This is a genomic window from Corynebacterium sp. TAE3-ERU16, from assembly GCF_019209935.1.
Taxonomy (GTDB): Bacteria; Actinomycetota; Actinomycetes; order Mycobacteriales; family Mycobacteriaceae; genus Corynebacterium; species Corynebacterium antarcticum.
Window position 1 is genome coordinate 115,343 of sequence record NZ_JAHUTN010000004.1, and the last position, 113,589, is coordinate 228,931.

A 113,589-nucleotide genomic window follows, 5' to 3' on the forward strand; every position below is an offset into this window, starting at 1 on the left:
CGATATCGTCGCAGGTATGGAAGCCGGGCTCTACACCATCCTCGTGCTCTCGGGCATCTCATCGAAGGACTCGGTCCGGGAGTTCCCGTTCCAGGCCAACGAGATGCTCGACGGCGTGAATCAGCTGCTGAAACCCGCGAAAGAGTCGTCGAAGAAGAAGTAGTCCGGTTCACAGCTGCGCGGTCATCCGTGCAGCTGCAGCTCCATTCCCCGGATCACGAACTCGGTCTTGCGCTGCAGCCAGTTGTAGTCCCACAGATCCTCCCTGATGGGGAAGTGCTGCCTGTCCTCGCTGCGGACGGACCCGAGACGCTGCCTGGCCAGCTCGAATCCGTCACCGTCGCGCAGGGACTGCGTGACCATGCTGGCGACCAGGGCATTGTCCCCCAACAGGTCCACGATGAAGTGCATGTCGTCGTCTCCGCCGGGGAAGCCGCCACGGAGCAGGCCCTCGGTGAGGTCGTCCAGGTAGTCCTGGATGGCGAAGTGTGAACCGGGGAACGTCAGCAGGGAATGGGCGATACCCGGGTACGTCCCGCACATCTCCCACACCGCGACCGTGTACTCGCGGAGCTGGTCCTGCCAGCTGTGCCCCGGATCCGGCAGGCTGAGCTCGCCGGTGGCGCGGAGGAAGCAGTGCATCAGGAGATCGTCCCGGGAGCTGATCACACGGTAGAGACTGGGGGCGGCGACCCCCAGTCTCTTGGCCACGCCGGTGAGGGTGAAGCGGTCGATTCCCTGTGCGATCGCGGCATCCACCGCTTCATCGAGCGTGAATACCGGTTTGGGGCCGGTCTTGCGACGTGGGGCCTGGCGATGTTCCATGGATCACAATATTATCAGGAATGTGTCAGGCGCCACCCCGCGGCGGCTTCGCGACGATCGCAGAACCGTCGGTAGGGCCCCTGCTCGGTGATGAGCTCGTCGTGCGTACCCTTCTGTACGATGCGCCCGTCCTCATCCAGGACGATGATCTGTTCGGCGGCCCTGACCGTGTCCAGTTTGTGGGCGATCGCGATCACGGTCGAGTGCCGCGCGAGTTCCGCGACGGAAGCCACGATGTTGGCCTCGTTCTCCGCGTCGAGGGCCGCGGTCGCCTCATCGAGAAGCACGATCGGCGCCTTCTTCAGCAGCGCCCGGGCGACGGACACCCGCTGACGCTCACCACCCGACAGGGAACGGCCACCTTCGCCGACCCTGGTGTCCCACCCGAGGCGCTCGGCGATGATGTCCACACCGGCTAGCCGGGCCGCTTCCCGGACCTCCTCATCGGTGGCGTCGGGACGTCCGATCCGGACGTTCGCCTCGAGTGTGTCGTCGAACAGGTAGACATCCTGGAACACCATCGAGACCTGCTCCATCAGCTGCTCGGTCGACTGGTCCCGGACATCGGCCCCGCCCACACGCACGGATCCGGAATCGGCGTCGTAGAAGCGGCAGATCAGTCTCGCGATCGTGGTCTTCCCGGAGCCGGAGGGGCCGACTAGTGCGGTCAGGGTTCCGGGGCCCGCGGTGAAGGAGACACCCTCCAGGACGGGCGAACCGGGCTCATATCCGAAGGTGACGTCGTCGAGGACGACCTCTCCCGGTTCCGTCACACCGGCCGGGTTCTCCGGGGCCTCGTACACGGGGGTGTCCAGGATCTGCCGCATCTCCTTCATCGGTGTCCGGACGACGCTGATTCCGGCGTAGCCCTCGCCGAGTGCCTGCAGGTTCTGTGTGAAGCGGAGGACCATGCCGATGAACGCGATGGTCTCGATCGGTCCCAGTGCGCCGTTCGTCGCCAGGATCGCCGCGGTGGTGATCAGTGCGACGGACACCAGCTGGATGAGCAGACCGTTGATTCCCAGGACCACCGCGGAGATGAAGAAGTCGCGGAGCCGTTCGGAGTCGTTGCGTTCACCCGCCTCGACCAGCGGGGTGAAATCATCCGTGAGACCCGCCGCACGAAGCTCGGGTTGGCACACCGCGAACTCGACCAGGCGGTCGGCGAGAACCGCGTCGGTGGCGCTCACCCGTTCATCGCTGCGGATCTTGACCGCCCGGAGTCCGGCCAGGGAGATGAAGATGAACGGCGTGGCGACGGTCATCGTCAGACCGATGCGCCAGTCCCACAGCCAGCAGCCGATGAGGATCACGAACACCGACACCGCCTGTGAGATGACCATCTGCAGCATGTGGGCGAGGATCTGGCAGATGAGGACGAAGCTGGTGGAGACCAGTCTGGACAATCCGCCGGTGGACAGCGAGCTGAACCATCCCAGTGGCAGTGTCGCCAGGTGGTCGCCGAGTGCATGGTGGGTGTGTCGCATGTAGTCGGTGGTGGCCGTGAATCCGGTCACCGCCTGGGTGTAGCGGAAATAGAAGGTGATCACGGCGAGGACGGCGAGGATGATCAGCCAACCGGTGAAGGATATTCCGAGGGCGTCGGACCCGGTGGCGAGTGTGCTCGCCGCGGGCAGGAGCGCGAGGAGGGAGATCCCCTCGAGTGCACCATTGGCGACGTTCGCGAACAGGTGCTTGTTGAGCTGGCGGATGCCGGTGTCGCTCATCTGGCGGCGCAGGATCCCGAGCTGCAGCGGATCGATTCCGTGTGTGGACATGACGGTCACTTCCCTTCGGTGCTGAGGCCCATGAGGGCGTCGATGGCGGGGTCGGTGACCTCGTCGCCGGTGAGTCGGCCGGTGATCCGGCCTGATTCGAGACGGATGATCTGGTCCGCGCCCCGGACGGACTCCGGTCGGTGTGCGATGACCAGCACCGTGCGCCCCGCGACGAGCCTGTTCAGTGCGAGCTGGATCTCGGACTCGGCGTCCGGATCGGTCGCGGCCAGGGCCTCATCGAGGATGAGAATCGGGGCATCGGCAAGTAGCGCACGGGCGATGGCGATGCGTTGCGCCTGGCCGCCGGAGAGGTCCGTCCCGGATTCACCGCCGATGACGGTGTCGAGCCCGTCCGGCAGTGCCTCGATCTCCTCGGCTATGCGGGCTGAACGAGCCGCGGCCCAGACCTCCTCATCGGTCGCCTCCGGAGTGGCGAGTCGGATGTTCTCCCGGATCGTGAGCTGGAGGAGCTTGGGGTTCTGGAGGACGAAGCTGACCTCGCCGTAGAGCTGCCGGGTGGTGAGTTCACGGATGTCGACGCCGCCGATGAGGACGCGTCCGGAATCCGGGTCCGTGAACCGCGCGAGCATCGTCGCGAGAGTCGACTTACCGGAACCGGACGGACCGACCAGCGCGGTCACCGTCCCCTCCGGGCAGGTCAGGTCGACATGATCGATGGCGGTGTTCCCGGTGCCGTCACCGTAGGAGAAGCTGACGTCCTCGAAGTGGACGGTGTGCCCGTCGGGTCTCCCGCCGGAGCCCACCGGGAGTGACGGGGCGCTGAGGGTTTCCTGCAGTCGTTTCGCCGCGGCTCCGGCCGTGAGATAGCCCCAGGATGAGTTGGCCATGACGACGACGGCCGTCGGAATGACGAGCGAGATGAGGGTCGTGGCGAGGACGTCCGCGATGGAGACGGTTCCGTTTCGCACGAGCAGTGAGCCACCGGCGAAGTTGACCAGGATCAGCAGGGGGACGCTGATGATCGCCTCCGCTATCGCGGACCGGCGCATCTGTGGTCCACACCAGTCGTAGAAGAAGGAGGAGAACCGGTCCGCGGCATCGGCGTACCGCCGGTGGGCACGACCGGTCTGCCCGAACGCCTTGACCACCTCGATGCCGTCGGCGAACTCGACGGCGGTCGCGGAGACGTCGCCGAGCAGGACGTCCATCTCCGTGGTCTTCTCCGCCATGCCGCGCATCGACAGGATCATGATCAGGATGTACAGGGGCAGGTTCGCCACGGCGAGCAGACCCAGCCGCCAGTCCACGATAAACGCGTAGACGATGAGCGCGACGGGGGCCGCCGACGCCGCGGCCGACTCCACGGGTGCATGGGCGATGAGTGTGTGCAGGGTACGGATGTCGTCCTGCACGGCCTTGCGCACCCGTCCCGAGTTGGTGTCGCTGAACCACGCCAGCGGGGCGGTGGCGACGCGGGCGACCAGGCGGTTGCGGACGAGGGTGCCCAGTTTCAGGTCCGCGTAGTGGGTGATCCCGAGTCCCGTGAGCATCAGCATCGCCTGGGCGGCGAAGGCGCCGATGAGCCATGCGGTCACGGTGGTCACCTCGGCGCGGTCGGGTGACACCCCGGACGCCCGTGCCGTGAGGAAGATCTCACCGAGCCGGACGAGGGCGATGTAGGGGGCGATGGCGGCGATACCGGAGAGCACACCGAACACCCGCCCGACGTTCAGTGCCCCCGCGACGGGGGAGAGCAGTTCCTTCAGCGCCGCCTTCTCCGCGGCGGAGCGCTCGGCGGCATCGGTGATTCTCTCATCGTCCGGTTTCGTGTGGTTGGTTGTCATGTCATTCCTCGGATTCGTGTTCTGTTCGGTGTGGTGTGAGTTCGATGACACGGTCGCAGCAGGCGGCGATCAGTTCGACGTCGTGGCTGATGACGATCACCACCGCGCCGGCCTCCGCGAGCTCCCGCAGCTTGGTCGCGATCGCGTCCAGATGCGCCAGATCGACCCCGGAGGTGGGTTCGTCGAAGACGTAGATCCGCTTGTCCTGCGCGAGCGCTGTGGCGATGACCAGCCGTTGGCGTTGGCCCCCGGACAGTGACAGCGGGTGGCGGGTGGCCGTGTCGGCCAGGCCCAGTGCCGCCAGCAGCTCGGCGGCGTGGTCACCGCCGTGGTGGTCGCCGTCCGTACCGAGGGTGACCTCATCGATGACGGTGTCCGCGAACAGCTGCCGCCCCGTGTCCTGCATGACGATGTACCCGTTCGCCGCCCTGGCCCGGGCGGAGAGGGGACGGCCCGCCAGCGAGACGCGACCACCCCTGGCCGGGTTCTCGAGTCCGCAGATCAGTCGGGCGAGGGTGGTTTTCCCCGCTCCGTTCGGTCCGGTCAGTCCCGTGACGGTTCCTGCGGGGAACACCATGTGGGGGATGTCCAGTACGGTCCGTGACCCGTACGAGAAACGGATGTCCCGTAGCTCCAGACCGTCGGTACCGGCCGGGGCCCCGGGGTCCGCCGTGGGGACCGGTGCCACTGGACGGGTGAGCGATCTGAGCCCGAGTCGTCGTCGCGTGCCGTCGTCGAGGGTGAAGAACTCCCGCCCCGTGAAGCTGCGTTCGATACGGCCGTCGCGTAGGTAGTGCACCGTGTCGGCCAGATCCCGCAGGTGGTGGAGGCGGTGCTCGGCGGTGATGATTGTCGTACCCTCTGCCTTGAGCTCGGCGAGCAGTTCCGCGAGCTCGTCGACGGCGGTCGGCGAGAGGTTCGATGTGGCCTCGTCCAGGAGCAGGACAGGAACCCCGGCAACGACCGCGCAGGTGCACGCGACCCGTTGGAGCTGCCCACCGGACAGGGTCGACAGTTTCCGTCCGAGGAGTCCGGAGATTCCGCACCGTTCGGCTGCCGCGGCGACCCGGGCACGGATCTCCGGGGGAGCGACCCCGAAGTTCTCCGGGGTGAAGGCGAGCTCCGTGATCACCGTCGAGGTGAAGAACTGCGTGCGGGGATTCTGGAACACGGTGGCACTCAATCCCCCGACCTCCGCCAGAGGGGTCGTCGGCATGTCGGATCCGCTGACCCGGACCGTTCCGCTGATGTCGCCCGGATGGAAGTTCGGGGCGAGGCCGTTGATGAGACGGAGCACGGTCGATTTCCCGGAGCCGGATGGGCCGCAGAACAATGTGAGGCTTCCCGGTGAACAGCTAAGGGTGATGTCGCTGACCCCACGCCCGGGCTCCGCCGGCGCCGTTGTGTCGGTCCCGACAACCCCGAAGACATCGTCGGCTCCGGCGGCGCGGTCGGCGCGGTAGCTGAAGCTGACGCCGTCGAGGGTGATCCGTCCCGTGCCCGTCATCGCTGCAGCTCCAATCCGCTGAAGTGCAGGCCCACGAGCGCTGCGACGGCGAGCAGCAGCACCAGATCGGTCAGGCCGAACCCGATCCGGGTCACCGTGGTCGGGCGGACGGTTGATCCGTCGGGCAGGGTGGTGACCCCCAACCCCCGGATCAACGCGGCGGCAGCCAGCTCGTCACTGATCCGGATCGCCGAGGACAGCAGTGGGATGACGACGTAGATGCCGTAGCGCACCGGGTGGAGCAGCATACCGAGCACGCCGGGCCGGATTCCGCGCAGGCTCATGGCCTCGTTGATCGCACGGGTCTCCGCCAGTAGTACGGGGAGAAACCGTACGACCACGGCCAGCGGGATGATGAGCCAGTTCGGGGCGTGCATCCTGCGCAGCGCCGCATTCAACTCCGTGGGGCGTAGCTGCGTGAGGACGAACGCGGCGATACCGACGGCGACCGTGAACCGGGAGATCCAGTAGGCCAGCACCCCCGCCAGCGCCGCAGGTGAGTTCGACCAGTGGGCCGGGATCCAGTAGGCGCCGGCCGTCAGGATGGAAACCGACACCAGGATCACGATCGCCCAACGGGTCCGTCCCGTGACCAGGAGAGCCGTGACCGTGAGCAGTGCGCCCGCGATGGCCACGAGTTGATCGGTCCGGCCCATCATCAGGGCGTTGACGGTCAGCAGCAGCAGAATGAGGGTGCGTGGATCGGCGTGTCTCACGCCAGCCCTGCCCGTGCGAAGTTCCGCCGCCCGACGCGGACCCCGATCCGTCCTCCGATCAGGGCCAGGACGAAGACGAGGATCATCCAGACGATCATGGACCGGGGCTGCAGGAAGAACTCCAGTGCATCGATGTAATCCTGGCCCATGGTCCCGGCGATGTCATCGACATACCGGGTCGAGTTGTACAGCAGGGGCACCCACGGTGCCATGTAGAGCTGGGAGAAGATCGCGTAGGCGACGGGCATACGCCAGCTGCCGCGGAGACGGGCGAAGGCGATGTCGCCGCCGAACCCGGCGAGGGTGGAGACGATCGGGGTGATCCAGGGATGCCCGGTGAGGACGAAGAGGATACCGACGATCAGGCTCATCAGGGTCAGTGCGCCCATCTTCGGGGTACGCGCGAGATACAGGGCTATGACGGTGCCGTTGAGCAGCAGTCCCAGTCCGAACCCGACGAACATGATCAGGGGGCCGATCATCCCGAGCATGCCGGTGGCGAAGAGGATGAGGAAGTAGATGACGGTGAAGATACCGACATTGATGAAATCTCTGGTGTCGAGGCGGGATGCCACTCGGTGCTCCTTGGGATGATGAGGTTCGCGGTGCGACCGCCTGATCTTTTGATCTCTCGTGCCGTTTGCGGATGGGGGCACCCAGGGCCCGTGCTCCATAACTGTGATCGATATTCAGTAATAGCATAGGCTTACCCTTTTCGACAGGGGGGTGGGATGATTCTTGGGGACTTTCCCGTGACCGGGTGTCATCCGGCCGGAATCCTGTGCCGGATTCATGGTGCTTCGTGGGGGCCCGTCGGTGGCCGTTAGAATCGACCGACATGGCCAAGAACAAGAAGCCCCGCCCCACACCTGTTCCCGCTGACCGAGTCGCGGGACTCGTCGACGCCCACACACACCTCGCGAGCTGCGGTGCCAGCACCCCGGAGGAGGTCGATGCCATCGTCGCCCGTGCCGTGGACGCCGGTGTCGAGAAGCTCTGCACCGTCGGCGACGGGCTGGATGAGGCGTGTGCCGCACTTGAGGCGGCCAACAACCACGAGCGGGTCTACGCCGCGTGTGCCGTGCACCCCACGAGGGCGGATCAGATGGATGACGTCGTCCGCGCCCGACTCACCGAGATGGCCCGCGATCCGCGCTGCGTCGCCATCGGGGAGACCGGTCTGGACGCCTACTGGATCACCCGGTCCGACACCTGCGCGTCGATGTCCGCCCAGGAGGAGGCGCTCCGCTGGCACATCGACCTCGCCGTCAGTTCCGGGCGAACCCTGATGATCCACAACCGGGAGGCCGACGCCGACCTCCTGCGGATCCTCGCCGATTCCCCGGCGCCCCGGGAGGTGATGCTGCACTGCTTCTCCTCTCCACTGGACGTGGCGGAGGAGGCCCTGTCCCGCGGATACGTCCTCTCCTTCAGCGGCAACGTCACCTTCAACGCGAACGACCACCTGCGGGAGGCGGCGCGGATCGCCCCTCCGGGCCAGCTGCTCGTGGAAACCGACGCGCCCTACATGACGCCCGTCCCGTACCGCGGAGCGAAGAATGAGCCGGCGCTCATCGGGCACACCTACGCGCGGATCGCCGAGGTCCGTGGTGTGGAGGTCGGGGAGCTCGCGGACGAGGTCAACGCGACGTTCGACCGGATATACGGACTGGATCTGCCGGGCTGAGCCGCCACCGGAGGGTCGGGAACGCAGCTGAAGACCGCGGGTGAGATAAGGTTAGCCTGATGGTAATTCCGCCGGACCGCACCGGGCGGAGCTGATGCTCCGCTCCCAGTCCGGTGACCGTGTCTCTCCGTCCGACCCCGCCGAGAGGATCGCTCCGTGTCCCCGCAGTCACCGCAACCGCCGTACCTTCCGCAGCACCGCGACGCTTCCGGGGGCCGATGCCCGCTGATGCCGCTGTGAGCGCGGTGAAAACCTCCGACGGTGCCCCGCAGCGGAGGAGCCGGTTCCGGCTCCCGGCCCTCACCACCCGGGCGCTCATCGTCTGCTGCGTCCTCGGTGCCGCATCCGGGCTGATCATCCAGATCGCCCGCCCCGTGGGCTGGGTCCTGAAGGTCACTGTCCCGTGGCTCGCCTTCCCCACCCCCTTCCCGTGGATGCTGCCGATGATCACCGCGGCGTTGCTGCTGCGCCGACCCGGGGTCGCCACGATCACCTCCGTCGTCGCCGGGATCGTGGGGTTCAATCCCTTCTCGCCGATGTCGGGCCTGATCATCGACGCGGTCCTCGCGCCGTGGACGCTGCGCGGGAACCGTGACTCCAGCGGTGGCTGGCTGCTCGCGGCCATCCTCGCCAGTACGGCGGTCGGCGCGGTCAACTGGATCTCCATGTTCTTCTACCGCGAGTTCCTGCTGCTGGACACCGTCTGGATCGTGATGGCCGGGGTCGTGCGCATCGGTCTCGGTGCGGTGTACGGCTGGCTGGCGTGGCTCCTGGCCGAGCGCCTGATCGGTGCCGGATTCGACCTGCGCGGTATCGCGCTGGACAAGGCCCGGTCCCGGGACTCCGGCCGGATCACCCGGACACCGGGTAGGGGAGACGTGGCTCCACGTTCCGCGGAGGTCGTCATCGACCACCTGAGTGTCACCTACCCGGGTGCGTCGGCGCCGGCGGTCGATGACGTGGACATCACCCTCGAAGCCGGCAGCTACACACTGGTGTCCGGACCGACCGGGTCCGGTAAATCTACCGTAGCGCTGTCGGTCGCAGGCGTGCTGGGCGCGGGATTCCCCGCGCACACCACCGGATCGGTACGGATCGACGGCACCACCGTAGCCGGCCCCGAGGGCACGGTCGCCCCGGTGGCCGACGTCAGTCGACGGGTCGCCGCGGTCTGGCAGCACCCGGAGAGCCAACTCTTCGCCGCGACCGTGATCGACGAGATCCGGCGGGGACTCGACCACCTCTGCGTTCCGGCCGAGGAGGGGACCCGCAGATCCCTCGCCGCACTCGACGATGTCGGGCTGTCCCACATCCATCCGCTGCGCGACCCCTGGACCCTCTCCGGCGGCGAGCAGCAACGGCTCGTTCTCGCCGCGGCTCTCGTCCTCGACACCCCGGTGCTGGTCCTCGATGAGGTGACCAGTCAGCTCGACGACGAGGCGACGGAGCGGTTCACCGAGGTTCTCGAACGGATCCGGAGCACCAGGGACATCACCGTTCTCGCGGTCGACCATCACGCTGAGGCGCACATGGGACTCGCGGACCGGGTCGTCGTCATCGCGCCGGGCGGCTCGGTGGCGGTCGACGGCACTCCCGCGGAGGTCTACGGACGGCATTCCGCGGAATGCCGGGAACTGGGATTACGGGTGCCGGAACCCTGGGCCCACGACGAGACCTTCGTCGGCTCCGGCCGGGACTGCCCCACGGCGTCGAGCGGCACCGCGGTGGACGGGGGCCCCGGGATCCGCCTTGAAGGCGTCGGTGTCCACGGGCACGGCCGGGAGCTTCTCGACGGCGTCGACGCCGAGGTTCCGGCGGGTTCGGTCCTCGCACTACGTGGCCCGAACGGATCCGGCAAGACGACGCTGATCCGGGTGTTGTCGGGTGTGCGTCGTGGCCTCCGTGGACGGGTGTCCCCGGATCGCCGGGACCGGATCCGGGCGGGTATCGGCTGGGCCCCGCAACGCAGCGGCGACCTCATCCTGAGCGACACCGTCGACGCCGAGTTGAGCGCGGCCGCCCGGGCCGCGGGTCTCACCGCCACCGAGGACGATCTCGCCGGGTGGCGGTGCATGATCGGGCTGACGGACGCGGGGGACAAGCATCCGTTGAAACTCTCCGGAGGACAGCGGCAGCGTCTCGCGGTCCTCGTCGCGATGATCGGGGAACCGGAGCTCGTGCTGCTCGATGAGCCGACGAGCTCCCAGGACGGCACGGGGGCCCGGCAGATCGCCGACATCATCTCGACCCACGCCGGGGGCCGGGTGACCGTCATCGCAACCCATGACCCCGATTTCGCCGATGCGGTGGCCACCCACCGGATGCGTCTGGTCGGCGGGAAGACCGAAGGAGTGAACCCCGCATGAGTTCCGTTCCAGAGAAGATGCGGACGCTGACGGAGCGGGAACGGACCGCCGCTGTCCGTGCCTACGACCGCCGCACGACACGCAGCCGGTGGGCGCACCCGCTGCTCGTCACCGCCGCGGTGGTTGTCCCCATGGTTGTCACCCTGATGGCCCGGGGGCCGGAACTCCCCGCCGTCGTCCTGGCCGTCACCCTCATCGCCATCTGGCTGCTCAGCCCCAGGTGGGGGCTCGCTGCCACGCTGTCGCTGCCGGTGCTCGTGGTCGTCGTGGGGCTGAGTTTCCTGTTCTGGCTCCCGGATCCGCCGGTGCCTTCGCCGTCGGTGGACTGGCTGCCCGGGGACCCGCCACGGGAGAAGGTGCTGCAGGGTCTGACCGGGGGTCTGCGGACGACGGCCGCGGGCACCGTCGCGGCCCCACTGCTGCTCATGGTGACCTGGCGCGAGTTCACCGACACCGTTCTCCGGTACATTCCGGTCAGCTACCGGGTGGTGGACATCCTCGGCCTGGGATTGCGCTACCTGCGCATCATCGGTCGGGACCTGCTGACGGTCGGACGGATGTCCGTGCTGCGGTCCCGGGGAAACAGGGTGGCGCAGCCGAGGGTGATGGCCGCAGCGACCGTGCCGGTTCTCGCCGCGTCGATGCGTCAGGGCGAGCAGCTCTCCGTCGCGGTCGACGGTCGGGCCTTCGGCGCCTACCGGACCCGGACACTGCACCACGCGATCGAACTACGGCCCGTGCACTGGGTGCTTCCCGCCGTCATCGTGGTCGCCAGCATCGTGGCGCTTCTCGTCCTCGGGTGACTCGGGACGCCACGGCAACGGTGAAACGGACGGGGTCCGGGAAATCGCCTGTCACCTGCTGTGACTCCTGTGGCTTAACTCCCGCTGAAAGGTCGACAAGCCTGGTGTCGTTACCGTATCGTGACGGTGATTGAGCCGGGTGGCGGACTGGGTCCGCCCGTACCGGACCCCAGTTCATCCAGGCAGACAGGTATTCCCACCACCATCATGACAGCACAGCACCGGCAGTCCCGTATCAACCGTCTCAACGGCAGCCGCAGCGTTCCCCTGCGCATGGCCACCGGCGGCATGCTCGCGACCCTCATGGTCGGTGGCGGCCTGGCGGTCATCGCCAAGAAGGATGTGGCGCTCGACGTCGACGGGGAGACGATCCGGCTGGCGACCCTGTCCACCACCGTCGACGATGTGCTCGACGAGGCCGGCGTGGATCTCCGCTCTACGGAAGCCGTGGTCACCCCGGCTCTGGGGGCGAGAATCGAGGGACAGGACGCCCGGATCACCGTCCGCACCGTCCGCCCCGTGACCGTCTCCGTCGACGGTGCGCCACGTACCGTGGAGACCACCGCACTCACCGTCGGCGCCCTCATCGAGGAGCTGGGGACCGTCGGTCCCGAAGACAGGGTGAGCGCCTCCCCGGACACGACCCTCCCGGTCTCCGGGTTCACCCTGGAGATCACCACGCCGAAGACCGTCGATCTCTTCGACGGTGGCACACGGCGTACCGCGACGGCACCGGTGGCGACGGTCGGCGATCTCCTCGACGCGGAGGGCGTGACCCTCGGTGAACTGGACACCATATCCCCGTCCGTGGATGCACCGGTGACCGAAGGCATGAGTATCGTCATCGACCGGATCCGCACCGACACCGTCACGGAAACGGTGCCGTTCACCGTCCCCCCGGTCTACGTCGACGATCCGGAGGCCGAGCAGGGCACCGAGACCGTCACCGCGGAAGGTGTGGAAGGTACCCGTCGGATCGTCCGCGACGTCCGCTGGGTCAACGGCCGTGAGGTCGCGAGCACCGTCATCGAGGACACGGAACTGAGCCCGGCCGTTCCGGCGACCATCGCCCGTGGTACCCGCCCGGCGGCCCCCGCCGTCACGAACGGTTCCGTCTGGGACGCTATCGCGCAGTGCGAGTCCACCGGCAACTGGTCCATCAACACCGGTAACGGATTCTCCGGTGGTCTCCAGTTCACCCCGTCCACCTGGTTGGCCTTCGGTGGCGGACAGTACGCTCCGATGGCGTGGCAGGCGACCAGGGAGCAGCAGATCGCGGTGGCGGAGAAGGTCCGGGCCGGTCAGGGCTGGGGTGCGTGGCCCGCCTGCACCTCCAAGCTCGGCATCCGCTGACGTCCCCTCCCCGGTCTCCGGGGCGGATGGCCGTTCCGGTACCGTACTGCGGTAGATTTGGCGACATCATGGATACGCCCCTGGAGAAGTCCCCCGCAGGTCCACGGCCTGCCGCGCTGCTCGGCCCGGTGGAGATCCGGCAGCTGGCCGACGAGCTCGACATCACCCCGACGAAGAAGCTCGGGCAGAACTTCGTGCACGACCCCAACACCGTCCGCAGGATCGTGGTGGCCGCTGCGGTCGCGGACGACGATGACGTCGTCGAGGTGGGCCCGGGGCTCGGCTCACTGACTCTCGCTCTGCTGGACACGGTGCGCTCGGTCACCGCCGTGGAGATCGATCCGCGGCTCGCGGGCCGACTCCCGCGGACCGTCGCCGACCGGGCCCCAGACCACGCGGACCGGCTCACGCTCATCCTCCGGGACGCGTTGACGGTGACACCCGAGCACTTCCGGGCGGCCGGAGCCCCCGTCCCCACCGCTCTCGTGGCGAACCTGCCGTACAACGTCTCCGTCCCGGTGCTCCTGCACCTGCTGGCCGAGTTCCCCACGATAAACAGGGTGCTCGTCATGGTCCAGGCTGAGGTCGCCGACCGGCTGGCCGCGGCACCCGGATCGAAGATCTACGGGGTGCCCAGCGTGAAGGCCGCGTTCTACGGCACGGTCCGGCGGGCGGGATCCATCGGCACGAACGTGTTCTGGCCCGCCCCCAAGATCGATTCCGGGCTCGTCCGGATCGATCGTTTTCCCGCGGGAAGTGAACCCTGGCCCGTCACCGCTGAGGCCCGGGCCGCAGTGTTCCCCCTCGTTGACGCGGCCTTCGCACAGCGGAGGAAGACCCTCCGCGCCGCCCTCTCCGGACACTACGGCTCCGGTGCTGCCGCGGAGCAGGCACTGCGTTCCGCGGACATCGACCCGGGGCTCCGGGGGGAGAAGCTCGGTGTGGCCGACTTCGTCCGGCTCGCGGGAGTCGGACGTTGAGCGCGGTCACCGCCCTCGGGCACGCGAAGATCAACCTCGCCCTCGTCGTGGGGCCGCTACGTGCCGACGGTTTCCATGAACTGGACACCGTCTTCCAGTCACTCGATCTCCACGACCGCGTCACCGTCACCCCCGCCGACGGTCCGACCGGTGTCCGCCGGCTCACCGTCGAAGGACTCGGAGCCGCGGATGTACCGACCGACCGGAGCAATCTCGCCTGGCGGGCCGCGGAACTCATCCTCGACGACGCCGTCGGTGCTCCCGCGGTGGACATCCACATCACCAAGGGCATCCCCACGGCCGGTGGCATGGCGGGTGGTTCCGCGGATGCCGCGGCCGTACTGCGGGCGACCGCCGAGGTGATCCGTGAGGCCACTGGAACGGTGCTCTCCGAGGAGCGGTTGCTGGGGCATGCGACAGAGCTCGGATCCGACGTCCCGTTCACCCTCCTCGGTGGGACCCGCCGCGGAACCGGACGGGGAGAGCGGCTCGAGGAGATACCCGCGACCCGGACCTGTCACTGGGCGCTGGCGTTCAACCGGACGGGACTGTCCACCCCGACGGTGTTCCGGACCCTCGACCGGATGCGGTCCGGCTCCGCGGTCGCCCCCGGCGACACGGCCGGGCTCCGGGCCGCGCTCCTCGCCGGTGCAGGACCCGGGGAGATCGCACCGTTGCTGGTCAACGATCTCGAGGCGCCCGCACTGCACCTGTCCCGGGCTCTGGCGGAAGTCCTGAATGTCGGGCGGACCGCCGGGGCGCTGGCCGGAATCGTCTCCGGATCGGGACCGACCTGTGGTTTCCTCTGTGCCGATGCCGGCACCGCCCGCCGGGTCGCCGAAGCGGTGACCGGGGTGGGCGACGTCATCATGACGGCGACCGCCACCGGGCCGGCGCCCGGGGCCGAACTTGTTTCACGATGAAAGGTAAGCGGCTGTGGCCAATCTGATCAATCTGGAGAACGTGTCCAAGACCTTCGGTCTGAAGACGCTGCTCGACTCGGTGAGTATCGGTGTGCAGACCGGTGACCGGATCGGTGTCGTCGGACTCAACGGTGGTGGCAAGACCACACTCCTCGAGATCCTCGCGGGTATCGAACCGCCGGACGCCGGCCGGGTCTCCCACACCGGGGACCTCCGGATGGCAGTGGTGACCCAGCGGGCGAACCTGACCGACACCGACACCGTCGCCGACGTCGTGCTGCGTCCGCTCGGGCTGGACACCTATGAATGGGCGTCCCAGGCCCGGGTCCGGGAGGTCCTCAGCGGACTCGGCATCGTGGATCTCGGGCTGGACACACCCGTCGGCCAGTTGTCCGGCGGTGAGCGGCGTCGGACCAACCTCGCCGCGGCCATGGTCCGGGACCTGGATCTGCTCATCCTCGACGAGCCGACCAACCATCTCGACATAGAGGGGGTCCAGTGGCTCGCCGCGCATCTCGTCGCACGCCGGTGCGCCCTCGTCGTCGTCACCCACGACCGGTGGTTCCTCGACACCGTGGCCACCCGCACGTGGGAGGTGCACGACGGTGTCGTGGACGCCTACGAGGGTGGCTACAACGACTGGATGTTCGCCCGGGCGGAGCGGGCGCGGCAGGCCGACGCGATCGAACAGCGACGGCAGAACCTCGCCCGGAAGGAACTCGCTTGGCTCCGTCGCGGTGCACCCGCGCGGACGTCGAAGCCCCGCTACCGGATCGAGGCCGCCGAAGCATTGATCAGCGACGTCCCCGCGCCCCGGGACACCGTGGAACTCATGGCCTTCTCGCGGAAACGGCAGGGGCGGGTGGTCATCGAGCTCGAGGACGCGACGATCACCACCCCGGACGGCCGCGAACTCGTCCGCGATCTCACCTGGCGGCTGAACCCGGGCGAACGGATCGGTCTGGTCGGGGTGAATGGCTCCGGGAAGACCACCCTGCTGCGTACCATCGCCGGGGAGCACGAGCTCGCCGCGGGGCGCAGGATCGAGGGTAAGACGGTCCGTCTCGGATGGCTGCGCCAGGAGCTCGACGACCTGGATCCCGATCAGCGGCTCCTCGACGCTGTGGAGGATGTGGCGAGCTACGTACAGATGGGTAAACGCGAGCTGAGCGCCTCACAGCTGGCCGAGAGGTTGGGTTTCTCCGCGAAACGCCAGCGCACCCCCGTCGGAGATCTCTCCGGTGGTGAACGGCGCCGACTGCAGTTGACCCGGGTGCTCATGGCGGAGCCGAACGTGCTGCTGCTCGATGAACCGACCAACGACCTCGACATCGACACGCTACAGGAGCTGGAGAGCCTGCTCGACGGCTGGCCCGGAACCCTCGTGGTGATCTCGCACGACAGGTATCTCATCGAGCGGGTGTGTGACAGCACGTGGGCACTGTTCGGGGACGGTGACCTGACCAATCTTCCCGGTGGGATCGATGAGTACCTTCAGCGCCGGGCGCGCGCGGAGGCGGAGGGGAACACGGGGGTCCTGAACCTGGGTTCCGCCAATGACCTCGGCGGATCGGCCGCCGGGGCGTCGGACGGTGGCGCCGGTGGGGTCGATAGAAAGATGTCCGCCGCGGAGGAGCAGAGGCTGACGAAGGAGATGCGGTCCGTGGAACGGAAGATGGGCAAGCTCCAGTCCCGGCAGGCCTCGCTCGCGGCTGAGATGGCCGAGGCGGCGCAGAACCTCGACCAGTCGAAACTCGTTGAGCTCGATGCACGCAGAGTCGAGTTGGAGGAGGAGATCGATCAGCTGGAGACCCAGTGGATGGAACTGGGGGAGGCGCTCGAGGGCTAATGTTGTTACCCCCCGTATTGGGGGGAGTGGTAACGAAACTCTGCACCGAATGCGCAATACGTTAAACTGACGCCTACTTAAGAGAAGGCTAAAAGCCGAAGGGTATTTGTGAATATCCTCATTCGGCCGTGTTCGCGGAAGGTGGTGTCCGGTTGAGTTCGGAGGAAATTCGGGGTGCGGAGACGACCCCGAATTCGGACGGGCGCGACCGGAACATGAGGTGCCCGCACATGCTCGGCGCGCTGATCGTCCTGCTCTCCCTGGTGGCGGTCGGGGTGTTCATCGGAACGGACGTCATGCGTTCCGGGGGGATGGCCGACCGGGATGGTCGGGGATCCCTCTCCGGGCAGGTGGACTCGCCGGGATCACCGGGAGGGGAGGATTCCGGTCCGATCCCGCCACTGCCGTACTCGACCCCGGAATGTGACGGATCAGGTGTTCTCCTCCTCGGTGACTACGCGACCGTGGAGGATGTCGGAACGGCCATGACCCGGACCCTGGGGGCCACCTACACCTCATCGACGACCTGCGGTTCCCTCGGTGGGGACGGCGACGCTCCCGGATACTACGTCGTCTACCTCCCCGTTCTCGGAGACAGGGATGATCTGTGCCAGGCCCTCGAGAGCACACGGGCACGGCTCGACACACCGGTCCGGGCGACCCTGCTGGACGATGAGATCCACACCACCGACAGCCTCTGCCCCCAGGTCGACGACTGACCACGGTGACCCGCCGCGTGCCCGGATGCACGTTCCGCTGCACTGATGACACCATCACGCTGCGTTAGGATTGAGGCCATGATCCTCATCAACGTACGTTTCAACGTCAAGCCCGGGCACGCCGACACCTTCCGGGAGACCGTCGCGCCGTTCACCGATGCGACGCGGGCCGAAGACGGCTGTCTCTTCTTCGACTGGTTCCGGTCCACCGACAACCCGAACGAGTACATCCTCGTCGAGGGTTTCAGGGACGACGCCGCCGAGGCACACGTGAACTCGGATCACTTCAGGAAGGCCTGCGAGCTCTTCCCGACCGTCCTCGTCGAGACCCCCCGGATCATCAACACCCTCATCGAGGGGAAGACCGAGTGGGACCGGATGGCCGAGTTCAGCGTCGACTGAGGTCCCTCTTCCCGTGTGTTCCGGAGCGGGGGCCGGAAGTATGCTGACCACGCTCCGCCGTCAAGGGTAGGCTGGTCAACATGGGTAAAAAGGATGCGAAGAAACCGCCGAAGCTGTCCAAGAAACACTATGAGGCCGAGCTGAAGAGGCTGCAGGCCGAGCTCGTCGACATGCAGCAGTGGGTCGTCGAGACCGGGGCCCGGGTGGTCGTCGTCATGGAGGGGCGCGACGCCGCGGGCAAGGGCTCCGCCATCAAGCGGATCACCCAGTACCTCAATCCCCGCACCTGCCGCATCGAGGCGCTGCCCGCGCCCAGCTCCAGGGAACAGGGGCAGTGGTACTTCCAGCGGTACGTGGAGAGGCTGCCCACCGCCGGCGAGATCGTGATCTTCGACCGGTCCTGGTACAACCGCGCGGGTGTGGAGCGGGTGATGGGGTTCTGTACCTCGCAGGAGTACCGCCGTTTCCTGCACCAGGCCCCCATCTTCGAGCGACTGCTCGTCGAGGACGGGATCATGCTGCGGAAGTACTGGTTCAGTGTCTCGGACGAGGAGCAGGTGAAGCGCTTCACCTCCCGTCGTGAGGACCCCCTGCGCCGCTGGAAACTCTCCCCGATGGATCTGCAGTCGATCACCCGCTGGGAGGACTACTCCCGGGCGAAGGACGAGATGTTCATCCACACCGACATCCCGTCCGCCCCCTGGTACACGGTGGAGAGCGAGGACAAGAAGCGGTCCCGCATCAACGTCATCAGCCACCTGCTGTCGACGATCCCCTACGAGAAGATCGACCGCGAACTCCCCGAGATCCCGCAACGTCCGCAGTCCACGAACGACTACGAACGGCCCCCGCGCAGTGACTTCCGGTATGTGCCGGACGTCGCCGCGGAGCTGGAGCTCGCCCGGAAGAAGCAGAAGAAGGAAGCGGCCAAGGCCGCGAAGAAGGACAATAAGTCGGGGCACAAGAAGAAGTAGTCTCCGCTAGGGACGGCACGATCCCCGGGGTCACACCCAGGGGATTTTCCGTGCGGAAACCGTGGCGCGGTCGTGGTGGGATGTGACAGACTTCGTACATGAAACAACGTCCCACCCAGAACCTCGTCAACGCTTTCGTCCGACACACGACCGGTGTGCTCGAACTGAATCGGCCGAAGGCCCTGAACTCCCTCAACCACGAGATGGTGGACATCATCTCGGAGGCCCTGGAGACGTGGCGGGACGACGATTCCGTGCACCGCGTCGTCATCTGTTCCTCGTCCGAACGAGGCTTCTGTGCGGGCGGGGACGTCCGATCCTGCCGCGAGGAGGGTCTGTCCGGGGACTTCGACTCGGGTGACCGGTTCTTCCGTGCCGAGTACGAGATGAACCGGCAGCTCGAGGAGTTCCCGAAAACCATCGTCGCCGTCATCGACGGCGTCGCGATGGGCGGTGGGCTCGGCGTGTCCGTCCACGGTTCCCACCGGGTCATCACGGAGAAGGCGTTCGCCGCGATGCCCGAGATGGCCATCGGGTTCATCCCCGATGTCGGCACCACCTGGATGATGCAACGGATGGTCGGGGAGAGCGGGGCTGCGATACCGGAGCTGGCCACGTTCCTCGGGATCACAGGGTGGCGGCTGACACCGGCTGACATGCTCTGGTCCGGCCTCGCCACGGATCTCATCGCTTCGGAGGACGTCGACCGGTTCATCGACACCGTCATCGCCGAGTCCCTCGACGATGCACTCGAGCAGTACGCGCGCCCCGTCGACTTCGTGGATGCCGGGGAACTCGAGGGGATGCTCCCCGACATCCGGGACACCTTCGGGCACGACTCCTGGGCGGAGATCGACAACGCGCTGAATTCCCACGGCAACGCCGGTTTCGTTGCCCGGGTCCGGGAACTGATGGCGAAATCCAGCCCCACCTCGGTCGTCGCGGCGGCCGAGCTCTACGCGGCGAACCGCGAAGCCCGGGACATCGCGCACGCTCTCGAGAACGAGTACGCGTTGGGGGCGGTGCTCCGGAGGGAGCACGACTTCTCCGAAGGTGTGCGCGCCGTTCTCGTGGACAAGGACCGGAACCCGGCCTTCGACCCCTCCGAAACAGGGGAGGTCGACGTCGACTTCTACCGGACGATCCTGCAGCACCGTCAGCCACCGGGTGTCCCGTCCTGACCGCGCAGGGCCCGCACGCGTACCGCGCGTGCGGGCCCTGCCGTCGTCGGACGGAAGATCAGACCGTGGCGTGCAGCCGGTCCGGTTCGGGTGACTCGTCCGACTTCTTGTGCACCTTCATCCAGACGGTGAAACCCCATATGACGAACGCCCCGTACACGATGTAGAGCACGGCGGAGGGGTAGTAGCCGGCGGCGAGGAGAAGGGGGACGCCGACTATGTCGACGCCGATCCAGATGAGCCAGAACTCCGTCCAGCCACGGGCCATCCCGTAGGTCGCGAGCACGGAACCGGTGAAGATCCAGGCGTCGGCCCACGGGCCCCAGGACCCGAGCGCGGAGAAGATCATCGCGCACCCGACGGTCCCGACGACGCCCGAGATGAGCAGTCCGAGGCGTTCGCGTCCGGTGGCCCAGCGGGGCTGGACCGCGGCGGTGTCCTCGTGGGGCTCGGTCACGATGGACCGGGAGGGATCGGTCTCCGCGGATTCGCGGAGACCCTGCTTCCGGGCGCGCGACCACTGGTACCAGCCGTAGACGGAGACGATGAGGAACATGACCTGACGGCCGGCCTGACCGTAGAGGTCCAGTGCCTGGGGGGTGTTGAAAACCCCACCGAGGAAAACGGTGAACAGGAGCAGATTTCCGACGATCCCGATGGGCCAGGCCCAGACGACGCGCTTCATTCCGCCGTACGCGCTGGCGAGTCCGAAGGCGTTGCCGATGATCTCGCGCCAGAGGATGGGGACGCCGCCGATGGAGATCGTGGCGTCGAGTAGATCGGTGAAAGGATTCATGGTTCTCCCTGATGTGAAAGAGGGGTGTGGACATGGATCCTCGGGGCTGAAAAACTGCCCGGTCGCAGTCGGGACGGGTGGGCCGCGGGTACGGCTCACCGACGTCCGGGTACACCGGCCGTGCAGGTTCTCTCTCATCCGGACTATCACCGTCGGCTCCGGAATCACACCGGATCTGCTGACCCACCGCACGGCATCCGTGTGGTGGCGCTCGCGGGCTGCACCGTGAAGGTGTCACCGCCGGTGGGGACTTCCACCCCGCCCTGAGAACACCGATAAGCTTAGTCGGTCATCCGACGGTCGTGTTCATCACCCTGCCGTCGGGGGAGAAGTGTACGGTCACCGTTCCGTCCTGCGTCCGGAGCTGCACGTACTCCCGGGATCCGGGGTCGGGGGAAATCCCGAGGCCCCGGTGCCGCGCGTACGCGGCGACCGCGCGGCGTGCGTCGACTCCTCCCAGTTCGACACCCCGGATCGTGTCGATGACCGCACTGACGACCGGCACCGTGGGGGCGGGAAGGACGAGACCGCGGTCGGAGAACACCACGATCGCCCAGGTGTCGGCGGTCAACTGCGCCGTCGTGTGGAACCACCTGCCGAGCACCGGTTTCGCCGCGGAGACGAGGTCGAGCTCCCGGGCGAGCGACAGTGGAAGTGTCGGGGACACGAACACGGGGATGCCCTCGCGGCGTCCGAAGTCCCGGATCCGGTGGCAGTCGGCTGTACCGGGTGCCGCGGAGATGTTGCGGTCCGCCCAGCCCCAGCACCAGGTGTCGCCGGTGACGGTGGCCAGGACGACCCCCCGGGCCTGCATCCGGGGACCCGCCGGCGTCTCCAGGGTGATCAGCCCCTGCACGGGGTCCGCGATGGCCGTGGCGCCGGGAAAGGTCGCATCCAGGTACATCTGGGATTCGATGGAGGGGAGCAGCGCATCGGCGCGGACGGGATCGATGTCGAGCCCACCGGCGATGTCCCGCAGACGGCCGTCCTCCACCCGGATGGCGGCGCCGTCGGAGAACAACCACACCGGTCCGTCGACCCGGACGTCCAGGCCACGTATCGCCGCGAAGCCGGACAGTGCCCGGGGGAGGTCTTCGCCCGCAATCGGGATCCCGGCCGCCGTGATCAGGGCGGTACGGGTGTCGCCCATGGGTTGCGGGGGATCGAGGCACACGACCGCCGTCGTGCCGTCCGGCATCGGGGCGAGCAGCCCCGGGGCGCAGCCGTGGAGGGTGCGGGCGGCGGTGAGGAGATCGTCGGTGGCTGGGCGGGTTCCGGACAGCTGCGGAATCCCGAACCGGGCGGCCGCATCTGCCGCCCGGGGGCCCCGCCAGGTCCACCTCCCGTCCCGGATCTCCGCGACGACGGTTCCGGCGGTGGAGACGTCCGGTGCCCCGTGGCGGGCTGCGCGGACCTCCATCCGGTCGCCGTCGCGGTTGAACTCGATTTCCCCGGGTCGCCCGATCAGTGCCGTGAACGCCGCGTCGGCGTCTGCGCACGCGATCGTGCCGTCGGTGACGATCTCCGCGAGTGTCCGGGGTGCTGGATGTTCCATGGGGATGCTCCTTCAGCGGGGTTGTGGATCCACCTTATCCGTCGGTACCCGACGGCCTCCGGGTGTCGACCGTGTACTAGCCTGAGCGGTGCAGTTGTACCTGTGACAGTGGAGGATCCCACCCCCGATGGACATCCGTCTCGACCCGCTATCGGACACCCCGATCTTCATGCAGCTCCATGACGGGATCGTGGGAGCCATCGCCCGTGGCGACATTTCGGCGGGCGAGCACCTGGATTCCGTGAGATCGGTCGCCGGCGCGCTGGACATCAATCCGGCGACCGTGAAGAAGGCCTATGATCTGCTCCGGTCGGAGGGGATAGTCGCGACGAGCCACCGCTCCGGCAGTGTGGTGCTGGCCCCGCGGGAACCGGTGCCCGGGGCCGAGGAACGTCTGTCCGCGGAACTCCGGGCGCTCGTCGCCCGGGCCCGTTGTCAGGGCATCGACGGATCGACGGTCCGTGGCCTGGTCGAGAAGGAAATCGGGCGCGCCTGACCATCGGTCGGCGTGGGAGTTCCGTCCACCCCGCCCCGGACCACGGTGAATGCCCTTCTGATGAGGGTGAGCGGATCGTCGACGTCGCGTCCGTGCCGGGTCTCGAAATCGTGGTAGATCAGCGCCACGAATCCGGCGTGCAGGATCGCGTGAACCGCGACCATGTCCTCGAAACCGGTCAGGCCCAACTGTTCTGTGAGGATCCGGTCGACCGCGTCACGGAGTGCCGCGAGCTGGGGTTCGCCGGCGTCCGCGGGGTTCGTCGACAGTAGTGCACGCGTCAGCCGGTCGAGGGCGAAGAAGGAGTCAACGCCGACGGCCCCTGAGGTCACCTCGTTGATGACGAGCTGTTCCACGGCGGAGATCGGGTCGCTGTCCCCGGCGAGGGCGGCGAGCTTTCCACCCAGCTCCTCCATGCTGGATTCGATGAACGTGAGCAGTGCCTGTTCGCGGGAGTCGAAGTAGTTGTGGAATGTCCGCTGCGAGACTCCCGCGGCCGCCGTGATGGCGGCGACGGTCATGCCCTCGACCCCCTGCTCGTAGGCGAGTTCGGCGGTGCACCGGGCCAGGGTGGCCCGGGTGGTCGCCTTCTTCGTCTCGCGTATTCCGGTCATGCGTCAAGTTTAACGCGCCGGTTGCTGGTCACCCGTTGGGCGGTGAGAGCTTCATCTGTCGTGTGAAGCACGTCGGATACCTTAGTTCGGGGGGGGGTGTGGTGAGGGTCTCAACGCCCGGCCGGGGTCGTTCGAACGCCGGGTGCTCCGTGTGTCCGGCGAGTGTGGCGTCGTGTGCCGTTACCCGGCCCGGGCGTCCCGGCGCCAGGGTGTTTTTCTGCTGTGAAGTGCGGTTTTCCGTCGTACCGGAGATGGATTCCAGGTGCTGTCGGGCGAAGATCATCAGGCATGGGAAGCCTATCTAATTGAGGATCATATGCAGTAGTGAAGCCGTGGTGCATGAACGAGTGCAGGGGGCGTTAAGTGAGGCTCAATTAGGCGGCTGTTTTTGCGAGTGGCGAGCGTAGGTTAAGCAAACAGGAGGACATTCATCCTCCCCGGCCCGGTATCCCCGATCCGATCACCGGTCCGCGCACCCATTCACCGGGGCTGACCGGCCCCACGTCGAGAGGACTGACCATGTCCACGGTCGAACAATCCGGAACCGGGAACGCGGGACACCCCGGTCCGGTCACGCTCTACAGCCTCAAGGCAGGTTCGGGCGGGGTGATGGTCCGCGCGGGGTCCGAGCCACGACTGCGGCGCCGACTCGCTGAACTCGGTTTCCGGAACGGATCCCGCATCGAGGTCGTGCAGACCTGCTCCGGCGGCGCCCGGATCGTGAGGATCGGGCAGTCCCGCTACGCCCTCGACAGACGCACCGCAACCGACATCTACGTCGCCTGAACCCACCCCCGGTCTCCTGCGGCACAGCCGCCGCCGGGTACCGGTTCACTCCCCATCACCGAAGCGGACGGACATCATGAACACCCACACGACCCGAGCGAAGAACCACGGAGCTTCCTGCCACGGGAGCGGAGGGCTCGCACCGGCGCCACCCGGAACCCCCGTCGTGGCTCTGGTCGGAGCCCCTAACGCGGGAAAATCCACGCTGTTCAACGCCTTGACAGGGGCCCGGGCCGTGATGGGGAACTGGCCGGGGACCACGGTGGAGGTCTGCCGTGGACGCTGGCGCACCGGGACCACGAAGAACCGCACCGTCGACATCATCGACTTCCCCGGTGCCTATTCACTCGATCCGATGAGCCCCGACGAGGAGTTCACCCGCGCGAAGCTCATAGAGGATCCCGTGGACGAGCGCCCCGACGCGGTTCTCGTCGTCGTCGACGCCGCCAATCTGGCCCGCTGCCTCTACCTGGTCGCCCAGATCGCGGAGGAGCCCTACCGCATCGTCGTGGCACTGACGAAGCTCGATGTCGCCGCTTCCCGCGGAATCTCCGTCGACGTTGAGGCACTGTCCCTCGCGATGGGGGTGAAGGTCGTCGCCGTCGATCCGCGCCGCAACGAACTGTCCGATCTGACGGACACGGTCGCCCTGGAACTCGAACGGAGCTCGTGCTGCGTGACACCCGTCCGACCCGTCGCGACGGGTGACGGTGCGGGGAAGAACGGGGAGGATGCGGACTTCGCCCGGGAGGACGCCCGCTTCGCCTGGGTGGATGAGGTCTGCCGGAAAGCCGTGACCAGCAGTCCCGCCGCCAACAGCATGTCCGACCGGATCGACCGGGTCGTCCTGCATCCCGTGGCGGGGCCCCTGGTGTTCCTTGCGGCGATGTGGCTCGTCTTCCAGATCACCACGACCGTGGCGTCCCCGTTGCAGGACCGTCTGGGCAAGCTGTTCGACGGACCGGTCACCGACGGCGCGCGCCGTATCATGGACGCCGTCGGTCTCACCTGGGAACCCCTCCGTGGGTTGGTCACCGAGGGGCTGATCGGCGGGGTGGGCATGGTGCTGACCTTCGTGCCGCTCATGGCGCTTATGTTCCTCTGTCTGGCGGTGCTCGAGGACTCCGGCTACATGGCCCGCGCGGCGGTGGTCGCAGACCGGCTCATGCGCGCCATCGGACTTCCGGGAAAGGCATTCATCCCGCTGATCGTGGGCTTCGGCTGCAACGTGCCTGCGATCTCCGCGACCCGGGTCCTGGGTTCCGCGCGCCAACGGTTGGTCGCCTGCCTGCTGGTCCCGTTCACCTCCTGCTCGGCGCGACTCACGGTCTACGTCATGGTCGCCAGCGTGTTCTTCCCCGAGCATTCCGGGACCGTGGTGTTCGTGATGTACCTGATCTCCATCGGGCTCGTGGTGCTCACCGGACTCGGGCTGCGCACGATGGTCTGGCGGACACTCGGATCCGAACCTCTCGTCATCGATCTTCCCGTGTACCAGCTTCCCGGCCCCAGGCTGGCGCTGTCCGTGATGTGGATGCGGCTGAAGGGTTTCCTGCACACCGCCGGCCGCATCATCGTGGCCACGGTCATCGTGGTCTGGGCGCTCCAGTCCACCCCGGTGGTCGGGGGATACGGTTTCGGTGACGAGGACCTGCCGCCCCAGGACAGCGCGTACGGTGCCGTGTCCTCGGCTATGGCACCGGTGTTTGAACCCGCGGGCTTCGGCACCTGGTCTCTCACCGGGCCGTTGATCACGGGCTTCGTGGCCAAGGAAGCGGTGATCTCGTCGTGGGCGCAGACCTACGCGGTCGATGATCCCACGGACGCCGATCCGGAGGAGCAGGCGGAGAGTCCGCTCGCGGCCGCGATCCGGGTGGACTTCGCCGGGGCCTCCGGTGGACACGCCCTGGCCGCGGTGTGGGCCTTCATGATCTTCCTGTTGGCCTATACACCGTGCGTGGCGACGCTCGCGGCCCAACGGCGCGAGATCGGCCTGTGGTGGACGGTGGTCGGTATGGTCGTCCAGCTGACCGGTGCCTGGGCATTGGCCGTCCTGGTGTTCAACGCACTCAAGCTGGTGCTGTGATGGAGGGGCCGTTGACGAGGGTCTCCGAGGCCATAGCCGACGGGGCGGTGAACCGTCGGGCCATCGTCCGTCAGACCGGGCTCGGCGCAGATCTGGTCGATGCCGCGATCGAGCGTCTGGAGCGGATGGGGAGGCTGTCCCGCGCGCCGCTCGGCGCGTTCTGCTCGGGGGGTGGGTGTTCCTGTTGCCCGGCCGCCGGGTCCGGGGGCGGGTGTGCCTCCGGTGGGGGATCAACCGGGCCGGTGGCCCTGGTTCTGCGGCGTCGGGGCGGGGACCCGACCCCCGGTCACTGAGCCGGTCGCCGACCGACCCGTTCCTGTTGCGGTCAGTCGGCGACGAGCGCCTCGAGCGTGAACTCGGGGTGCTCCTTCTCGATGAACTGGAGGCGCCACTTGTCGCCGAACAGGGCGATCAGTTCACCGTCCGTGCGGGTGAATACCTCGACACCCCGCTGTTTCGCCAGTTCCGGAACGGTCGCGGCGTCGGTGCGCCGGGCCACGGTGTACGGGACCGCGTCGGTGACGGTCTCCACGTTGTACTCGGCGAGCATCCGGGCCTGCATGACCTCGAACTGCATCGGGCCGACGGCGGCCATCACGGGCGCGGCATCACCGCGTGCGTCGTTCTTGAGGACCTGGACGACACCCTCGGAGTCGAGCTGTTCGAGCGCCTTGCGGAACTGCTTGTACTTGCCCAGTGACTTCGCCCGCAGGGTACGGAAGTGCTCGGGTGCGAACTGCGGCATCGGCGGGAACTGGACCTTGCGGCCCTCGTAGATGGTGTCGCCCGGCGCGAGGGAACCGGCGTTGACCAGACCGACGATGTCACCCGGGTAGGCGGCCTCGACGGTGGAGCGGGTCCGTCCGAAGACCGTCAGCGCGTACTTCGTCGAGAAGCTGCGCCCGCTCTGTGCGTGGGTGACCTGCATACCGCGGGAGAACTCGCCCGAGACGACCCGCATGAAGGCCAGGGAGTCGCGGTGGTTGCGGTCCATGCCGGCCTGCACCTTGAACACCACACCCGAGAAGTCGTCGCCCGGTGCCCGGGATTCGTCGACCGCGGAGGACGCGGCCGCCAGGACCTTCGGGTCCGTGTGTCGGGCCGCCGGCCCGGGCGCGAGCTCGCAGAGCGCGTCGAGGATCTGGTGCACACCGAAGTTGAGCATCGCGGAGGCGAAGATGACCGGGGAAGTGGTGCAGTCGAGGAAGAGATCCCGGTCGTGGACGGCACCGTCCGCGGTCATCAGCTCGACCTCCTCCACCGCGGTCTCCCAGGCGACGTCCTCCTTCTCCGCGGCCTCATCCGGGGTGAAGTGCTCCTCCGGGGCGATGGTGGAACCACCTGCGGTGCGGATGAAGTGGATGTACTCCTCGATCTCCCCTTCGGCGTCCAGGCGCGCGAGCCCGCGGAAGTCGCCGGCCTCGCCGACGGGCCAGAACAGGGGGGTGGGCTGCAGCCCGATCTCCGCGACGATCTCGTCCATGAGCTCGAGCGGCGACTTGCCCGGCCGGTCCCACTTGTTGACCACGGTGACGATCGGCAGGCCGCGTGCCTTGCACACCCGGAACAGCTTCAGCGTCTGCGGCTCGAGGCCCTTGGCGCCGTCGATGAGCATCACGGCGGCGTCGACGGCGGTGAGCACCCGGTAGGTGTCCTCGGAGAAATCCGAGTGGCCGGGGGTGTCGACGAGGTTGATCATGTACGGCTCACCCTCGTGGCCCGCCGGGGCGTACTCGAACTGCAGGGCCGAGGAGGCGATGGAGATTCCACGGTCCTTCTCCATCTCCATCCAGTCGGAGACGGTCGCCTTGCGGCCGGCCTTGCCGTGCACCGCACCCGCCTCACTGATGACGTGCGCGTGCAGCGCGAGCGCCTCGGTCAGGGTGGATTTACCGGCGTCCGGGTGGGCGATCACCGCGAAGGTGCGGCGGCGGGTTGCCTCGGACGCCGGATCGTTGTGGGTGGTGCTCTCGCTCATGTTTCGGTGCAACTTTCAGACGAACGGCCGGACGGGGGTGGAAAACGTGACTCCCGTCAGGGTACGCCATCAGCTGCCTCCCGTTAGCCTGGGCGCCATGAGCATCGTCGAAGACCTCACCTGCCCGGTCCTCGCCGCCCCCATGGCCGGGGGCCCGTCCACGCCCGCGCTCGTCGACGCCGCGGAGGCGGTGGGGTCACTCGGGTTCCTCGCCGGCGGGTACCTGGGGGCGGAGGACCTGGTGGCGCAGATGGATGCGACCCGCGCCACCCGGTTCGGAGTCAACCTCTTCTACCCGCAGGCCGCTCCCGACGCCACCGATCTCGCCGCCGTCGCGGACTACGCGCGGGGGCTGGCATCCCGGATGCATCGACTGGGGCTCGACCCGGGAAAGGTCCCCGGATGGCTCGCCGCCGCTGACCCGACGGACCGTTTCGCCGCGAAGCTCGATGCGGTGTGCGGTGTGGATCTGCGGCGGAGACCCGCCGTGGTGTCGTGCACCTTCGGCCTGTTCACCGCGCGGGAGATCGATCGGCTCCACGGGGCGGGGACGGAGGCCTGGGCCACCGTGGCCGATGTTCCGGCCGCGCGGGATGCGGTGGACAGGGGAATCGACACGTTGATCGTCCAGGGGCCCGGTGCCGGTGGACACCGTGCCACCCGCACCGTCGCCGAGGAGCCCGGTACGCAACCGCTCCCGGAGCTCGTCGCCGCCGTGCACCGCGCCGTCGACGGCGCGGTGCCGCTCGTCGCCGCCGGTGGGCTGTCGGACCCCGTCTCGGTCGCGGAGGCACTCGCACTGCCCGGGGTCGTCGCGGTCGCATCCGGCACGGCGCTGCTGCTCTCGGACGAGGCCGGTACCGCGCCGGTGCACCGTGCCGCACTCGCCGGTGCTCCCCGCACCGTCGTCACCCGGGCGTACTCCGGACGTCCCGCCAGGGGAGTGGCCACCCCGTTCGTCGAGGGCCCCGGCGCCGCTGCCCCGGCGGTCTACCCGGGGGTCAACGCCGTCATGCGGCCGATCCGGGCCGCCGCCGGGCGGGGTGGGGAACCGGAGCTGTTCGCGGCCTGGGCCGGGACCGGGGTCGCCCACGTGGAAGGTGGTTCCGCGGCCGATGTCCTGCGTCGGCTCGCCGGTCTCTGACGCTTCAGGGCAACTGCCCCCGGGGGTGAAGAAAACGGACACGTCGAGCGGGAAATTGGATACCGTGGTGTTGGTATGTCCCGTTGCGTTCATACACCCCTGATCCAGCGTCTCCGACCCGCCTGAAAGAGGAAGTCACACACCCATGACGGACCTGACCGCCACCCACCGGAACTTCAATGAACGGCTCGCACTCGCGGAGGAGATGGTGCCGCTGCTCGGCCGGTTGCACCGGGAACACAACGTGGTCACCTCGATCTACGGTCGGCTGCTCGAGAACGTCACCGCGATCGACATCGTGAAGTCGCACCGGTTCGCCCGCCGGATCACGGAACAGGAGATGTCCCTCGCCGCGACTCTGCCGATCGTCCGGGAACTCGTCGAGATGGACCTGGGTACCGCATCGATCGACATCGGCCGCCTGGCCACCCGCTTCCGGGAGCAGGGGGGTGACCTCAGGGCCTTTCTCGAGGAGGAACTCGCCGAGGTTATCGGCACCGCGGAGAAGACCCCCGAGACGGACGTCGTGCTCTACGGCTTCGGTCGCATCGGTCGGCTCCTGGCCCGTATCCTCGTCGCCCGCGAAGGCCGTGGGCTCGGGGTCCGGCTCCGGGCCGTGGTCGTCCGGAAGAACGGCGACATCGATCTGGAGAAGCGTGCCTCCCTGCTGCGGCGTGATTCCGTCCACGGACAGTTCGACGGAACCATCAGCATCGACCGGGAGAAGAACATCATCTGGGCTAACGGCACGCCCATCCAGGTGATCTACTCCTCGGATCCGGCCAGCGTCGACTACACGGAGTACGGCATCGACGACGCCGTCGTCGTCGACAACACCGGCCGCTGGCGCGATCGCGCGGGCCTGGAGCAGCACCTGGAGTCGAAGGGGGTGTCCCGCGTCCTGCTGACCGCACCGGGCAAGGGCGACCTGAAGAACATCGTCTACGGGATCAACCACTGTGACATCGAGGACTCCGACCGGATCCTCTCCGCGGCGAGCTGCACCACCAACGCGATCACCCCGGTGCTCAAGGTCGTGAACGACCGTTTCGGGGTGCGTTTCGGACACGTGGAGACGGTGCACTCGTTCACCAACGACCAGAACCTCATCGACAACTTCCACACCGGTGAGCGCCGGGGCCGGGCCGCGACCCTGAATATGGTGCTCACCGAGACCGGTGCCGCGAAGGCCGTGGCCAAGGCGCTTCCCGAACTCGGTGGCAAACTCACCGGCAACGCGATCCGGGTGCCCACCCCGGACGTGTCGATGGCGGTTTTGAACCTGACCCTGGACACGGAGACCACCGTCGACGAGGTGAACACCTATCTGCGGGACGTGTCCCTGAAGTCCGTGCTGCGTCAGCAGATCGGGTACATCAAGTCTCCGGAGGTCGTCTCCACGGACTTCGTCGGTACGACGCAGGCCGGCATCGTCGACGGGCTGGCCACAATCGCGCAGGGCAATCACCTGGTGCTCTACGTCTGGTACGACAATGAGTTCGGCTACTCCAGCCAGGTCGTCCGGATCATCGAGGAGATCGCGCACGCCCGCCCGATCGTCCTGCCGCGTCGTCGGGAGATCGACGAACTCTGACGTACTCTTCCCCCACAGACCCGCACCGTGATCCGATCCGGGGCGGGTTCCGCCCTTTCCGGGGGTGATAGGTGCCCGTGTTCGCTGCGGGAGGTGTCAACGGCGGGGGACGGTAATAGGCTCGGTATCGTGGACATGACGAAGATGCGGCGGAAGGCCGCCAAAGGGGGGAAGAAGAAGTGCTGCCGGTCCAGGCGGCGCTGCAAGCTGTGTCCCGTGGTCCTGAAGCGCCTGGAGAAGACGCACGCCTTCGACCTCGATGACGCCGCCCTGGAGAAGGTCTGGGCCAAGGCGCGCATCCGCTGACCCCGGTGTGCCGTCACCCGGGGGCGGATCGGCTGCCACCGACCGGCTGAGAGGGCCGGGCCCCGGGGTGGTGGGCGGTGCCCGAGGATCCCGCCTCCGTCATCGGGCGTGGATCGTGTTCTGTGCGATCGCCAGGCCGGACCCGGCTATCAGTTCCACCCCGTCCGCGGCATCCGCGCACTGGATCGCCAGTTCGGCGCACACCGACTGTGGGATGGGTCGCAGCACGTAGTCCGCGGGATCCATCCGCCCCGGGGGCCGTCCGATGCCCATACGGACCCGGATGTAGTCCCTGGTGCCCAGCGACTTGCTGGTCGACTTCAACCCGTTGTGGCCGTTCTCCCCGCCGCCGAGCTTGAGCCGGACGACACCGGGCTCGAGATCCAGTTCGTCGTGGATGATCACGATGTCCGCCGGCTCCACGTCGAAATAGGAGGCGAGTGCCTTGACCGGGCCGCCCGAGAGATTCATGAAGCTGCGCGGCTTCGCCAGGATCACGGGACGCCCGCTGATCCGGATCTGCGCGATCTCGGCGTTCGATCGCTTGTGCACGCTGAAGGTGGCGGGCATCGGGGTGGCCCGCTCCGCGAGCTCGTCGACGACCATGAAGCCGACGTTGTGCCGGGTGGCCGCGTACTTCGGACCGGGATTACCCAGTCCGACGACGAGCAGGGGGCCGGTGGGGGATCCAGAGGTGTTCCGGGGTGCGGTGTCAGGTGAGCTCACGTCGAACATTGTCGCACACGTGGACCGGGGCTCACGGACACCCCGTGCACAGCGGAAAACCCGCCCCGGCGGCCACCGACCACGTGTGCGGTCGGGATGCCCCGGAGCGGGTGTTCAGTCGGGCGGGCGGTTCAGCCCGTCCGTGACAGGAGACTACTCGCTGTCGTTGGTCGGGCCCTCTTCGGTGGCCTCGACCGAATCTCCCTCGGCGTCGCCTTCGCCATCTTCGCCCTCGGGCTCCGGCAGCTCCTCTTCCTCGGGCTCGACGATGTTGATGATCAGCGTCTCGGGATCGGAGACCAGCGTGATGCCCTCCTCCAGCTTGACGTCGGCGGCGGTGATCTGGGTACCGATCTCCAGACCCTCGATGTCGATCTCGAACTCTTCCGGAATGGAGAGCACGGGAGCCTCGACGGCGAGGACGTCGGCGTCCTGGATGACCATGGCGCCCGGAGCCGGTTCACCGGTGTGGACGACCGGGACCTCGACCTCGATCTTCTCGCCGCGGGAGATGGCGAGGAGATCGACGTGGTCGATGTTGAAGGTCAGGACGTTCTGGTCGAGGTGCTTGACGATGGCGAGCTGCTTCTCGCCCTCGATGTCGACGTCGACGACGGCGTTGACGCCGTGGTTGCGGATGATCGCGGTGAAGTCGAGACGGTCGACGGTGACGTGCAGCGGCTCATCGATGGACTTGCTGTAGATCACGACGGGGATCAGGCCGTCGCGGCGGGCGCGGCGCGCCGCGCCCTTGCCGAACTCGGTACGGGGTGCTGCTTCGAGCGGGATAGCCTTGTTGATGGCCATGGTGTTTCTCCTGGGCGTTGGTTGGACAGTTATGTGTGGTCCCGGACGCAGACACAACAAAAGCCTGCGGGACCCGGGTTCTCGTCGAGTCATCGCAGGCTGTCCGTCCTCCGCGTACGGAGGTGGGGCGCTTCATGCGTCACATCGCGTCGATAACGGCTGATCCGTGGGATCGGCCCTCGCCGAGACGCTGATGACAGTACCACGCCCCCGGAACCGGACACAATAACCGGACACAATGTGCCGCGGCCCGGGGGCGTGGTCGGTGGCGGTGGATCAGGCCTGGCCCTCGAAGAGGGTGGTCACCGATCCGTTCTCGAAGATCTCGTGGATCGTCTTCGCCAGGAGCGGGGCGATGGACAGCACCGTGAGGTTGTCCCAGCCGTCCGTGTTCTGGGGCAGGGTGTCGGTCGCGATGACCTCACGGGCACCGCAGCGGGACAGACGCTCGCGGGCGGGACCGGAGAACACGCCGTGCGTGGTGGCGATGATGACGTCACCGGCACCGGCTTCGCGAAGGACCCCGACCGCGCCGGAGATCGTTCCACCGGTGTCGATCATGTCGTCCAGCAGCACGCAGGTGCGGCCCGCGACGTCACCGACGACACGGTTCGCGGTGACCTGGTTGGCGACGTCGACGCTGCGGGTCTTGTGGACGAACGCCATCGGTGCGCCGCCCAGGGTGTTGGCCCACTTCTCGGCGACCTTCACGCGACCGGCGTCGGGGGAGACGACGCAGATGTTCTCCAGGCTGTAGTTCTTCTTGATGTGCTCGGTCAGGATCGGCATGGCGTGCATGTGGTCGACCGGCCCGTCGAAGAAGCCCTGGATCTGATCGGTGTGCAGGTCCACGGAGACGATCCGGTCGGCACCCGCGGTCTTCAGCATGTCCGCGACCAGGCGGGCGGAGATCGGCTCGCGACCGCGGTGCTTCTTGTCCTGGCGGGCGTACGGGTAGAACGGCAGAATCGCGGTGATCCGCTTCGCCGAGCCGCGCTTCAGTGCGTCGATCATGATGAGCTGTTCCATCAGCCACTTGTTCAGCGGCTGGCTGTGCGACTGCAGCACGAAGGCGTCGCAGCCGCGGACGGACTCCTCGAAGCGGACGAAGATCTCGCCGTTGGCGAAGTCCCGGGCGGTGGTGGGGGTCAGCTGGACGCCGAGCTCCCGCGCCACGGCCTCGCCGAGCGCCGGGTTTCCCCGCCCGCTGAACAGCATGAGGTTCTTCTGGTTGTCGATCCACTGGGCAGACATGTCTATTCTGCTTCGCCTTCCTGATTGTTGACGCTGAGCTGCGCTGCTGCGCGTTCGGCGGCGTCCGCTGCCGGGGTGCCGGGCCGTTTGCGCCGCACCCAACCCTCGATGTTGCGCTGATGGCCGCCGGAGACGGCCAGTGCCCCGGGCGGGACGTCATCCTTGATCACTGTACCCGCCCCGGAGTAGGCCCCGTCACCCACGGTCACGGGTGCGATGAACATCGTGTCACTGCCGGTGCGCACGTGGCTGCCGATCGTGGTGTGGTGTTTGTTGACGCCGTCGTAGTTGACGAAGACACTGGACGCGCCGATGTTCGATTCCTCGCCGATCGTCGCGTCCCCCACATAGGTGAGGTGCGGCACCTTCGATCCGCGACCGATCGTCGCGTTCTTCGCCTCCACGAAGCCGCCGAGCTTGCCCTTCTCGCCCAGGGACGTCCCCGGCCGGATGAACGTGAACGGGCCGACCGTGGCCCGCGGGCCGATCTCCGATTCGGAACCGTGCGTGCGGATGACGGAGGCGCCCTCGCCGACCACCATGTCGGTCAGTGTGGTGTCGGGGCCGATGGTGCAGTTGTCGCCGATCACCGTCCGGCCGCGCAGCTGGGTGCCGGGTTCGATGATGACGTCCCGGCCGATCCGCACGTCGATGTCGATGAAGGTCGAGGCCGGGTCGACGATGGTCGCGCCCCCGCGCATCGCCGCCTCGCACAGGCGCCGGTTGAACTCGGCACCGATGTCCGCGAGCTGCACCCGGTCGTTGACTCCGGCGATGATGGACGCGTCATCGAGGCGGTGCCCCCGCACGGAACGGTCGTTGTCCCGGGCGATGCCGATGACGTCGGTGAGATAGAACTCGCCCTGCGCGTTGTCGGTGTCCAGTTGGGTGACCGCGGTGCGCAGGAGCTCCGCGTCGAAGGCGTAGACGCCGGAATTGATCTCGGTGATCTCGAGCTCGTCCGCGGTGCCGTCCTTCTGCTCCACGATCCGGGTGACCTCGCCGTCCGCGGTCCGCACGATACGGCCGTACCCCGTCGGGTCGTCGACGGTGGCGGTGAGGACTGTGACCGCGGCGCGCGGCTTGGTGTTGTGTTCCTCGACCAGGGCGCGCAGGGTCTCCGAGTTGATCATCGGCACATCGGAGGTGGTGACCACGACGGTGCCGGTGAAGTCGGGGGCGAGCTCCTCCAGGCCGCAGGCGACGGCGTGTCCGGTGCCGTTCTGCTCCTCCTGGCGCGCGATCCCGACGGATGTGGTGCCGTAGGCCGCCTCGAGTGCGGGCACTTCCTCCGCCACCGCCGGGATCACCTTGTCCCGCTGATGCCCGACGACCGTGATGATGTCGGCCGGCCGCAGGCCCGCCGCCGCGTGCAGGGCGTGGGCGAGCATGGTGCGCCCGGCGACGCGGTGCAGCATCTTCGGCGTCGCGGATTTCATCCTGGTGCCGGCTCCGGCGGCGAGGATGATGACGGCCACATCGTCAGAGGGGATCTCTGTCATGGGGGCTCCGATCGTGGGGTGTGAAAGACGGATTCGTTCACTCCCACGCTACCGGAGCTCCGGAGATTCACCCCGGCCAGGGTCAGCGTCCCCGGGATGACCCGGAGGCCACAGGTGGCCGAACGGAGGGGGAACAGCCGGGGAACGTCGGGGAATACCACCGGCCGATGAACGAACCGTCCGGGGAGGACTCCGGCGGGCACAACCGCGACAAAGCCGGTATCCGTGTCCACGCGGCTTCCGGAACCGGGCTCCGAACGGGGCTCGACGGAGTCGGGTCAAAGCCCCGGGCCCAGATTCTCCACGGGGTGGACGGCCAGGCTTCCCCGCCAGGACTCGAACCTGGAAAGCTGGTACCAAAAACCAGAGTGTTGCCAATTACACCACGGGGAAACGCCGCTCGGAAGTTCGCGGCGCTTGAGACTCTACCGTACGGGAGGGCGGTCTCCCGATTCGGTGGGGCGGTAGGATCATCACCATGGTGAGGCAGCGGATGACCGGCAAGCAGCGTCGTGAGCAGTTGATCAGGGTCGGTCGGGAAGTGTTCGCCGAACGCGGTTTCGAGGCCACCAGTGTCGAGGAGATCGCCGCCCGCGCGGGGGTGTCCAAGCCGGTGGTCTACGAGCACTTCGGGGGTAAGGAAGGGCTCTACGCCGTCGTCGTCGACCGCGAGATGCTGCGGCTGGAGGCCCTGATCACGGGATCGCTGTCCACGGGACGATCGCGGGAACGCATCGAGCGCGTCGTACTCGCGCTCTTCAGCTACGTGGAGGAGCACACCGACGGATTCCAGATCCTCGTCCGTGACCTGACCCCCGGCGCCGAACGCAGTTACTCGACGATGCTCAACGACGCTGTGGGACAGGTCGCACACATCCTCGCGCACGCATTCACCCGCTCGGGGCTCAACCCGGACTACGCGCTGCTGTACGGTCAGGCGCTGGTGGGTATGGTTTCGACGACCGCCCAGTGGTGGCTGGACGTCCGGAAACCCCCCAAGGAAGAGGTCGCCGCGCACATCGTCAACCTCTGCTGGAATGGTCTGGCCGGGATGGAGGCCGTGCCCCGGCTGCGCACCATGGGCACCTCGGACGATGCCCCGGAGACCGGAGCCGCGGGCACGACGGGGGAATCCGGCGGTGCCGTGGATCCCGAGGCCCAGGGGGCCGGCAGCTAGCCCGGCGCATCCACCGGCAATCATCAACGACGGGGCCCAGCGCCCCGGAACGTCACGTCAGGAGTCACTTTGCCCGAGAAACCGTCCGCGTCGACACCTGCGCTCTCCGGTCTGCTCAAGATCGCCGCGACCGACCCGAAGCTCAAGGGACTGGTCGGCCAGATCGGGGAATCCCGTCTGCATGTGACGGGGATCGACCAGGTCCGGCCCTGGATGATCGGGACTCTCGCGCACCACGCACCGCTGTTGGTCGTCACCGCCACCGGCCGGGAGGCGGAGGATCTCACCGCGGAGCTGAGCGCGATGCTGGGGGAGCGGGTCGCGTGGTTCCCGTCCTGGGAGACGCTGCCGCACGAACGGCTGAGCCCCGGGGTGGACACCGTCGGGCGTCGGGCGAAGGTCCTGCACGATCTCTCCGCGGGACGCCTGCGCGTCGTCGTGACCGCGGCGCGCGGCTTCTGCCAGCCCGTGCTCGAGACCGCCGCCGGTCGCGATCCGGTGGTCCTCGCCGAGGAACGCGAGTACGACTTCGACACCCTCGTCCGCGAGCTGGTGAGCCGCGCTTACCGGCACGTGGACATGGTCGCGCGGCGCGGCGAGTTCGCGACCCGCGGCGGCATCATCGACATCTTCCCCACCACACTGAACTACCCGGTGCGCGTGGAATTCTGGGGCGACGAGATCACCGACGTCCGCCAGTTCTCCGTCGCGGACCAGCGCACCATCTCCGAACTCGAGGTCGGGGAGGTGGAGATCTATCCGTGCCGCGAACTGCTCGTCGATGCCGCTGTCTCCGACCGGGCCCGGAAACTCGCGGTCAGCCACCCGGGCAACGCCACCCTGGTCGAGCTGCTCACCGCGCTCGGTGAGGGACAGCCCGCCGACGGTATGGAGGCGCTGATCCCGGTACTCACCGACACCCCACTGATCAGCCTCCCCGAACTCATGCCCGAGGGCACCCACGTTCTCGCGTGCGCCCCGGAGAAGATCCGGACCCGCATCGACGACCTGATCACCACCGACGACGAGTTCCTCGCCGCAGGCTGGGAGGCCGCCGCCATGGGGGCGACCGGCCCCGTCGCCGCCGAGGGCCTCGACCTGTCCGCCGGGTCCTACCGTTCCTGGGAGTCGCTCGAGGTCTCCGCCCGCGCAGTCGGGTCCCCGTGGTGGACGTTCGGGCCGGCCGGGATGCTCGGGGACGCCGCCGAATCGGAGACACTCCCGCTCGATTTCGCCCCCGGCCCGACACCGCGCGGGGACCTCAAGGAGATCGACGCCATGATGGCGCTGCTCCTCGAACACACCCGCGCCGGGGGACGCGCGGCGTTCATCGCGCCGGGCGCCGGACCGGTCAAGCGGATGACCGAGAGGTTCCGGGAGAAGGGGATCCCCACGCACGTGGCGACGCCCGGGTGGGAGCCGTCCCCGGGCGAGGTCACCCTCTACCGGGCCCTGAGCCACGCGGGCCTGGTGTTCCCGAAGGTCCGCAAACTGAAGGACACGGCAGCCCTCCCGCTGGTCGTGATCACCGAGACCGACCTGACGGGCAACCGCGTCGGTGACATCGCCGGTGCCAAGCGGCGTCCGGCGAAGCGACGCAACAAGGTCGACCCGCTGGCGCTGAAGCCCGGGGATCTCGTCGTCCACGAGTCCCACGGCATCGGCCGTTTCGTGGAGATGACGGAGCGGACCATCACCACGGGCGACGGCACATCCCGCCGGGAGTACCTGGTCATCGAGTACGCGCCGTCGCGGCGCGGCGGGCCGGGCGACCAGCTCTACGTCCCGATGGACGCCCTCGACCTGCTCTCCCGCTACGTCGGCGGGGAGAAACCCGCACTGTCGAAGATGGGCGGTTCGGACTGGAAGAACACCAAGAAGAAGGCCCGGTCCGCCGTCCGGGAGATCGCCGGTGAGCTCATCGAGCTCTACGCGAAGCGTCAGGGCTCCCCGGGGCACCCGTTCGCGCCGGACAGCCCCTGGCAGCGGGAGATGGAGGACAACTTCCCCTACGTCGAGACCGAGGACCAGATGCTCGCCATCGACGCGGTCAAGGAGGACATGGAGAAACCCGTGCCCATGGACCGGGTCGTCGTCGGAGACGTCGGCTACGGCAAGACCGAGGTCGCCGTCAGGGCGGCGTTCAAGGCGGTGCAGGACGGTCGTCAGGTCGCGGTCCTCGTCCCGACGACACTGCTCGCCCAGCAGCACCTGGCTACCTTCACCGAGCGGATGGACGGATTCCCCGTCACCGTCGAGGGACTGTCGCGGTTCACCTCCGGCGCCGACTCGAAGCGGATCCTCCGGGGGCTGAAGGACGGGACGATCGACATCGTCATCGGCACCCACCGACTGCTCCAGACCGGTGTGGGCTGGAAGAACCTCGGACTCGTCATCGTCGACGAGGAACAGCGTTTCGGTGTGGAGCACAAGGAACACATCAAGGCACTGCGCACCCACGTCGACGTGCTGACGATGTCGGCGACCCCGATCCCGAGGACCCTGGAGATGTCGATGGCCGGGATCCGCGAGATGTCGACGATCCTCACCCCTCCCGAGGACCGGCACCCGGTTCTCACCTACGTCGGTGCGCAGGAGGACAGGCAGATCGCGGCGGCGATCCGGCGCGAGCTGCTGCGCGACGGCCAGGTCTTCTACGTGCACAACAAGGTCAAGACCATCGAGAAGCGTGCCGCGCAGCTGCGTGAGCTCATCCCGGAGGCGAGGGTCGTCGTCGCCCACGGACAGATGGCCGAGGAACAGCTCGAGCAGACCGTCCAGGGATTCTGGGACCGCGAGTACGACGTGCTGGTGTGCACGACCATCGTCGAGACCGGTCTCGACATCGCCAACGCCAACACCCTCATCGTCGAGAACGCCCACCACATGGGCCTGAGTCAGCTGCACCAGCTGCGCGGCCGGGTGGGTCGCTCCCGGGAGCGCGGCTACGCGTACTTCCTCTACCCGAAGGGGCAGATGCTCACCGAGACCTCCTACGACCGGTTGGCGACGATCGCGCAGAACAACGATCTCGGCGCCGGTATGGCCGTCGCCATGAAGGACCTGGAGATGCGCGGAGCGGGCAATGTGCTGGGCGCGGAGCAGTCCGGACACATCGCCGGTGTCGGCTTCGACCTCTACGTCCGGCTCGTCGGTGAGGCCGTCGAGATGTACCGCGCCATCGCCGACGGGAAACCGTTGGACGCGACGGACAAGGCACCGAAGGAGATCCGGGTCGACCTCCCCGTCGACGCACACATCCCGGAGAACTACATCAACTCCGAGCGGCTGCGCCTCGAGGTCTACCGGAAGCTCGCCCAGTCCCAGTCGGAGACGGACCTGCGGCTCGCGGTGGAGGAGATGGAGGACCGCTACGGCCCCGTTCCCCTCGAGGTCGAGCGGCTGCTGTCCGTCGCGCGGCTGAGACACCAGTGCCGCGCCGCGGGAATCACCGACATCGGGGTCCAGGGCACCCGGATCAAGGTGCACCCTGTCGATCTGCCGGACTCGAAGCAGGTCCGGCTGAAACGCCTCTACCCGGGATCGAACTACCGGGCCGCGGCGAAGGCCATCCAGCTGAGCTTCCCGAAGGCCGGCAGGAAGGTCACCGATCCGCCGTTGCGCGACGTGGCCCTCATCCAGTGGTGCGCGGACTTCCTCTCCGCGATGTTCGATGTGCCGACCATGGACGTCACCGGCGGGAAGGCGGGCGCGGGCGGCCGGAAACCCGGGATCATCTCGATCGGGGGATGACCCGCGCCGCTACGATGTCCGCATGACGGTTCTGCTGCTCGACCCCGCCTCGCCGACGCTGGTTCCGGCGGAGGTGATCACCGCCGCCGCCGAGGCGGGGGACACCGTGGCATTCGGTGAATCCGTCCCCGATTCCGTGCGGGAACTCGTGCTCGGCCACGGACTGCGGACGGGAACACCGGCGACGGTCTGGGTGGACACCTCTTCCGGTTCTCCGGAGGTCCTGCGCCGGTCGGCCGCGGGGGAGGAGATCCGCGGGCCGGGAGCATCGGGTATCGCGGCGGCCCGGGCGGTGATGACCAGGGCGCTCGACATCGGCGAGTGGGAGCGGAACCAGGACCACGTCAGTCTGCTCCCCTATCTCCGGGAGGAGGCCGAGGAGTTCGCGGACGCCGTGCGGGCCCACGCCGAAGGCGCCGGCACCGCCGTCGAACTCCGCGGGGAGCTGGCGGACGTGCTGCTCCAGGTGCTCTTCCACGCGGAGATCGCCGCGCGCCGGGGAGACTTCGACCTCGACGGTGTCGCCGACTCCTTCACCTCGAAACTGCGTCGCAGGGCGCCCTACCTGTTCGACGGGACGAGAACCACGGTCCCCGTGGGGCGGCAGGAGAAACTGTGGCGGGCCGCGAAGAACCGGGGCGGGTGATCCGTCGCCCCGCCCCGGGCCCCACCGTGCGGGTCGGGAGTGCGGTCCCCGGATCGGTGCGGCACACCTCCGCGGCGGTGTCCGTCCCGGGAGAGCCCCGAGGGTGTCGAACGGTGATGTGGCCGCGGGGACGGTGAGTCAGGTGGCGGTCCCGTCCGCACCGGGGAGCTGACGGGGAGAACGGCTCCTCCGGTTCTCCTCCGGCGCACATTCCCTGCGGCCCGGTGGCGAATGCCGGTCGGAACCGCGATCCGTTGGGCCACCGGAATGAGGGAGAACGACCGGAGGGGGCTGCCGGAGTACGAAATCCGGACGGCTCGCATCCGGGAGGAGCGGCATGGGTAGAATTCGCCGCTATGAGATCCGCAGTCCGCCGAACCTTCGTCGCCGGCCTCACCTCGGTCCTGGCCGTGGTGATGGTCGTCGCGTTCGTCGGCTGGGTCCTGTCCTTCCTCGATGGTCCCAGCCCGATCAGGCAACTGCAGCCCGTACCCGACAACGTCCCGCCCGCGGTGGGTGAGGCGGTCCCGCAGATCGACGTGAATGCTCCGGGCCGGACCTCACTCAAACTCGGATTCTGGGCCGAACCGCTCGCCGCTGACACCGGTATTCCGGTCGCCGCGGTGCAGGCGTACGGCAACGCGACCCTCATCGCCCAGCAGAGCTGGCCGAACTGCCATCTCTCCTGGAACACCCTCGCCGGAATCGGCCAGGTCGAGACCCGCCACGGGACATACTCCGGAAAGATCTTCGGGGGCTCGCGGATCGGTGAGGGCGGGATCGTCGACCCGCCGATCATCGGGGTCCCCCTGGACGGCGGCCCCGGACTGGCCCGGGTGCCGGACACCGACGGCGGCCGGCTCGACGGCGACACCGAGTTCGACCGCGCGGTCGGTCCGATGCAGTTCATCCCCTCGTCCTGGCGGATCTACGGACGCGACGCCGACGGAGACGGCGTCGCGGACCCCCAGCAGATCGACGACGCGGCACTCGCGGCCGCGCGACTGCTCTGTGCGCACGACCGTGACCTCGCGACCCCGGAAGGGTGGACGCAGGCCATCCGGTCCTACAACAACTCCGCCGACTACCTGATCAAGGTCCGGGACGCCGCGGCGGCCTACGCGCTCCGCCAGCCACCGGTGTGACGGCGGTGTGACGTGGTGCCCGGATGTGTGGTCCTGCGGCGCGTCGGGGGATTTCATGGAACAATTGAAGGTGAGCGTTCCGCATGGTCGCCGACCATCAGATCCCTCCGGGATACATCTCCCTAAAACGCCCGGTTATTTCCGGTTGTGTGGGGTACTGCCCGGGTGGTGTGTTTCGGTTGAGGGCCTGTGCGGCGCCACGTAGAACGACAATCGAAGCAGCACCCAAAAGGCATAGGAGGCCACTGTGGCTGAGATCATGCACGTATTCGCCCGCGAGATCATGGATTCCCGCGGCAACCCGACCGTCGAGTGCGAGGTCGTCCTCTCCGACGGCTCCGCAGGCAAGGCGGCCGTCCCCTCCGGCGCGTCCACCGGAGTCCACGAGGCACACGAGCTGCGTGACGGCGGCGACCGTTACCAGGGCAAGGGTGTCCTCAAGGCGGTCGAGGCCGTCAACGAGACCATCGTCGACGAGCTGGCGGGCATGGAGGCCGACGATCAGCGCGAGATCGATCAGGTCATGATCGACGCCGACGGCACCGCGAACAAGTCCAAGCTCGGCGCGAACGCCATCCTCGGCGTCTCCATGGCCGTCGCACACGCCGCCGCCGACTCCGCCGGTCTCCCGCTCTTCCGCTACATCGGTGGGCCCAACGCCCACATCCTCCCCGTCCCGATGATGAACATCGTCAACGGCGGCGCCCACGCCGACTCCGGCGTCGACTGCCAGGAGTTCATGATCGCCCCCATCGGTGCCTCCAGCTTCGCCGAGGCACTGCGCATGGGGGCGGAGGTCTACCACACCCTCAAGGGCGTCATCAAGGAGAAGGGCCTGTCCACCGGCCTGGGTGACGAGGGTGGATTCGCTCCCTCCGTCGGGTCCACCGCCGAGGCCATCGACCTCATCGTCGAGGCCATCGAGAAGGCCGGCTTCACCCCGGGCGAGGACGTCGCCCTGGCCCTCGACGTCGCCGCCTCCGAGTTCTACAAGGACGGCAAGTACCACTTCGAGGGTGGCGAGCACACCGCCGAGGAGATGAGCAAGGTCTACACCGACCTCGTCGCCAAGTACCCGATCGTCTCCATCGAGGATCCGCTGGACGAGGATGACTGGGAGGGCTGGAAGGCCATCACCGCCGAACTCGGCGACAAGGTCCAGATCGTCGGCGACGACCTCTTCGTCACCAACCCGGAGCGCCTGCAGAAGGGCATCGACAACGATGTCGCCAACGCCCTGCTGGTCAAGGTGAACCAGATCGGCAGCCTCTCCGAGACCTTCGACGCAGTCGAGCTCGCCCACCGCAACGGCTACCGCTGCATGATGAGCCACCGCTCCGGTGAGACCGAGGACACCACCATCGCCGATCTCGCCGTCGCACTGTCCTGCGGCCAGATCAAGTCCGGTGCCCCGGCCCGCTCCGAGCGTGTCGCCAAGTACAACCAGCTGCTCCGCATCGAGGAGCTGCTCGGACCGGCCGCACGTTACGCCGGCCGCTCCGCGTTCCCGCGGTTCAGGAAGTAACACCCGGCGCTGAAGCGCAGGAACAGGCCCGGACACCCCGCCAGAGGGGGCGTCCGGGCCTGTCCGTGTCCCGGGGCTCGCACGGCCACGCGCCCGCGCGGTAGAATCGACGGACAATGGTGAATCAAGCGCACATGCGGCGGAAACGGGTACCCGTGACCAGCCGCAGAACATCAGGACAGCGACCCGGTAGGGCGGCGGTGCCGTCAGGTGCGCGTGGAAAACGGGGGCGGTTCAGCGCGGTCCAGGTCGCGATCCTGATCCTCGTACTCATCCTCGTACTCGTCATGATCGCGGTCCCCGTGCGCAACTACTTCCAGCAGCGTGCGGAGATCACCCGGCTCAGCGCTTCGATCGCCGAGCGCACCGAACGCCGCGACGCCCTCGTCGACGAGATCGAGAAGTACCGCTCCGAGGCATACATCCGCGAGCAGGCCCGGCAGCGCCTCGGAGTCATCGAACCGGGGGAGACCCCCTTCCGGATCATCGATCCGGAGATCACGACAGCCACCGCCACCACCAGTGGAGGGGAGGACACCGCACCGACGGTCAGCGGACCCTGGTGGGATGTGCTGTGGAACTCGGTCGCCGACCGCGACGCCGGGGTCAGTCTCCCCGGCACCGCCCCGGACCCCGAACCACTCGACGAGAACGCGAAGGGCAACCTGCCGACCGCGGTTCCCGCACCACCGGAGGCAAAGCCCGCCCCCGCCCCCGCGGACTGACAGAATCTGACCACCCCGCAGCCCGGGGCGACAAGGAGAACACATCAATGACAGTCAACGACGCCGACATCGCCCGGGTGACCGAACAGCTCGGTCGCGAACCCCGCGGAGTCATCGACATCGCCTACCGCTGTCCGGACGGGGAACCCGGTGTCGTCACCACCGCGCCGCGCCTGCCGGACGGGACCCCGTTCCCGACGCTGTACTACCTCACCGACCCCCGACTCACCGCCGAGGCATCGCGTCTCGAGGTCGCGCACGTCATGAAGTGGATGAGTGACCGCCTCAAAGACGACCTGACGCTCGCCGCCGACTACGACGCGGCACACCGCCACTACCTCGAACGGCGCAACGCCCTCGAGGATCTCGGCACAGACTTCTCCGGCGGCGGGATGCCCGAGCGCGTCAAGTGCCTCCACGTCCTCATCGCCTACGCCCTCGCCGAGGGGGCGGGCCACTTCCGGCTCGGCGACGAGGCCGTCGCGCTGGCCGCCGAACACGCCGGGCTGCGTGGAACCGCCATTCCCGCCGATTGGCCCTCCTGCGCCGACCTCGGCATCGACATCGAACAGTTCGACTTCACCCACGCGGAGGTCCGGAAATGACCCGCCTCGCGGCGATCGACTGCGGAACCAACTCCCTCCGGCTGCTGATCTGTGAGGTCGGTGGCGGGCAGACCCGGGAGATCCACCGGGCCATGGAGATCGTCCGGCTCGGGGAAGGCGTCGACGCGAACGGTGAACTGTCACCCGCGGCCCTCGAACGAACCCGCGCGGCCCTCGAACGCTACGTCGAGATCATGGAGATCGAACGCGTGGCCGATGTCCGCATGGTCGCTACCTCCGCCACCCGCGACGCCCACAACCGCGAGGACTTCTTCCGGATGACCCGCCGGCTCCTCGGGCGGATCAAACCCGGGGCGGTCGCCGAGGTCATCACCGGCGAGGAAGAGGCCGCACTGAGCTTCCGCGGCGCGGTCGCCGATCTGCCCCCGGAGACCGGACCGTTCTGCGTGATCGACCTCGGGGGAGGATCCACGGAATTCGTCGTCGGGACCATCGGTGACGGCATCCTCGGCAGTCACTCGGCCCAGATGGGCTGCGTCCGCGTGACCGAGAGGATCATGCGCTCTAATCCGGCCACCGACACCGAGATCGAGATCGCCCGCGAGTACGTCGCGGAGCGGCTCGAACAGGTCCGGGCCATCGTCCCCGTGGATCGCACCCGTACCTTCGTGGGCTGCGCGGGAACGTTCACGACACTCTCCGCACTCGCCCTGGGTCTGGAGAGCTACGACGCCAGCGCGATCCACGGCTCCGTTCTCCGTTTCGACGCGCTCAAGGTTCTCACGGACCACCTCATCGCCGAGACCTCGGAGCAGCGGGCCACGAATCCGGTCATCCACCCGGGCCGCGCGGACGTCCTCGGCGGTGGGTCCGTCGTCGTCCAGGGCATCATCGACTTCGCCCGCGACGTCGCGGGCGCAGATTCCATGGTGATCTCCGAGAAGGACATCCTCGACGGCATCATCGCCGGTCTCGCCGACGAACTGGATCAGTGACGGTCGGGGAGGGAACACCGCCACCGGTGCGTTAAACTGTGCCGGTATGCCCCTATAGCCCAATTGGCAGAGGCAGCGGACTTAAAATCCGCGCAGTGTGGGTTCGAGTCCCACTGGGGGCACCAGTATGAGAATGTGCCCGACTGACATGGCTACGGCCGTGCGGATGGGACGGAACGGGTGCGACTTCCGGGACCCCTGAGGCCCGGGGTGGGCGGGAGCCACCGTCCCACCACATGGTGGTACCGCATCCCACGGGCGTGCTTCACTGAAGGATGAGATTCCGGATTGTCGTCTGTCCGGCCTGAGGGTGCCCGGCTCCGCGGCATGGCAGGCAGACCGGCCCTCCGCCAGTGGTCTCACGGAGACGAACGGGTTGTCAACCACGAAAGCTGGCGGGCTCCGCCGTCTGTCTGAGGTGAAGGTAGCGCATGAGGTGGGAAAGGAATCGTCGACGGCTGCATCGTTCCCACGGGTGATTCATCCTCCAGTTGATGATGGGGTTTCGACGGCAGACCGGAGGATGGTCCTCGCGAACGCGCGCGAGCGGGCATGGATCGAGGCGATTCCGCATGCGGTGGCCGGTACCTCGGGAGCACCGCAAAACAGCTGTTGGTGCAATTCCCCTGCCCTCCGGGGCTGTGACTTTTCGCACGACACCCCATAACGGGGGTGGGTGAACAATTGGGGGTAGACGAAAGAAGGATGCCTTGACCTCAACGAATGGTTGCACTAAAGGCAATTGGCAAGGATTTTCGTCCAGACCACTAGTGTCTTAGTGTTGCCTTACCGTTACTATCGTTTAGGTTAGCGTCGCCTAAAGATGATTGAGGTACGACATGGTTGTCTCCTACCCCCACCCGGCCCTCCTGTGGTGCCATTCGGGTTCCGCGACGATCAGGGTCGGCACCTGGAGGTGTGAACTCCCCGCCGGTGAACTCTGTTTCGCCGCAGGACCGTCCACGGTGTCCGGCGATGGTCTGGTCATCCCGATCGTCTTCCCGAATCTGGGAATCTCCGGGTCGTCCCGTCGAGTCCACCTCGGTATGGAGTGGGGCGATTTCATGGTCTACGAATTCTCCAGATCACTGGGGTATCTCCGTGGCGCCCGAACTCTCTCCCCGGAGATCGCCAGACTCTTCGATGATCCAGCGGCCCCGCCACCGGCGCCGGAGGCTGACGAGGCCAACGCGGTGGCCGAGCAGTTGCGCGTCAACCCCGGTGATCAGACCTCACTCGAGGACTTCGCGGAACAGCACCGGGTTTCCGCCCGGACGCTGCAGCGGCAGTTCCTCGCCTCCACCGGCCTGACGTTCTCCGAGTGGCGCACCGCCTACAGGGTGTCCTCCGCGGCTGAACTCCTCGCACGGGATTTCTCGGTTGCGGTCGTGGCGAATCTCGTCGGCTTCGCCGCCACCTCATCACTCACCCGGGCCTTCCGCCGTCACACCGGCTGCACACCGTCCGCCTACACCCCCGGTTCCGTCGGAATGGCCCCGGCGGGGACTCCTCCGGAGATCCCCTCGTCGAGTACCTGGCACCGTTCCACCGGATCAGACGTCGTCCTGTGGGTCTACCGCGGAACCGCGACATTGACCACCCCGGGCTACTGCCGTTTCCTCGGAAACGGGGACAGTGCGACGATTCCCGCCGGGACCAACACCCGGCTCGACATCGCCGCCGGATCGATCGCTCTGCCGATGAGTGCGGACACCGACCTGGACGCGACACCGGAGCTCGCGGACGTCGTGGACTGTTACCGCAGTGCTCTAGGAGTGGTCACCCGGGCGGACACCGCCTCGGCGCCATCGGTGTTCACCTTCACGCAGAAGATGGACGAGGCGCGGAAGCTGCTGCGCGCGGGCCTGCGCCCCAAGGACGTGTCCCGGACGGTCGGGTACCGTTCAACGGCCGCGTTCTCCCGGGCTTTCAAGGGGATGCACGGCGTCTCACCGCGGGACTTCCAGAATGGGCAGTTCCTCGAAATCGCCGGTGGGTCGACCGCCGGGTAGGGTATCCGACCGCGGTCCCCGGCTTTATCTGTTTGTTGTCCGAACCCGGGAACTTTAGGGTCGGAGGAAGCGTTATACGGGATGTAATGCTCTCAACGACAAATCCAGGACAACAGAAAGGACCAGGGACGACGTGCGTAGTAGCAACCCTGTTCTCAGTTCACTGACGGGCAATCGGAACCAGCCCCAGCCGAACCCCTACCAGACGGGCTACCCGCAGGCCGGATACCAGGACCCGTACCTCGCCCAGCAGGGTGGCACCTCCGATACCCAGCGCCCGATCACGGTGGACGACATCGTCACCAAGACCGGTATCGTGCTGGGGATCATCGTGGCGCTCGCGGTGGTCAACTTCCTCATCGGAACGATGGTCAATCCGGGCCTCGCCATGCTGCTCACCATCGTCGGTGCGATCGGTGGCCTCGTCACCGTCCTCATCTTCTCGTTCGGCAGGAAGTACGGTTCCGCCCCCATCGCCCTGACCTACGCCGCGTTCGAAGGTCTGTTCGTCGGCGGAATCTCCCTGATGTTCTCCGGTGTACTCGTCGGCGGCGCCAACGCCGGAGCCCTCATCGGCCAGGCGGTGCTCGGCACGGTGGGTGTGTTCCTCGGCATGCTGTACGTCTACAAGTCCGGCGCCGTGAAGGTCACCCCTAAGTTCACCCGAATTCTGGTCGGCTGCATGGTCGGTGTCCTCATCCTCATCGTGGGCAACATGCTGATGTCGATGTTCACCTCCTTCAACGTCCTGCGTGACGGTGGTCCGATCGCGATCATCTTCTCGCTGGTGTGCATCGTCCTCGCCGCCATGAGCTTCCTCGTGGACTTCGACTCCGCGGACAAGCTCGTCCGTGCCGGTGCGCCCGCGAACATGGCCTGGGGCGTCGCCCTCGGCCTCGCGGTCACCCTGGTCTGGCTCTACACCGAGATCCTGCGTCTGCTCAGCTACTTCAACAACCGCTGACCGGGTACCACCCGGACGAACCGGCAGACCTGAGAACCCCGGTAGCCCCCGCACTGACAGCGGGCGGCTACCGGGGTTCGTCCGTATGAGGGGGAGAGAAGAAGGGACTCTGCGTGATCATCTCCGTGTGGTCAATTCTCCGGCAGACCGTCAGCGGACGGACAAGAGAAAACCCGGCGACCGGTGAAAACTGGAACCGGTTGCCGGGTTGAGTCGGGGGAGAGGCTCCTCCCTAGAGGGCGATCGTCTCCCCGTCGACGGTGATCTGGGTGAAGGCCGGACCCTGCGGGGTGTTGCGGGGCAGGCTCAGGACGACCTCGACGTCGGGGGTCGTCTCCTCGGTGCCGTCGACGCAGGTCGGTTCACACGTGTTCGTGATACGGGTCGCGGTGCCGGTGGCCTGTTCCTCGTCCCACGTGAGCCAGACGATGTCGACGAGGCGGTCGTCGTTGCCGGAACAAGCGAGGTTCAGGGTGGTGGGGCGCTGCGAGGGAGTGCTGACGCAGTTGATCACGCCGGGAAGCGTCTCGGGGTCCGCGACGCTGCTCGTCATGGTGGACATGGTGGCGGTGGTGGAGTCATGTGACGTGGACTCACCGTGCTGCGCGCTGGTGGGCATGGCCGTGGTCTCGTCCATCTCGATGCTGGCCGGCGCGGACAGCTCCGTCGCGGTGACGACGCGCTCATCGGTGGGAACCTGATTGGGCGGTGAACACGCTGCGAGAGCCAGGGTGGCGGCGGCGACGGCCGCCAGGGTACGGGTGCGGGTGGTCATGATCGTTTCCGGGCCTTTCTCTGTGGGGGCTGGGTGGGGGCTGGTTTACTGGCTCTGGGAGCGCAGGGTCGCGTACTTCTCGGAGTTGTACGGTTCAGCGGAGACGACGGTGACGCTGATGACGCGGCCGTTGGGGGCGGTGTACTCACGGGTCTCGCCCTCGCGGGCACCGAGGACCGCCTTGCCCAGCGGAGCCTGCTCGGAGTAGGTCTCCAGGTCCTTGTTGTCGCTCGCGGCCGCGCGGGTACCGATCAGGAAGGTCTCCTTCTGTGACTCGTCTCCGTCGTAGTAGACGTGCACGACGGAACCTACGTGTGCGACACCTTCTTCGACGGCCGCACGCTCGGTGGTGGAGCTGGCCAGGATCTGGGAGATCTGCTGGATGCGGGCCTCCTCCTCGACCTGCATCTCGCGGGCGGCGTCGTAGCCGGCGTTCTCCTTGAGGTCACCCTCCTCGCGGCGCTCGTTGATCTCGGCAGCGACCACCGGCCGGTGGGCGATGAGCTCGTTGAGCTCCGCCTCGAGCTTCTTCTTGGTTTCCGGGGTGATGTACTGCTTCTGAATGTCAGCCATGGTGTCGGTGCCTTCCCAGTCTTCGTCGTCGTGATCGGACGATGGCGGGTGCACACCATCCGATCGCCCTGCGCCGATGGAGTCATCGGTACCTGTGTCACCGGCACGGGATGTTCCCGGACAGCTGACAGTGCCCCGGGTGCCCGCACGACGGAAGACGCGGAAGCGTCCGGGTGCGGCCCACGGGGCGTGACTGTGGTGCCTACAGTGATCACCCGGTGAAACGGGATCCACTGTTCGGGGAACAACGCCGGACACACGTGTATCGTCAGGGCTGTTTCGCGATGGATTCTAACACACGGGACGCTGCCGGGAACCCGGTTCAGCGGGGCTCGGATTCCGTGAGATACGCGGGTACCTTCTCGTGGCAGCCGTACACCTTCCCGGCGACGGGGAGACCGCGGGTCGGGATCTCCACGGTGTATCGCTCCGTGGAATCCCCTCCCGGGGGAATGAGGAACTCGCGGCGCCCGACCTCGATCTTGTCGTAGTCCAGTGCCTGGATGATGCAGTAACTCTCGGTGCCGGTGTTCTTCCGGGTGACGTCCACGAACATCCGCAGTGTTGACTCGTCCTCGGCGCGTTCGAAGCCTGAGGTGGTTGCGCTTACGGTCGCGGCGGCGGTCTTCTGGAAGTACTGGACGGTGACCACGACCGCGGCGATGAGGAAGAGGACGGATCCGATCGCGATGAGACGGCCCGAGAGGTTTCCCCGGCTGCCGTCGGCGGTGACCGCGTAGCGGTCGGCCGGGAGGTGTTGGCGGGGGGACGGCTTCTCCACGGTGTCGGCCTTCCTGTCTGTCCGTGCGTCCGGTTCCGGTCGTGACCGGATCCGGTGCAGCCCGTCGGGGTGCACGGATTCCATGATAGACGTGTCCCGGGGCCGCGGTGCGGGGCGGTCCGGGGGTTGTCTAGGATGGTTCCGGGACAACGCCGTCGTCGGGTGCGAACCTGCCCGACGCACCGCAGACAGCCGCGAAAGAAGGACGACGAGACTGTGAGTCAGCACCGCCTACTGGCCATCCACGCGCACCCGGATGACGAAGCGAGCAAGGGGGCCGCCACGCTCGCGCGGTACTCCGCCGAGGGCGCAGAGACCATGGTCGTCACCTGCACCGGCGGTGAGCGCGGCTCGATCCTCAACCCGGCCATGAATCGTCCCGGGGTCCTGGAGAACATGGACCAGATCCGGAGGGACGAGATGGCCGCCGCCGCCGAGGCACTCGGGTGCCGGCACGCCTGGCTCGGGTACGTCGATTCCGGGCTGCCCGAGGGGGATCCGCTACCGCCGCTTCCCGACGGGTGCTTCGCGCTTGCCGACACCGACCGCGTGGTGCGGGATCTCGTCCGGATCATCCGGGACTTTCGGCCGCAGGTCATCGTCACCTACGACGAGAACGGCGGCTACCCGCACCCCGATCACCTGAAGGTTCACGAGGTGTCGATGGTCGCCTGGGATGCGGCCGGTGACCCGGACTACCACCCGGAGCTCGGGGAGCCGTACACCCCGCTGAAGCTGTACTACACCCACGGATTCATCCGGCAACGCATGAAGCTGTTCCACGACGAACTCGTCGCCGCGGGTCGACCCAGCCCGTTCGGTCCGATGCTCGAGCGCTGGAACAGTGACCGCGCGGACATCATGGCCCGGGTGACCACCCAGGTGCCGTGCGCGGACTACTTCGACCGCCGGGACGATGCCCTCCGGGCGCACGCCACGCAGATCGATCCGGCCGGCATGTTCTTCGCCACCCCGGTTGAGGTGCAGCGTAGGCTGTGGCCGACGGAAGAATTCGAACTTGCGCGGACCAGGGTGCGGACCACCCTGCCGGAGACGGACCTGTTCGCGGGTATCGGGACAGAGGAGAACTAGATGGACATCCAGGATGTCGCCGGTGTCATTCTCGCGCAGGCGGAGCGGTCCGGCCCGCTCGGCCCGGAGTTCGGCAAGGCCTCCCCGGTGGGGCTGTTCGTGCTCGTGCTCCTCGGTGCGATCGTTCTCTACATCGGATGGGCGCTCAGTCGGCGCGTCCGCAGCATGGCCCGGCGGAGGGAGTTCGCCGAGGCACACGGTATAGATCCCTTCGATCAGGACGCCATCGACAAGGCGATGGCCGATGAGGGACTGAAGGCACCGAAGCGGCTCTGGTTCTGAGGATCCACCCCGGAATCGTGGAGTTCGCCGTGGAAGTCCCCGCATCATCCACCCCGTGACCCTCCTCTCGGACGCCCGCGACTAGAATCGGTACCGTGAAACTCCTCCCGCAACTGCTCTACCCGGTCTATGAGAACCGGCTGCGCCGCGAGATCCGCGGTCGGCGGCGACCGAAGCATGTTGCGGTCATGTGCGACGGGAACCGGCGGTGGGCCCGCGAGGCGGGCTTCGCCGATGTCAGCCACGGGCACCGCGTCGGGGCGCGGAAGATCGGCGAGATGGTCCGCTGGTGCGATGAGACCGGCGTCGAACTCGTCACGGTCTACCTGCTGTCGACCGAGAACCTCGGGCGCGCGGAAAATGAGCTGCAACTGCTGTTCGACATCATCGGCGACGTCGTCGATGAACTCGCGGATCCGGAGACCAATTGCCGGGTCCGCCTCGTCGGGCATCTCGACCTGCTACCGGACGACTTCGCCGAACGGTTACGTGCCGCGGCCCGGAAAACCGGGGAGCACACCGGGGTGACCGTCAATGTCGCGGTCGGCTACGGCGGCCGCCAGGAGATCGTCGACGCCGTCCGGGATCTCGTCGCCGAGAAAGCCGGTGAGGGACTGACCCCGGAACAGATCGTCGGCGAGATCGGCGTCGACTCGATCTCCCGTCACCTCTACACCTCGGGACAGCCGGACCCCGATCTCGTCATCCGTACATCGGGCGAACAGCGCCTCTCCGGATTCCTGCTGTGGCAGGCCGCCTACTCCGAGATCTGGTTCACCGACACCTACTGGCCGGCGTTCCGCAGGATCGATTTCCTCCGGGCGCTCCGCTCCTACGCCTTCCGGAGCAGACGCTTCGGGAAATGACCCGCTTTCTGTGAGGACCCAACGATGAGCACGCCCGAGTTGACCGTCATCTTCGATTCCACCTACGGCTCCACCGAGCAGTACGCCCGGAGTTTCGCTGAGCGTCTCGGGGTGATCCCGATCGCCCTCGGTGACGCCCCCTCCGCCGTCGCGCAGCTCCCGGGCACCGGACCTGTCGTCGTGTTCTCACCGAACTACGCCAACCAGATCAGCGGGGCAAAATGGCTGCGGGGCAATGATCTCGGCGGCCGCCCGACCGCACTGGCTGTCGTCGGCATGAGTGTGAGTACCTGGGTCCGTGAGCAGGACGTGGCGGCCAAGGCACTCGGCGACAATGCCGGGCGCGTCACCCGTTTCTACCTGCCGGGCAGGCTCATGCACTCTCAGCTCAGCAGGGTCCACAGGGGGGCACTGTGGTCGTTGAACCAGATGCTCCGCCGCAAGTCGAACCGCAACGAGAACGAGGAGGAGATCGTCCGTCAGTACGGGCGTGACATCGACCGTGTCGATGATGCGGAGCTCGGACCCGTGGAACAGTGGGTGCACCGCAACAGGGTGTGAACCGACCCGGAGGTTGATCCGCCCGCGTGGTTGACCCGGATCAGATCTTGCGCATCCGGACCCGCTGCACGAGGTGGTCACGTCCCTTCACGAGAACCAGTGACGCACGCACCCGGGTCGGCAGGATGTTCTCCACCAGGTTCGGCAGATTCACCGACTGCCAGATCTCCCGGGCCACCTGTCGTGACTCCTCGTCGTCAAGTTCGGCGAAGTGTGCGAAATGCGAACCGGGCTTGCTGAACGATGTCGCGCGCAGGGCCATGAAACGGTGGATGAACCACTCCTCGATGTCGTCACTGTGCGCGTCGACGTAGACGGAGAAGTCGAACAGATCACTGACCATCAGGGTCGGACCCGTCTGCAGGACGTTCAGCCCCTCCAGGATGAGGATGTCCGGCTGTCGGACCTCGACCATCTCGTCGGGAACCCGGTCGTAGAGTTCGTGCGAGTACACCGGTGCCCGGCACACCGGGCTGCCCGACTTCACGTCGGTGACGAAGCGCATCAGGGCACGCTGGTCGTAGCTCTCCGGGAATCCCTTCCTGGAGGACAGACCACGGCGTTCCAGCTCAGCGGTGGGGTAGAGGAAACCGTCCGTCGTCACCAGATCAACCCGCGGATGGGACTCCCACCGTTGCAGCAGCACCTGCAGCAGACGTGCCGTCGTCGATTTCCCCACCGCGACGGAGCCGGCGACACCGATGATGAATGGCACGTGCTCGGCCGGCTTGTCGACGAAGGTGGAGGTGGTGCTGATCAGTTTCTTCCGCGCCTTCACCCGGAGATGGATGAGACGGGACAACGGCAGGTAGACGTCGGCGACCTCGTCGAGGTCGATGTTCTCACCGATACCGCGCAGCTGGACCACCTCGTCCGCTGTCAGGACCTGCGGCATCGACTTGCGCAGATGCCGCCACTCGGTCCGGTCGAAGTCCAGGTACGGGCTGATCTCCCGTGGGCGTGCCATGGCTCCATTGTGCACACCGGCGCCCCCACACCCCGACACGGGGGCCGGATGAGCCCGGCAACAGACCTCTCTGTCCACATTCCCCGTCGTGCGGGATAGACTGGCGTGGCATTTGAATATCCCGGGGCGTGGTCTTGTCCCGGGAGGTGCTGACACGAAGGGAAACCGGGCACACATGACCGAATCCAGCTCCACCCCGAACAACGACTCACGATGGCTTCCACTGGCCGAACTCGACCCCGCCGTCGAACAGGTCCTCCGCGACGAACTCGCACGTCAGCGGGACACCCTCGAGATGATCGCGTCCGAGAACTTCGTCCCGCGCGGTGTCCTGCAGGCACAGGGCTCCGTCCTGACGAACAAGTACGCGGAAGGCTACCCCGGGCGCCGATACTACGGCGGCTGTGAGCACGTCGACGTCGTCGAGGACCTCGCCCGCGACCGGGCCAAGGAGGTCTTCGGGGCGGAATTCGCGAACGTCCAGCCGCACTCCGGTGCCCAGGCGAACGCCGCCGTCCTCATGGCACTGGCCAACCCCGGCGACAAGATCATGGGTCTCTCACTGGCCCACGGTGGGCACCTCACCCACGGCATGAAGCTCAACTTCTCCGGCAAGCTTTACGAGGTCGCCGCCTACGGCGTCGAGGAGGACACGTTCCGCATCGACATGGACCGCGTCCGTGAGCAGGCGATCAAGGAGAAGCCGCAGGTCCTCATCGCCGGCTGGTCCGCCTACCCGCGCCACCAGGACTTCGCCGCGTTCCGGTCCATCGCTGATGAGGTCGGTGCGAAGCTCTGGGTCGACATGGCCCACTTCGCGGGTCTCGTCGCCGGTGGCGTGCACCCCTCCCCGGTCCCGCACGCCGATGTCGTGTCCACCACCGTCCACAAGACCCTGGGCGGCCCCCGTTCCGGCATGATCCTGGCGAAGCAGGAGTGGGCGAAGAAGCTCAACTCCTCCGTGTTCCCGGGTCAGCAGGGCGGACCGCTCATGCACGTCGTCGCCGCGAAGGCCGTCGCCATGAAGATCGCCGGCTCCGAGGAGTTCGCAGCCCGCCAGCAGCGCACCCTCGACGGTGCCCGCATCCTCGCTGAGCGCCTCACCGGCTCCGACTGCGCCGCCGCCGGCGTCGACGTCCTCACCGGCGGCACCGACGTCCATCTCGTGCTCGCGGATCTCCGCAACAGCGAGCTCAACGGTCAGGAGGCCGAGGACCTGCTGCATCAGGTCGGCATCACCGTCAACCGCAACGCCGTGCCCTTCGACCCGCGCCCGCCGATGGTCACCTCCGGCCTGCGCATCGGTACCCCGGCGCTGGCCACCCGTGGCTTCGACGACGCCGCGTTCACCGAGGTCGCCGACATCATCGGCACCGCCCTGGCGAACGGAAAGAACGCCGATGTCGACGCGCTGCGTGCCCGCACGGCTAAGCTCGCCGAGTCCTACCCGCTGTACGAGGGCCTCGAAGAGTGGAAGATGCTCTGATCCCTCCCGTACCAGGGCCGGATGACCGATCCGACCCGTGACGTGGAAAACCGCCCGTCCCACCGTTCGCACCCGGTGGGACGGGCGGTTTCGCGTCCGGCTGTTGTCCGGGCGGGATCAGACCGCGGCGGTGAAGTGATCGGCGAGCAGCTGGTTGACCACGGCCGCCTGCTCCACATTGACGAGGTGGGCGGCCGGGCTCACGGACTCGAGACGGGCACCGGGGATCCCGTCAGCGAGGACACGCACCACGTCCGGTGGGGTGGAGGGGTCGTCAGCGGCGGAGATGACCAGCGTCGGGACGCTGATCTCACCCAGCCGGGGGCGGGAGTCGAACTCGGCAAGTGCCTCGCAGCACGCCGCGTAGCCCTCGTCCGGGCAGGCGGACACCATGGCCTCGTACTCCGCGAACGCCCCGGCCTCACCGAACGTCGGTGTGAACCAGTTGTGCGCGACGGTGTCCGCCAGGGCCTTCGTCCCCTCCGCACGCACGGTGGCGGCCTTGTCGCGCCACGTCTGTTCCTCGCCGAACTTCGCCGCGGTGGACACCAGGGTCAGACTGGTCACCCGCTCGGGTGCGTCGAGCGCGATCTGCTGGGCGATCGCGCCGCCGAGGGAGAGGCCCACGATGTGGGCGCGCCGGACCCGCAGGTTGTCGAGGGTCCCCAGCACGTCCGCCGCGAGAGCCGGCATCGAGTAGGGCCCGTCCGGCACCGGGGAGGCGCCGTGGCCACGCAGGTCGACGGCGATCAACGGCCACTTCTCCGACAGCGGGCCGATCTGTTCCTCCCACATGGACCGGTCCGAGCCGAGGGATCCGATGAGGACCACGGGGATGGCGTCCGCGGTCTCCCCGGTGAGTTTCACGTCGAGGCGGACGGTGGATCGCCCGGAGTTCGTGGTGTTCTCGGTCATGGCGCAATCATCCTTCCGTTGCCGTCCCGGGAGCCGGGCGGCTGCGTCTCGTGGTGGTCCGAACACCGCCGAGTGTAGTGACGCCGGGTGCTCCCGGGGGGGAGGGGCGGACGTCAGTGGCGTCCGAACAACCGGGAGAGGAATCCGGTCGCGGGTTCATCGGCGTGCCCCGGACACCGCTCCGATTCCGGGACGTCGCGCATGACCTGGTCGACGTGCTGGCCGCATCCGGCCCAGGTTGTTTTTCCGCATTTGCGGCAGGTGACTGCTCTGCACATTGTTTTCCTCCGTGTGGGGTTGGTTTGTCGTGGGGTGGTGGTTTGTCGGGTGGTGCGGCTCAGGCGAGCATGAGGAACAGCTTCTCCAGCTCCTCGGGGGTGAGATCACCGTCCTCCCGGGAGTCCTCGTCCCGGATGCAGCCCTTCATCGCCCCGGAGATGATGGCGTACCCGGCCCGGTCCAGTGCGGAGCTCAGGGCCGCCAGCTGGGTGACGACGTCCCGGCACGGCGCACCGGATTCGGCCGCCTCGATGACTGCGTTCAGTTGTCCGCGGGCGCGGCGCAGCCGGTTGAGTATGCGTTTCTTGTCCTCGGGCTGGAATTCGGTCATGGTGGTTCCCCCTCGTCGGGATGGCATCGGTGGGCGTGACTGTTTTACGGGTCAGTTCCGCCCGTGTTCGAGGACGGTGTCGGCACGGTGCCCCAGCCAGCCTTCGAGGGTGAGCATCCCTCCCGAGAGGGTCGCTGTGTCGAAGCCGTGCTGCGTCAGGAGCCGGTACGCGAGATAGGAGCGCACGCCGGAGGCGCACAGGATCCGCACGGGTCTTCCGTCCGCGGCGTCCCGGACCTCGTCGATGCGGTCGCGGAGTTCGGTGTGTGCGATGTTCAGCGCCCCGGGGATCCGCACGGCATCGACCTCGGCCACACCCCGGACGTCGAGGATCAGGCAGTCGCGCCGAACCTCGGGCAGGTCCCGCGGGTACCAGAGCCGTACCGTGCCGTCGGTGACGTTCGCGGCGATCATGCCGAGCATGTTCACGGGGTCCTTGGCCGCGCCGTAGGGCGGGGAGTACGCGAGATCGAGGTCGATGAGGTCGGCGGCGGTCATGCGGGCGCGCAGTGCGGTGGCGAGGACGTCGATCCGCTTGTCGACGCCGTCCGCCCCGTACGCCTGTGCGCCGAGGAGGGTGCCGTCCTCCGCGTGGATGTGCGCGAGGAGATGGACCTGCGTCGCGCCCGGGAAGTAGCCGGCGTGCTGCAGGGGATGAAGGTGCACCGTGAAGTACGGTATCCCGGCCGCCTCGAGCGCCGAACGGTTGGCGCCGGTGATCGCGACGGTCGCCTCGCCGACCCGCACGATGGCGGTGCCCATGGGTTGTGGTGTACGGCGTGCGGTACCCGGACGGAGGATGTCGTCGGCGACCAGCCTGCCCGCGCGGTTCGCCGGACCGGCGAGAGCCACCGGACGTCGGGCCCCGGTGACGGGATCGGTGTCGGCGACGGCGTCACCGACGGCCCACACGTGGTCCAGGTTGGTGCGTCCGTGTTCGTCGACGATGATCGCCCCGCGCTCACAGGAGACCCCGGCTTTCTCGAACACGGTGGTGTCGGGGCGCACGCCGACCGACAGGACGATCAGGTCGGCGCTCAGCCGGGTGCCGTCGGAGAGGACCACGGTGTCCGCTTCGGCCCCGGTTTCTATCCGCTCCGCGGCGACCCCCGTCCGGACGGTGACGCCGGCGCGTTCGAGTTCCGCGGTCACCGGGCCGGCGATCTCCCGCTCCACCGGCGGGAGGATGTGGTCGGCGAGTTCCACCAGGTCCACCCGGAGCCCCGCCGACGCCAGCGCCTCGGCGGCCTCGACCCCGATGAAACCGGCGCCGAGGACGACCGCGTTCCGGGCACCCGAGGTCACCCGTTCCCGCAGGTCCGTCGCATCGTCCACGGTGCGCAGCGTGGAGACCCTGGGGGAGTCGAGTCCCGGAACGGGCGGGAGGAAGGGTTTCGCACCGGGCGCGAGCACCAGTGCGTCGTAGGAGATCCGGATGTTCCCGTCGGGCGTGTCGACGGAGAGGGTTCGGCTCGCGGCATCGAGGCCGACGACATCGTGGTGGACGCGGACGTCGATGTCGAGGGCGTCGCGCAGTGACTCCGGGGTCTGGACGAGCAGAGCACCCGGGTCGGTGATCTCCCCACCCACGTAGTAGGGGAGTGCGCAGTTGGCGAAGGACGGGTGGGAGCCGCGTTCGAGGACGATGATCTCGGCGGATTCGTCCAGGCGACGGGCGCGGGCGGCGCAGCTCATTCCGCCGGCGACACCCCCGACGATGACGAGTCTCATGGTGTGCTCCCGGTGGTCTCGGTGGTGGATGTCTCAGCACGGTGAATATACCCCCCGGGGTATATTCAAGACAAGAGGCTGACCCCCGTACCGCTGCTGCGGGAACTGTCGGGGCATCGCGATGAAGTGTCCCGTTGAGTACCGTGGCGCGGGGGATCATCTCCCGCAGACCTGTCGGAGCCCGGCGGTGACAGAAATATCCGTCACCACTGCATCGGTGTTGGGCTCCGCGCCGCGCCCTGATCCGACCGTCGTTTCCCGGGTCGGCCACCCCGATCCGGAACCCACGCCACCGGGGTCAACGCCGCCGAGAGGGATCCCGACCTTGATCGGATCACGGTCGGTGACACGGAACGGGTAGGTGAGAAGGACCCGACGACATCGAGGTTCCGCCTCGAGTGTTCGACACGGTGTCCTCGTCGGAGTTGATTTCCCGTACACCGGCACCCGTGGCTACCTCCACTCCGCGCGGTTGACCGGCCGCGGCCCGGGGGGGGGGATGGCCGTGTGACGGAGGCTCGTCCCGGCATCGAGGTGTCTTCCGTCATCGGTCGGTCCGGTCATCCTCGACGCCCCGCACCACATCTTGCACGGAACGGGAGTTGAGGTCCCCGATGATGGGTCGGGTAGGGGGATGACTCCTCCGGCCCGCTGGCCGGGAATTCGGGACAGGGGACTGGAGGCGTATGACCCTGGCGTCGTTTCCCGCCCGTCGCGGGAGTCCCCGTCCTCACGGTCGGTGGACCTCTCTGACCACCGACACGCCGTGTCCCCCGACCACCGGCGCGACCTCGAGGTCCGGGGTCCGGTGCGGTGGTGTCCGGCGATGTCGCCGCGAATCCCGCACTGTGTACTGTCTCCCTGTTCTACCTGATCAACGACCTGACCGACCGTGTCCGGCAGGCGGTGCCGGCCGGTTGTCCCCTGGGGAGATGCCGGGCCAGTGCCCTGCGGGCCTTCCCGTCTCCGACCGCATCCGGGATTTGCCGCGTGCGTGTTTCCCGGTGCCTGTGGTGGTCGACAGTCTGAACAACCTTCCCCGGTGGCGGTGTCGGAGGTGCCGGCACCCGCCACGTCATCTCCCGTCGCCCCGGAAGTGGTGCCGTGCCATGCCAGTACATCTGCGGCACAGGCCCACAGCCCCGACCGTTCGACATCTCCTTCTGAGGCGCCGGCAGAAGATACGTTCAATCCCTCACGTGGCGATCCACTGTCCAGACGGACCGCCTTTTCCGATCATCTCTGCTGGTGGACAGTCATTTTCTCTCAGCACCATCGACGACCGCTCTGATCCGCGTGCGGATCTCAGCTGGTCAGTTGTCGCAGGTGGTGTGGGGACCGGTGGTTCACGGCATCAGGGAGTGGTGTCTCCCACCACGGGGAACCGGTCGCTGATCCAGCTCCGTTGATGGAGGAAGAACCATCGGCGTGACACCGGTGGGAGGTAACCGTGTTCGGGCGTTCCGTGAAGCTCCCAGTGGTCCACGGGCTGCCGGGTGGAGCATTGCAGGCACCGCAACTTTCACCCCGACTCCACAAGGATCTTCGGCTACTTCCGTAGACGCTCTTCCGTCGAGTGCCGATGGAGCCGAAATTAGCTGGACGCCAGCAGGCTGTCGAGTTTCACCGGAACTTCCCGCCGGCGGATGACGGCATGTCGGATGTCCGCGACCACGTCGACCGGTGGTGTGTCGCAGTGCTGCGACCGACCGGTCCGGGCCGGAAGACCTCACTGGACATGCTCTGACCTTCCGGTTGGTCCAGAACCGTGCTCAGCTCGACCGCTGATACCCTCCTCGCTCGCCGGGTCGACGTCCTCTTCATCGGTAGTCGTGGAGGATGAGCGAATCCACTCCCGTGGACAGACACCTGTTGTGACGCCGTCGACGAGCTGAGGGGCCGCTGGTTTCTCCATCGCCCACTTTTTTCGCCCCGCGGAATTCTGGACTTACGTCCGGGTATCCGTTAGGCGCGTACGTGCGGGCCCCGGGGACCGGGCTACGGGTGGGCGGACGCGGCCACGAAAGTGGGGGAATACCCTGCCATCTCCCGTGTGCCCGTCCCCCGAAAGAGTGGAACCCCACGGCGAAGATCACATCTTAATGGGACACCCCACCGGGAGACACGAGGGCAGTCGACACCGTGACCGGCGTCGGCGGTGCAGTCCTCATCCCGTCAATGCCCGGATCCTCCGACCCTACGGCGGGTATGGCCCACGCCGGGGTTTACTGCACATCCCCATGACATGGTGGTACCGGCGACCTTCGGACGGAACATATGGTTTCCCCGGGGAAATACCCGGGAAGTGGGACCCTGTAGCCTCTGTGCTCATCCCACAGGGCGAGGCATTCGGGCATCACCCGAATGCCGGAACGGTATGGCGACCTGTTCAGCGACATCACGGATACTCTGAATGAGTGGAGTGACCTGAGAGCGTACCGAAAAAACAAGCCAGGACAGTGGATAAGGACCGTGCCGGAGATCGGCCACCTGTTTCTCGTGCGGTGCGGTCCCGACGTTTCTTCGTCGACCCACCGTGGGTTCTTCCCGCGGCTGCCCGCATCAGCTGCGGAACCGGATGCTAACCCTCGTCCGGAATTCCCTCGTCCGCGGTGGTGGCTTCGCGGGCGGCTGCGGCAGCACGCTCCTCGGCGAGTGTGGTCCTGGCCTTTCGCAGCCACTCCGGCTGATCGGCGAGAAGGTCCTTGATCTCCGCGGTGGTCAGTGGCCGATCCATGTCGTTACGTTTGAGTGCGGCAACTGTGATCCCCAGCTTCCGGGCGACCTCCGGGCGGGGATGGGGGCCGGTGGCCCGGAGATCCGTCAACCACTGCGGGGGATTGTGCTGCAGTTCAGAGAACTCCGCGTGGGTCAGCGCGTTGCGCTGGAACTCCTCAGGTGCCGCAGGCAGGTAGATGCCCAGCTTCTTGGCGGCGGTGAGCGGTTTCATCGCGGTGCTCGACGGAGGGCGTACTTCAGAGTCTGTCATTGTCCCACGGTAACATTCCGTGCATGAATCCCCGTAGCCCCGAGCGTGCTCTGTCCATCAGTTTCGTCACGGGTACGGCACCCGGGAAGTGGTTCGACCGGTTCGCGGAACGGACCGGCCACCGGGAACCGGTGACCGGGGAAAGTCACGATCCGATGGCGGAGCTCATCGGTGGTCGGGTGGATCTGGCGCTCGTCCGGTTACCGGATCCCCGGATAGATGACACCCACCACCTCGTGCGTCTCTACGAGGAGGAACCCGGTATCGCGGTCCCCAAGGACAGTGAACTCACCCTGCTGGACACGCTCGGCAGGGATGAGATCTCGGATCAGACGGTTTTCCACGTCCCGGATGCCGACGGAATCGTCGACGTCCGGGCGGTGGGGGAGGCGGTGGACGTCGTAGCGACAGGTGTCGGTGTGGTCCTCGCTCCGCGGCCACTGCTGAGGCGGCTGGGCTCCCGACGTACCGAGAACCGCGGTTACCGCGACGGATGTCCGACGACGATCGCTCTGGTGTGGCGGGTGGTCGATGACTGCGACGCGATCCAGGATTTCGTGGGCATCGCGAGGGGCAGGACAGGGGCCAGCTCCAGAACCACTCAACCGAAGCGGACCGCGTCGGAGAAGGCTTCCGCGAAGAAGGCGCGCCGGACAGCTGCGGGGGAGAAGTTCCGCAGCAAGGCGTCCGGCCGTGGAGCGGGAAGATCCTCGCGTGGACAGAGGCGGAAGTGAGGATGTCACCTGGGTGTCCGAACCTGAGGAGGTGGGATCGCATACGGTAGGCGGTGGTGGTCCTGGTGTATCAGGATTGGCATCCTCTCATGGGTGTCATAGTATGTAGTTGTACTGTCCATCCCATATGCTTAGGATTTGATTTTAAATGACAAAAAAGACCCGTGCCCGCGTTCTAGCCGGTGTTGCTGCACTGAGCCTCTCCTTCAGTGCGGTCGCCTGCTCGCAGGACGCCAAGAACGACATGGATTCAGCAGCTGACAAGGTTTCGGAAGCTGCCTCCGACGCCAAGGATGCCGCGAAGGATGGCGCCGACAAGGCCAAGGACGGCGCCGAGGATGCCGCTCGCGACGCCAAGGATGCCGCGAAGGACGGTGCCGACAAGGCCAAGGACGGCGCCGACAAGGCGAAGGACGGCGCCGAGGATGTCGCTCGCGACGCCAAGGATGCCGCGAAGGACGGCGCCGACAAGGCCAAGGACGGCGCCGAGGATGTCGCCCGCGACGCCAAGGACGCCAAGGATGACGTCGAGCACAAGACGGAGATCACTGACGCCGCAGGCAAGGAGATCGCCGTCCCGACCCCGATCGTCGAGATGTACGAGTCCATGGGTGGTACGGCCGGTCACCTCGGCAAGCTGACCGACCTCAAGGAGAAGCACGGACGCTACCTCGCGGCATTCAACAAGGGCTACTACATCGCCTACTCCAAGGAAACCGGCGCTCAGCGTCTGAACGGCAAGATCGCCGAGACCTGGATGGCCGAGGGGGGACTCGAGTCCGACCTGGGTATGCCCACCGCGTACGAGGTTGAGCGTCAGGACGGCAACGGATGGACCCAGAACTTCCAGCACGGCGACATCATCTGGTCCCAGACCGACGGTACCTGGGGTCCCACGATCGAGAAGAACTAATCCGGTGAATCCGTTCCCCTCCCTCGTCTGACGATGAGGTGAGGAGCTGATGAGAAAAACCCCGGCAGTCCCCGGGGTTTTTCTCATTTCCGGGCCGGTGGCCCCACCGGTGGTACAGGAAAAGGCCGTCGGGGAGAAGGCGCTGGTCAGATGCTTTCCGGAACTCTCAGGTTGCTGTGTGGCATCGAGCACAATATCCTTCCGTTCATGTCTGAACGCGATTTCATCATCCGACCGCTGACCGAGGACGACTACGGTCAGGTCCGGCACATCTACGAGCGTGGCCTCGACACCGGACATGCGAGCTATGAACGTCACGCGTTGACGTGGGAGGAGTTCAGCGGACGGAAGATCATGGAATGTGCTTTCGTCGCGGTTGAACGGTCCGACAACGAAACTGTTCTGGGCTGGGTGTCGGCGGCGCCGATCTCGCAGCGTGAGGTCTTCCACGGGGTCGTCGAGGACTCGATCTACATCGATCCCAGGGCTCAGGGCCGTGGCGTGGCCGGTGCGCTGCTGGACACCCTCATCGAGAAGTGCATCGAACTGGAGAAGTGGGCCATCCACTCGTGGATCTTCCCGGAGAACACTGGGTCGACGAAGCTCCACCAGTCCCGTGGCTTCGAGAAGGCGGGCATCCTGAGCCACCTCGCCAAGATGCCCTACGGGGAGCTCGCCGGGCAGTGGCGCGACACCGTCATCTGGGAGAAGCTCCTTCCCAAGCCCGAGGCGTTCTGATCTGCGGAGCTTCCGGTCCGGCTCGGCACGCGGACGTGGACGTCCACCTGATTGAGATGGGGACGTCCACGTCTTTCGTCTGTCACCCGTGGTGGTCCACTAGCTCACGGTTTCCTTCAGTCGCTCCTCGTGGACGAAGAACAGAACCACCGCAGAGAGGATGGCGAGGGGTGCGAGAAGCGCGAACACGGGGGTGAGCGCGTCGCTGTAGGCCGCGTCGATGGCGATACGGACCGGGGTCGGCAGTGACTGCACCAGCCCGGGGGTGAGGTTGGCGCCGTGTCCCGAGATCCTCGCACCGGTCTCCGCAGCGTCCTCGCCGAGCTGTGACAGGGCCGCCGGGAGACGGTCGTTGAGCAGACCGGACAGGTTGCTGACGAAGATCCCGCCGACCAGGGCGGAGCCGGCGGCGCCGCCGATCTGCCTGAAGAAGTTGTTCGCTGCGGTCGCGGTTCCCACCACCGCGATCGGGAAGGAATTCTGGACGATCAGGACGAGGATCTGCATCGCACAACCGAGTCCGAACCCGAGCACGAACAGGTAGCCGCCGACCTCGGGGAGCGAGGAATCGTGGGAGAGGCCGGACAACAACCACAGTGCGAGTCCGGTGACCGCCATTCCGACGACCGGATAGATCCGGTATCGGCCGGTTCGGGTGACCAGCGCACCCACCACGACCGATGTACCCATGAGTCCGATCATCATCGGCACCATCATCAGACCGGCCTCGGTCGGGCTCATGGAGTGCACCATCTGCAGGTAGGTCGGCATGTACGCCAGGGATCCGAACATGAAGATTCCCGCGATGAGACCGGCGGCGGTGGTCAGCCGGAAATTGTGGTTGGTGAACAGCCACATGGGGACGAGTGGATCCGGGGCCCTCCGCTCCACGATGATGAAGAGAACGGAGAACACCACTGCGGCCGTGATCAGTCCCAGGATGGCGGGGGAGGTCCAGTCGTACTCCCTGCCTCCCCAGGTGACGGTGAGGATGAAGCTCGTCGTGGCCAGTGCCATCGTCGCCATCCCGGCCCAGTCGAGTTTTCCGCCCTGCGCGTGGTTCGGCAGAGTGAGGAACAGTGCGATACCCACGAGCGTCAGGGCGCCCATCGGTATGTTCAACCAGAGGCCCCAGCGCCAGCCGGGGCCGTCGGTGAACCAACCGCCGAGGACCGGGCCGAGGACGGACGACAGTCCGAAGATCGATCCCATGATACCCATGTATTTCCCGCGCTGTCGGGCGGAGACGACATCGGCGGTGATCGCCTGGGAGAGGATCATGAGGCCGCCACCGGCGACACCCTGGATCGCCCGGGCCAGGATGAGAACATCCATCGAGCCCGCGAATCCACCCAGCGCGGAGCCGGCCATGAACAGACACACCGCGAACATGAACAGGTACTTCCGGCCGAACTGGTCACCCAGTTTCCCGAAGATCGGGAGCGAGATCGTCTGCCCGAGCAGGAATGCGGTGATGACCCACGTCATGTGCTCGACACCGCCCAGTTCGCCGACGATCGTCGGCAGGGCCGCGGAGAAGATCATCTGGCCGAGGGCGCTCATCAGCATGGCCAGGATCAGCGCGGTGAAGATCAGCGGCAGTCGGGGCTGTTCCGCACGGGTGGAGGGTGAGGTCTCCGGTGTGGTTGTGGTCAGTGCGCGGCTCACGCGTTCTCGACCTCCTTCGTGAGTAGTCGGGTCATGTCCTCGAGTGCGTCGGTGCACCGGGTCCGCAGGTTGTCGGCCGTGGGGTCCGATCCCTCCATCCAGAGGTGGAACCCCAGCCTGATGGCGGTGGTGGACACGGCGACGACGGTCATCGCCTCGGCCCGGGGGGTGGCCTCGGGGAGCCGTCGTTCGGCCGGCCATGCCTGGAGATAGGAGGTGACGGTGTCGATCAGGCTCTCGTGGATGTCCGGGTATCTGGCGGTCCGTTGCAGGGAGAGCCGGGGTTCCGCCCGGCAGATCCGTCGCCGCCGGCGCAGCAGCTCTCCGGTGTCAACCGTGCACGGTGTGGCCAGGTCGCCGGCACAGGGCCGGAAGAGGTTGCTCATCCGGAACGCGCACCGCATCACCGCGTGGAAGAGATCCGGATGACGGTCCGAGACGAAGTCGGTCACCTCCTCCTCGGTCAGGGGCCGGGGGTGTTCCCCGATGACGGCGGTCTCCTTGGAATCGACGTAGTTGAAGAACGTGCGCCTCGAGATTCCCGCGGCGGAGCAGATGTCCTCGACGGTGACCGCGTCGAATCCGTGCTCGAGGACGAGCCGTGTCGCGTGATCGTCTATCGCCGCTCGTGTCGCCAGCCGCTTCGCCTCGCGCAGCGGGAGATTGTCGTTGGTCATGTCCGTGACTGTACGCCCAAAAGTGCACTAAGTGTAAAAATGCACGCAGTGAAATTAGGTGCTGTGTGGGGAAGCTGTGACACCGACCACGGTCCGGGGAAGGTTCTGCGGCAACACGGAAAAACCCCGCAGCGCGAGAACGGCTGCGGGGGTCGGATCCCACCCGGACGGATGGGGGAGCTGCTGGGAGACTACTTCGCGTCGCGGTCCGTGTTGCACATCGCGAGAACGTCGAGGCGCTTGTCCAGCTCTTCCTCGGTGAGCTTGTCGCCGTCGACGAAACCGAGGTCGATCACCGTCTGGCGGATGGTCTTGCCTTCCTTCAGCGCGGTCTTGGCGACCTTCGCGGCATTCTCGTAGCCGATGGCCGAGTTGAGGGGGGTCACGATGGACGGGGAGGACTCCGCCAGAGTCTTCATGCGCTCCTCGTTGGGCTCGATGCCGTCGACGAGACGTTCCGCGAACACCCGCGAGGTGTTGGCCAGCAGGCGTGCGGACTCGAGGACGTTGCGGGCCATGACCGGAATGAACACGTTCAGCTCGAACGCGCCCTGCGAGCCGCCGAAGGCGACCGCGGCATCGTTGCCGATGACCTGTGCGGCCACCTGGGTCGCGGTCTCGCACAGGACCGGATTGACCTTGCCGGGCATGATGGAGGAGCCGGGCTGCAGATCGGGCAGGTGGATCTCGCCCAGGCCAGTGAGCGGGCCGGAGCCCATCCAACGGATGTCGTTGGCGATCTTGTTCAGGGAGACGGCGATGGTGCGCATCGCACCGGAGAACTCGACCAGCGCATCGCGGTTCGCCTGAGCCTCGAAGTGGTTCACGCACTCGCGCAGTTCCTCGATACCGGTCAGGTCCTTGAGCTCCACGGTGACCTTGGCGCCGAAGTCGGCCGGGGTGTTGAGACCGGTGCCGACGGCGGTACCGCCGATGGGCAGTTCACCGAGGCGGGGGAGAGTTGCCTCGACCCGCTCGATGCCGGCCTCGATCTGGCGGGCGTAGCCCGAGAATTCCTGGCCGAGGGTGACCGGGACGGCGTCCATCAGGTGGGTACGACCGGACTTGACGACGTTCTCCCACTCCGTGGCCTTCTTGGCCAGGGACTCCTGCAGGACCTTCAGGCCCGGGATGAGATCCTTGACCGCGGCTTCGGTGGCGGCGACGTGTGTCGCGGTGGGGAAGGTGTCGTTCGAGGACTGGCCCATGTTGACGTGGTCGTTGGGGTGGACCTCGACGCCGTTCCTGCCCGCGATGGAGGCGATGACCTCATTGGTGTTCATGTTGGACGAGGTGCCCGAGCCGGTCTGGAAGACATCGATGGGGAACTCGTCGTCGTGCTCGCCCTCGGCGATCTCCTTCGCCGCGGCGATGATGGCGTTGGCCTTCTCCTCGTCGAGCAGGCCACGGTCGAGATTCACGCGGGCGCAGGCCGCCTTCAGCAGACCCATCGCGCGGATCTGCGCGGACTCCAGGCCGCGGCCGGAGATCGGGAAGTTCTCGACCGCGCGCTGAGTCTGGGCGCGCCACAGGGCCTTCGCCGGTACCTTGACCTCGCCCATGGTGTCATGTTCGATGCGGAATTCCTGCTCAGTCATGAATAACCAACCTCTTCATTGTGTGTGTGGATGTCACACCGCGGAGGTGCCCGGGAGGCACGGAAAGGCGCCCCGGTCGTGGTGCGGTGCAGCTGATCCAAGTATGGCGGAAAAACCCGGGGGCCGTCAGGTTCCCGTCACCCTGAACCGTGTCCTGTGAAGCAGATCGCAGGGCAGGGCCGCAACCGGAGGTTGCGTGTGCACACATTCGGGGGTGGTAGGCGGGAATCGTCACCCGCCCCGGCGTGTTTGTGTTCCTCCCGAAATGCGGTGAGGGCGCCCGCCCCGGTGACCGGGAGAGGCGCCCTCAGATGGCCCGGGGTCATGCGCCCCGGCACCTGATCGATCTAGGAGCCGTAGTCGACGACGGAGTACTCCTGGAGTTTCGCGAGCTGGTGCACCGACTCGATGTGGCGCACCGTGCCGGAGCGGGAGCGCATGACCAGGGAACGCGTCGTCGCGGAGGACGCGCGGTAGGTCACGCCCCGCAGCATGTCTCCCTTGGTCACACCGGTCGCGACGAAGTAGCAGTTGTCCGAGCGGACGAGATCGTCGGTGAACAGCACCCGGTCGAGATCGTGCCCCGCGTCGAGTGCGCGCTGGCGTTCCTCGTCGCTGGTGGGATGGAGCTTGCCCTGGATCTCGCCACCCATGCACTTCATCGCGCACGCGGTGATGATGCCCTCCGGGGTGCCGCCGATACCCATCATCAGGTCGACCGAGTTCGTGGTCTGCGCTGCCGCGACCGCACCGGCGACGTCGCCGTCGCGGATGAGGCGGATCTTCGCGCCGGCCTCGCGGATGTCCGCGATCAGCGAGCGGTGGCGCGGGCGGTCCAGCACGACGACGGTCACGTCATGCACCGGAATTCCCTTGCCCTTCGCCACGGCCTTGATGTTGTACTCGACGGGGGCGAGGATGTCGATCTTGCCGGCGGACTCCGGGCCGCACGCGATCTTGTCCATGTAGAAGACCGCGGACGGGTCGTACATCGAGCCACGTTCCGCTGCGGCGAGTACCGAGATGGCGTTCGGCCGACCCTCCGCCATCAGCGTCGTACCATCGACCGGGTCGACGGCGATGTCGACGTCGGCACCTTCACCGGTACCGACCTCCTCGCCGTTGAACAGCATGGGGGCTTCGTCCTTCTCACCTTCACCGATGACGATGACACCACGCATGTTGACGGAGTTGATGAGCTTTCGCATCGCATCGACTGCAGCGCCGTCGCCCTCGTTCTTCTTGCCGCGTCCAACCCATCTGCCGGATGCCAGTGCGCCTGCCTCGGTGACGCGGACGAGTTCCATTGCGAGGTTGCGGTCCGGACGCTCGGGTTTCTCGATGCTCATGATGTCAGTGCCTCCTGTAAGGCGCTCATGTGCGGCCCCGCCCCTCCTCCGTTGCCGGGAAAACAACCGGTACAGCAGGCGGGACGGAATATGACCGCTTGTTTGTAGTCGTAGGTCATGTGTTTTTCAGCTGCGGGCGCGCAGCCATGTTCCTCCAGGAGGCGCACCCGGTGCATCCCCGCACGTGCGCGGTACTGCGGCCGGGATCTGTCCGTGCGTCCGCTGTCTCCCATTGTTGCACTTTCTGGGCACCGCGGGGGGCAACCTGTTCGGTCCAGATGCCTGTTTCACCCCCGAACCGAGGTGCCCGGCGCCACCGGGTGCCGCCGTCAGCCGGGCGGAAGCTCGCGGAGAGGGGTCTGACATACTGTTCCCCGTGGCCGAAAAAAAACCCCGTATCTTCCAGGACAGCAGGGACATGGTGATGTCTCTGCTGGTCATCGTCGTCATCATGGCGCTCGTCGTCACCTTCACCGGGATGTGCTCCCTCCGCAAGGATCCCGTGGAGAACGGGCCCGTCCGCGAGGTCGACGCGCAGAGCTTCCTCGACCTCCAGGCACGGGCGGTGACATTCCCGGTCAGGCTGCCCGAAAGCCCCGGGGGGTGGGTGGCGAACTCCGCCCGCAGGCACCCGGTCAACAACACACCCGCCCCGCTCATCGGTTGGGTCACCGCGGACCGGGGGTATCTCCAGCTCCTGCAGACTGATCAACCTGCGGAGGATGCCGTGGAACAGATCGACGTGCACCCCCGCGAAGTCAACGGAACCCGTGAGGTGGACGGTCGGGAGTTCACGGTCTGGACGCCTTTCGAGGACACCGCCGACACCGTCTGGACGGCCACCTTGAGCGATGTCACCCTCGTGTTCGCGGGAACCGCCGACGAGGGGGAATTCCGTCAGCTCATCCACAACACCCTGGTCGCCGAGCCGATCCGGAACTGAGTCGGAGCGAACCCGGCACCCGGTGTCACTCGGAGTCCGGTGCGTCCACTTCGTCGGACCGCAGGATGGCCTCGACCCGGCGCCTGGCTCCGTCGAGATGCTCCTCGCAGCGTTTTGCCAGTGCCTCGCCGCGCTCCCAGAACCTCAGGGACTCGTCCAGCGGCATCTGGCCGTGTTCGAGGATTTTGACGATCTCCACCAGTTCATCCCGCGCGGCCTCGTAGTTGAGTTCCGCGACCGGGGGAAAGGCGTTCTCCTTCGGCTGTCCCGTACCTACAGCGTCACTGTTCACGTCGTCTCTCCTGCATCGATCTCGGGTGGGTCCGGTCAGTCAGCCGGGCGGATCGCCATCGTTGCGGCGGTGATCGCACCATCGGCGACGCGGATGCGCAACTGGCTCCCGGGTGGGGTCTGGTCGATCGAGGTGACCACCTCGGGTTCGGACCCGGCTGGCCCCACCTGCACGACAGCGTAGCCGCGGGCGAGCGTGGCGGCCGGACCCAGGGTGGACACCCGCGACCGGAGCGCCTGGATACGGGTCTCCTGCCTGTCCAGATCGTGGGTCACCTGGACGCGGAGATGCCGGACGAACTGCGCGAGTTCGTCCGAGCGCCGGGTGATCGGGAGCATCGGGTCCGCCAGGACGGGACGGCTGCGCAGATCCCGCAGGCCCTGCGACTGGCGCTCAACCCAGCCGCGCAGCGCCTGGGCGCTCCGTGCCCGCAGCTCCTGGATGAGGGCCCGTTGCTCGGCGACGTCGGGGACGACCCGCTTCGCGGCGTCCGTGGGGGTGGCTGCACGCAGATCCGCCACGTTGTCCAGCACGGGGGTGTCCGGCTCATGTCCGATCGCGCTGACCACCGGCGTCGATGCGGCGGCGACGGCCCGCTGCAGGGACTCCTCCGAGAACGGCAGGAGGTCCTCCACCGATCCACCGCCGCGGGCGATGATGATCACGTCGACCTCCGGGTCGGCGTCGAGCGTTCCCAGGGCCCGGATGATCTCGGGTGCGGCCGTCGCACCCTGGACGGGCGTGTTGATGACCCGGAAACGGACCTCCGGCCACCGGTCCCTCGCGACGGAGAGCACATCCCGCTCGGCGGCGGAACCCCGGCCGGTGATCAACCCGACGCAGTTCGGCAGGTAGGGCAGCCGTTTCTTCCGTTCCGGGTCGAACAGTCCCTCGGCGGCCAGGGTCCGGCGCAGCATCTCGATGCGGGCGAGCAACTCACCGATGCCCACCGGGCGGATCTCGGTCACCCAGAGTGAGAAACTGCCCCGCCCGGGATAGAAAGCGGGTTTGCCGTGCACGAGCACCCGTTCCCCGTCACGGAGCGGTGTGGTCGAGTTGCGGAGCAGCGACGTGTAACAGGTCAGCTGCACGCTGGCATCGGCCTCCGTGTCGCGGAGGGTGAGGTAGGACAGCTTCCAGGTCGGTTTCGCGTTGATCTGCGTGAGCTGTCCCTCCACCCATATGTGTCCCAGCCGCTCGATCCAGGCCTTGACCTTGGCGTTCACCTCCCGGACGGGCCACGGATTGTCGGGGGAGGGAGCTGCTGGACTCACAGGCGCGCTTCTCCTTACGGGAACTCGGGATCGTGGGCTTCGGGAACCGTGCTCTCGGCCGGCTACGAAAACCTGATTGTAGGCGTTCAACCGGACCATTGGTTACGCTGTAGCCCATGACGTCACCCGTAGCCACCGAAAAAAAGGTCCTGCTCGCCGCCCCGCGCGGTTACTGTGCCGGGGTCGACCGCGCGGTCGAGACCGTCGAGCGGGCCCTGGAGAAGTACGGCGCCCCGGTGTACGTGCGTAAGGAAATCGTGCACAACCGATATGTGGTGGACACCCTCGCCGAACGCGGGGCGATCTTCGTCGATGAGACCTTCCAGGTGCCGGAGGGTGCCCACCTCGTCTTCTCCGCGCACGGTGTCAGCCCCGCCGTGCACGCGGAGGCCAGGACTCTCGACCTCAAGACCCTGGACGCCACCTGCCCGCTCGTCACCAAGGTCCACAACGAGGTGAAGCGGTTCGCGAGGCAGGGGTACCAGATCCTCCTCATCGGCCACGAGGGACACGAGGAGGTCGAGGGAACCGCCGGTGAGGCTCCGGAGGTCGTCCACCTCGTCGACGGCGTCGAGGGCGTCGACAAGCTCGACTTCGACGGTAGCGAGAAACTCATCTGGCTGTCCCAGACCACGCTCTCCGTCGACGAGACCATGACAATCGTCAACCTGCTGAAGCAGAAGTACCCGCAACTCCAGGATCCGCCCTCCGACGACATCTGCTACGCGACCCAGAACCGTCAGGTGGCGGTCAAGGCCATCGCCGAGCAGTGCCAGCTGATGATCGTCGTCGGCTCCCAGAACTCCTCGAATTCCAAGCGCCTCGTCGAGGTCGCCCTCCAGGCCGGGACCGACGCGAGCTATCTCGTCGACTACGCCTCGCAGGTGGACACCTCGTGGTTCGAGGGGGTCAGCTGTGTCGGGGTGACCTCCGGCGCCTCAGTGCCTGAGATCCTCGTCCGCGACGTCCTCGAGCTCCTCGCCGAACACGGTTACTCGAAGGTCGAGGAGGTCACCACCGCCGCGGAGAAACTGGTCTTCGCCCTTCCCCGTGACCTGCGGCCGAAGGACTCGGTCGGGCGTCGCTGACCGGTCACGGAGCCGTCCGGGTGGTGACCGACGCGATGGGCGACGGCGGGGTGATCATCAGACGTTGGGCCCATCCCCTTCAGCCTGTCGCAGATCCCGCGACTCGATGACGAAGGGAAAACCCGGAACGCCTCGGCAGGGTCCCGTTCTGGTTCGGTCTTTCGGCGAGAGGATTCCCGGCGGGATCGTCGAATCGGGCCGACGTACCGGACTCCGGGAGTGGCGGCACCGGCGGATCGAGGTCGGTCGGGCGGGCGCTGTGCGTTCCGCGTACCACGGCTCCATGTGACGGTCCGCCGCCACGGGACCATCCCCCGTTGTTCGGGTGGGGGAGGAGATCACGCGGAACACACCGTACCGGACGACAGTGGCCGAACGGTGGCGGAACCGTGGTGGGGACCGGGAGACCGCCGATCACTGGCGGTGGTCAGCTGTAGAGATCGTCGTCCAGCCACCGTCGACGTCGCTTCGGTGGTGTCTGGGGCGTCTCCTCCGGCAGGTGGGGGCGACGCGCCGCCTGATCCGGGCGGCTGTGCCGGGGCGCGGGCCCCTCAGACTCACGGCCTTCTCCGATGAGGTGTTGCTCTCTGCGGGGGCGCTGCGGTCGCGCGACAGGCCGCCGGCGGGGACCGCGCGGGTAGTCGGAGGAATCCTCCCGCTGCCGCAGTTCCCGTGGATCCTGAATCCGACGACGGGCGGGCTCACCGACGGAATAGCGCTCGCGCCGGACACCTGGACTCGGACGGCGGTCCTCCTGATCAAGGCTCCGGCGTGGTACCGGCCGGCCCCGTCCGGGTTGGTCGATCTGTCGATCAGGCCACACCACCCGCCGCTTGCGTGGTGTACCGCCCGGTTCGTCCGGGGTCCGTCGCGGATGGACCTGTTGCTCGGAGTTCGGCCTACCCGGGGCGTCCGCGGGCCGCCGGCCGGGGCGCTGTCCACCGCTCTGACGGTTGTCCCCGGAATCCGGCCGCAGCCGCCGGCGCCGCTGTGCGGCATCCTCCGCGCTCTTCCGGCGGAGTTCCGCGACCGTCGGTCGGGTGTCCCCCTCGGTCTTCTCCCGACGTGCCCGGGCGCTGACGCTGCGCGCTCTGGCCGCCGTGGCGATGTTGCGCTGCTCGGCGTCGGTTATCTGTTTTCGGGCCTGACGGTGGGTGCGCTCGGCGACGGCCTGCAGCTGGCGTACCCGGGTGAGGCGCAGAACGGCGATGAGGATGCAACCGACGGTGGTCGCCGCGAGAATCGGGAAATGCTGGGCCAGCGGATAAATCGCCGTGGCGATACCCGTCGCTGAGAATGCGTCGCTTCCCTCCGCGGCGCCGGAGCGGGCGATCGTCCACGCGGCCACCGGGGTGGCCACACCGAACATGAGCGGTACGCCGGCGGTGGTCAACCACAGTCCCCGGGGTACCACGAACAGGGTGCAGCCGAGGGCTGCCGCGGAGAAGAGTGCGAGATATATGCCGCTGATCTGCTGCTGGTCGATGCTGACGAACGTCCCGACCGCCAGCGCGAGGATCATGATGACGGGACAGCACCATGTCGGAATTCCGGCGCGCCGGGCTGAGGGGCCGGGGCGCCGGGTACTAGACCGATTCGGAGGCTGCTGGGGCACGAGACGCTATGTTACCGACTTCCGCGCTGAAATTCGGTACCGTCACCCCGTGGTGCGGCTGGACCCCGTCGTTCAGGCATCCTCGGTTCCGGACTCCGGGGCGCCGGAACCCTCCACCGGTGCGATCCTCCGGCCCCTCCCCGTCGCCTGGCGCAGCACAGTGGGGCGGGTGGATCCCCCGGGGCCGGCCTCCATGTCGTTGAGGGTGCGTGCGGTGACCATCACCCGGGACTCCAGTGAACCCAACGTCGAGTTGTAGGCGTCCACGGCGCGGTCGAGCGCCACGCCCACCTTGTTGTAGTGCTCGGCCATGGTGTTCAGCCGGGAGTACAGCTGCCGCCCGAGCCGGTGGATCGCCGCCGCCTGGTCATTGACCGCCTCCTGCTGCCAGCCGAGCCCCACCGTGCGCAGGAGCGCCACCAGCGTCGTCGGGGTCGCGAGAATGATGTTCCGGGAGAACGCGTGCTCGAGGAGATCCGGGTCCGTGGTCAGGGCGGCATCGAGGAAGGGATCGGCCGGTACGAAGAGCACGGTGAACTCGGGGGTCCGCTCGAACGCGGCGGAGTAGTTCTTCGAGGACAGCTGATTGACGTGGCTGCGTAGCTGGTGCGCGTGGCGGCGCAGGTGGGCTGCGTGCTCCTCGGGGTCCTCGGTGTCCAGGGCGTCCAGATACGCGGAGAAGGGAACCTTGGAGTCCACGATGATCGTCCGCCCCCCGGACAGACGTACCACGAGATCGGGACGCAGCGGACCCTCCGGTCCGCGTGCGGAGACCTGCGTGTCGAAGTCGCAGTAGCGCACCATGCCGGCCATCTCCACGACCCGTTCCAGCTGCATCTCGCCCCACCGGCCGCGGACCTGGGGCGCGCGCAGCGCCGTGACGAGTTTGCCCGTCCGGTCCGACAGCATCGTCGACGTTCTCGTCATCGACTGCACCTGACTGCTCAACGCGGCGTAGGCCTCGACCCGCTCCTGCTCCAGCGCCCGGACCTGCTGGCTCAGCTGAACCACGGCCTGCTGCAGCGGTGCGAGGGAGGTACTGACCCGTCCGGTGAGCTGTTCGGCGGCGGCGGAGGTGCGTTCTGCGGTGTCCGCCCGGAGTTGCGCGGAGGCGAGTTCCGCGAGCCGTTCGACGTCGGTGGCGGTCGCCCTGGAATTCTGTCCGCGGGCGAGCCAGCCGAGTGCCGCACCGATCGCGATGCCGATAACCAGGGTTAGGAGGAATGTGACAGACGGACTCATGGGAACCACTGTGCCATCCGCGCCGGACACGGGGACGGCGCTAGTGCGGCGTGTCGAAAAGGTGTACGAATTTCGAGGTGAGGTCCTGGAAACGGGTCCGGTATGCCGCGGATGAGTGCGGCCCCGGGGCGGCGCCCATGTCCCTGTCATCGTCGGGGGCACACAGATCGCCGGTCCCGCCACCGACGGAACGCCGGGCCGCCCGCATCCTGCGCCCCGCCTCCTCGCCGTGGCGGGCGGTCAGTGATCCGGCGACGGTGGCGAAGACGATCTGGTCCGCGGTCTTCTCTCCGGCGCGTAGCGCGACCATGTCCGAGAGGTACCGGAAGAGCACCGCGACCATCGCCGCCGTGGGCACCGCGAGAAATGCCCCCACGATGCCGAACAGGCCACCACCGACGGTGACGGAGACCAGCACGATCACCGGGTGCAGGTTCATCGCCTTGGACTGGAGCCAGGGGGAGAGGACGTAGCCCTCGAACTGCTGGACCGCGATCACGAGTATCAGCACCAGGACCGCCTCGGTCATCCCCAGGGAGACGAACGCGATGAGCACCGCCAGTGCTCCCGCCACGACGGCGCCGACGATGGGGATGAATCCGGCGATGAAGGTGAGCACCGCGAGGACCAGCGCCATCGGTACCCCGATAAGCACGAGGCCGAGACCGATGAACAGTGCGTCCATCAACGCCACGACCGCCTGCGCGCGGATGAACCCAGACAGGGTGTTCCAGGAACGGGTCAGGAGTTCGGTCAGGTGCCAACCGATCCTCGGCCCCGTCACCACCCGCAGCCAGGGCAGGAACCTGTCGCCGTCCTTGAGGAAGAAGAACGTCAGAACCAGGACGATGCCGAGCATGATGAGGATGGTCGAGGCGACACCGAGTCCGGCGAAGATCTCCCCGGCGATCGTCGAGGCCTGCTTCTGCAGCCACGTCGCCCCCTCGGCGAGCCAGTCACCCAGATCATTGCCCTGGAACTGGACGGGAGGATCCTGAAGCCACAGCTGGACCCTCTGGACGCCCTCGAACGCCTGGTAGTAGAGAGCCTGCGACTGCCGGGCGACGCTGGGGGCCATCAGCGCGATCATCCCGCTGAATAGGGCGAGGGTCCCGACGATCGTGACGATCGCGGCCAGTGCACCGGGCACGCCGTGTCGTCGGAGCCAGTACGCGGGCTGGTAGAGCACGGAGGAGACGATCAGGGCGAGGACGACCGGCAGGACCCCCTGCCACACCTTCAGTAGAACGAACCCGACCATGTAGGTCGCGGCGGAGACGATGAGCAGGCGGAGACACCAGGCCGCGAACTCACGCAGCCCTTCGGCGATGATCTCCGAGCGGTCGATGGGGGCGTCGGGCTGGAACTCCTCGAACGTTCGGGAGGCCTCGTTGGCGAGGGTTTCGGGCCCGCGCAGCGACTGATCGCCCGTCGGATGCGGCGACGCCGTCGGGTCGAAGGACCCGGACAGCGTCGAGCTGTCCCCGGGGCTGGTGCCGGAGACGCGGTCGGATGAATCGCGGGGGTCGTTCACAGTCCCTATATTGCCCTAAAACAGTGTGCGCCTGAACACGGTGCCCCGATGGTGGACTGAAGGGATGGTGGGCAGAGCCCCGGTCCCTGTCCCCGGAACCGGAAACCCGCCCGCGACCGTGGTTGACGGTCGGGGGCGGGTTCGGGCCCGTTGGGATCACGGGCGGATCAGTCGTTGTTGCGGGCCGGGGGACCGGCCTTCTCCTGCTCGATGAGGACGTCGTCCGTCGCCAGGTGCGAGTCGCCGAGGATTCCGGAGGAATCATCGGGGTGCTTGCGCAGGGCGAAGATGCTGACCAGGAGGCCGCCCCAGATGACCACCATGAACAGGATCATCATCATGATTGCGATACCACTCATTTGCGGGCTCCTAACTGTTCGACCGCGAAGCCGGCGTGACGCGGGCGTTCCGGATCGTATTTCTGCGGGGTGGTGATCTCGAGCTGCAGGTCGGGGTCGACGCCGAAGTCGGAGCCGGGAGGACCGACCAGGGCGATGTTGCCGCGCCACGGGACGAGACTCATGACGACCGCCGCGACGACGATCAGCCCGACGACGCCCCAGCCCCAGATGTTGATCTGGAGGTCGGTGTAGCCGCCGTAGTTCTCCCGGACGAGGCTGATGAGCTCCTGGAGGAGGGTGTAGCCGAGAACGATGGTGGTGATGTTCACGACGCAGATCCGCCACAGGTTGCCGACCCGGAAGCTGGACACCGCGTTGAGGTGCAGTGCCATCTCGTCCGCACGACGGAGAATCCAGTCGAGGATGATGATGGCGACCAGTGCGATGCCGACGATGCCGATGTTGTTGACGAACTTGTCCATGATGTCGAGAGTCGCGAGACCGGAGGTCGTGGCGAACAGCGTCAGGGAGATCAGTGTCATGACGACACCGACACCGAGGGCCGTGGCCTTGCGCGGCAGGTTGAGCTTGTCCTTGACCGCGGAGACGACGACCTCGAGGAGGGAGAACAGTGACGTGAAGCCGGCGACCGTCAGGCAGCCGAAGAACATGACGCCGAAGACCGGTCCAAGCGGCATCTGGTTGATGATCGTCGGGAAGGCGATGAACGCCAGACCGATTCCGGATGTGGCGACCTCGTCGACGGCGACGTTCTGCTGCACGGCCATGTAGCCGAGAGCGGAGAAGACGCCGATGCCGGCGAGAACCTCGAAGGAGGAGTTCGCGAACGCGGTCACCAGGCCGGTGCCCGTCAGGTTGGTGCGCGGCTTCAGGTAGGAGGAGTACGTCAGCATGATGCCGAAACAGATCGACAGGGAGAAGAAGATCTGGCCGTACGCGGCGACCCACACGCCCGGATCGCTCAGCGCGGCCCAGTTCGGGGTGAAGAAGGCGTCGAGGCCCTCGGCCGCGCCCTCCAGGGTGACGGAGTAGCCGACGACGAGGATGAAGAGCACCGTCAGGATCGGCATGAACACCTTGGAGATGCGTCCGATGCCCTCGTCCACGCCCATCGCGAGAACGATGATGGCCAGAATCCACACGAACGCCAGCGCGAGTGCGATCTGCGGGACGATGTCCATCGAGATCATCTGGGTGCTGTCGAACCTGAGGAAGTCCTCGAAGAAGTAGGTGTTGGGGTCGCTGCCCCACGCCGTGTTGAAGGACTTCAGGGTGTAGAGCGCCGCCCAGCCGATGATTGCCGCGTAGTAGATCGTGATGATGAAGCAGACGCCGACCTGCACCCAGCCGACCGGCTCGGCCCAGGTCCGCAGACGGCGGTAGGCGAGGGGAGCGGAGCCACGGAACCGGTGGCCCATGGCGTAGTCAAGGAAGAGGAGGGGGATACCCGCGGTGATCAGAGCCACCATGTAGGGGATCAGGAATGCTCCGCCGCCATTTTCATAGGCGACGTAGGGGAAGCGCCAAATATTACCCAGGCCCACGGCGGAACCGATCGCCGCCAGCAGGAACGCTATGCGGGTGGAGAATACTTCGCGACCTTGAGAAGTGTCAGCAGCCATTGCCGGCCTTTCGGATCAAGTCGGATGAGGAGATGCCGCGGCGATCGGTGGGCGTCGGGGTGGTGACTGGGATCACGGCCGCGGTCAGGTGTCCGGCTCAGGTGTCGGTGGCAGGGGTGGTGCCACGCCGATTACCTTCAGCGCGTTCTACGGTTTTTCTTAACCTGGAATGACTCTAGCAGCTCATTTCACTGCATGGAACAGGGCTTCCGTCGGATGGGAACGCGGGTGGGCTCCGGGGAGTGGAGGAGGGCGGCCCGCGACCGGCGTACGTCGAGGTGGCTCCGGCGGTGTCCGGCCCGGAGGACGGAGATTGATAGGATGTGCGACTGTGAGCCTTACTCTTGGAATCGTCGGACTGCCCAACGTCGGCAAGTCAACCCTGTTCAACGCGCTGACCCGCAACGATGTGCTGGCGGCGAACTACCCGTTCGCCACCATCGAGCCCAACGTCGGGCTGGTCGAACTGCCGGACGCGCGCCTGAAGCGTCTCGCGGAGATCTTCGGGTCCGAGCGCATCCTGCCCGCGACCGTGTCCTTCGTCGACATCGCGGGCATCGTCAAGGGTGCCTCCCAGGGTGAGGGCATGGGCAACAAGTTCCTCGCCAACATCCGCGAATCCGACGCCATATGCCAGGTCGTCCGGGTCTTCAACGATGACGACGTCATCCACGTCGACGGACGCGTCGACCCCGTCAGCGACATGGCCGTCATCGAGTCCGAACTCATCCTCGCGGACCTCGAGACCATCGAGAAGGCAATCCCGCGCCTGGAGAAGGAGGCACGCAAGGACAAGGCCAAGGCCGCCGAGGTCGAGGCCGTCAAGAAGGCGCAGACGATCCTCGAGGACGACCGCACCCTGTTCAAGGCCAAGGACGAGATCGACCTCGGAACGCTGCGCGAACTCCACCTGCTCACCGCGAAGCCGTTCCTCTACGTATTCAACGCCGACGAGACGGTCCTCACCGACGAGGACCGCAAGCGGGAACTCCGCGCCCTGGTCGCACCCGCCGACTGCGTGTTCCTCGACGCCAAGACCGAGACCGAGCTCCTCGAACTCGACGAGGAGGAGGCCGCCGAGCTCCTCGAATCCGTCGGTCAGCACGAGCCGGGCCTGCACTCCCTCGCCCGCGCCGGTTTCGACACCCTCGGCCTGCAGACCTACCTCACCGCAGGCCCCAAGGAATCCCGGGCCTGGACGATCCACAAGGGCGACACCGCCCCCCAGGCCGCCGGCGTGATCCACTCCGACTTCGAACGCGGCTTCATCAAGGCCGAGATCGTCGCCTTCACCGACCTCGACGAAGCCGGCTCCATGGCGGAGGCCAAGGCCAGAGGCAAGGTCCGCCAGGAGGGCAAGGACTACGTCATGGCCGACGGCGACGTGGTGGAGTTCCGTACAGGGATTCCGTCTGGGAGCAAGAAGTGAGACCGACTCACACAGAGCCGAGGAAGTGGTCTGAATGGCGAGAGATTATACTCGGTGATCGTAGCAGTAGATGCCAAGTGAGAGTAGGGGTTAAACAATGACGTTCCTGCAAGAACTAGAAACCGTGCTCAAGAGTGATGAGCGTTTCATTTCTCAAGATGGTCAGTTGCTTAAACCGCGTGTGCGGGACGCTGTTAACCAGTTCGATACCAATCTTATTCGCAGCCTCGTGGCCTCCCCCATTCTCAAGAGACATTTTTTCAAAGATGTCGATGGCATCACCATCTTCGATCAAGAGAAATTCATGTGGGTCGTCAGCTCTAAAGAATTTCTACCCGACAGCTACACGAGCTACCGCAACAAGATCGGCCTCTCAGCCAACGACCGCGACCTCATTACCTCGTCAAACGAAGTAACCCTGGTATGGCCATACAAAGACTGTGTGCTCGAAGGTGGTCAAGCCAAAGAAGACGAAAAACGCCAAGAGATTTTCTATAACGAAACCCTTGCGCCCGACGAAGTAGGTAGACTCCTAGCGCCCAAAGCCTTCTGCAACGCCACCCGATACACGGCAGAAGGGAGAGAACAGGTAACGGAATTCGATGAGCACGAAAACCTTCTCATCAAAGGAAATAACCTTCTTGCTCTTAGTTCGCTTCTGGAACGGTACGAAGGGCAAGTGAAATGCATTTACATCGACCCTCCGTACAACACCGGTTCCGATGGTTTCGCTTATAACGATCGATTTAATCACTCAACTTGGTTGACGTTCATGCGTAGCAGGCTCGCACTCGCAAAGCGACTATTGAGCGTTGATGGGGTGATCTTTGTTCAGTGTGATGATAATGAGATGCCGTATCTAAAAGTCCTTATGGACGAATTGTTTGGTGCTGGTAACTTCATACAGATCGTGGAAATACGTATGAATGAGGGGGCCGCTAACGAGGCGCAGAACCCGTTTATGCCAAAGAACTGCGAGTACGGCATCTTCTTTGCCCGTAACCGTAAACTACGCAAATACAGACCTCTCTTTTTGCCTTCTGCTGAGTATGACACAGCGTACAACCAAATCATTCTGAACTTTGATGCGGAGTCAGTTCCTTCGAGCTGGGAAGTGATGTCCCTGAAGGCGCACATGAAGGAGCGCGGTATTGCTCCCGAAGAACGGATTAAATTCGTTGTCGAAAACGCTTATAGAATATTTCAGACAATCTCTCCGAAAGGAGCGGGGAGGGGCCTGCGGGAAGCGATGGCGCGTTCTGCAGAAAGCAATTCTTGGGATGTATACCGCCGCGAAACTCTTGATGACATTCTCACGTACCGCGGTCGAATGGTTCGTTTTTACGAAAAAAACATAAAACTCTTGAATGGTAAACGCGTCATAGTCAAAGAAATTGGTTCGCTATGGACGGATATCAAGACTACGGGAATTTCTTCAGAGGGGGGCGTGAAGCTTAAGAACGGCAAGAAGCCAGAGCGTCTGATTGAAAGAGTGCTCGAAATGAGTTCTGACCCCGGCGATCTGGTCCTAGATTTTCATCTTGGATCTGGCACGACTGCTGCGGTAGCACATAAAATAGGCCGCCGATACATAGGCGTCGAGCAGATGGAGTATATAGAGAGCCTCGCTCTATCCAGATTGAAGAACGTAATTGACGGTGATGCTAGTGGTATTTCTAGGGCCGTTCAGTGGCGGGGCGGCGGCTCGTTTGTATATGTAGAACTCGCTGAACAAGGTGAAGCGTTATTGGGCGCTCTTCAGAGGGCGTCAACCACTAGCGAAGTCCAGGGCGTGCTACACCTTGCGACCCAGCGCGGACTCCTACGCCCTTCGGTTCTTCCCGGGGAGCTGACGGAGATGGATAATGAGTTCGTGAATCTGACTTTGGATGAACAGAAGAGGGTTGTCGCCGAGCTAGTCGACAAGAACCGTCTTTATGTCAATGCGTCTGATGTGGACGATGAAGATCTTGGTCTCTCAGAATATGACATAGCCTTCACCAAGTCCTTCTACGAGAAGGGCGAATGATGAGCACTTCATCTAGCCAGGATTTGTTTCTGTTTCAGCAGCTTGATCAGTTTTACAACTTCGGGTCAAAGCGTGAGCTCCCACCTCACATCGCAAGGAATTTCGCTCCACACATTGAACTGCGTGAGTACCAGGAGCATGCGTTTTCAAACACCCTCGAGTACTTGAGTAACGACAAGTTGTCGAAGAACCGGCAGACGCATCTTCTGTATCATATGGCAACAGGTTCGGGTAAGACTGTGATGATGGCTGGCCTTATCCTGCACTATTATTCGCTTGGCTACCGTAACTTCCTCTTTTTTGTGAACCAGACGAACATCATCGAGAAGACCAAAGCCAACTTCTTGGACTCGACGTCAGCGAAGTATCTTTTCGCGGAGTCAATCGAGATCGATGGTATGCGGGTTCCCATCAACGAGGTGAGCAACTTTGCTGCTGCCGATCCGAATGCGATCAACCTCTGCTTCTCGACGACGCAAAAGCTACACATAGATTTCCTCGAGCCGAAGGAAAACGCGCTCACCAGCGACGACTTCGAGGATGCACCCGTGGTGATGATTTCTGACGAGTCACACCACGTGAACACGCGAACCAAGAGGGCAACGAAAGCTGAGGACGAGGAAGACCGCTCGTGGGAGTACACGGTCAGCTCAGCCTTTTTGGGCAACCGGGACAATGTGCTGCTGGAGTTCACGGCGACTGTCGATCTGCGCGATCGCAACATCCTTCGGAAGTACAAGGACAAGATCGTCTTTGACTACCCACTGGCGCGTTTCCGCGAGTCGGGGTTCACGAAGGACTTCCAGAACTTCCAGTCCGTCCTCGACCCGTGGGGTCGAACGCTGCAAGCACTGATCGTGTCTGAATACCGCCGTGCGTTGTTCGCTGACGGCGGTGTCTACTCGAAGCCCGTTGTGCTGTTGAAGTCGCAGCGGATCGATGATTCAAAAGCGGTCTACGATGAGTTCTTCCAGCGACTCCAACGGCTTACTGAGAACGAAATCCTGGACATGGCCACCGACGGTCTCATGAAACAAGCGATTGGCTACTTCCAGGAGAAGGATCCTAGCCTGCGCTCCCTGCGCTCAAGCATCCAGCAGGGGTTCGCGGAAGAGAACGCCATCATCATGAACGGTTCGACCGACAACTCTACTGAGAAGCAGCTGGCGGTGAACTCGCTCGAAGATCACTCCAACCCGTATCGGATTATCTTCACGGTGGACATGCTCAACGAGGGCTGGGACGTGCTCAACCTGTACGACATCGTCCGCCTGTACGAGACACGTCAGGGAGGCAAAGCTGGCAAGCCCGGTGCGTACACGATCAAGGAGGCGCAGCTGATTGGGCGCGGAGCCCGCTACTTCCCGTTCTTGCTCGACAACGAGTCCGTGGACCGCGATCAAGAAGACATGTTCGTCCGCAAGTACGATCACGACCTTGACAGCCCGAGCCGGCTCCTTGAAACCCTGCTCTACCATTCCAAGCAGGACTCGAAGTACATCACCGAGCTGCGCCTCGCACTGCGCGAAACGGGTTTGCTGCCCGATGAAGTCACCGAAGTCACCTACGAACTCAAACCGTCGTTCAGGCAGACGGACTTCTACCACAAAGCGATGGTGTTCAGTAACCGCCGCGAGGAAGTCTCCCGCCACGAGGTCACTCAGCTGGATAACCGGGTGAAGTCGGCGATCTACCAGCTTGATGTCCGCCACGCGCCCTCACGGCTCGTGAGCCTCTTTGAAACAGACACTGGGCAAACAGAAGCGCCCAAGAGCCCGAAGGTTCATACGATCCGCCGAAAGATCAACGAGATGCCGTTGAATGTGGTCTTGGGATCGTTGGCGTGTTACGACGCACTGCGCTTCGAGGCGCTCAAGCACTATTTCCCTCATCTGGAATCGACCCGCAAGTTCGTTACATCTAGCGATTATCTTGGTGAAACTGAGATCACCTTCCAAAGCGACACCGAAGACCTCACTGCGGCCGATCTGCGGGCAGGCTTAGACAAGGTGTTCCGAGCCGTCGCCAGCTACCTGGCAGGTATCAAGGCCACCTACAGAGGTGCGCACCAGTTCGAAGCCACACGGTTGAATGAGGTGCTCCGAAACAAGCGCCTACAGATCGCGAACCCGGTCGAAGGCGGGATCGGCACCAGCCAAACCAACGATCCCGAGTCCAGCCGCCGCATCGACCTCGAAAACGCAGACTGGTACGTCTACAACGACAACTACGGCACCAGCGAAGAAAAGTCCTTCGTCAAGTACTTCTCGACCGTCGTCGACGACCTCAAGAAGCAGTATGACGAGGTCTTCCTGGTGCGCAACGAACGGCTGGCGCCGTTGGCCATCTACTCGTTCGCAACCGGAGAGAGATTCGAGCCGGACTACCTACTATTCCTGCGAAAAGGGGGGCAGCCCTATAAGCAGGAACAGATCTACGTGGAACCGAAGGGAACGCACCTACTCGAAACCGACAAGTGGAAGGAAGAGTTCCTCCTCGCGCTCAGGGAGAACGCGGTCCCTCACACAAATTATGTGGACAATACGGAGTATCGGATAACTGGGCTTCCGTTCTATAACTCGGACATTCGTATGGGTGACTTTCGACTGGCTTTGCAAGCGGCAGTCGAGGACTAGCCTTAATGTAGCAATGCGCGGAGTTGAGGGAGGGCCACGAGCCCAGACTTCATGTATCTGCTTAAGCGCGACGATGGCGGCTCCCGCGTAACCACCTCATCGAAACCAAGGACGTCAAGAAGCGCTCCGGCGTGCGAGAGAGCGAGAAACTCAGGACGACGGTGCTTCAGGTCGATGAGGTCGGAGGGTATTGAAGTGACGTTCCGTGAGCAGGTTCAGCAGGTTCAGCGGGATGACATCGCGGCGTTGATCAAGCGGGTCTTGGCCGGCTGATCGGTCGGCCTGGGAATGTTCGCGCGTAAAGCGAAGGTTGTCTCACGTGGCGTATCAAGCCGTGGACCCTGTCTAGATAGTTGGGGCACTCGTGGCTTGGTCGGGGGTCCAGCTCGAGTTCGAGTTTTCTGCCGCGATCCCTTTCGCTCGGCGGTAGAGGGCGCCCGCGTATGTGTCGACCGTTGCCGTCCATGCACGCTGGATGATGTCGCTGACATCCGCAGTCTCGCCGCCCTCCGGCATCGTATACGTCAAGACGCGCTTGAAGTCATGGCCGGCGTTGATGTTCGTATCGATGTTAGGCAGCCGACCATCGAGTTGAAGAGTGTTGAGTAGTTTCATGAATTCGGGATCAATCCACATCTCGCACAGTGACGCTGACTCTGTGAACCGGGCACGGCCGGTCTCGGAAAATTCCTGAACGAGCGTCTTAAGCTCGGGGTGGACTCGGTTTGCGTGCTCGGCAAGGTCGGGGAAGCTGAGGGTCAGCTGCGGCATGGCCGTCTCCTGGGGTGCCTTGTGCGTTTGGTTAGATGGCTCAACTCTATCACTATGCACACTGATGGTGATATTATCAGTCATGGACGGCGCTTACGTCAGAGGCTAGTCTGGGTACATGAACGAGCGCTCCACTTCACACCGCAAAGCAGCGATCTACCTTCGCATCAGTCAGGACCGCGAGATGGACGGGCTCGCCATCGACCGTCAGCGCGAGGACTGCGAGAACCTCGCCCGGTTCCGGCGCTGGGACGTCATCGAGACCTACGTGGACCAGTCCAAGAGCGCCACCGACCGGACCGCGATCCGCCCGGACTACGACCGCATGGTCGCCGACTACCAGTACGGTCGGTTCGACGCGATCATCTGCTACGACCTTGACAGGCTCACCAGGCAGCCCCGGCAGTTGGAGGACTGGATCGATGCTGCTGAGTTGCGAGGCCTTGCCCTCGTCACGGCCAACGGAGACGCGGACCTCTCCACCGACGGCGGCCGAATGTACGCCCGCATCAAGGCCGCCGTCGCACGAGCTGAGATGGAGCGCAAGAGCGCCCGTCAGTCCGCAGCCCAGCGTCAGCGCGCCATGCAGGGGCGTGCTCCGAAGGGCATGCGCCCACTCGGCTACGCCGTAGACGGCGAAGTGATCCCCCACGAGGCTGAGGCCGTGAGGGCGATCTACGACCTGTTCACGAGGATCGAGCACCCCGAGTCGCTGCGATCGCTCGCCCGGGCTCTCAGTGGCACCGAGCAGATCGATGGGATCACACCACTTCCCAAGCACACGCACACCGTGAGCGTCGAGCGCGCCACCGCCCGCGCGCAGCAGGGCCTCGAACCTAGGCCGATCGTCGAGGACGGTCCGTGGTCTCCCTCGACCGTGCTGGGCATCCTGCGGAATCCGCGCTACGCCGCGCTGAGCACGTACACACCGAAGTTCGCTCAGGCGGACGGGAAGCGCCGCCGGATGTGGAAGGCACAGATCCTTCGTGACGACGCCGGAGAGCCTATCCGGGGGCAGTGGGAACCAATCGTCGACGATGAGACATGGTGGAAGGCGCAGCAGGTCCTCGACGACACCGAGCGCGTCACGAACACGTCTGGCTCCACGAAGCGAAAGCACCTCGGCAGCGGACTGTATCGCTGTGGTTATGTCCTCGACGAAAAGACCGGCGAGACCTGCGGAAAGAAGGTGACCGGGGCACCGCGCGGGTACAAGTGCGCGGGGCACATCGTGCGCTCGGGCGCCGCCATCGATGACTTCGTCACGAAGGTCATGGCCAAGCGTCTCGCGCGCAAGGACGCGACCGCAATGGTTGAGGCGCCGGATGGTGGAGCGCACGCCGCAGGCCTCGACGCCGCCATCAGTGACCAGCGGGCGCGGATCCTCCGCGCCGAGGCCGACTACGACGCCGAGATCATCGAAGCGCGCGACCTCAAGCGCGTCCGCGACGGAGCCGAGGCGCGCATCCAGGAGCTGGAAGCCGAGAAGCTCATGCGTGGCCGTTCTGGCGCCCTGGCCCCGATCCTGGGCGCGGAAGACCCTGCCTCAGCATTCCGGGAAGCGTCACTTGACCTCCGCCGTCAGACCATCGACACCCTCGCCACGATCACGCTTCTCCCGCAGCCGCGCGGGCGCAAGGGGTTCAGGACCGAGTCCGTCGTCGTCGACTGGAGGTAGACCCCCTCGTTGGGTAGCCACGCGGAGCGTGGCCGGGAGACCTCTTGAGAGCGGCGACGTGGCGTAAGCGCGTCGATTCACCGAGCACGACTGCCTGTCGCGCCCGCCGCTCTCCTCAACCACGGAGGAGACCCGCCATGACCACCCGAACGAACACCGACACCACGCCCCGAGCCTGGATCGGCTGCCTCGCCTGCTACAACAACGCTCGTCTCGTAGGCGAATGGTTCGACGCCGAGACCGCCGACGAAGTCACCCTTGGTGACGTCCACGGCGGCGCTCATCGCGTGCGCCCTGGATGCGAAGAACTGTGGGTCATGGACCACGAGAACATCCCCACCTCGGGCGAGATGAGCCCGTCGGAAGCCGCAGAGTGGGCTCGCGTCCTCCTCGCCGCCCCCGAACACCAGCGCGAGGCCCTGTGCGCTTGGGTGACCTCCGGTAGCTACGTCGCAGAAGGCACCGGAGACCTGCCGTCGGTTCCCGACTTCGAAGAGCGGTTCTGCGGCACGTGGGGCAGCTTCCGAGACTACGCCGAGACTCTCGCCGAGGAGATTGGCCTCATCCCGAAGGACGCGCCGGAGGAACTTGCGCGCTACTTCAACTGGGATGCCTGGACCCGCGACCTCGAACACGACTACACGGTCGTCCGCGCCGACGCGATCTCCGTGTACGTCTTCAGGGACCTGTGAAGGGAACGATCATGAGTGCTGAGTCCAACGCCTACAGCCACGCCGAATCGTTTCGCTGGTGGGTCGGCAACCCCGAGATGAGCGATGAGGAGGCTCACCTCCATGACCTGCTCGCCCTGCACAAGGCAACCGTCGAGCTGATTCGCCAGCAGCGCGACCTTCTCGGGTATTACGACACCGATGCCGAACTGTTCGGCGATGACCCCGACGTCGACTGAGTTCAGAGTGCCCGTAGCTTCGGCTACGGGCACTCACTTTTCTTCCGACTACCAGCCCCGATAGCTCTCGTACAGCTTCTTTCCGAGCCACCAGAGCAGCCAGCCGAACAGAGCGCACCCGCCTAGGGCGGCGAGGGCAATGAGTGCCTTCGCCCACCAAGCACTCGCGTCGGCGAACGAGTCCCAGGCCCATCCGAGCAGCGGTCCGAGGCCGAGCATCTGCGTGATCCCACCAACCATCCCCGTGAGCATGATGAACGCGACGGTGAACGGGAGGAGGGCAAGGCACATACGACCGACCGTCGCCCAGGTGACCTTCGCCGAGAGCCGCTCGACTCGCCGCTCGGCCCGTCCGACAGTGCTGACCACTTCGCGGGCCCGGTCGGTCACCTCGGCGAGCTTCTCGGTGCCGAGCCTGACCACCCGCTCTTCGAGCCCCTCGACGGTCTTTTCGACCCTCTGGACGGGAACCTCGACGGCCTTTGCAAGTCGGTCATCGAGTACCTTCACAGCGTGCTCGGTGAGCCTGTCCGTGTCGATACGGACGTGGCCGCGCTTGCGCACGGCCTCGGCGAGGTCAGCCGAGGCCGAAGCCGTCATCTTCAGCTCCTCGCTGATCTTCGTCGTCATCGAGTACGCGGCCAGGTCCGCCCGGGTCACCGAGGACCCGCCGGGCAGCTTCACGACCTCGCTGCTGCTCAGCTGCTGCGCGACGGCGCTCAGCGTCTTCTCGATTTCGGTCAGCCGCCTCTTCGTCTCGGCGTCGAGCGGCAGCGTGGAGGGCAACTCGAGCCGCGGCGAGGTCGACAGGCGATCCAGCCGTATCGTCTGCTCCTCGTCCATCACCTTCACGTACCCGGTCAGGTCGGCGACGGCCTTCGTCAGCCGCTCGATCTGCTGCCTGTCGGCGTCGCGCTGTGAGATCAAGGCCTCCAGGAGCTCGGTAGTCTTCTGCTGCTCGTCGGCCTGCTTGATCCTGTCCAGTGCTCCCATGAGCCTGTCCCTTCTGTGAGTGGTAGTCAAAGATCTCTTGAGCACCTTCGGCGGTGAACTCGGGTGTCAGCGCCGAGGCCTTCTTCCGGCCGAGCTTCCCGTTGTCATCCCGGCGCATCTTGTAACTCCAGCCGTCGCGGTTCGTCACCGCGAGCGTGACCCCGCGCTCGGCGAGGACGTGCTCGAACGCCCCGCGATTCGTTGAGCGCGAGTCGGTCAGTGCGTCATAGACCTTGTCCCCGAGGGCCTGCTCGAATCCGCCCGGCGCGAAGTCCTCGCGCCGCAGCTCCCAGTCGGGCTTCGGTTCCGCGGGATCGGGGAGCATACGCAGACCCTCGTCTGCCATCAGCTCGTCGTTCAGCTGGCGCAATCCGTGCTTCCACGATGTGTACCGCTGGAGGCTCTTACCGGTGAGGTTGTCGTGGTTGATGACCAGGATGTGTGCATGCCCGTGACCTCCGGCGGAATCAGAGTGCACCGCGACCATGTAGTCAGCGCTGTGCATGCGTTCCGCGAGTTCGACGGCCACGTCCCGGATGCGCTCAAGGTCGGCCTGCGAGGTCACGTCGAACTCGTCAGGGTGGAACGCCAGAACGTAGCTCTGAAGTTGGTTCGTCCGGCCATGAGCAGCGGCGTGCGCCTCAGCACACGCGATGAACTCCGCCGGAGTCGACCCGCCGTCGACCATGGACATCGCATACGCGGCGGCACGCGTCGATCCGACCCTGAGCAGCTCCCTGCGCACCTCAGGGTCACGCCCGTAGAGGATGTACCCCACGGCTCCTGCAGCGTTGGTCGAGGGGCGGACGTTCACGGTGCTCATGTCCGCGTCCGATCGCCGAGCGAGGCACGCACCTCGTCCACCGCAACCATCACCTCGTGAAGGAGGCCGTCATCGACGGCAGCACTCTTGCGGAGCGCCTGGTTCAGGTTCACACCAACTCGACGCAGCTGCTCTACTGCAGGAACAAGAGACGTAGGCGTCGCCTCCTTCACTCCCGCGTTGTTCTCCAGCTGATCGACCTTCGAGGATCTCGAGTCCAGCGCGTCGAGCATGACGGCACGAGCCCATGCGCTCGGCTTGACTCCGAGCACGTGGGCACGGCGGCGGATCGCATCGCGATCAGCCACCGTCAGCCGCACGTCGAGAGAGACCTCCCGACGACGGCTGTTCCGAGGCTCCACCGGAGCCTCGGCCGACTCTGCCCTCTGCGCAGCACCACGACCGGTGTTCACCTGGGAATCGTGGTGCAGCTCCGCTGCCAGGGCCGGGTCTTCCGCACACCCCTCCGTACGAGCACGACCAGCGCTGCTTGGGGAGTCGGGCTCGCTCTCCGGGGCGTACGGAAGACGGCCAGCAGGGTTCTTGTCGGACATTTCGCTGGCGCTCATGTCCTCCAAGAACCGCTGGCCCTCGTCCTCGGTCGCTGCGCTCCCTGCGGGCGAGGGGGTCCCGGGACGCTGGCGCAGGTCCCGGATCGAAGTCGTCAGCCGTTCCACGGTGCCGCCTCCTCATGCTCGGGATCGACGGTCTGCGAGGCAGTCCCGTCGTTCACCGATCCCGAAGACGATGCCGCCTTCTTCGCACGCCTTGACCTCTTCGCCTTCTCTGCCTCCAGGGCATCGGCCGCCTCCTGAGAGAGCCGGTCGTAGAGGCCGGGGCTCTGGGCGCGCAGCAGATCGATGACCTTCCCGTCGATACGGCGCTGCTCGGCAGCGGCGGCACGCTTGAGCTTTGCGATGCGCTCGGACGCACGGCGGCGCTCCTGCTCGATCAGCTCGTCGAGGTTGGTCGTGGTCTTGTTGCTCATGGTCAGTTCTCCTCTTCGTTCAGGGTGTCGCCCTCTCCGAGGGCCATTGATACGATCTCGGCCGGAAGATCGAGGGCAGCGATGATCGCGTCTTCGGGCACACCTTCGTCTCGTGCTTCCTGCACGTCCTCACGGAGCCGGTCGAGCACCGCGCCAAGCACGAGTGCCTCAGAGCGCAGGGACCCCTCGATCGTGGTGCGCCTGGGGTCGCGGGCCTGCCAGGCGTCGCCGGGAGCGCGTCCACTGATGAGCCAGTCCGTTAACGCGACGCGCACCGTGTTCCAGTCCTGCATGTCCTGGATCAGGTCGTCGAGCATCTGGTCGTCGTTCTTCATGGGCGTTCCTTACGGGTCGTTGAGCTGGTCAGTACGGGAGCCGGTCGGCGTCCGTGGGGTGTTCGCCGGGAGACATGGACTTCATCCGGCCGAGGTATGGGTCGAGCGTGTCGATGGGGAGCATCTGGGACGCCCGCTCGGGCCGGCGGGCGTTGTCCCAGTCGCCGCGCGATACGGTGCCGAGCCCCCACTCGCCGAGCCAGTCGAGTCGCTCGGTGATGCTCAGCGAGCGGTCAGCGAGCGTCGGGATCGAGACCACACCCTGGCGATGCGCCATTACGATGGACATCAGGACAGCGCGCTGCGGGGTCCTGATGCGGCGGCCCTTACCGTGCGCGAACTTCAGGTTCCAGTTGCGCCACTGAGCGACGGTGCGCAAGCATCCCGTCTCGGCCATGTCGCGGGCGATCTGGCGAGCGCGCAGGCAGTCCTCGACTCGCTCCCACGGGTGCGTGGTGAAGGTCGCAATCTCGTGGGTGGTGCCGTCGGGCAGGGGCACCATTTCGGGCGTCATGGAGGGCATGACGGGCCTGCGCTTGAGGTCGTAGTCCATCGAGACCGAGCGTTCGACCCGGGACGGCAGGAAGTCCTTCCGGCCCTCCGTACGAGACAGCTCCTGGAACGACGGAAACCTGGTGTATCCGTTCGGGACCCGTCCTTCGCGGGTCACGACGGAGGCCAGCAGCAGCTCACGGTCCTTGGCGCTGTCAGGGACAACGCCCTTTGGGGCCTTGAGGCCGTTGTGAGCGCACACGCCGCCGAGGTCGAGGGAGACGTTCCCACGCGTCGTGAAGTTCACCAGGCCGGACTGCGCATGCTTGGCTTCCCAGATAGACGGATCCCCGGTCAGAGCGGTCCTGGCGTCGCTGAGCACCTCCTTCAGCCCGTAGAGGTCCAGGGCGGCGACCTCGGTCACGGTGGCGTTCGTGATGAAGCCGTCGGTGGTCACTGAGTAGACGTCCCTACCGTTCTCGTTCAGCTGGTTCATCGTCGCCAGCAGCTGTGCACGCACCAGAGACGTGGTGGTGGCCGCGTGGTAGGGGCTGGACACGGCGGAACCGCCGACGTTGCCCATCTCTTGCGCACGTGCATCCCAGGACCGCTGCTCAGCAACGTCCTGCGCCGTCTTGCCGTAAATGCTGTTCACGGCGGTCTTGAGAGTCTGCTCCTCCAGCGAGCCCTTGCCGAACAGCGCCTTGGCCGCGTTGCGGTCGTCGATGAGCTGCTTGACGCCATGCCGGAGGGAGAGACTCGGGCCACCGTTCTGCCGCAGCTCACGACCCAGGTACCCGATCTGGCAGTGCACCTCAGCACCGAGTCTGAGCGCGAGCCACAGCTCAGGACCGCACACCCACGTCCCGGCGACGCCCTCGGACGTGCGCGGATAGATGAGCGTCCCATCGGCGACGATGGGCAGGCACGGGTACAACACGTCAGCCGGGAATGCGAAGGAGACGAACCCGACGAAGGGCGTCGTCGCCGTCGGAACGTCATCGATGGTGATGACGCGTTCGTGCGCGACATCCTCGATAGCACCGGCCTCCCAGTCGAGGTCACGCACCAGCGCCATCGCCGTCGGGTACGCGTTCCGTGCGTCGATGTCCACGGTCGGGAAGGCGTAATAGCCCGGCATTGGGCACGAGTTCAAGCCACCGTGGTAAGCGCGAGCGAATGCCGTGGACAGCTGAGCTGCTGCGCCGTCGAGCGGGTTGCGCCCCCGCTTCGCGTAGAAGCTCAGCCGGTCGCCTTCCTCGACGGCCTCGACACCCTCGTCCTCGTCCACCAGCCCAGCGAACAGCCGACGGAACTCAGCAGGAGAGGACGCTTCGAGGTAGGCACTGCCCGCGTTGACGAGCGCGGCAGCGGCACCACCGCTGAGCGTGATCGGCGGGACGGTGCCGTCGCCCCACAACCGGGCGAGGTACTCCACGACGATGACGGCGTCGTTGACGCCGTACTCCAGGAACTCCGCCAAGTGTTCGCGCCGGTAGTCGGTCATCCTGGAGATCCAGCCATCCGGCACGTCGAGCTTCGCGACGCCGCACGCCTCGCCGAGCGCTGTCAGCGTCTTTTTCCCAGCAGGAGCCTGCGACATGGTGTCGCGCACGGTCACCGACAGGCTCTGCCACCAATGCCCGTTCTCGTTGCCGCGCTGCGAGCGAAACGGCAGGAGACTAACAAGGCCACCAGCAGCTGAGGTCAGGCGGACGAGGACGTCCAGCTCCCGAGCCTTCCCGCCCGAGCGGAACGTCGTGAGGTCTGCTGCCCCGTAGTGGCAGGCAAGGACGAGGGGAACCCTCAGCCTCGCCAATGCCTCGCGGCGCTCCTCCCAGTCCTCAGACCAGAACATGCCACGGGGCACGCCTCGCGAACCCACCGCATCAGGCACCAGAGGCGAGCGCCACAGCTCAGCAGCAGCGACTACGGTCCACAGTGCCGTGTGCAGCGAGATACGCGCGCCGGAGCCCAACGGAGGCAGGATGACGACCTCGACCATCACCGACGGATCGAGTGGATCCGGCACGGCGAACTGGTAAGAGTCGACGACCCGAGCGCCGCCCACGATCGTGAACTCCGTGTCTAGGCCGACGACGATCCCGGCGCGGCCCGTGCCCATCGCCTTTACCGACGAGAGATCGCCGAACGCCGTCGCGGTTACGGACTTGCTCGCGACGACAGCGCTCGGCGCGAGCGGCGCCGAGCCGGTCTCAGAACCACGGTCACACGGTCGAGACTCGGGGCTCCCCATAGCGGCTTGTGACCGTGCCCGAATATCTTCCCCACGACCAGGGGAAACACCCGTCTCGGAGGGGCCTAGTAAGTGTGACAGTTCGGAACTGTCACATCCGGCGGCCGGATTCTCGGATTCTGACTCCCCACTGGTTGAGACATCCTTGGGCACGGTTGCACCACCGCTGACCGCTTCTCGGGCGCGACGTCGCACGAGCACCTCGAAGACGATGCCGCGCCGTGCGCCATCAGTGATCTCGTGACGCGCCCAGCCGAAGGCCGCGGCGCTCATGACGCACTGCCGAAGATCGTGCTGAGGCGACGAACCTGGACGTCGCTCAGCGGGGGAGCGGAGGCGGCGAGCCGTTCTGCGGCGGCTTCGATCTCGTCGAAGGTCGCACGCTTGACGGTCACCGCGAGAGCGTCGAGGTCGGTGCGCAGAACTTTGACGCGCGAACCGACCTTGACGGCGGGCAGCCGGCCGTCAGCGATGTACTTCCGAAGTGTGGAGTAAGCGGAATAACCCTCGGCGGCTGCCTGCTGGAGGGTAAGAAAAGTGGACTGGACGTGGCGTGTCGAGGACACAGGGACTCCCTAGGAGTCAATACCCGTGTACTCGTGGCCGCCTCTACGATCCCTCACCTACCGATGAGGGCGGCTGCGCTCTGGCCTCTGTCCTCGTCGCTGGAGCGCCAGGCCCGACGAGTGTGGTTCGCAATCGGCCGGTCTACCCGAGCGCGTCCATCTCGCTCGGAACCCGTGACTCTGGCCTTTGACCTCGCGCCGGGAGTCACGCCGGTACCGCGAGTGTGGGTCACCAGTGGCAGTCGGAGGAGCCCATCCCTTGTGCCCGACACGCGACCCTGCCCTGTTATCCGAAGGTGGCGGGTCGCCCGCCAGTCCCTCTTACCCCGGTGTGCTCGTGCTGGGGTCTTCATCTTTTCCGCCGGATGAGCACTGCTCCGGTCGGGGTAGTAGTCGACGTTCGACTACGCCATCAATTATAGCAAGGTGGGACGCGGTTTGGCAGTTGAGAGCGTAAGACATGGAGATCAACACATAAGTAATGTTCGGAACGTGGTGGACTTCAAGTTCAACGTTTAGCCAACTGTCCATCACTGCTTCTGTGATCTCCGTCCCGCGCCGCACCCGTGCTGGGCACCGGGCAAGATGTGGAACCGGGGCCCTCCCGGATCATGGACCTGGACTTTAACGCCTGGCGTCAATGACGGATTCCGTTATACACTGCTGATGTGATCAGATCGTTCGGCAACAGGGACACCGAGCATATCTGGCAGGAGAAGTACGTCAGGAGCATCGATCGGACGGTTCAGCGGAAGGCCCTCAGGAAACTCGAGCTCATCCACGCTGCCAAGGATGTTTCGGATCTGCGAATACCTCCGGGTAACCGGCTGGAGCGCCTGATCGGTGACCGACGAGGACAATACAGTATTCGTGTCAACGCCCAGTGGCGTATCTGTTTCATCTGGAGGAAGGGAGGTGCGGACAATGTCGAACTCGTCGACTATCACTGAAACCGATCTGATCAGTCCGATTCACCCCGGGGAGATTCTCATGGAGGACTTCATCGAGGGCTTCGGCATCACCCAGAACAAGCTCGCCGTGGAGATCGGTGTTCCGCCCCGGAGAATCAATGAGATAGTCCACGGTAAGCGGGGTATCACCGCCGATACCGCGATCCGGCTGGCTCGATACTTCGGTACCTCCGAGGAGTTTTGGATGAACCTGCAGGCGAACTACGAGCTACGTATGCGGCGGAGGGCCCTGGGTGGATCGATCGCCGGTATCAAGCCTCTGCAGGTCGCGTGACACCAGGCGGCTACGGTGTCCGCTGGATGAGGGGATGGGGGCTCCGACGGTGGCGCCTGTTCTGGAGAATTGACCTCGGGGGTGTCCCGGAAAGCATGGCCGGATTTTCCCTTCCCTCACGCAAGATGGCCCACATTTTCCTGCGGAGAGACCGCGGGCTCCGGTAGGTCGTGTCGAACCATCTTCGTCAGGAGTGGGTGGGCCCACAAACACCCCTACACTTCTTTCATGATCAGTTCTGTTCCGGTTGACTCGACCGCACCTAGGTACGTCCACGGCCATGACTCCGCGACTCTCGCGTCACACTCCGTGCGAACCGCCGCGAACTCCTGCGGCTATCTCCTGTCGTACCTGAAACCGGGAATGAGTGTTCTCGACATCGGGTGCGGCCCCGGAAGCATCACCCTCGACCTGGCGGAGATCGTCGGCCCGGAGGGGCGTGTGACCGGACTCGAGAACACCGCCGAACCACTGTGGGCCGCCCGGCGGCTGGCTGCGGGTCGAGGCGATTCGGGGACCCGCTTCGTGGTGGGGGATGTTCTTCAGCTTCCGTTCCCGGACGGATCGTTCGAGGTGGTGCACGCGCATCAGGTGCTCCAGCATGTCGTTGACCCCGTCAGGGCGCTGACGGAGATGCACAGGGTCTGCGCTCCGGGCGGGGTTGTCACGGTGCGGGACGCCGACTACGCGGCGATGTCCTGGTACCCGTACTACCCGGGTATGGAACGGTGGCGACACACCTACCGGGAGCTCGCGAAGCGCAGCGGCGGGGAACCGGATGCGGGGCGTCATCTTCGCGCGTGGGCACACGCCGCGGGGTTCGTCGATCCCGTCATCACGACCAGCGCATGGACGTACGCGGACACCGACAGTTGCCGGTGGTGGGGCAATGGTCAGGCCGACCGCATCTCGGGGGCGATCTTCCGTGGTCGGGTGACCGACATCCCGGGGGTCACCGACGCGGACGTGGACGAGATGGTGAGGGACTGGCGGAGCTGGGCGAACCATCCGGATTCGTGTTTCACGATGACCCACGGTGAGATGATCGTGTTCCGCTGAATGAACGGGATCTCTCCGTGTGGGGCGACGGGATGATGATGTGATCGGATTCTCCTCGGGAGTTGAACCGGAGCCTGACACAGGAGCATTTCATGCAACTACCGCGAAAGTCCGATACCGGTCAGCGCTCCGTGCCTGCGTGCTGCCGGGGGCACCTGATGGGACAGGTACAGGACGGTCGTCGCCGACATCCGGGCCATCGGTAGGCGGAGCCTCTCCGACCGTGGCTCCGCCAGTTACCTAAGGCAATGCGGCGTTGCGGTCAGAGGGCCGGAGGAGCATGATTCAGGTATGTCGTCCAACAAAACTGCAGAATTCGGTGCGCCGAGAGACGGCGGAGTGAAGCGTCCGCTCATAACGCTTCTGGGACCGGCATTCATCGCCGCGGTCGCCTACGTTGACCCGGGTAACGTGGCCGCGAACATCTCCGCCGGGGCGACGTACGCCTATCTGCTCGTCTGGGTGCTCGTGTTGTCCAATGCGATGGCGGTGCTGATCCAGTACCAGAGCGCCAAGCTCGGTCTGGTCACGGGGAAATCCCTCCCTGAGCTGCTGGGGGACCGGCTCGGAAAGCCGCAGCGGCTGGCGTTCTGGGGACAGGCGGAGCTCGTCGCCGCGGCGACCGATCTCGCGGAGGTCGTCGGTGGGGCGATCGCGCTGAATCTCATGTTCGATCTGCCACTCGTCGTCGGCGGGGCCATCGTCGGCGCCATCTCCATGGGGCTGCTGCTGTTCCAGAACCCTGAACACCAGCGGCACTTCGAGTTCATCATCATCGGTCTGCTGCTCATCATCACGGTCGGATTCCTGAGTGGTCTGGTCATCAGTCCGCCGTCCGCCACCGGGGTTCTCGGTGGTCTGGTGCCTCGTTTCGCGGACACCAACTCGGTGCTGCTGGCCGCTTCGATGCTGGGTGCGACCGTCATGCCGCACGCCATCTACCTGCATTCCAGCCTGGTCAACCACCGGTTCCCGAAACTCGGACGGGATCTGCCGAGACTGCTGAAGGCGACGAAGCATGATGTGGTGTGGGCACTGGTCCTCGCCGGAACCATCAACATCGCGCTGCTGCTGCTCGCGGCGTCGGCACTCGGTGGGGTCCCCGGAACCGACAGCATCGAGGGCGCGCACCACGCCATCGAACAGGCGCTGGGCCCGGTGATCGGTGTCATCTTCGCCATCGGGTTGCTCGCCTCCGGTCTGGCGTCCACCTCCGTCGGCGCGTACGCCGGCTCGGAGATCATGGCCGGTCTCCTGCACATCCGGGTTCCGCTGGTCCTCCGTCGGGCGATCACCCTGATTCCCGCCCTGATGATCCTCTGGCTCTATCCGGACCCGAGCTGGGCGCTGGTTCTCTCCCAGGTCGCGCTGTCCTTCGGTATCCCGTTCGCCATCATTCCGCTGGCGCGGATGACCTCGAGGCGGGAGCTGATGGGGCAGTGGCGGGACAACGCGTGGGTACGGTCCGTGATGGTCGCGATCTCGGTGGCGATCGTGGCCCTCAACTTCCTGCTCATCTACCTGACGTTCGTCCAGTAGCAGGGCAGCCGCGTTCCGGTGACGGAGTCACCCGCGGGCATGCCGTATCATCGGGGATCCGCGGTCGGAGGTCAACCGGCCGTCACGTTGACCGGCCCTCAGTGGCCGACTGAAAACACACGGGAGAAAGTCACCATGTTCGGCGCCACCGTCACCTTCACCGTCCTCGCCATCTTCACGGCCGCATCCGGTTTCTTCACCTGGGAGCGCAACAAGGGGGTGTCCCTCCTGCTCGGCGTAGCGACCGTCATTCTGTCCTCGATCGCCCTGATCCTCGCTTTCGTGGGTGCGGTCGTCGGATTCTTCAAGTTCCTGCCGATCCTGCTGCTCCTCGCAGGCTGCTACATCCTCTACCGCCGACTCAGCTCAGCCGGCTAGATTTCCCGGGCGGTGATCCCGCGCGGCAGTGGAGGCTCCGGTCCCGAGTAGCGGGCTCCGGAGTCTTTCTCATTTTCTCATGCCGGTGGATCAGTGTTTCTTCCCACGGAACGGTAGATTGTGGATGATCCCGAACACGGTCGCGCCCCAGGCCAGGCCGAGAACCATGGAGAAGAACGTGTTGACGATCCATGCCGCGGCGCCGCCGATACCCGACCAGCCGCGCACGACCTCCTCCATGTGGTGCACGAACCCGTAGGGTGCGTGGAGCCCGAACTCGTCGATTCCGACGAGGATGATGTGCCCGCCGACCCACAGCATCGCGAAGGTACCGATCACGGCGATGAGGTCCAGGACCTTCGGCATGGCGGAGACCAGCGCCCGGCCGAACTTCCTCGACCGGCGGTTGGGTCGTTTCGCCAGCTTCAGCCCGACGTCATCCATCTTGACCAGGACGGCCACTGCCCCGTAGACGAGGGCGGTGATGAAGAGGGCGACGATGACGAGTACGACGGTGCGGGTCCAGAAGGGCTCGGTCGCGACCTCGTTGAGGGAGATCACCATGATCTCCGCGCTGAGAATGAGATCCGTGGTGATCGCGCCCTTCACCAGCCGGTCCTCCGCGTCCGGCCCTGATTCGCGGACCGGGGTGTCGTGGCTCCCCCCGGAACCGAAGAACTTCTCCCGCACCTTCTCCGCGCCCTCGTAGCAGAGGTAGGTGCCGCCGAGCATCAGGATGGGGGTGAGGATCCAGGGGGCCACCGCGCTGAGCAGCAGCGCGAGCGGCAGGATGATGACGAGTTTGTTGAACAGGGATCCCTTGGTGATCCGCCAGATGATGGGCAGTTCCCTGGCCGGTCGCACCCCCTGGACGAAGCGTGGGGTCACCGCGGCATCGTCGACGACGACCCCGGCGGCTTTCGCGCTGGTGCGGCCGGCGGCGGCCGCGACATCGTCGACGCTGGCCGCGGCCGTCCGGGCGATGAGGGCCACATCGTCGAGGAGGGCCGCCAGTCCGCCGGCCATCAGAGGGCCCGCGGTCGGTCAGTCAGCTGTGCATGCATGGGCACAGTATTACTGATGTACGCCGTCACCGGCGAATGAGTCAGGTCCACAGCAGTGCCTTGATCTTCCGCCGCTGATCCATGGCGGCGTATGTGTCGGACACCCCGTCCAGCGGGTAGTGGTCGGTGAACACCGCGCCGGGGTCGATCTCCCGGTTCCACACGAGGGGCAGGAGCTCGTCGAGGTAGGCCCGCATTGGCGTGACCCCGCCCCGGATCCCCTTGTTCCTCCAGAAGAGCCGCTCGGCCTCGAGCCCTCCATGTGGCAGCTCGACCAGACCGATCATTCCACCGGGCCGTACGGCGTCGACCGCCCGGCGGCGCGCCCCTCGGAACCGACGCACTCCAGTGCACGGTCGGCGTCGATGCCGTCGGTGAGGGTCCGGACCGCCGCTGCACCATCGTCGCCGCGCTCGGCGATGATGTCGGTGGCCCCGAACCGTCGGGCGAGATCCTGCCGGTCGGCCTGCCGGGACATCGCGATGATGCGCTCCGCCCCGAGCTGTCTCGCGGCGATGACGCCGCACAGTCCCACGGCGCCGTCGCCGACGACCACCACCGAATCCCCGGCACCGACACCCGCGGATATCGCGGCGTGCCACCCGGTGCACATCACCTCGGACAGCGTCAGCAGCGAGGGGATGAGTTCCCGGTCCGGAGCCCCCGGTGTCGTCACGAGGGTGTCGCCCGCCAGGGGTACCCGGATCAGTTCGGCCCGGCAGCCGTCGTATCCGCCGCCCCCGGTGGGGCGGTTGGTGTGCATGCCGGCGCGACAGGTCGGGCAGTCGTTGCAGGAGTGGAGGAACCCACCCACGACGAAGTCGCCGGGGGAGGCCGTGAACACGGCCGAGCCGACCTCCTCGACGACCCCGACGTACTCGTGGCCGATGGGGTTCGGTTCCGGGATGTCGTTGTCGCCCCGGTACGGCCGGAGGTCGGATCCGCGGACACAGGTGGCGACCGTGCGGACGATGGCGTCGGTCGGCCCCCCGATGACCGGGTCGGGGCGGGTCTCCAGGCGGATGTCGCCGGGAGCGTGGATCATGGTTGCCTGCACATGGTACGTGGCGGATTCCGGGGCTACCGCAGCGTGGCCTCGGTTCCGAGCACGATTCCCGCCATGATGAGCGCCAGTCCCCCCACGGCGAGAAACGTGACGACGAAGAAGAAGGGATCGACCGTCGGCGGCCTGCGGACGTCGCCGGTCCCGTGCTCCGTGACGAACAGATCGACTCGCTGGCCGACCTGTTCCCGGGCGAAGGACGTGTGGTGCGGGTCGGTCCACTGGTGGAGACCGCCGTCGGGACCCGTGAAGGTGATCACCGCACACCGGAACGGATCGCCGGCGGACGCGCCGGGCCGTGGCACCGCATCGATGATGGTGCCCTCGGTACGGTACCAGCTCCGTCGCCGCCGGATGCGGCGGAAGACGAGACCTGCGGCGACGGCGATTCCGAGCAACCCGATACCGAGGAGTACCGCTGCGTCGAGAAGTCCACTGGCCATGTCTGAAGAACCTACCCTCGTGGAAGGTTTGGCGGTACCGTCGGAGGTGCACAAATGGAGATGCGCTGTGGCGCCACCCTGTCCACCGGATCTCCTTCTGACGACCTGACACCCGAGGGGTTGGATACATGAACACACACGTGAACAAACTCGTCATCGTCGGACTGGGGCACGTCGGCTCCTATGTCCTCGCGGATGCGGTCGCATCCGGACTCTACGGCGAGATCGCGCTGATCGACACCGCCGACGGAGTCGCTATCGGAGAGGCCCTGGACCAGCATCACGCGACCGCGCTCAATACGAGGGTCAACGTCGATGTCCACGCCGGTGACTACGGCGACTGCGCGGACGCCGACGTCGTCATCGTCGCGGCGGGCCCGTCCATCATCCCCTCGGAGGAGAACAGGGTGCCGGATCGCGCCGAGCTCGCGAAGACGAACGCCGCGGTGATCCGCCAGGTGATGGGAGACATCGCCGCGGTGACCCACGACCCGGTAGTCATCGTGATCACCAACCCCTGCGACACGATGGCCCACATAGCGGCGACGGAGTTCGGATTTCCCCGCGGGCGGGTCTTCGGTACCGGAACGATGCTGGATTCGGCACGGATGCGGCGGCTCCTCGCGGATCGCCACGGTATCGACCCGAGTTCCGTGCACGGACTGATGCTCGGGGAACACGGCCTGTCCGCTGTTCCGGCGTTGAGCCTGGTCTCTGTGGCTGGTGTGCCGAATTCCGGACTCGGTGACGCGTTCGGCGGTGATCCCTATGAGCTGGATGAACTCGCCCATGATGTCGTCAGAGCGGCCTACGACGTCTTCAACGCCAAGGGCTGGACGAATGCGGGGGTGGCGCAGTCAGCGATCGTGATGGCTCGGGCTGTGCTGCTCGATGAGCGCGCCGTGTATCCGGCGACATATCCGCTGGACGGCGAGTACGGATTGGACGGCGTCTCTGTCTCGCTGCCCTGTGTCATCGGCAGAGGAGGGATTCTGCGCCGTGTCGCACCTGAACTCGCCGATGATGAGAAGGCGTTGTTGATGACGTCGGCGGACGCCGTGCGGCAGGCTATGACCGATGCGGGTGCGCTGGTGATGTGATCAGCCCGCACTCACCCCGGTGACCGTGATCGTGCTGATCCGTTCGGAACCGCAGGTCGGTTGGCTCACCGGGACCGTGAGCCAACCGGTGTCGTTCGGTGGGTAGATCTTCAGCCTCTGGGCGCGTTCGGTGGGCTGGCAGGCTTCGGCGTTGTAGGCGTACGGCTGACTGAACCTGGTGGAGAAGACCGCGGATGTACCTGGATTGAGCCGCACGGGGGCACCTTTCGCCCCGATCTCCCTGTCAGCTGGCGCTCCCACCTGGTTCCCTGCGGCGTCGATGAGGGACACTCCCGGGTACCCGGACACGGTGCAGGGGGCGCCGGTGTTCGTCAGCCGGATCGAGTAGAAGGTGTGGCCGGCACCTGCACTGGTGGAGTCGACGGACGCGTCGAGCTGTTCTGCGGGACAGGCGCGGGACGGGTCCGGAGGGCTGCTCGACCACGGCGTGGTTCCGGTCGTGACCGTGGAGCTGAATCCCGCACCGGAGGACCCCGCCAGGGTCACCTCCGACGGGTTGCCGGCGGTGCAGCCGCTGATCAGGCTCGAGGCCGCGGCGAGGGATACCAGCAGCACCCCGGCCGGCCGACCACCGCGGGCTGGCCGACCGAACAGCAGAACGCCCGTGGGGCCGCTGGTTCTGCTGTGGCTCCTGTTACTCATCATCGTTTCAGGATAGCCGCAAAACCCCGGCCCCGGGAATCCAGTACCGGAAACACCGTCCACCGGTCCGTGCCGGATCAACCACCGGATCCCCGGGTCCGGGCATCTCCCTTTCGGGGGTGGGTCCGGGGAAAACCGCCGGATCAGAGGTACCGCCGCCGTCTCGCGTCCGGCACGGCCGGTCTGTATCATTGGCCCGGTCCCACGGGTGTCCGAGCGTGAATCGGGCTGAGACATCGGTTGACCGCGAGGTGTTCGACCCCGCGGCGCACCGGTGACCGTAACAACCTGATCCGGGTAATGCCGGCGCTAGGGAGATGAGGAAAACAATGAGCACTTCTGTGCCTGAAACCCGCACACCGATCACGGTCACCGCACCGTCGAGGAAGAGCTGGCGGGTGATCGACATCATCGCACTCGCAGTCCTGGGGGTCGCCGCAGGACTGGTGTTCTGGGTCTACAACGGCCCCGGTGGCGCCTTCTACGAGTCGATCAGCGCCGTCACCCCGGGATTCGGCGGCCTCGCCGTCGGCCCCTGGCTGTTCGCCGGTGTCCTCGGCGGCCTGGTGATCCGCAAGCCGGGGGCGGCGCTGCTCTGTGAGGTCATCGCCGCCTCCGTGTCCGCCGGCCTCGGCAACCAGTGGGGGATCAGCACCCTCTACTCCGGTATCGCGCAGGGCCTCGGTGCGGAGATCATCCTCGCGATCTTCCTCTACCGCCGCTTCGGTCCGGTCGTCGCCGCGCTCGCCGGCGCCGGAGCGGGTGCCGGCGCATGGATCCTCGAGGGATTCCTCTCCGGCAACTTCGGTAAGTCGACCGAGTTTCAGGTCACCTACCTCGCCACACTCCTGGTCTCCGGCGCGGTCATCGCCGGAATCTGCTCCTGGCTCCTCGTCCGCGCGCTGGCCGCGACCGGAGCACTGGACCGCTTCGCCGCCGGGCGTGAACGCCAGCGGCAGGTCTAGACCGTGGCACCGGATCCGTTGACCGGTGCCGGTCCCCGGGGAGCGGCGATCCGTGCGACCGGTTTCGGCTGGCGGCACGCCGGGCGTCTGCACCCCACCATCTCCGATCTCGACCTGGACATCGAACCGGGCCGGCGCATCCTCCTGCTCGGGGAGTCCGGCTCCGGGAAGTCCACCCTCCTCGCCGCGATCGCCGGGGTGCTCGGCGGCGACGACGAGGGGGACCGGCAGGGCACGCTCCTCGTCGACGGACACCCGCCCGAGCAGGCCCGCGGTGTCGTGGGAATGGTCCTGCAGGACCCCGACTCCCAGGTCATCTCCTCCCGGGTGGGAGACGACGTCGCCTTCGGATGTGAGAACCTGGGCGTCGAACGCGAGGAGATCTGGCGTCGGGTAGCCCGCGCGCTGGAGCTGGTCGGCCTCGATCTCCCCCTGGATCACCCCACCGCGGAACTGTCCGGAGGCCAGAAACAACGCCTCGCCCTCGCCGGCGTCATCGCCATGGGGGCGCGCCTGATCCTGCTCGACGAGCCCACCGCGAACCTCGACCCGGACGGCGTCGCCGAGGTCCGGGACGCCGTCGACCGTGTCGTGCGGGAGACGGGAGCCACCCTCATCGTCGTCGAGCACCGGGTGGAGATCTGGTCCGGCGTCGTCGACCACGCACTCGTCCTCGGCACCGCCGACCGCGGTCTGATCGCAGCCGGACCCCTCGACGACGTGATCGCCGCCGAGGGGGCCCGACTGGCCGACAACGGGGTCTGGGTCCCCGGAATACCGCTGGATCTCCCACCCGCGGAGACGTCGGAAGGCGTTGCCCCCGTCCCCGCGCTCGATGCGGTGGACCTCACCGTCGGGTGGGAGGGGGGACGGGCCGTGGGGCCACCCCACAACCTGATCCTCCCGGAAGGTCGATCCACGGTGATCACCGGACCGAACGGCGCCGGAAAGTCGACCCTGGCGCTCACACTGGCGGGTCTGCTCGACCCCCTCGGCGGGTCCGTCCACGCCGGCGAGCGCGTTGCCTCGGGGTTGTCGGGTGGGCCGCACTCCTGGTCGTCCCGCGACCTGGCCACCAGGATCGGGTTCGTGTTCCAGGATCCGGAGCACCAGTTCGTCGCCCGGACGGTCCGATCGGAACTGCTGATCGGCCCGGCCGTCACCGCAGGCGGGCGCGGTCGCCTCGGCCTGTGGCGACGGCTCACCGGTCACACACCCGCGGACGCGGTCACCGCCGCCGACAGGGAGCGGGTGGACGAACTCCTCGCCCGTCTGCGCCTCGACCATCTCGCGGAGGCGAATCCCTTCTCCCTCTCCGGGGGACAGAAACGTCGGTTGAGCGTGGCCACCGCGCTCGTCACCACCCCGTCGGTCCTCATCCTCGACGAACCGACCTTCGGGCAGGACCGTCGGACGTTCACCGAGCTGGTGCTGCTGCTGCGCGGGCTCGTCGATTCCGGTGTGACGCTGGCGTCGATCACCCACGACGATCTGTTCGCGGGTGCTCTCGGGGACCACAGGATAGAGGTGGGGAAGCATGCCTGATCTGCTCGCACGCACCAATCCGGTCGCCCGGATCGCCGGCCTCGCCCTTCTGACCACGCCGTTGCTGCTGTCGATCGACGTCGTGTCCGCAGCCTGCTGCCTCGGAGCCATCCTCATCGCGCTTCCGTTCACCGGGACGGAGATCCGGCGGCTGCCGATCCGTGCGTGGCCGCTGTTCCTGGCCGCTCCGCTGTCGGGGATCTCGATGGTCCTGTACGGCCGACCGGAGGGTACCGAGTACATCTCCTACGGCTGGATCCACGTGACGGACAATTCGATTCAGCTCGCGCTGGCGATCATGGTCCGCATCTTCGCCATCGGCCTGCCCGCCATCGTGATGATCGGGAGGACGGACCCGACGGATCTCGGGGACAGTCTCGCGCAGATCTGGCACCTGCCGGCGAAGTTCGTCATCGGCACTGTCGCCGGAGTGCGTCTGGCAACCCTGTTCAGACGCGACTGGCAGGCGATGGGGAGAGCCCGGCGGTCCCGTGGGCTGGCCGACGACGGCCGCATCGTCCGTGGTGTCACCATGCTCTTCGGTCTCCTCGTCCTGGCACTGCGTCGCGGAGCGAAGCTGGCCACCGCCATGGAGGCCCGCGCGTTCGGAGCGGAGATCACCCGCACCTGGGCGAGACCCACCCGGCTGCATCCGCGTGACTGGGTTCTGATGGGGGGCTGTCTCGCGGTCTCCCTGCTGTCGCTCGGCGTCGCGGTCGCCACCGGTGACTTCCGGTTCCTGGGGGTGTGATGGACGGGGTCGTGTCGTTCGATGCCGCGGTGGATCTGCTCGCAGGCGTCTGCGCCCGGGGTACCCGCACGATACTCATCGGCGGACGGTCGGGCTCCGGTAAGACCACGCTCGCACGGGCGGTGGCGGAGCGGACCGGACACAAGGTGGTGCACCTCGACGATTTCTATCCCGGTTGGGGTGGACTGGCCGAGGGGAGCCGCATGGTCGCCCGCGATGTGCTCGCACCGGTGGATCCCGGCTACACCCGCTGGGACTGGGGGAACGACCGTCCCGGTGGGTGGGTGCCCCTGGATCCCGGGGAGGTGCTCATCGTCGAGGGGGTTGGAACGCTGACCCCGGAGAATCTCCGGGCCGCGAGACGACGTGGTACCTGTGTCACCGTCCGCGTTGAACTCGATCAGGAGACGCGTCGGGCCCGCGCCCTGGCCCGGGACCCGGGATTCGGTGACTGGTGGGAGTACTGGGCTCTCTCGGAGGAACGGCATGCCGCGGACGCGGCCAACGTTCTGTCCGACGTCGATCTCGTCGTGGCCGGTGGATAGGATCATCCACCATGACAGTCATCCGGATCGCAGCCGTCGTTCTCCGCAACTCCGACGGGGAGGTTCTCAGTGTGCGCAAGCGGGGTACAGACGCGTTCATGATGCCGGGTGGGAAACTCGAACCGGGTGAGACGGGCCGCGGGGCCGCGGTCCGTGAGATCTCGGAGGAACTCGGTCTCGACCTGGAACCCGGGGCTCTCACGTTTCTCGGTCGCTTCAGCGCACGGGCCGCGAACGAGGCCGGGTGCAGCGTCGACTGCGACGTATTCATTCACCACGACCCCCTGCACCGTGTCCCGGCCGTCCGGGCGGAGATCGCCGAGGCGCGCTTCTTCCCGGTAGGGTCGACGGCCCCCTCGTTGGCCCCGCTCAGTCGTGAGGTGGTGTTCCCGGTCCTGGCCGACATTTCCCGTTGAACCGGGGGATTGGGTGTCCTGTCAGGCTCGACTCATCTGTCATTCATCGTCTGTATGCTAACGATTCAATAACGGACCCGTGTGCTGAATCGGTTGAGCAGTGATGAAGGTGCAGGTCCGGACCGTCGGCCGTGCGGGTGGGGCCTGTGGTATCGGATCGCCGATGTGACAGGGGTGGGTGGGCGCTCGATAATTGAGGTGGGTCACAGTTAAGATGACCCACAGTGAAACTGGCAGTTGACAACGAGACAGTGCAACTGTCGGGTTCCCGTTCACCCATACTGGAGGTCCCACGCATGACTCTGAAGAAGACAATCGCCGCGATGACCGCGGCCGCACTCGCCGTATCCGTGTCCGCCTGCTCATCCGACTCCGAGGGGGGCAGTGGTTCAGGTGGAGGCAACTATGTCACGGCCTGGGGCTCCGAGCCACAGAACCCGCTGGTCCCGCAGAACACCAACGAGACCGGTGGCGGTCGCGTCGTCGAGAACCTCTTCGCCGGCCTCGTCTACTACGACGGCGACGGCAAGGCCCACAACGATCTCGCTGAATCCATCACGCCGGAGGATGGAAACAAGAAGTTCGTCATCAAGATCAAGGAAGGCGAGACCTTCTCCGACGGGTCCCCGGTCAAGGCGAAGAACTTCGTCGACGCATGGAACTACGCCGTTGAGAATGAGACCCTGTCCAGCCACTTCTTCGAGCCCATCGAGGGCTTCGAGGAGGGTAAGTCACTGACCGGTCTCGAGGTCAACGACGACCACACCTTCACCGTCACCCTGACGCAGCCCGAGGCCGACTTCCCGCTGCGCCTCGGGTACTACGCGTTCTGCCCGCTGCCCGACGCCGCGTTCGACGACATGGACGCCTTCGGCCAGGAGCCCATCGGCAACGGGCCCTACAAGGTCGCCGAGTGGGCGCACAACAAGTCCCTGACGATGGTCCCGAACGAGAACTACGACGGTGGCCGCAAACCGCAGAATGACGGTATCGAGTTCGTGTTCTACCCGAAACCGGACTCCGCGTATGCCGCGCTTCTGGACGGAAACCTCGACGTCCTCGACACGATCCCGGACTCGGCCTTCACCAAGTACAAGGACGAACTCGACGGACGCTGGGTCAACGAGCCCGCCGCGATCTTCCAGTCCTTCACCATCCCGGAGAAGCTCGAGCACTTCAACGGTGAAGAGGGACGGCTGCGCCGTGAGGCGCTCTCCATGTCCATCAACCGTGATGAGATCACCGACAAGATCTTCGACGGCACACGTTCCCCCGCGACCGATTTCTCATCCCCCGTCATCGACGGCCACAGTGACTCCCTGAAGGGGGCAGACGTTCTCGAGTACAACCCGGAGAAGGCCAAGGAACTGTGGCGGAAGGCCGATGAGATCTCCCCGTGGACCGGCCAGTTCACCATCTCCTACAACGCCGATGGCGGACACCAGGCCTGGGTCGACGCAGTGGCGAACTCCATCAAGAACACCCTCGACATCGATGCGGTGGGCAACCCCTACCCGGACTTCAAGTCCCTGCGTGACGACGTGACCAACCGCACCATCTCCGGTGCCTTCCGTACCGGCTGGCAGGCCGACTACCCCTCCGTGGGTAACTTCCTCGCCCCGGTCTACGGCACCGGCGCCGGTTCCAACGACGGTGACTACTCGTCGAAGGACTTCGACGGCAAGCTGAACCAGGCGGCCGGCGCGTCCAGTGTCGATGACGCCACGAAGCTCTACAACGAGGCGCAGGAGATCCTGCTGCAGGATCTCCCCGTGATCCCGCTGTGGTACCAGAACGTCACGGCCGGCTGGTCCTCGGCGGTCGAGAACGTCCAGTTCGGCTGGAACTCGCTGCCGATCTACTACGAGATCACCAAGGAGTGATCGACGGTACCGGGATGCCCCGGTACCACAGACTCCTCACCGACCGTGGATCTCATCCGGTCGGTACGGGCCGCGGTGGCCCGATCGCCGGATGAGTCCCGTTCCCAGGTGAGCTGGGTTCACGCCAGGCCCCGGGTCCCCGTTTTCGGCGACCCGGGGCCTGGCACGGTAACCCGGTACCTTCCGGGGCCGGGCATGTTCCGCCCCCAACTCCCTCGACAGAAGGAACCCCCATGCTGCGTTACGTAGGGCGCCGTCTGCTCCAGATGATTCCGGTCTTCTTCGGTGCGACATTCCTCATCTATGCGCTCGTATTCCTCATGCCCGGTGACCCGGTCCAGGCGCTCGGCGGTGACCGCGGACTGACCGAGGCCACCGCCGAGCGGATCCGGGCCGAATACAATCTGGACAAGCCGTTCATCATCCAGTACCTGCTGTACCTGAAGGGGATCCTGTCCCTTGATTTCGGCACCACCTTCTCCGGCCAACCCGTCAGCTCCGTCATGGCCACCGCTTTCCCGGTGACCATCAAGCTCGCTGTGATGGCGCTGATCTTCGAGGCCGTCATCGGTGTCGGATTCGGTTTCATCGCCGGTATCCGTCGTGGCGGCATCTTCGACTCGACCGTGCTGGTCGTCTCCCTCATCGTCATCGCCGTCCCCAGCTTCGTCATCGGCTTCGTCTTCCAGTACGTCGTCGGGGTGAAGTTCAACCTGCTCCCGTCCACCGTCGGGCCGCATGACTCGGTCAAGAACCTGCTCATGCCAGCAGCCGTGCTCGGTGCCGTCTCCCTGGCGTATGTGCTCCGGTTGACCCGTCAGTCCGTCTCCGAGAATCTCACCGCCGATTACGTGCGCACGGCGCGCGCCAAGGGCCTGAGCAACAATTCCGTCATGCTCCGTCACGTGATGCGGAACTCGATGATCCCGGTGACCACGTTCCTCGGTGCCGACCTCGGTGCGCTCATGGGGGGAGCGATCGTCACTGAGGGAATCTTCGGCATCAACGGTGTCGGTGGCACCATGTTCAACGCCATCCTGAAGGGCGAACCGACCACGGTGGTCAGTTTCACGACCGTCCTGGTCATCGTCTACATCGTCGCGAACCTTCTCGTGGACCTGTTCTACGCCGTACTCGATCCGAGGATCCGCTATGCATGACAACATCGACAAGCCACTGCCCAGCCCGGGCGTCGAGGATGCCGCGGGGACGTTCTTCCCCTCGAACCGGCGTGGTCAGGACCACTTCATCGCGGAGACCGACGAAACCGGCCTCGGCGCCGTCGACGCGGTGGCCGACGAATCCGCACCCACGAGCGTGTGGGGGGAATCCTGGCGGTATCTGCGTCGGCGCCCTCTGTTCTGGGTGTCCGCCACACTGATTCTCATCGCGGTGCTCCTGGCGGCCTTCCCGGGACTGTTCACCTCCACCGATCCCACCCTGTGCGAGTTGTCGAACTCCCTGGAGGGGCCACGGGGAGGGCATCCCTTCGGATTCGACCGGCAGGGTTGCGACATCTTCGCCCGGACGATATACGGTGCCCGGGCGTCCGTGACCGTCGGTATCCTGACCACGGCACTCGTCGTGCTCATCGGCACTCTGATCGGTTCCGTCGCCGGATACGTCGGTGGCTGGATCGACGCCGTGCTCTCCCGGCTTACCGACACGTTCTTCGCCGTTCCGCTCGTCCTCGCCGCGATCGTCGTCATGCAGATGTTCAAGGAACAGCGGACCATCACCACCGTCGTACTCGTCCTGGGACTGTTCGGTTGGACCTCCATCGCCCGGATCACCCGGGGCGCGGTGATGAGCGTCAAGAACGAGGAGTACGTCACCGCCGCCCGTGCCGTCGGGGCGTCACCCACGAAGATCCTGACCAGCCACGTGCTGCCGAACGCGGCAGCCCCGATCATCGTCTACGCCACAGTCGCCCTGGGCATGTTCATCGTCGCCGAGGCGACGCTGTCCTTCCTCGGTATCGGCCTCCCGACGACGATCGTCAGCTGGGGTGGTGACATCTCGAAGGCCCAGAGTTCGTTGCGCACCCAGCCGATGGTGCTCTTCTACCCGGCCATGGCTCTTGCGCTGACCGTGCTGAGCTTCATCATGATGGGCGACGCCGTACGTGACGCCCTCGACCCGAAGGCGAGGAAGCGATGAACGACCCAGTGAATCCCACCACCCCGGACGCCGACGGCACCCGCCCCATGGGGCACCGTCACGGCGATGAACCGCTGCTCGAGCTCGAGGATCTCTGTGTCTCATTCACCACGTCGACCGGCACCGTCGAGGCGGTCCGAGACGTCAATCTGACGATCTACCCCGGTCAGTCGGTGGCCATCGTGGGTGAATCGGGTTCCGGGAAGTCCACCACCGCCATGGCGGTGATCGGCCTGCTCCCCGGGACGGGCAGGATCACCGGCGGACGGATCCTGTACAAGGGTGAGGACATCTCCACGCTCTCCTCCGGACAGATGGAGGCCTACCGTGGGTCCGAGATCGGGCTCGTCCCGCAGGACCCGATGAGCAACCTCAATCCGGTCTGGCGGATCGGTACCCAGATCAAGGAGTCGCTGAAGGCCAACAACATCGCCACCGGAGCAGAGGCCGACAGGCGTGTCGCCGAGCTACTGGAGGAGGCCGGGCTGCCGGACGCGGAGCGTCGTGCGAAGCAGTACCCGCACGAGTTCTCGGGGGGTATGCGTCAGCGTGCCCTTATCGGAATG

General features: G+C 66.2%; 105 protein-coding genes, 2 tRNA genes, 2 pseudogenes and 1 riboswitch (2 of these 110 only partly in view). Of the genes and pseudogenes, 62 read left to right on the top strand and 47 right to left on the bottom strand.

Annotation, left to right across the window (positions count from 1 at the left end):
- Positions 1–163: the final stretch of an HAD-IIA family hydrolase gene (locus tag KRX55_RS05625; RefSeq protein ID WP_200259692.1), read on the top strand. Its footprint begins 638 nt before the window's first position; the window shows 163 of its 801 coding nt (coding positions 639–801); its start codon lies beyond the left edge, outside the window; the stop codon is at positions 161–163.
- A 20-nt stretch (positions 164–183) separates the two neighbouring features.
- Here the strand turns inward: KRX55_RS05625 and KRX55_RS05630 are convergent, their stop codons facing one another.
- From KRX55_RS05630 to KRX55_RS05655, 6 genes are read right to left on the bottom strand one after another with little or no spacing between them, the layout of a single operon-like run.
- Entirely contained in the window at positions 184–825 is a 642-nt protein-coding gene (locus KRX55_RS05630) for a TetR/AcrR family transcriptional regulator (RefSeq protein WP_218406800.1), read from the bottom strand.
- 14 nt (positions 826–839) lie between these two features.
- Complete coding sequence (locus tag KRX55_RS05635; RefSeq protein WP_218406801.1) at positions 840–2,603, bottom strand: ABC transporter ATP-binding protein; 1,764 nt, start codon at positions 2,601–2,603, stop codon at positions 840–842.
- 5 nt (positions 2,604–2,608) lie between these two features.
- Positions 2,609–4,408: an ABC transporter ATP-binding protein gene (locus KRX55_RS05640; protein ID WP_218406802.1), complete on the bottom strand. Its 1,800-nt coding sequence runs from the start codon at positions 4,406–4,408 to the stop codon at positions 2,609–2,611.
- Between the two features lies 1 nt (position 4,409).
- Positions 4,410–5,915, bottom strand: coding sequence for an ABC transporter ATP-binding protein (locus KRX55_RS05645; protein ID WP_218406803.1), 1,506 nt, complete (start codon positions 5,913–5,915; stop codon positions 4,410–4,412).
- The gene (locus tag KRX55_RS05650; protein WP_218406804.1) at positions 5,912–6,631 is read right to left on the bottom strand and encodes an energy-coupling factor transporter transmembrane component T; all 720 of its coding nucleotides are present in this window, start codon (positions 6,629–6,631) and stop codon (positions 5,912–5,914) included. The genes KRX55_RS05645 and KRX55_RS05650 overlap by 4 nt, the downstream gene beginning before the upstream one ends.
- Positions 6,628–7,206, bottom strand: a complete 579-nt coding sequence (locus tag KRX55_RS05655) for an MptD family putative ECF transporter S component (protein ID WP_218406805.1) — start codon at positions 7,204–7,206, stop codon at positions 6,628–6,630. Before KRX55_RS05655 ends, KRX55_RS05650 begins: the two co-directional genes overlap by 4 nt.
- A 263-nt stretch (positions 7,207–7,469) precedes the next feature.
- Between KRX55_RS05655 and KRX55_RS05660 the strand changes: the two genes are divergently transcribed.
- From KRX55_RS05660 to KRX55_RS05710, 11 genes are all read left to right on the top strand, one after another.
- Positions 7,470–8,318 carry a TatD family hydrolase gene (locus KRX55_RS05660; RefSeq protein WP_218406806.1) on the top strand — a complete coding sequence of 283 codons (849 nt, stop codon included), beginning with the start codon at positions 7,470–7,472 and terminating at the stop codon, positions 8,316–8,318.
- 236 nt (positions 8,319–8,554) lie between these two features.
- On the top strand, positions 8,555–10,684 hold the full coding sequence (locus KRX55_RS05665) for an ECF transporter S component (protein ID WP_218406807.1): 2,130 nt from the start codon (positions 8,555–8,557) through the stop codon (positions 10,682–10,684).
- Positions 10,681–11,487 (top strand): energy-coupling factor transporter transmembrane component T family protein, encoded by an 807-nt coding sequence (locus tag KRX55_RS05670; protein ID WP_218406808.1) that lies wholly within the window; start codon positions 10,681–10,683, stop codon positions 11,485–11,487. The genes KRX55_RS05665 and KRX55_RS05670 overlap by 4 nt, the downstream gene beginning before the upstream one ends.
- A 207-nt stretch (positions 11,488–11,694) precedes the next feature.
- Positions 11,695–12,840, top strand: a complete 1,146-nt coding sequence (locus KRX55_RS05675; RefSeq protein WP_255567595.1) for a resuscitation-promoting factor — start codon at positions 11,695–11,697, stop codon at positions 12,838–12,840.
- 68 nt (positions 12,841–12,908) lie between these two features.
- Positions 12,909–13,820, top strand: a complete 912-nt coding sequence (gene rsmA / locus KRX55_RS05680) for a 16S rRNA (adenine(1518)-N(6)/adenine(1519)-N(6))-dimethyltransferase RsmA (protein WP_218406809.1) — start codon at positions 12,909–12,911, stop codon at positions 13,818–13,820.
- The gene (locus tag KRX55_RS05685) at positions 13,817–14,743 is read left to right on the top strand and encodes a 4-(cytidine 5'-diphospho)-2-C-methyl-D-erythritol kinase (protein ID WP_218406810.1); all 927 of its coding nucleotides are present in this window, start codon (positions 13,817–13,819) and stop codon (positions 14,741–14,743) included. Before rsmA ends, KRX55_RS05685 begins: the two co-directional genes overlap by 4 nt.
- Before the next feature lie 13 nt (positions 14,744–14,756).
- Positions 14,757–16,592, top strand: coding sequence for an ABC-F family ATP-binding cassette domain-containing protein (locus KRX55_RS05690; RefSeq protein ID WP_218406811.1), 1,836 nt, complete (start codon positions 14,757–14,759; stop codon positions 16,590–16,592).
- A gap of 230 nt (positions 16,593–16,822) precedes the next feature.
- The gene (locus tag KRX55_RS05695; RefSeq protein WP_218406812.1) at positions 16,823–17,311 is read left to right on the top strand and encodes a hypothetical protein; all 489 of its coding nucleotides are present in this window, start codon (positions 16,823–16,825) and stop codon (positions 17,309–17,311) included.
- A gap of 78 nt (positions 17,312–17,389) precedes the next feature.
- Positions 17,390–17,713 (top strand): putative quinol monooxygenase, encoded by a 324-nt coding sequence (locus KRX55_RS05700; protein ID WP_218406813.1) that lies wholly within the window; start codon positions 17,390–17,392, stop codon positions 17,711–17,713.
- A gap of 80 nt (positions 17,714–17,793) precedes the next feature.
- The gene (gene ppk2, locus KRX55_RS05705) at positions 17,794–18,687 is read left to right on the top strand and encodes a polyphosphate kinase 2 (protein WP_218406814.1); all 894 of its coding nucleotides are present in this window, start codon (positions 17,794–17,796) and stop codon (positions 18,685–18,687) included.
- A gap of 98 nt (positions 18,688–18,785) precedes the next feature.
- Complete coding sequence (locus KRX55_RS05710) at positions 18,786–19,868, top strand: enoyl-CoA hydratase/isomerase family protein (RefSeq protein WP_218406815.1); 1,083 nt, start codon at positions 18,786–18,788, stop codon at positions 19,866–19,868.
- 58 nt (positions 19,869–19,926) lie between these two features.
- On the opposite strand, the gene pnuC is transcribed toward KRX55_RS05710, so the two are convergent.
- The gene (pnuC, locus tag KRX55_RS05715) at positions 19,927–20,664 is read right to left on the bottom strand and encodes a nicotinamide riboside transporter PnuC (protein WP_218406816.1); all 738 of its coding nucleotides are present in this window, start codon (positions 20,662–20,664) and stop codon (positions 19,927–19,929) included.
- 122 nt (positions 20,665–20,786) lie between these two features.
- A riboswitch (FMN riboswitch) is annotated at positions 20,787–20,939 on the bottom strand.
- 14 nt (positions 20,940–20,953) lie between these two features.
- Positions 20,954–22,219 (bottom strand): DUF6882 domain-containing protein, encoded by a 1,266-nt coding sequence (locus tag KRX55_RS05720; protein WP_218406817.1) that lies wholly within the window; start codon positions 22,217–22,219, stop codon positions 20,954–20,956.
- A 127-nt stretch (positions 22,220–22,346) separates the two neighbouring features.
- On the opposite strand from KRX55_RS05720, the gene KRX55_RS05725 reads away from it, so the two are divergent.
- Positions 22,347–22,715, top strand: a complete 369-nt coding sequence (locus KRX55_RS05725; RefSeq protein ID WP_218406818.1) for a GntR family transcriptional regulator — start codon at positions 22,347–22,349, stop codon at positions 22,713–22,715.
- On the opposite strand, the gene KRX55_RS05730 is transcribed toward KRX55_RS05725, so the two are convergent.
- Entirely contained in the window at positions 22,655–23,329 is a 675-nt protein-coding gene (locus tag KRX55_RS05730) for a TetR/AcrR family transcriptional regulator (RefSeq protein WP_218406819.1), read from the bottom strand. The two genes, KRX55_RS05725 and KRX55_RS05730, sit on opposite strands and share 61 nt — an antisense overlap.
- A gap of 519 nt (positions 23,330–23,848) precedes the next feature.
- Here KRX55_RS05730 and KRX55_RS05735 point away from each other — a divergent pair.
- The 3 genes from KRX55_RS05735 (at position 23,849) to KRX55_RS05745 (ending at position 26,494) form a co-directional block, all read left to right on the top strand.
- Complete coding sequence (locus tag KRX55_RS05735) at positions 23,849–24,115, top strand: FeoA family protein (RefSeq protein WP_218406820.1); 267 nt, start codon at positions 23,849–23,851, stop codon at positions 24,113–24,115.
- 76 nt (positions 24,116–24,191) lie between these two features.
- On the top strand, positions 24,192–26,201 hold the full coding sequence (feoB, locus tag KRX55_RS05740) for a ferrous iron transport protein B (protein WP_218406821.1): 2,010 nt from the start codon (positions 24,192–24,194) through the stop codon (positions 26,199–26,201).
- An 11-nt stretch (positions 26,202–26,212) separates the two neighbouring features.
- The gene (locus KRX55_RS05745) at positions 26,213–26,494 is read left to right on the top strand and encodes a FeoC-like transcriptional regulator (RefSeq protein ID WP_218406822.1); all 282 of its coding nucleotides are present in this window, start codon (positions 26,213–26,215) and stop codon (positions 26,492–26,494) included.
- A gap of 32 nt (positions 26,495–26,526) precedes the next feature.
- On the opposite strand, the gene KRX55_RS05750 is transcribed toward KRX55_RS05745, so the two are convergent.
- Entirely contained in the window at positions 26,527–28,179 is a 1,653-nt protein-coding gene (locus KRX55_RS05750) for a peptide chain release factor 3 (RefSeq protein WP_218406823.1), read from the bottom strand.
- A gap of 97 nt (positions 28,180–28,276) precedes the next feature.
- On the opposite strand from KRX55_RS05750, the gene KRX55_RS05755 reads away from it, so the two are divergent.
- The 3 genes from KRX55_RS05755 (at position 28,277) to KRX55_RS05765 (ending at position 31,223) form a co-directional block, all read left to right on the top strand.
- Entirely contained in the window at positions 28,277–29,323 is a 1,047-nt protein-coding gene (locus tag KRX55_RS05755; protein WP_218406824.1) for a nitronate monooxygenase, read from the top strand.
- A gap of 145 nt (positions 29,324–29,468) precedes the next feature.
- Positions 29,469–30,917, top strand: coding sequence for a glyceraldehyde-3-phosphate dehydrogenase (locus tag KRX55_RS05760; RefSeq protein WP_218406825.1), 1,449 nt, complete (start codon positions 29,469–29,471; stop codon positions 30,915–30,917).
- Positions 30,918–31,046: 129 nt separating this feature from the next.
- A complete protein-coding gene (locus KRX55_RS05765; protein ID WP_218406826.1) occupies positions 31,047–31,223 on the top strand; it encodes a hypothetical protein in 177 nt (58 codons plus the stop codon).
- A 99-nt stretch (positions 31,224–31,322) separates the two neighbouring features.
- Here the strand turns inward: KRX55_RS05765 and pth are convergent, their stop codons facing one another.
- The 5 genes from pth to KRX55_RS05790 form a co-directional block, all read right to left on the bottom strand.
- Positions 31,323–31,949, bottom strand: coding sequence for an aminoacyl-tRNA hydrolase (gene pth, locus KRX55_RS05770; RefSeq protein ID WP_370625761.1), 627 nt, complete (start codon positions 31,947–31,949; stop codon positions 31,323–31,325).
- 153 nt (positions 31,950–32,102) lie between these two features.
- Positions 32,103–32,750, bottom strand: a complete 648-nt coding sequence (locus KRX55_RS05775) for a 50S ribosomal protein L25/general stress protein Ctc (RefSeq protein ID WP_370625768.1) — start codon at positions 32,748–32,750, stop codon at positions 32,103–32,105.
- Positions 32,751–33,032: 282 nt separating this feature from the next.
- The gene (locus KRX55_RS05780) at positions 33,033–34,010 is read right to left on the bottom strand and encodes a ribose-phosphate diphosphokinase (protein WP_218406829.1); all 978 of its coding nucleotides are present in this window, start codon (positions 34,008–34,010) and stop codon (positions 33,033–33,035) included.
- A gap of 2 nt (positions 34,011–34,012) precedes the next feature.
- Positions 34,013–35,512 (bottom strand): bifunctional UDP-N-acetylglucosamine diphosphorylase/glucosamine-1-phosphate N-acetyltransferase GlmU, encoded by a 1,500-nt coding sequence (gene glmU / locus KRX55_RS05785; RefSeq protein ID WP_218406830.1) that lies wholly within the window; start codon positions 35,510–35,512, stop codon positions 34,013–34,015.
- A gap of 321 nt (positions 35,513–35,833) precedes the next feature.
- Positions 35,834–35,905: transfer RNA gene (locus KRX55_RS05790), tRNA-Gln, on the bottom strand.
- Between the two features lie 85 nt (positions 35,906–35,990).
- Here KRX55_RS05790 and KRX55_RS05795 point away from each other — a divergent pair.
- The 11 genes from KRX55_RS05795 (at position 35,991) to KRX55_RS05845 (ending at position 49,020) form a co-directional block, all read left to right on the top strand.
- The gene (locus KRX55_RS05795; protein WP_218406831.1) at positions 35,991–36,689 is read left to right on the top strand and encodes a TetR/AcrR family transcriptional regulator; all 699 of its coding nucleotides are present in this window, start codon (positions 35,991–35,993) and stop codon (positions 36,687–36,689) included.
- A 69-nt stretch (positions 36,690–36,758) separates the two neighbouring features.
- Complete coding sequence (gene mfd / locus KRX55_RS05800; RefSeq protein ID WP_218406832.1) at positions 36,759–40,442, top strand: transcription-repair coupling factor; 3,684 nt, start codon at positions 36,759–36,761, stop codon at positions 40,440–40,442.
- Positions 40,443–40,464: 22 nt separating this feature from the next.
- Positions 40,465–41,088 carry a MazG nucleotide pyrophosphohydrolase domain-containing protein gene (locus KRX55_RS05805; protein WP_218406833.1) on the top strand — a complete coding sequence of 208 codons (624 nt, stop codon included), beginning with the start codon at positions 40,465–40,467 and terminating at the stop codon, positions 41,086–41,088.
- A 356-nt stretch (positions 41,089–41,444) separates the two neighbouring features.
- Complete coding sequence (locus KRX55_RS05810) at positions 41,445–42,233, top strand: lytic transglycosylase domain-containing protein (RefSeq protein ID WP_218406834.1); 789 nt, start codon at positions 41,445–41,447, stop codon at positions 42,231–42,233.
- Between the two features lie 247 nt (positions 42,234–42,480).
- Positions 42,481–43,758, top strand: coding sequence for a phosphopyruvate hydratase (gene eno, locus KRX55_RS05815; RefSeq protein WP_218406835.1), 1,278 nt, complete (start codon positions 42,481–42,483; stop codon positions 43,756–43,758).
- 116 nt (positions 43,759–43,874) lie between these two features.
- Positions 43,875–44,483 carry a septum formation initiator family protein gene (locus KRX55_RS05820; RefSeq protein WP_255567596.1) on the top strand — a complete coding sequence of 203 codons (609 nt, stop codon included), beginning with the start codon at positions 43,875–43,877 and terminating at the stop codon, positions 44,481–44,483.
- A gap of 47 nt (positions 44,484–44,530) precedes the next feature.
- The gene (locus tag KRX55_RS05825) at positions 44,531–45,088 is read left to right on the top strand and encodes a DUF501 domain-containing protein (protein WP_218406836.1); all 558 of its coding nucleotides are present in this window, start codon (positions 44,531–44,533) and stop codon (positions 45,086–45,088) included.
- Positions 45,085–46,044: a Ppx/GppA phosphatase family protein gene (locus KRX55_RS05830; protein WP_218406837.1), complete on the top strand. Its 960-nt coding sequence runs from the start codon at positions 45,085–45,087 to the stop codon at positions 46,042–46,044. The genes KRX55_RS05825 and KRX55_RS05830 overlap by 4 nt, the downstream gene beginning before the upstream one ends.
- Positions 46,045–46,092: 48 nt before the next feature.
- A tRNA-Leu gene (locus KRX55_RS05835) sits at positions 46,093–46,169 on the top strand.
- A gap of 714 nt (positions 46,170–46,883) precedes the next feature.
- Positions 46,884–48,056: a helix-turn-helix domain-containing protein gene (locus KRX55_RS05840; protein ID WP_218406838.1), complete on the top strand. Its 1,173-nt coding sequence runs from the start codon at positions 46,884–46,886 to the stop codon at positions 48,054–48,056.
- A 133-nt stretch (positions 48,057–48,189) separates the two neighbouring features.
- On the top strand, positions 48,190–49,020 hold the full coding sequence (locus tag KRX55_RS05845; RefSeq protein WP_218406839.1) for a Bax inhibitor-1/YccA family protein: 831 nt from the start codon (positions 48,190–48,192) through the stop codon (positions 49,018–49,020).
- A 232-nt stretch (positions 49,021–49,252) separates the two neighbouring features.
- Here KRX55_RS05845 and KRX55_RS05850 read toward each other — a convergent pair whose 3' ends face one another.
- From KRX55_RS05850 to KRX55_RS05860, 3 genes are all read right to left on the bottom strand, one after another.
- Positions 49,253–49,795, bottom strand: coding sequence for a hypothetical protein (locus KRX55_RS05850; protein WP_218406840.1), 543 nt, complete (start codon positions 49,793–49,795; stop codon positions 49,253–49,255).
- Between the two features lie 45 nt (positions 49,796–49,840).
- A complete protein-coding gene (gene greA / locus KRX55_RS05855) occupies positions 49,841–50,368 on the bottom strand; it encodes a transcription elongation factor GreA (RefSeq protein ID WP_218406841.1) in 528 nt (175 codons plus the stop codon).
- 322 nt (positions 50,369–50,690) lie between these two features.
- On the bottom strand, positions 50,691–51,233 hold the full coding sequence (locus KRX55_RS05860) for a DUF4307 domain-containing protein (protein ID WP_218406842.1): 543 nt from the start codon (positions 51,231–51,233) through the stop codon (positions 50,691–50,693).
- Positions 51,234–51,365: 132 nt separating this feature from the next.
- Between KRX55_RS05860 and mca the strand changes: the two genes are divergently transcribed.
- The 4 genes from mca (at position 51,366) to KRX55_RS05880 (ending at position 53,950) form a co-directional block, all read left to right on the top strand.
- A complete protein-coding gene (mca, locus tag KRX55_RS05865) occupies positions 51,366–52,241 on the top strand; it encodes a mycothiol conjugate amidase Mca (protein ID WP_218406843.1) in 876 nt (291 codons plus the stop codon).
- Positions 52,242–52,523 carry a hypothetical protein gene (locus tag KRX55_RS05870; protein ID WP_218406844.1) on the top strand — a complete coding sequence of 94 codons (282 nt, stop codon included), beginning with the start codon at positions 52,242–52,244 and terminating at the stop codon, positions 52,521–52,523.
- Between the two features lie 95 nt (positions 52,524–52,618).
- Complete coding sequence (locus tag KRX55_RS05875) at positions 52,619–53,389, top strand: isoprenyl transferase (protein WP_218406845.1); 771 nt, start codon at positions 52,619–52,621, stop codon at positions 53,387–53,389.
- 24 nt (positions 53,390–53,413) lie between these two features.
- On the top strand, positions 53,414–53,950 hold the full coding sequence (locus tag KRX55_RS05880; protein ID WP_218406846.1) for a flavodoxin domain-containing protein: 537 nt from the start codon (positions 53,414–53,416) through the stop codon (positions 53,948–53,950).
- Positions 53,951–53,990: 40 nt separating this feature from the next.
- Here KRX55_RS05880 and coaA read toward each other — a convergent pair whose 3' ends face one another.
- Positions 53,991–54,917, bottom strand: coding sequence for a type I pantothenate kinase (gene coaA, locus KRX55_RS05885; protein WP_218406847.1), 927 nt, complete (start codon positions 54,915–54,917; stop codon positions 53,991–53,993).
- A 175-nt stretch (positions 54,918–55,092) separates the two neighbouring features.
- Between coaA and glyA the strand changes: the two genes are divergently transcribed.
- Positions 55,093–56,403 (top strand): serine hydroxymethyltransferase, encoded by a 1,311-nt coding sequence (gene glyA, locus KRX55_RS05890; protein WP_218406848.1) that lies wholly within the window; start codon positions 55,093–55,095, stop codon positions 56,401–56,403.
- Between the two features lie 117 nt (positions 56,404–56,520).
- Here glyA and pcaD read toward each other — a convergent pair whose 3' ends face one another.
- The 4 genes from pcaD to KRX55_RS05910 form a co-directional block, all read right to left on the bottom strand.
- Positions 56,521–57,318, bottom strand: coding sequence for a 3-oxoadipate enol-lactonase (gene pcaD, locus KRX55_RS05895; protein ID WP_218406849.1), 798 nt, complete (start codon positions 57,316–57,318; stop codon positions 56,521–56,523).
- A gap of 113 nt (positions 57,319–57,431) precedes the next feature.
- The gene (locus KRX55_RS05900) at positions 57,432–57,596 is read right to left on the bottom strand and encodes a hypothetical protein (protein WP_218406850.1); all 165 of its coding nucleotides are present in this window, start codon (positions 57,594–57,596) and stop codon (positions 57,432–57,434) included.
- A 59-nt stretch (positions 57,597–57,655) separates the two neighbouring features.
- A complete protein-coding gene (locus tag KRX55_RS05905; RefSeq protein ID WP_198737501.1) occupies positions 57,656–57,928 on the bottom strand; it encodes a metal-sensitive transcriptional regulator in 273 nt (90 codons plus the stop codon).
- 51 nt (positions 57,929–57,979) lie between these two features.
- Positions 57,980–59,659 (bottom strand): FAD-dependent oxidoreductase, encoded by a 1,680-nt coding sequence (locus KRX55_RS05910; RefSeq protein WP_218406851.1) that lies wholly within the window; start codon positions 59,657–59,659, stop codon positions 57,980–57,982.
- 1,582 nt (positions 59,660–61,241) lie between these two features.
- On the opposite strand from KRX55_RS05910, the gene KRX55_RS05915 reads away from it, so the two are divergent.
- On the top strand, positions 61,242–61,406 hold the full coding sequence (locus KRX55_RS05915) for a hypothetical protein (protein WP_218406852.1): 165 nt from the start codon (positions 61,242–61,244) through the stop codon (positions 61,404–61,406).
- A gap of 834 nt (positions 61,407–62,240) precedes the next feature.
- Here the strand turns inward: KRX55_RS05915 and KRX55_RS05920 are convergent.
- Entirely contained in the window at positions 62,241–62,648 is a 408-nt protein-coding gene (locus KRX55_RS05920; protein WP_218406853.1) for a DUF5997 family protein, read from the bottom strand.
- A gap of 23 nt (positions 62,649–62,671) precedes the next feature.
- On the opposite strand from KRX55_RS05920, the gene KRX55_RS05925 reads away from it, so the two are divergent.
- The 3 genes from KRX55_RS05925 to KRX55_RS05935 all read left to right on the top strand — a co-directional run bounded on the left by KRX55_RS05925 (position 62,672) and on the right by KRX55_RS05935 (position 65,033).
- Positions 62,672–63,382 carry a LysR family transcriptional regulator gene (locus KRX55_RS05925; RefSeq protein WP_218406854.1) on the top strand — a complete coding sequence of 237 codons (711 nt, stop codon included), beginning with the start codon at positions 62,672–62,674 and terminating at the stop codon, positions 63,380–63,382.
- 148 nt (positions 63,383–63,530) lie between these two features.
- Entirely contained in the window at positions 63,531–64,295 is a 765-nt protein-coding gene (locus KRX55_RS05930) for an LGFP repeat-containing protein (RefSeq protein ID WP_218406855.1), read from the top strand.
- A gap of 207 nt (positions 64,296–64,502) precedes the next feature.
- The gene (locus KRX55_RS05935; RefSeq protein ID WP_218406856.1) at positions 64,503–65,033 is read left to right on the top strand and encodes a GNAT family N-acetyltransferase; all 531 of its coding nucleotides are present in this window, start codon (positions 64,503–64,505) and stop codon (positions 65,031–65,033) included.
- A 99-nt stretch (positions 65,034–65,132) separates the two neighbouring features.
- Here KRX55_RS05935 and KRX55_RS05940 read toward each other — a convergent pair whose 3' ends face one another.
- From KRX55_RS05940 to glpX, 4 genes are all read right to left on the bottom strand, one after another.
- The gene (locus KRX55_RS05940; RefSeq protein WP_255567622.1) at positions 65,133–66,689 is read right to left on the bottom strand and encodes an MDR family MFS transporter; all 1,557 of its coding nucleotides are present in this window, start codon (positions 66,687–66,689) and stop codon (positions 65,133–65,135) included.
- Positions 66,690–66,697: 8 nt separating this feature from the next.
- Positions 66,698–67,378, bottom strand: a complete 681-nt coding sequence (locus KRX55_RS11835) for a TetR family transcriptional regulator (protein WP_255567597.1) — start codon at positions 67,376–67,378, stop codon at positions 66,698–66,700.
- 191 nt (positions 67,379–67,569) lie between these two features.
- A complete protein-coding gene (locus KRX55_RS05945; protein WP_218406858.1) occupies positions 67,570–68,976 on the bottom strand; it encodes a class II fumarate hydratase in 1,407 nt (468 codons plus the stop codon).
- A 347-nt stretch (positions 68,977–69,323) separates the two neighbouring features.
- Complete coding sequence (gene glpX / locus KRX55_RS05950) at positions 69,324–70,325, bottom strand: class II fructose-bisphosphatase (RefSeq protein ID WP_198737491.1); 1,002 nt, start codon at positions 70,323–70,325, stop codon at positions 69,324–69,326.
- 376 nt (positions 70,326–70,701) lie between these two features.
- Here glpX and KRX55_RS05955 point away from each other — a divergent pair, with 376 nt between their 5' ends.
- Positions 70,702–71,268 carry a DUF4245 domain-containing protein gene (locus KRX55_RS05955; protein WP_218406859.1) on the top strand — a complete coding sequence of 189 codons (567 nt, stop codon included), beginning with the start codon at positions 70,702–70,704 and terminating at the stop codon, positions 71,266–71,268.
- Between the two features lie 25 nt (positions 71,269–71,293).
- On the opposite strand, the gene KRX55_RS05960 is transcribed toward KRX55_RS05955, so the two are convergent.
- Entirely contained in the window at positions 71,294–71,560 is a 267-nt protein-coding gene (locus tag KRX55_RS05960) for an exodeoxyribonuclease VII small subunit (RefSeq protein WP_218406860.1), read from the bottom strand.
- 35 nt (positions 71,561–71,595) lie between these two features.
- Positions 71,596–72,834 (bottom strand): exodeoxyribonuclease VII large subunit, encoded by a 1,239-nt coding sequence (xseA, locus tag KRX55_RS05965; protein ID WP_370625762.1) that lies wholly within the window; start codon positions 72,832–72,834, stop codon positions 71,596–71,598.
- Positions 72,835–72,950: 116 nt separating this feature from the next.
- Between xseA and KRX55_RS05970 the strand changes: the two genes are divergently transcribed.
- Entirely contained in the window at positions 72,951–73,922 is a 972-nt protein-coding gene (locus KRX55_RS05970) for a 4-hydroxy-3-methylbut-2-enyl diphosphate reductase (RefSeq protein ID WP_218406862.1), read from the top strand.
- Positions 73,923–74,349: 427 nt separating this feature from the next.
- Here the strand turns inward: KRX55_RS05970 and KRX55_RS05975 are convergent, their stop codons facing one another.
- The 5 genes from KRX55_RS05975 to KRX55_RS05995 form a co-directional block, all read right to left on the bottom strand.
- Positions 74,350–75,537 carry a DUF6542 domain-containing protein gene (locus tag KRX55_RS05975; RefSeq protein WP_370625763.1) on the bottom strand — a complete coding sequence of 396 codons (1,188 nt, stop codon included), beginning with the start codon at positions 75,535–75,537 and terminating at the stop codon, positions 74,350–74,352.
- A 72-nt stretch (positions 75,538–75,609) separates the two neighbouring features.
- On the bottom strand, positions 75,610–76,779 hold the full coding sequence (locus tag KRX55_RS05980; RefSeq protein WP_218406864.1) for a DNA recombination protein RmuC: 1,170 nt from the start codon (positions 76,777–76,779) through the stop codon (positions 75,610–75,612).
- Between the two features lie 40 nt (positions 76,780–76,819).
- A complete protein-coding gene (locus KRX55_RS05985) occupies positions 76,820–78,196 on the bottom strand; it encodes an AI-2E family transporter (RefSeq protein ID WP_255567625.1) in 1,377 nt (458 codons plus the stop codon).
- A 284-nt stretch (positions 78,197–78,480) separates the two neighbouring features.
- The gene (gene metS, locus KRX55_RS05990; protein WP_218406865.1) at positions 78,481–78,672 is read right to left on the bottom strand and encodes a methionine/alanine import NSS transporter subunit MetS; all 192 of its coding nucleotides are present in this window, start codon (positions 78,670–78,672) and stop codon (positions 78,481–78,483) included.
- Positions 78,669–80,297, bottom strand: a complete 1,629-nt coding sequence (locus tag KRX55_RS05995) for a sodium-dependent transporter (RefSeq protein ID WP_218406866.1) — start codon at positions 80,295–80,297, stop codon at positions 78,669–78,671. The genes metS and KRX55_RS05995 overlap by 4 nt, the downstream gene beginning before the upstream one ends.
- A gap of 331 nt (positions 80,298–80,628) precedes the next feature.
- On the opposite strand from KRX55_RS05995, the gene ychF reads away from it, so the two are divergent.
- From ychF to KRX55_RS06010, 3 genes are all read left to right on the top strand, one after another.
- Positions 80,629–81,726: a redox-regulated ATPase YchF gene (gene ychF / locus KRX55_RS06000; RefSeq protein WP_218406867.1), complete on the top strand. Its 1,098-nt coding sequence runs from the start codon at positions 80,629–80,631 to the stop codon at positions 81,724–81,726.
- Positions 81,727–81,823: 97 nt separating this feature from the next.
- Positions 81,824–83,755, top strand: a complete 1,932-nt coding sequence (locus KRX55_RS06005; protein WP_218406868.1) for a DNA methyltransferase — start codon at positions 81,824–81,826, stop codon at positions 83,753–83,755.
- Positions 83,755–86,391 carry a DEAD/DEAH box helicase family protein gene (locus KRX55_RS06010; RefSeq protein ID WP_218406869.1) on the top strand — a complete coding sequence of 879 codons (2,637 nt, stop codon included), beginning with the start codon at positions 83,755–83,757 and terminating at the stop codon, positions 86,389–86,391. The genes KRX55_RS06005 and KRX55_RS06010 overlap by 1 nt, the downstream gene beginning before the upstream one ends.
- 345 nt (positions 86,392–86,736) lie before the next feature.
- On the opposite strand, the gene KRX55_RS06015 is transcribed toward KRX55_RS06010, so the two are convergent.
- Positions 86,737–87,162 (bottom strand): hypothetical protein, encoded by a 426-nt coding sequence (locus tag KRX55_RS06015; RefSeq protein WP_218406870.1) that lies wholly within the window; start codon positions 87,160–87,162, stop codon positions 86,737–86,739.
- Between the two features lie 118 nt (positions 87,163–87,280).
- On the opposite strand from KRX55_RS06015, the gene KRX55_RS06020 reads away from it, so the two are divergent.
- The 3 genes from KRX55_RS06020 to KRX55_RS06030 all read left to right on the top strand — a co-directional run bounded on the left by KRX55_RS06020 (position 87,281) and on the right by KRX55_RS06030 (position 89,750).
- The gene (locus KRX55_RS06020; RefSeq protein ID WP_218406871.1) at positions 87,281–88,840 is read left to right on the top strand and encodes a recombinase family protein; all 1,560 of its coding nucleotides are present in this window, start codon (positions 87,281–87,283) and stop codon (positions 88,838–88,840) included.
- 137 nt (positions 88,841–88,977) lie between these two features.
- Complete coding sequence (locus KRX55_RS06025) at positions 88,978–89,532, top strand: antirestriction protein ArdA (protein ID WP_218406872.1); 555 nt, start codon at positions 88,978–88,980, stop codon at positions 89,530–89,532.
- Positions 89,533–89,543: 11 nt separating this feature from the next.
- The gene (locus KRX55_RS06030; protein ID WP_211346231.1) at positions 89,544–89,750 is read left to right on the top strand and encodes a hypothetical protein; all 207 of its coding nucleotides are present in this window, start codon (positions 89,544–89,546) and stop codon (positions 89,748–89,750) included.
- A gap of 48 nt (positions 89,751–89,798) precedes the next feature.
- Here the strand turns inward: KRX55_RS06030 and KRX55_RS06035 are convergent, their stop codons facing one another.
- From KRX55_RS06035 to KRX55_RS06065, 7 genes and pseudogenes are all read right to left on the bottom strand, one after another.
- Positions 89,799–90,743, bottom strand: a complete 945-nt coding sequence (locus tag KRX55_RS06035) for a hypothetical protein (protein ID WP_218406873.1) — start codon at positions 90,741–90,743, stop codon at positions 89,799–89,801.
- Between the two features lie 388 nt (positions 90,744–91,131).
- Positions 91,132–91,437: pseudogene (locus KRX55_RS12140) on the bottom strand (relaxase/mobilization nuclease domain-containing protein); the annotation flags it as partial.
- A 125-nt stretch (positions 91,438–91,562) separates the two neighbouring features.
- Entirely contained in the window at positions 91,563–91,928 is a 366-nt protein-coding gene (locus KRX55_RS06045; protein WP_218406874.1) for a plasmid mobilization protein, read from the bottom strand.
- A gap of 302 nt (positions 91,929–92,230) precedes the next feature.
- On the bottom strand, positions 92,231–92,554 hold the full coding sequence (locus tag KRX55_RS06050; protein WP_218406875.1) for a hypothetical protein: 324 nt from the start codon (positions 92,552–92,554) through the stop codon (positions 92,231–92,233).
- A 2-nt stretch (positions 92,555–92,556) separates the two neighbouring features.
- Entirely contained in the window at positions 92,557–92,889 is a 333-nt protein-coding gene (locus KRX55_RS06055) for a hypothetical protein (RefSeq protein WP_218406876.1), read from the bottom strand.
- A gap of 28 nt (positions 92,890–92,917) precedes the next feature.
- Positions 92,918–94,984: a hypothetical protein gene (locus tag KRX55_RS06060; RefSeq protein ID WP_218406877.1), complete on the bottom strand. Its 2,067-nt coding sequence runs from the start codon at positions 94,982–94,984 to the stop codon at positions 92,918–92,920.
- A 923-nt stretch (positions 94,985–95,907) separates the two neighbouring features.
- On the bottom strand, positions 95,908–96,204 hold the full coding sequence (locus KRX55_RS06065) for a helix-turn-helix domain-containing protein (RefSeq protein WP_218406878.1): 297 nt from the start codon (positions 96,202–96,204) through the stop codon (positions 95,908–95,910).
- A gap of 668 nt (positions 96,205–96,872) precedes the next feature.
- Between KRX55_RS06065 and KRX55_RS06070 the strand changes: the two genes are divergently transcribed.
- The 5 genes from KRX55_RS06070 to KRX55_RS06090 all read left to right on the top strand — a co-directional run bounded on the left by KRX55_RS06070 (position 96,873) and on the right by KRX55_RS06090 (position 100,425).
- The gene (locus tag KRX55_RS06070) at positions 96,873–97,154 is read left to right on the top strand and encodes a type II toxin-antitoxin system RelE/ParE family toxin (protein WP_218406879.1); all 282 of its coding nucleotides are present in this window, start codon (positions 96,873–96,875) and stop codon (positions 97,152–97,154) included.
- On the top strand, positions 97,129–97,449 hold the full coding sequence (locus tag KRX55_RS06075) for a HigA family addiction module antitoxin (protein WP_218406880.1): 321 nt from the start codon (positions 97,129–97,131) through the stop codon (positions 97,447–97,449). The genes KRX55_RS06070 and KRX55_RS06075 overlap by 26 nt, the downstream gene beginning before the upstream one ends.
- 228 nt (positions 97,450–97,677) lie before the next feature.
- Positions 97,678–98,508, top strand: coding sequence for a methyltransferase domain-containing protein (locus KRX55_RS06080; RefSeq protein WP_218406881.1), 831 nt, complete (start codon positions 97,678–97,680; stop codon positions 98,506–98,508).
- A 291-nt stretch (positions 98,509–98,799) separates the two neighbouring features.
- Positions 98,800–100,047 (top strand): Nramp family divalent metal transporter, encoded by a 1,248-nt coding sequence (locus KRX55_RS06085; RefSeq protein ID WP_218406882.1) that lies wholly within the window; start codon positions 98,800–98,802, stop codon positions 100,045–100,047.
- A gap of 135 nt (positions 100,048–100,182) precedes the next feature.
- Positions 100,183–100,425, top strand: a complete 243-nt coding sequence (locus KRX55_RS06090; RefSeq protein WP_218406883.1) for a hypothetical protein — start codon at positions 100,183–100,185, stop codon at positions 100,423–100,425.
- A gap of 90 nt (positions 100,426–100,515) precedes the next feature.
- Here the strand turns inward: KRX55_RS06090 and KRX55_RS06095 are convergent, their stop codons facing one another.
- The 3 genes and pseudogenes from KRX55_RS06095 to KRX55_RS06105 all read right to left on the bottom strand — a co-directional run bounded on the left by KRX55_RS06095 (position 100,516) and on the right by KRX55_RS06105 (position 102,995).
- Entirely contained in the window at positions 100,516–101,451 is a 936-nt protein-coding gene (locus KRX55_RS06095) for a DUF808 domain-containing protein (RefSeq protein WP_218406884.1), read from the bottom strand.
- Between the two features lie 79 nt (positions 101,452–101,530).
- Positions 101,531–102,546: pseudogene (locus tag KRX55_RS06100) on the bottom strand (zinc-binding dehydrogenase).
- A 23-nt stretch (positions 102,547–102,569) separates the two neighbouring features.
- Positions 102,570–102,995, bottom strand: coding sequence for a DUF3592 domain-containing protein (locus KRX55_RS06105; protein WP_218406885.1), 426 nt, complete (start codon positions 102,993–102,995; stop codon positions 102,570–102,572).
- A gap of 128 nt (positions 102,996–103,123) precedes the next feature.
- On the opposite strand from KRX55_RS06105, the gene KRX55_RS06110 reads away from it, so the two are divergent.
- Positions 103,124–104,095 carry a lactate/malate family dehydrogenase gene (locus tag KRX55_RS06110; protein ID WP_218406886.1) on the top strand — a complete coding sequence of 324 codons (972 nt, stop codon included), beginning with the start codon at positions 103,124–103,126 and terminating at the stop codon, positions 104,093–104,095.
- Here the strand turns inward: KRX55_RS06110 and KRX55_RS06115 are convergent, their stop codons facing one another.
- A complete protein-coding gene (locus tag KRX55_RS06115; protein WP_218406887.1) occupies positions 104,096–104,761 on the bottom strand; it encodes a DUF4232 domain-containing protein in 666 nt (221 codons plus the stop codon).
- 326 nt (positions 104,762–105,087) lie between these two features.
- On the opposite strand from KRX55_RS06115, the gene KRX55_RS06120 reads away from it, so the two are divergent.
- From KRX55_RS06120 to KRX55_RS06160, 9 genes are all read left to right on the top strand, one after another.
- Positions 105,088–105,723, top strand: a complete 636-nt coding sequence (locus KRX55_RS06120) for an ECF transporter S component (RefSeq protein ID WP_200259926.1) — start codon at positions 105,088–105,090, stop codon at positions 105,721–105,723.
- 3 nt (positions 105,724–105,726) lie between these two features.
- A complete protein-coding gene (locus tag KRX55_RS06125) occupies positions 105,727–107,268 on the top strand; it encodes an ABC transporter ATP-binding protein (RefSeq protein WP_370625764.1) in 1,542 nt (513 codons plus the stop codon).
- Positions 107,261–108,019, top strand: a complete 759-nt coding sequence (locus KRX55_RS06130; RefSeq protein ID WP_218406888.1) for an energy-coupling factor transporter transmembrane component T family protein — start codon at positions 107,261–107,263, stop codon at positions 108,017–108,019. Before KRX55_RS06125 ends, KRX55_RS06130 begins: the two co-directional genes overlap by 8 nt.
- Positions 108,020–108,030: 11 nt before the next feature.
- Positions 108,031–108,564 (top strand): hypothetical protein, encoded by a 534-nt coding sequence (locus KRX55_RS06135; RefSeq protein ID WP_370625765.1) that lies wholly within the window; start codon positions 108,031–108,033, stop codon positions 108,562–108,564.
- An 11-nt stretch (positions 108,565–108,575) separates the two neighbouring features.
- Positions 108,576–108,980: an NUDIX hydrolase gene (locus KRX55_RS06140; RefSeq protein WP_218406890.1), complete on the top strand. Its 405-nt coding sequence runs from the start codon at positions 108,576–108,578 to the stop codon at positions 108,978–108,980.
- A gap of 296 nt (positions 108,981–109,276) precedes the next feature.
- A complete protein-coding gene (locus tag KRX55_RS06145) occupies positions 109,277–110,863 on the top strand; it encodes a peptide ABC transporter substrate-binding protein (RefSeq protein WP_200259938.1) in 1,587 nt (528 codons plus the stop codon).
- Positions 110,864–111,096: 233 nt separating this feature from the next.
- A complete protein-coding gene (locus tag KRX55_RS06150) occupies positions 111,097–112,023 on the top strand; it encodes an ABC transporter permease (protein WP_200259941.1) in 927 nt (308 codons plus the stop codon).
- Positions 112,016–113,023 carry an ABC transporter permease gene (locus tag KRX55_RS06155; protein WP_218406891.1) on the top strand — a complete coding sequence of 336 codons (1,008 nt, stop codon included), beginning with the start codon at positions 112,016–112,018 and terminating at the stop codon, positions 113,021–113,023. Before KRX55_RS06150 ends, KRX55_RS06155 begins: the two co-directional genes overlap by 8 nt.
- 47 nt (positions 113,024–113,070) lie before the next feature.
- Positions 113,071–113,589, top strand: partial view of a dipeptide ABC transporter ATP-binding protein gene (locus KRX55_RS06160; RefSeq protein WP_218406933.1) — the 5' portion only. It continues 1,167 nt past the right edge of the window; 519 of the gene's 1,686 nt are visible here — the first part of the coding sequence; it begins with the start codon at positions 113,071–113,073; its stop codon lies off the right edge, out of view.

What these genes read in the sequence shown, in the direction of transcription:
- greA (WP_218406841.1), bottom strand. Translation starts at nt 50,368, where the DNA reads ATGGCTGACATTCAGAAGCAGTACATCACCCCGGAAACCAAGAAGAAG.
- KRX55_RS05840 (WP_218406838.1), top strand. Translation starts at nt 46,884, where the DNA reads ATGGTTGTCTCCTACCCCCACCCGGCCCTCCTGTGGTGCCATTCGGGT.
- KRX55_RS05805 (WP_218406833.1), top strand. Translation starts at nt 40,465, where the DNA reads ATGACGGTTCTGCTGCTCGACCCCGCCTCGCCGACGCTGGTTCCGGCG.
- KRX55_RS05735 (WP_218406820.1), top strand. Translation starts at nt 23,849, where the DNA reads ATGTCCACGGTCGAACAATCCGGAACCGGGAACGCGGGACACCCCGGT.
- KRX55_RS06015 (WP_218406870.1), bottom strand. Translation starts at nt 87,162, where the DNA reads ATGCCGCAGCTGACCCTCAGCTTCCCCGACCTTGCCGAGCACGCAAAC.
- KRX55_RS11835 (WP_255567597.1), bottom strand. Translation starts at nt 67,378, where the DNA reads ATGACCAACGACAATCTCCCGCTGCGCGAGGCGAAGCGGCTGGCGACA.
- KRX55_RS06020 (WP_218406871.1), top strand. Translation starts at nt 87,281, where the DNA reads ATGAACGAGCGCTCCACTTCACACCGCAAAGCAGCGATCTACCTTCGC.
- KRX55_RS06140 (WP_218406890.1), top strand. Translation starts at nt 108,576, where the DNA reads ATGACAGTCATCCGGATCGCAGCCGTCGTTCTCCGCAACTCCGACGGG.
- KRX55_RS05710 (WP_218406815.1), top strand. Translation starts at nt 18,786, where the DNA reads ATGAAACAACGTCCCACCCAGAACCTCGTCAACGCTTTCGTCCGACAC.
- KRX55_RS06150 (WP_200259941.1), top strand. Translation starts at nt 111,097, where the DNA reads ATGCTGCGTTACGTAGGGCGCCGTCTGCTCCAGATGATTCCGGTCTTC.
- KRX55_RS05880 (WP_218406846.1), top strand. Translation starts at nt 53,414, where the DNA reads ATGAGCACGCCCGAGTTGACCGTCATCTTCGATTCCACCTACGGCTCC.
- KRX55_RS06115 (WP_218406887.1), bottom strand. Translation starts at nt 104,761, where the DNA reads ATGATGAGTAACAGGAGCCACAGCAGAACCAGCGGCCCCACGGGCGTT.
- metS (WP_218406865.1), bottom strand. Translation starts at nt 78,672, where the DNA reads ATGAGTGGTATCGCAATCATGATGATGATCCTGTTCATGGTGGTCATC.
- KRX55_RS06120 (WP_200259926.1), top strand. Translation starts at nt 105,088, where the DNA reads ATGAGCACTTCTGTGCCTGAAACCCGCACACCGATCACGGTCACCGCA.
- KRX55_RS06025 (WP_218406872.1), top strand. Translation starts at nt 88,978, where the DNA reads ATGACCACCCGAACGAACACCGACACCACGCCCCGAGCCTGGATCGGC.
- KRX55_RS05980 (WP_218406864.1), bottom strand. Translation starts at nt 76,779, where the DNA reads ATGAGTCCGTCTGTCACATTCCTCCTAACCCTGGTTATCGGCATCGCG.
- KRX55_RS05930 (WP_218406855.1), top strand. Translation starts at nt 63,531, where the DNA reads ATGACAAAAAAGACCCGTGCCCGCGTTCTAGCCGGTGTTGCTGCACTG.
- KRX55_RS05700 (WP_218406813.1), top strand. Translation starts at nt 17,390, where the DNA reads ATGATCCTCATCAACGTACGTTTCAACGTCAAGCCCGGGCACGCCGAC.
- KRX55_RS06085 (WP_218406882.1), top strand. Translation starts at nt 98,800, where the DNA reads ATGTCGTCCAACAAAACTGCAGAATTCGGTGCGCCGAGAGACGGCGGA.
- KRX55_RS05720 (WP_218406817.1), bottom strand. Translation starts at nt 22,219, where the DNA reads ATGGAACATCCAGCACCCCGGACACTCGCGGAGATCGTCACCGACGGC.
- KRX55_RS05750 (WP_218406823.1), bottom strand. Translation starts at nt 28,179, where the DNA reads ATGAGCGAGAGCACCACCCACAACGATCCGGCGTCCGAGGCAACCCGC.
- KRX55_RS06080 (WP_218406881.1), top strand. Translation starts at nt 97,678, where the DNA reads ATGATCAGTTCTGTTCCGGTTGACTCGACCGCACCTAGGTACGTCCAC.
- KRX55_RS05850 (WP_218406840.1), bottom strand. Translation starts at nt 49,795, where the DNA reads ATGACCACCCGCACCCGTACCCTGGCGGCCGTCGCCGCCGCCACCCTG.
- KRX55_RS06110 (WP_218406886.1), top strand. Translation starts at nt 103,124, where the DNA reads ATGAACACACACGTGAACAAACTCGTCATCGTCGGACTGGGGCACGTC.
- KRX55_RS05830 (WP_218406837.1), top strand. Translation starts at nt 45,085, where the DNA reads ATGACCCGCCTCGCGGCGATCGACTGCGGAACCAACTCCCTCCGGCTG.
- KRX55_RS06145 (WP_200259938.1), top strand. Translation starts at nt 109,277, where the DNA reads ATGACTCTGAAGAAGACAATCGCCGCGATGACCGCGGCCGCACTCGCC.
- KRX55_RS05900 (WP_218406850.1), bottom strand. Translation starts at nt 57,596, where the DNA reads ATGTGCAGAGCAGTCACCTGCCGCAAATGCGGAAAAACAACCTGGGCC.
- KRX55_RS06060 (WP_218406877.1), bottom strand. Translation starts at nt 94,984, where the DNA reads ATGTCGCAGGCTCCTGCTGGGAAAAAGACGCTGACAGCGCTCGGCGAG.
- ppk2 (WP_218406814.1), top strand. Translation starts at nt 17,794, where the DNA reads ATGGGTAAAAAGGATGCGAAGAAACCGCCGAAGCTGTCCAAGAAACAC.
- KRX55_RS06105 (WP_218406885.1), bottom strand. Translation starts at nt 102,995, where the DNA reads ATGGCCAGTGGACTTCTCGACGCAGCGGTACTCCTCGGTATCGGGTTG.
- KRX55_RS05730 (WP_218406819.1), bottom strand. Translation starts at nt 23,329, where the DNA reads ATGACCGGAATACGCGAGACGAAGAAGGCGACCACCCGGGCCACCCTG.
- KRX55_RS06155 (WP_218406891.1), top strand. Translation starts at nt 112,016, where the DNA reads ATGCATGACAACATCGACAAGCCACTGCCCAGCCCGGGCGTCGAGGAT.
- KRX55_RS06095 (WP_218406884.1), bottom strand. Translation starts at nt 101,451, where the DNA reads ATGGCCGGCGGACTGGCGGCCCTCCTCGACGATGTGGCCCTCATCGCC.
- KRX55_RS05870 (WP_218406844.1), top strand. Translation starts at nt 52,242, where the DNA reads ATGGACATCCAGGATGTCGCCGGTGTCATTCTCGCGCAGGCGGAGCGG.
- KRX55_RS06005 (WP_218406868.1), top strand. Translation starts at nt 81,824, where the DNA reads ATGACGTTCCTGCAAGAACTAGAAACCGTGCTCAAGAGTGATGAGCGT.
- KRX55_RS05725 (WP_218406818.1), top strand. Translation starts at nt 22,347, where the DNA reads ATGGACATCCGTCTCGACCCGCTATCGGACACCCCGATCTTCATGCAG.
- KRX55_RS05910 (WP_218406851.1), bottom strand. Translation starts at nt 59,659, where the DNA reads ATGAGACTCGTCATCGTCGGGGGTGTCGCCGGCGGAATGAGCTGCGCC.
- KRX55_RS05645 (WP_218406803.1), bottom strand. Translation starts at nt 5,915, where the DNA reads ATGACGGGCACGGGACGGATCACCCTCGACGGCGTCAGCTTCAGCTAC.
- KRX55_RS05630 (WP_218406800.1), bottom strand. Translation starts at nt 825, where the DNA reads ATGGAACATCGCCAGGCCCCACGTCGCAAGACCGGCCCCAAACCGGTA.
- KRX55_RS05920 (WP_218406853.1), bottom strand. Translation starts at nt 62,648, where the DNA reads ATGACAGACTCTGAAGTACGCCCTCCGTCGAGCACCGCGATGAAACCG.
- KRX55_RS05905 (WP_198737501.1), bottom strand. Translation starts at nt 57,928, where the DNA reads ATGACCGAATTCCAGCCCGAGGACAAGAAACGCATACTCAACCGGCTG.
- KRX55_RS06035 (WP_218406873.1), bottom strand. Translation starts at nt 90,743, where the DNA reads ATGGGAGCACTGGACAGGATCAAGCAGGCCGACGAGCAGCAGAAGACT.
- KRX55_RS05925 (WP_218406854.1), top strand. Translation starts at nt 62,672, where the DNA reads ATGAATCCCCGTAGCCCCGAGCGTGCTCTGTCCATCAGTTTCGTCACG.
- KRX55_RS05795 (WP_218406831.1), top strand. Translation starts at nt 35,991, where the DNA reads ATGGTGAGGCAGCGGATGACCGGCAAGCAGCGTCGTGAGCAGTTGATC.
- feoB (WP_218406821.1), top strand. Translation starts at nt 24,192, where the DNA reads ATGAACACCCACACGACCCGAGCGAAGAACCACGGAGCTTCCTGCCAC.
- KRX55_RS05695 (WP_218406812.1), top strand. Translation starts at nt 16,823, where the DNA reads ATGCTCGGCGCGCTGATCGTCCTGCTCTCCCTGGTGGCGGTCGGGGTG.
- KRX55_RS05935 (WP_218406856.1), top strand. Translation starts at nt 64,503, where the DNA reads ATGTCTGAACGCGATTTCATCATCCGACCGCTGACCGAGGACGACTAC.
- pnuC (WP_218406816.1), bottom strand. Translation starts at nt 20,664, where the DNA reads ATGAATCCTTTCACCGATCTACTCGACGCCACGATCTCCATCGGCGGC.
- KRX55_RS05635 (WP_218406801.1), bottom strand. Translation starts at nt 2,603, where the DNA reads ATGTCCACACACGGAATCGATCCGCTGCAGCTCGGGATCCTGCGCCGC.
- glmU (WP_218406830.1), bottom strand. Translation starts at nt 35,512, where the DNA reads ATGACAGAGATCCCCTCTGACGATGTGGCCGTCATCATCCTCGCCGCC.
- KRX55_RS05675 (WP_255567595.1), top strand. Translation starts at nt 11,695, where the DNA reads ATGACAGCACAGCACCGGCAGTCCCGTATCAACCGTCTCAACGGCAGC.
- glpX (WP_198737491.1), bottom strand. Translation starts at nt 70,325, where the DNA reads ATGAGCATCGAGAAACCCGAGCGTCCGGACCGCAACCTCGCAATGGAA.
- KRX55_RS06090 (WP_218406883.1), top strand. Translation starts at nt 100,183, where the DNA reads ATGTTCGGCGCCACCGTCACCTTCACCGTCCTCGCCATCTTCACGGCC.
- KRX55_RS05945 (WP_218406858.1), bottom strand. Translation starts at nt 68,976, where the DNA reads ATGACTGAGCAGGAATTCCGCATCGAACATGACACCATGGGCGAGGTC.
- KRX55_RS06010 (WP_218406869.1), top strand. Translation starts at nt 83,755, where the DNA reads ATGAGCACTTCATCTAGCCAGGATTTGTTTCTGTTTCAGCAGCTTGAT.
- coaA (WP_218406847.1), bottom strand. Translation starts at nt 54,917, where the DNA reads ATGGCACGCCCACGGGAGATCAGCCCGTACCTGGACTTCGACCGGACC.
- KRX55_RS05860 (WP_218406842.1), bottom strand. Translation starts at nt 51,233, where the DNA reads ATGGAATCCGTGCACCCCGACGGGCTGCACCGGATCCGGTCACGACCG.
- KRX55_RS05810 (WP_218406834.1), top strand. Translation starts at nt 41,445, where the DNA reads ATGAGATCCGCAGTCCGCCGAACCTTCGTCGCCGGCCTCACCTCGGTC.
- KRX55_RS05755 (WP_218406824.1), top strand. Translation starts at nt 28,277, where the DNA reads ATGAGCATCGTCGAAGACCTCACCTGCCCGGTCCTCGCCGCCCCCATG.
- KRX55_RS05820 (WP_255567596.1), top strand. Translation starts at nt 43,875, where the DNA reads ATGGTGAATCAAGCGCACATGCGGCGGAAACGGGTACCCGTGACCAGC.
- KRX55_RS05915 (WP_218406852.1), top strand. Translation starts at nt 61,242, where the DNA reads ATGGAGCCGAAATTAGCTGGACGCCAGCAGGCTGTCGAGTTTCACCGG.
- pcaD (WP_218406849.1), bottom strand. Translation starts at nt 57,318, where the DNA reads ATGACCGAGAACACCACGAACTCCGGGCGATCCACCGTCCGCCTCGAC.
- KRX55_RS05660 (WP_218406806.1), top strand. Translation starts at nt 7,470, where the DNA reads ATGGCCAAGAACAAGAAGCCCCGCCCCACACCTGTTCCCGCTGACCGA.
- KRX55_RS06030 (WP_211346231.1), top strand. Translation starts at nt 89,544, where the DNA reads ATGAGTGCTGAGTCCAACGCCTACAGCCACGCCGAATCGTTTCGCTGG.
- KRX55_RS06055 (WP_218406876.1), bottom strand. Translation starts at nt 92,889, where the DNA reads ATGAAGAACGACGACCAGATGCTCGACGACCTGATCCAGGACATGCAG.
- KRX55_RS05995 (WP_218406866.1), bottom strand. Translation starts at nt 80,297, where the DNA reads ATGGCTGCTGACACTTCTCAAGGTCGCGAAGTATTCTCCACCCGCATA.
- KRX55_RS05670 (WP_218406808.1), top strand. Translation starts at nt 10,681, where the DNA reads ATGAGTTCCGTTCCAGAGAAGATGCGGACGCTGACGGAGCGGGAACGG.
- KRX55_RS06075 (WP_218406880.1), top strand. Translation starts at nt 97,129, where the DNA reads ATGTCGAACTCGTCGACTATCACTGAAACCGATCTGATCAGTCCGATT.
- KRX55_RS05825 (WP_218406836.1), top strand. Translation starts at nt 44,531, where the DNA reads ATGACAGTCAACGACGCCGACATCGCCCGGGTGACCGAACAGCTCGGT.
- glyA (WP_218406848.1), top strand. Translation starts at nt 55,093, where the DNA reads ATGACCGAATCCAGCTCCACCCCGAACAACGACTCACGATGGCTTCCA.
- KRX55_RS05640 (WP_218406802.1), bottom strand. Translation starts at nt 4,408, where the DNA reads ATGACAACCAACCACACGAAACCGGACGATGAGAGAATCACCGATGCC.
- rsmA (WP_218406809.1), top strand. Translation starts at nt 12,909, where the DNA reads ATGGATACGCCCCTGGAGAAGTCCCCCGCAGGTCCACGGCCTGCCGCG.
- KRX55_RS05970 (WP_218406862.1), top strand. Translation starts at nt 72,951, where the DNA reads ATGACGTCACCCGTAGCCACCGAAAAAAAGGTCCTGCTCGCCGCCCCG.
- KRX55_RS06130 (WP_218406888.1), top strand. Translation starts at nt 107,261, where the DNA reads ATGCCTGATCTGCTCGCACGCACCAATCCGGTCGCCCGGATCGCCGGC.
- KRX55_RS06050 (WP_218406875.1), bottom strand. Translation starts at nt 92,554, where the DNA reads ATGAGCAACAAGACCACGACCAACCTCGACGAGCTGATCGAGCAGGAG.
- KRX55_RS05780 (WP_218406829.1), bottom strand. Translation starts at nt 34,010, where the DNA reads ATGTCTGCCCAGTGGATCGACAACCAGAAGAACCTCATGCTGTTCAGC.
- KRX55_RS05760 (WP_218406825.1), top strand. Translation starts at nt 29,469, where the DNA reads ATGACGGACCTGACCGCCACCCACCGGAACTTCAATGAACGGCTCGCA.